We start from the raw sequence: 114,180 nt of genomic DNA, 5'->3' as shown, positions 1-114,180 counted from the left end.
ATCCTGGCGCCGATCGCGCCGATCGCCGTCCTCTGGGCGCACGCCCGCTCGTGGCCCACCGCTCTGAGCACCTTGCTGATCATGTACGTGCTGCTGATCCGCCCGCACTTCGGCCTGGTGGGCATCACCACGGCGGGGGTGACCCGCTGGCACCGCGGCCAGATCTGGCTGGGCGCGGTCATCTGGCTGCTCGGCGCGACGCTGCTCGCCCTGGGGCCGGCGGGGGCCTGGTTCGTCCGGGTCTGGCCGCCCGGCGTGCTGGGATTCGTCCTGGGCACGGTGTGCGTGGCGGCGGCCATGCTGGTCCTGAGGTTCGTGTACCTGCTGGTCGGGCGGGGCTCGCTGGCCAAGGTCACGTTCATCAAGGCCCCAGCGGGCATGCGGCTCAACCGGGACAGGTTCTCCGGCCTGTACGGAGCGGAGCTGGGCCTGGCCTGGTTCTGCGTGACGGCGGCGGGAGCCGTCCACGACGACCTGGGCGCCCTGATCGGCTCCGCTCTCGCCCTCGTGCTCTTCTCCACCTCCTACGCCGAGAGCCGGCTCGAGGTCCCCCTGCGCCACACCATCGACCGCCTCGACGCCGCGCACTATCTGTTCTCCGTGCGGCTGCGCCGCGAGCAGCTCCGCCTCGCCTGGTCCGACGATCTGGGCCGGGCGCTGACCGTCATGGCACGGATCCGCGTCGCCCGCGACCACCTGGGGCCGGGACGGCCGCGCAAGGCCCTGCAGCTCGATCGCATGTGGAACATCCACGTCAACTCCGCCCTCCAGCTCGTGGAGGTGATCACCGACGAGAGCGAGAAGACGGCCCTGGGCGACGTCGACGACACGCTCCTGCTGCCCTTCGAGCGCGCCGAGGGCCGGCCGCCCCTGCTGGACATCGCGCTGAAGTGGGCGGACGAGGGCCTGTCCCTGCTCGACCTGGCCGACCGCACCTACCCGTGGCTGCTGACGGCCAAGGAGCCGCTGCGTTCCACGTACGTCGCGTACCGCTGCTATCTCCACACCGTCCGCGGGCTGGCCAACCGCCTGCACGGCCGCCACGAGGAGTCGGTCATGAGCTACTGGACCGCCGCGCGGCTGTACCGGGACCTCGGGGCGGTCAACGCGGAGGCGATGGCCCTGGCGAACATCCTCACGACCTTCCCTGGTGTCGATCCCGCGCGGCCGGCCGCGCGGCGTACGCTTCCGCTGGCCGCGGCCGACGCCGCGGTGCTGCGCGCCACGACGGACGAGCGGGTGCACCCCGAGGTGCGCCGGGAGGTCGCGGCGACCGCCGCGCTGATGCACGCCTCCTACGGCGACCTCCGGACCGCCGAGGAGCTCGTACGCCGGGCCGCGGCCATCCCGCCCGCCGAGCCCGGGGCGACGACGATGGGGGTGGAGCGGATCGTCGCCGACGCGGACAGCATCAGCAGCAGCGTCGGAAGGCATCATCTGCGCCTGTCACGCAACCCCGTCGATTACGGGCCGCTGCTGCGCGGCGAGGTGACCGCGGACCGCTTCCTGCCCGAGCCCTCCCTGAGCAACCCCTGGATCCTGCGCGAGCTCATCAACGGGGGCGTCCCCGTCCCCGGCCGTCGCCGGCTCGCCCGGGGCATCACCGGCGTCGCCCAAGCGGACGGTTTCACCGTGGAGATCCCCGACACCATGGTCATCGAGGAGTGGATCGAACGCACGGAGAAGCGTGGCGGGTTCGCGATGAGCGCCCAGTTCCACGAGCTGCTCGGCCTCATGCTCCGCCGGCTCGACCCGTACCCGGCCGCGGGTCACCTCGTCGCCGCGCTCGACCACCTGCAGTCGGTGCACTTCGCCATCATCGACGACGAGTTGCGCGGCGCGGCCCGGGGCGCCGCGGAGAGGTTCGCCGAGGTCGTGATCGACCACCTGGCCACGCTGGCCACCCAGCCGCTGCCGCCCGGTGTGGAGCCAGAGCCGGGCTCTCTCGCGGCCCACGTCGTCCGGACGGTGAAGTCCAGGGCGCTGACCGAGTTGCTCGGTGAGACCGTGCCCGCGCCGGGCGACAGCGCGCTGATGCGGCGCGAGCAGGAGGCCCGCGCGCGCTACCAGGACGCGCGGGACGCGGGCGACCACGACCGGCTCCGGCAGGCCAGGGAGGAGCTCGAACACTGCTGGGGCGAGCTCATCGAGCTCGGCGGGCCCGGCGCGGAGTACGCGGCCCTGCGGGCGGGCCTGCCCATCGAGCTGGAGCGCATGCCCGCGCTGCTCGCCCAGCTCGCCTCCCCCGGACGACCGCACCCGGCGGGTGGGAGTTCTGCGGCAGGATGATGCCGATGACCGTCATGCCCGCCGTACGCGCCTGGTCGACCGCCGCCGTGATCTCCCTCGCGGCCGGCTGCGGCGCGCCGCCCCCTCCCACGGCTCTCCAGTCCGGTCATCCCCTGGTCCAGCCGCCGCCGACGGTGTGGTCCCCGTCGCCGAGGCCGTCCTGCGCCGGCTCGGGACTGCTCCTGCACGCCGAAGCCCCGGCCGCCGCCATGGGGCTGCGCGTCCAGAGCGTGACGCTCACCAACTGCGGCGGCGCGGCGCGCCACGTCAAGGGCTATCCCCGCCTCCGCCTCCTGGACGAGAAGGGCGAGCCACTGAGGGTGACGATCGACCGGGGCGCGCGGCAGGTCACCACCGCGATCCGAGATCCCGGGCCGAAGGCCCTGACCGTACGGCCGGGCCGATCGGTCCGCTTCACCCTCGCGTGGCGCAACACCTACGGCGACACCACCCGGCCGCCCGCGGTCGGCGCCGCCCTCGTCGTCACCACCGGCTCGGGCCGGCGGCGCGTCAGCGGCCACTTCGACCTCGGCGCCACAAACCTCCTCGGCGTCACCGCCTGGGAACCGGCCACCGTCAGCCGATGAGCCGGGCCACCTCCGGGATGCCGGCCACGCGGAGCCCGGACCAGTCGGCCACGTCGAGGCGGACGGAGTCGTACGTGTTGGACAGGTCGGCGGCCACCAGCACCGCCGTCATGCCGCACCGCGCCGCCCCGGTCAGCTCCTCGTCGCTGCCGTCTCCCACGTAGAGCGTGCGCCCGGGCTCCAGCCCGAGGCCGTCGAGCGCGTCGTGGTAGATCGCGGCGTCCGGTTTCACCTCGCCCAGGCCGCAACTGAACGAGCAGTGCTGGAAGAAGGGAGCGAACGCGGAATCCGCCCAGACGCTCGGCACGTCGGGCGCGCAGTTGGTGACCAGCCCTGCCTTCACGCCCCGCGCGGACAGCGACGCGAGCAGCTCCACGACCCCGTCCACCGGCTCCAGGCTCTCTTCGGTGAACTTCAGATAGCGTGCCTTCGCTTCCGCCACCGCCGCGTCGGGAGCCCGGTGCCCGAGCTCGGCGGCGATCCACCGGAAATTGTCCCCCACCCCGGAGAACCGGCCGCGCACCCGCTCGGGAAAACTCCGGGACCAGAGCTCCAGGCAGTCCTGCGCCGGGACGCCGAGTGCGGTGGAGCAGCCCGCCATCGCGTGCTCGTGCTCACGCCGCCGGAACGGCTTGACCAGCGTCCCGAACAGGTCGAACAGGACTCCGGCATACCGCATGCTCCGGCCCCCATCTCAAGACTGCAGATGAGAGGTGACCCTACCTATAATCCGACTTGATGATCGACCCCGCGCGGTGCGGCGACGGGGCGACCGCGCCTCCGGAAGGCGAGCACCGGGGCAGCGGCATCCGCAACCTGTCCGACCGGGTGGCCGCGCTGGGCGGCACGCTCACCGCGGGTCCCGAGGGCGACGGCCGGTTCGGGCTGTCCACGCGCATCCCCGGCCCTGAACCGCGCGGCGCCCCTCCGAGGGAGGTCGCCGCGCGGTCGTCCGCTCAGCTCGCCGGGGCCTCGGAGCCCGCCATCCGCAGCAGGTCGTCCATGGCCGGCGGCTGCTGCCCGCCGTGGGCGGCTCCCATGCTGAGGAGGGTGGCCAGCGGGATCTGGGCGATCAGCGCCTGGCTGGCCGGATCGGTGAAGAAGCTCGGCTCTCCGTCGGCGGCCTTCAGCAGGACCTCCTCGACGATCTTCCGCCCACGGGGGTGGGCGAGCCACTCCTGCAGGGTGCTGTCGGCCCTGAGCGGCGCCCGCGTGGGCTCCACGTCCAGGTGGACGCGCTGCTCCAGGACCAGGTCGCGGGAGGAGGGGCCGACGTGTACGCCGTACTCGCCGGGCTCGGCCACCCACCGGCCCTGCCGGGTGCTCCAGTAGCTGAAGGCCCGGGCGTCGAGCTCGATCAGCACGCGGGCGCTCTCTCCGGAGGCCAGGCGGACCTTGCGGAAGCCGCGCAGCTCGCGTTCGGGACGGTCCACGTCCGCGACCGGGTCGCTGACGTAGACCTGGACGACCTCGGCGCCTTCCCGCGTGCCGGTGTTGGTGACGGTGACCTCGACGCGGGCCTCGGCCCGCGCCGGGTCGGGGACGTGCACGGCGAGGTCGGAGTAGGCGAACGTGGTGTACGACAGCCCGAACCCGAACGGGAAGGCCACGTCGCGCTCGGTGCGGTCGTACCAGCGGTAGCCGATGTAGAGCCGCTCCCCATAGAGCACCTGACCTTCCGAGCCCGGCCAGTTGACGTGCGCGGGCGTGTCGGAGAGCCGGTGCGGGACGGTCTCGGCGAGCCGGCCGGAGGGATCGGCGTGCCCGAAGATCAGGTCGGCCGCGGCGCCGCCGCCCGCCTGGCCCGCCAGCCACATCTCCAGCAGGGCGGCCGCGTGGTCGGTGAGCGGGCCGGTCAGCACGACGCCGCCGTTGCTCAGCACGACCGCGACCGACGGGTTGACCGCGGCCACCGCCTCGAGCAGCTGGAGCTGCGCCTCCGGCAGGTCCAGGTCCTCGCGGTCGAAGCCCTCGGACTCGGCCTCCGGCGGCTCGCCGAGGAACACCAGCACCGCGGCGGCGTCGCGGGCGGCCTCCACCGCCTCCGCGAGCAGGGCGGCGTCCGGCGTCCCGTCGAGGCGGAACCCGGGGGCGAACGCGACCTCGCGCGAGGTGGCGGCGCGGATCGCCGTCAGCGCGTCGTCGAGCCGGGTCGGGTTGATGAGGGAGCTGCCCGCGCCCTGGTAGCGCGGGGTGCGCGCGAACTCGCCCAGCACCGCGATCCGGCCGCCGGACTCCGGGTCCAGCGGGAGCAGGCCGCCGTCGTTCTTGAGCAGGACCGCGCATTCGGCCGCGACGCGGCGGGCCAGGGCGTGGTGGGCCTCGAAGTCGGGCGCCGCGTCCGCGCGCCCCTGCCGAAGCCGGTCGTGGGTGCCCAGGAGGCGTTCCACGGCGACGTCCAGGATCTCTTCGCCGAGCTCGCCGTCGCGCACGGCAGCGACGATGGCCGCGGCGCTGCGGCCGCCGGTGCCCGGCATCTCCAGGTCCAGCCCGGACCGTACGGCGGCGACCGGGTCGTGCACCGCGCCCCAGTCGGAGACCACGTAGCCGTCGAAGCCCCACTCCTCGCGCAGGACCGTGGTGAGCAGCCAGGGGTTCTCCGACGCGTACACGCCGTTGATCCGGTTATACGAGCACATGATCGTGGCCGGCCGCGCCTCGCGGACGACGTGCTCGAACGCGCGCAGGTAGATCTCCCGCAGGGTGCGCTCGTCGACCTCGGCGCTGACGCGCATGCGGTCGCTCTCCTGGTTGTTGGCCGCGAAGTGCTTGACCGACGCGCCGACGCCGCGCGACTGCAGGCCGGAGACCCACCCGGTCGCCATGACGCCGGCCAGCAGCGGGTCCTCGGCGAAGTACTCGAAGTTGCGCCCGCACAGCGGGGAGCGCTTCATGTTGACGCCGGGGCCGAGGAGCACGTCCACGCCGAGCGCCCTGGCCTCGACCGCGAGCGCCTCCCCGACCTCGCGCAGCAGGCCCTCGTCCCATGACGAGCCCAGTGCCGCCGCGGTGGGGAACGCGGTGGCGGGCATGCTGTCGGCGAGCCCGAGGTGGTCCACGCCGGAGCGCTGCATGCGTACGCCGTGCGGGCCGTCGGTCAGCAGCGCGGCCGGCACGCCCGCGTGCGGCACCTCCGCGGTCGTCCAGAAACTGGCGCCGGACACGAGCCGCGCCTTCTCCTCGAGCGTGAGCCGTTCGACGGCGGATCGTCCGTCGGTCATGTCGTGACCTTTCTGTCCTGCGGGGGTGAGTGAGAGCTAGCGCGCGCTAGCCGTCTGCGCGACGGTAACCTTGGGGCACTAGCGCGCGCAAGTGCCGGTGTCGGAACGGGGAGGACGGGCATGGGCGAACGGGCACGGCGGGTGACCGCGAGCGACATCGCGCGGTCCCTGGGGATCTCGCGGGCCACGGTGGGCTTCGTCATCAACGACACGCCGGGCCAGACGATCTCGGAGGCCACCCGGCGCAAGGTGCTCGCCGAGGCCGAGCGCCTGGGCTACCGGCCGCACGCCGCCGCCAGGGCGCTGGCCCGGGGCAGCAACCGCATCGTGCTGTTCGTCCTGCCCGACTGGCCCGTCGAGCACAGCATGCGCCGGTACCTGGAGGAGGCGACCCACGTCCTCGACCGCGCCGGCTACTCGCTGGTGACCTGGACCCGGCACGCCGGCGGCCGGTCCCGCCCCCTGTGGGAGACGCTCGACCCCGACCTCGTCGTCCCGGCCGTCCCCCTCCCCCGCGACGACCTCGACGCGCTCCGCCGGGAGCCGGGGGTGCGGCTGCCGCCCGGCGAGGAGCCCTCCGAGCTGCACGAGGTGCCGTCCCTGCGGGCCGGTCCCGCCCTCCAGGTGGAGCATCTCCACGAGCGGGGGCACGCGCGGCTGGCCGTCGCGCTCACGGGCGACCCGCGCCTCGAGGCGCTGGCCCGCCTGCGCGCCTCCCTGGCGGGGGCGCGGGCCGCTGAGCTCGGCGTCGAGATCGCCGACGTGCGGACGGTCTCCGACGAAGACGGCTCCGCGGCCGGTGCCGTACGGGACTGGGTGGACGCCGGCGTCACCGGGGTGCTCGCCTACAACGACGACATCGCCGCCGCCGTCGTGGGCGCGGCCGTGCGCGCGGGGATCGCCCTGCCCGGCCGCCTCGCGGTGGTCGGGCACGACGACAGCCCCCTGGCGCGGCTGCTGGTGCCGGCACTGTCGAGCGTGCGCGTGGACGTGGCCGGCCTGGGCCGGTACGTCGCCCACCGCGCGCTGCACGTCCTCGGGGTCGAGGACACGCCCCCGGCCGAGCCCGCCGTCTGGGCCAGTGTCGTTCACCGGGAGACGTCGTGACTCAGTCCGCCAGCGCCTCCCTGCGGCGGAGTTCGAGCGCCTGGCCGATCCGGCCGGCGTCGCGCGGGTAGGTGACGTACAGGATCGAGAGCAGGAGGCCGTTGACGAGCATCAAGATGACCAGCACCCACAGGAACACGCCCTGGATGCCGAGGGTCGCCGCCAGCGAGCCGGCCAGCAGCGAGAACAGCGCCCACGCGATCGTCTCGAACACCGACAACCAGATCGCGTACGCCTGCCCGCGCAGCTCGGGCAGCACGACGGCGGCCACGATGGGCCGGTTGACCGGCGGGTTCAGCCCTTGGCAGGCGCCCAGGAAGGCCCAGAAGACCGCGTAGGTGGCGATCGTCTCATACCGGAACTGCGTGCCGAAGAACGCGATGACGGCGAACAGGATCTGGGCCAGTTGCAGGACCAGGACGCGGCCCCGGCCCGGCATGATCCGGTCGAGCCGCGGCAGGATGAAACCGGCGCCCAGCGTGGCGACGCTGTACCCGATGCCGAACGGCAGCGCCACCAGGATGGCGGTGGCGTTGTCGATGCCCCGCTCGGTGACGAGGAACTGGACGCCGAAGATGACGATCAGCAGGTGTCCCGACAGGAGCCGGCTCAGCATCATCACGGTGTACGTGGGGACACGGAACAGCCCGACGACGGACGCGACGGTGACCTTCGCCTTGGCCCGGTCCTCGCGCGCGAGGTCGGCGAGCTGCTTCTCGGAGGATCCGACGCCCGGATCGGCGAAGAAGGCGGCGACGACGAGCCCGGCGAGGATGCAGACGCCGCCCAGGGTCCACAGCGCCCAGCGCCAGCCGTCCGCCAACCCGACGAAGATCGCCATGACGGGCCCGAGGACGATGGCGGCGAGCTGGAGCGTGCCGAAGAAGATCCCGTTCGCCCGGGCCCGCTGCTCGTCGGGGAAGGAGTCGGCGATGACGGCCATGGCGATGGGAGAGCCGCCGATCACCGCGGCGGACATGAGGGTGCAGCAGATGAGGAGCTGGACGAAGTTCTGGGAGAAGCCGGCGGCGATGCCGAACAGGCCGCCGGTCACCGTCGTGGCGACCAGCGCGCCGCGCCGGCCTATCCTGCCGGCCAGCCACACCCAGAACGGGCCGGCCGGAACGCTGGCGATCTTGCCGAGCGCCGCGATGACGCCGAGATGGCCGCTGTTCAGCCGGAGCGCGGTCGCGAGCGTGGGAAAGACGGTGTTGATGAGACCGGCTTCGGTGTTGTCGACGACGCTCACGCCGGAGAGGACGGCGAGATTGCGCCAGCGATGGGGGACGTTGGCGGCCTGGGCCGCTCCTGACTGTGCGGACGCGGTGGAGGCGCTGGCATCCATGCGGTGCCCCTGTTCTGCAGTGTTGCGGTGGAGAGACGCCGGCCTCAATCGGATGAGGCGACGGGTGTGACCGGGAGAAGGCCGAACTGCTCGTCGATGCGGCGCAGGACCGCGGCGGGCACGTATCCGAGGCGGGCGAGGTCGAGCAGGCTCATGGGGGCGGGGGCGGCGAGCAGCTCCGACTGCACCAGCGCCGGCGCCTCCTGCGCGAGGACGTCCTTGGCGCCGTTGATCCGCAGCAGCTCCAGGAGGGGCGTGCGGAGCAGCGGCTCCGCCTGGAACGTCTCCCCCGCGGGCAGCGGCACGGCCACGGCCGTCGCGCGTTCGCGCTGCTCGCGGATCAGCAGGTGCTCGCGGGTGACCTCGCCCTCGCGCGGGATGCCCAGGCGTTCGAACTGGCCGGCCGGCGCGTCGGCGGCCACCATGAGGCGGCGCAGCAGCTCGATCATCCGCAGCTCGACGTCGTCGTCGACGATCGGGGCCTCTTGCGCCGGGTCGCGGTGGAGGTCGAACAGCAGGGTGCCGTGCCGCCAGGGGTTCATCCAGGTGGGTGAGGCGGGCATGCGCATCGTGCGCAGGCCCTTGGTGAAGGTGAAGGGCTCGGCCGGCTCCCAGGCGCGCAGTTCCGCGACCGAGAAGCGGGTGCGCATGTGGGTGGGCATGAGGGTGAACTCTTCGAGGGGGCCGTTGTCCTGGTCCTTGGCGGCGCGCATGTAGACGTAGCGGCCGTCGGTGACGTTGACGTGCCCGCCGTGGATGCCGAACAGGGCGCCCTCGTGACCCTCCGTGGTGGCCAGATCGTGGCCCTGCATGTCGGGGGTGGGTTCGAGGCCGAAGTAGCGCAGCACGGTCGGGGCGATGTCGATGGTCTGCGCCAGCGCTCCCCTGCGCTGGTCCCGGCCGCCGGTGCGGGGATCCCACAGGAACATCGGCAGGTGGACCAGTTCGTTGAACCACGGCATCACCGACTTGGCCCACCAGCCGTGCTCGCCGAGCAGGAAGCCGTGGTCGGTGTTGACGATGAGCAGGGTGTCGTCCCACATCGCGCGCTCGTCCATGAAGTCCAGGACGCGGCCGAGCGAGCGGTCGCACATCGACACCAGGGCGGCGTACTCGTAGCGGGCGTGCTCGACCTGCTCCTTCGGCTCCAGCACCTTCTGGTACGGCGGCCAGTCGAAGGCGGGCCCGTCGTAGTCGTGCGGATAGCGGTCCTTGTACCGCTGGTGGGTGAAGAACGGCTCGTGCGGGTCGAACAGCTCGATCTGCAGCAGCCACCGGTCGGCGTCCGCGTTCGTCTCGAGGAAGTGCAGCCCGGCGTCCACGGTGAGCGTCTGCGAGTGCTCGGCCTCGGTCGCCATGTACGTGCGGTTGATCGCGTCCTGCCGTTTCATCGCACCGTACGGGCTCGCCGCGCCGCCGTCGTTCCCGACCACGCCCTTCCAGGGGTCGCCCTCCTGGCCGCGGAAGAACTCCCAGGTGCTGTAGCGGGTGTGGTAGGTCGCGCCGCCGTCCTCCCAGTAGTGCGGGTGGTCGGAGGCGAGGTGCGTGTGCACGCCCGCGCGCTTGAGCAGCTCGGGCATGGAGTCGTCGAACGGCTCCAGCGGGCCCCAGCTGCGGTGCAGGAAGTTGTACCGGCCGGTGTGCATCTCGCGGCGCGCGGGCATGCACGGCATCGACCCGGCGTAGAAGTTGTCGAACGTCACGGCCTTGGCCGCCAGGCGGGCGAAGTTGGGCGCGTCGACGAAGGTGTCGGCGTAGGGGGCGAGCATGTGCCTGTTGAGGCTGTCGAACATCAGGATGATGGCCTTCATCGCGTCGCCTCCTCGGCGGGCTCGGAAATGATCTGCTCGCCGTCGAGGAGCCGCCGGCGCAGCTCGATGAGCGAGGCGATGTGGCGGTCCATCGCCTCGGCCCCACGCCGGTGGAGCCACTCGTCCATCTGGCTTCCGAGCTCGACGTCGTAGCCCCGTGGCGGCTGGTCGAACCGGGTGCGGTCACGATGGCGGTACCGCGCGACCTCCGCCACCCGGGTGTTGATCTCGACGTCGAGGATGCCGATCACCTGCTCGACCGTCATGAAACCGGCGCTGCCCAGCCGCGCGTACAGGTCCGGGTCCTGGAAGCGCGTGGGCGGGTTGTACGGGCGCGTCAGCCAGTCGGCGAAGACCGTGTGGCCCTCTTCGGTCACGTGGTAGCGCTTGGCGTTGCTCGCCCCGGCGCGCTCCTCGGTCGTGTGCTCGACCCAGCCGCGCTCCTCCATCGCCGCCAGGGTCCGGTAGGCCTGGCTCATGGTCGTGTTCGAGCGCATGAACCGGCCGTGCGTGTCGAAGAACCTCTTCAGCTCGTAGCCGGTGCTGGGGCGGTTGAGCAGCGCGCCGAGCAGCAGAATCTCAAGCTTCATCAAATATGCCCGTCGTTGTAACGGAGTTAACCGTGCCACAAGTGGAGTGGTGATACCATGACATAAGTGTCACGCTCTGTCGATAGGTCCGGCCCTCCCTCCTGCTGCATGCCTCGCCGCGCGCCGACCCCGTTGGCGGTGCCGCGTCCCGCCGGGCGCGGGGTCCATCTGATCGAGCAGTGCCGCGTCGAGGCCGGCGCCTTCCGCATGGGCGACGCCTTCGGCGACGGCCTGGCCGGAGACGGCGAGACGCCGGTGCACGAGGTGACGCTCGACGCGTTCGACATCGACGCCACCACCGTCACCAACGCCGACTTCGCCCGCTTCGCCGACGACACGGGCTATCGCACCGAGGCCGAGACCGCCGGATCCTCGGCGGTCTTCCACACGCTGGTCCACCCACGGGCGTCCGTGATCGGCCGCTCGCCGCGCGCTCCGTGGTGGCTGGCCGTCGAAGGCGCCGGCTGGAGGCGCCCCGAAGGCCCCGGCTCCGACCTGGACGGGCGTGAAGACCACCCCGTCGTCCACGTGACCTGGCACGACGCCCAGGCCTACTGCGCCTGGGCCGGACGGCGCCTGCCCACCGAGGCCGAATGGGAACGCGCCGCACGCGGCGGCCTCGAAGGCGCCCGCTATCCCTGGGGCGACGACCTCCTCGACGCGCGGGGCCGCTGGCAGGCCAACATCTGGCAAGGCTCCTTCCCCGACCGCAACACCGCCGAGGACGGCTGGCCGGCCACCGCGCCCGTGCGCACCTACCGGCCCAACGGGTTCGGGCTCTGGCAGGTCGTCGGCAACGTCTGGGAATGGTGCGACGACCCCTACGACCCACGCGCGTACGCCAAACGCGCCCGCGCCCAGGGGCCGGCGAGCAACCCGCGTCCCCAGGTGTCGCCGGTGCTGCGCGTGCTGCGCGGCGGCTCCTACCTGTGCCACGACTCCTACTGCAACCGCTACCGGAACGCCGCCAGGTCATCGAACACACCCGACTCCAGCATGGGCAACGCGGGCTTCCGCACGGCGGCGCCCTGAGACCGCGGACGACCGGGCCGTCCGGTGTTCGCACGGTAGTGCTGCTGAGACCGCGGACGGCCCGACGGCCGGGCCGTCAGGTGACGGTGGCGGCGCGGATCGTGCCGGTGCCGTTCCAGACGTTGAGCCCGAAGTAGCCGCCCCCGGTGGCGGTGTCCGTCACGTCGATCACCGGCTCGGCGCCGTCGCCGAAGTACACCCGGATGCGCGGCCCGTTCGCGACCACCTTGAGGTGATACGAGGTGCCGGGCGTGATCGCGGTGTGGAAGTCGGCGAGCACCGCCCCCGGCCGCCACAGCCGTACGAAGCCGGCCGTGTCGACGTTGGCGGTGTAGTGCGTGGCCAGGTCGGCGCTGGCCCTGAAGGTGAGGGCCGCGGCGGCTCCGGGCCGGTCGGGCCGGAGATCTCCCTCGTAGGTGAAGTCCGTGCCGGTCCGGCCGCTCAGGTAGAAGGCGTTGCCACCGGACAGCGCGGTGCCCGTCTTGCCGTCGGCCAGGCTGGTCCAGTCGCCGCCGACCGGGCGCCACGGCCCCGTGATGTTGCTGCCGGGGTTGGTGCCGGACGTGGACGGGGGCCAGGTGCGTACGAGGTCGTGATACTTCAGTGAGACCAGCTTCACCCGGCCTCCCGTCGCGTACACCGCCACGCCCCGGCTGCCGGGCGCGGCCGAGAAGTCGACGTTGTCGCTGTAGGAGAGCCTGCCGTCGTTGCCGAAGATCTCCAGCTGGCCGCGGTCGACGAGGACGCGCATCCTGACGCGGCCACGCTCGGGCGCGAGGGGCGCGCCGTACAACGTCTGACCGGCGCGGTCATAGGCGACCTTACGGTCATAGCTCCCGTCGGCGCGGGTGTGCAGCAACAGGCCGAACTCCGACGCCGTGGCCCCGGCGACGTCGAACTCGGCGACGACCTCGTAGGTGTCGCCCGCGACCCCGGCCAGCGGCATGCTCTCAGAGATCGTCCGCTGGGCCCAGGCCGACCCCCTGCCGCGGATCCCGGCGATCTCGCGAACCGGCTCCCGCAGCACGCGCACGCCTTCGGGGAAGGTACGCAGCCGCAGCTCGGCGGGGAAACTCGCGTTCCCGGTCCACGAGACACCGCGGTTGCCGGGCTGCCAGGCGATCTGGACGATCCGGTCCCCCGGCAGGCCGTTGAAGGTCAGCGGCGCGTAGACGGTGCCGCCCGGATCGTTCCTGCCCTGGTCCATGCGCTGCGGCGCGGTCCACGTGGTGGTGAACCCGGTGCCGTCGAAGTCGCCCACCACGTACTCCATGCTCGCGTCGTTGAGCACCCACCTGACCGTACGGCCGCCGTCGAGCGGCAGCGGGTACAGGTCCGGGCACTCGAACAGCCAGTCGGCGGCGAAGCGGCTGGCGAACGTCCAGTCGAGCAGGTTGCGCGAGGTGTAGATGTCGACCCCGTTGCCGCCCCGGTCGGACCAGACGACCATCACCCACGTGCGGGTCGCGCCGTGCCAGAAGACCTTGGGGTCACGGCTCTCCCCTGCCGGAGTCACCACCTTGCGCCCGTTGTCGTAGGACCTGAACGTCTTCGCCCCGTCGGTGCTGTAGTTGACGGTGACTCCGTTCCGGCCGGTGAACACCACGATCGGATCGTCCTTGCCGGCCTTGAGCCCGGAGGTGTTGCGCTCGTCGACCACGCCCGCCCCGGACCACAGGTCGCCGGGATGCACGCCCGGCTCCAGCGCGATGGGCCGCTGCGTCCAGTGCACGAGATCGGGGCTGGTGGCGTGCCCCCAGTGCATGGTATCCCAGCCGAGGCCGTGCGGATTGTGCTGGAAGAACAGGTGGTACGTGCCTTTGTAGTACAGCGGGGCGTTGGGGTCGTTCATCCACCCGCTGCGCGGGCTGAAGTGGAACTGGCCACGATGAGGCTCGTCATAGGCGCCCTCATCGGTCTCCGGGTACGGGTACTCGGGATAGTCGGCCGGATCACCGGCGAGGGCAGCAGGCATGCCGGGCACCAGCAGGCTCAGCGTGACGACAAACACCAGAAAAAGCCGACACATCAGTCTTCCCTTCTGGGGGCGAAAGGGACCTTATGCCAGTTTCGTTGACCGCAGCCGCCAGTCCAGAGTCTCCGTCGAAGTCGCGCTTAGTACTCGGCGTCGAGTTTCGCCCGCTGGTCCGCCGTCAACTCCAGGTCCACCGCGGCCAGGCTCTCCTCCAACTGCTCGACCGACGAAGCGCCGACCAGCGGGATCACCGGAATCTCGCCACCCATGAGCCAGGCGAGCACCACCTGGTTGACGGTCGCCCCTGTCTCCTGCGCCACTTCCCGCAGTGCCGCCAGACGCCGAGGCGTGCCGGGGTGGTCGAACGCGGCATCGAGCGGCTTGTCCTCACGTACGTAACCGCCGCCCAGCAAGGGCGAGTAGGCGACCAGCGCGAGCCCGGGCTCGGCTCTCAGATAGCTGAGCAGGTTCCCCTCGACCACGCCGAGGCTTCCGTCCTTGGATCGCAGCGTCGGCAGATCGGTGCGCGGACGCAGGAAGGAGTGGTGATACTGCAGGACCTCATAACCGGGCAGACCTGCCGCGGCCGCCAGGTTCCGGGCCCGCTCCAGCCGCCAGGCCCAGTGGTTGCTCGCCCCGAGAAGACCCACGGCGCCTCCCTGAACCAGATCCGCGAAGGCCTCGACGGTCTCCTCCAGCGGCACCGCGGAACCTTCGAGGTACGCGTGCGCGTACAGCAGGTCCAGCTTGTCCACGCCGAGCCGTTCCCTGCTCCGCTCCGAAGACTCCCGGATCACCTGGGCGGACAAGCCTTCAAGGTCGTGGCTGATGCCGGTCGCCGGAGCGTTGGGCCGCCCTCCGAGCTTGGTGGCGATGACGACCTCATCACTGACGTTGCGGCTACGCCGCCAGCGGCCGAGCAGCGCTTCGCTCTCGCCCCCCTGCGTGCCATTGACCCAGTAGGCGTAATTGTTGGCGGTGTCGAGGAAATTGCCGCCGGCCTCGACGAAGCGGTCAAGAATGGCGAACGACGTCACCTCGTCGATGGCGGTGCCGAACAGCATCGCCCCCAGACTCAGCACGCTGACATCACGGCGGGTCTTCGGATCGCTGCCGATCGTGCGGTACTTCATGCGACATCCCCTCATGCTGCCCATCCGCATCGGGCCTCGGGCGGAATTATTCGTCCTAGAGTCGACTCAAGGTCAACCGGAGGCCCGATGGTCACCTCGGCGGACCGCGAAACTGGCCCACTCTGGCCTGATCAGCACGACAGCTCGGCTGAGATGCCCCGGAATCCGGTCCACGTCAACCTTCCACCCATTGATTTCGCCCGACTCATCAAGGGGTTACCCGCTCAACCTGTCGGGGTGCCGAAGTCCACGACCTCACCGGTCGCGCTCACCGTGTGGGCAGGACACATCCGCGTATATGCGGCCAGGGCCAACGACAGCCTCGGCTCACCGCTGGACGCGGCGAGGCACGTGCGCGCAGTCGAGGAAGGTGTCGCCGAACGCGGGCCCGGCCCTCCAGCATCATCAGGTTGTCCAGCCTGTCCCGTTCTTCCCGTACTTGCGCAGCGTGCGGATCGGGCGTTTCGACAAACTCGACCATCAAGGCGCCATCGACGTCGCGCTCCTGAGCCGGCTTGGGCTGGTACGGGGGTGCGAGGACAGCCACGCCGGGTGCGGACTACCGCAGTGCGGTCAGCTGGTTGGACACCGGGAACAGGTCGCCACCCAGAGCTCACCGGGGTGCCCGACGACGCTCAAGATCTCGCAGGCCCAGGCGACAAGCGCCTCGTCGTAGGGGTGGTAGACGATGACAAACGGCACATGACACGACCTCGTGGGGTAGCTTGCCGCAGTGATGAAAGTGAGAGTCACTGGCGTCGTGGTCAAGGATGATCGGATCTTGCTCCTTGACCAGGACACCGACACCGGCCGCTCGTGGTCACTGCCCGGCGGGAAGGTGGAGGAGGGTGAGAGCCTCGCCGATGCCCTCGCCCGAGAGATGCGCGAGGAGACCGGCATCGAGGTTGAGGTCGGCCGGTTGCTGTACGTGTGCGACCACCTGCCCGGTGGCGGAACCCACGTCGTGCATCTGACGTTCGAGACCACCCGCACCGGGTGGGCGCCAAGTCCAACATCGGCCTGTGACCGTGTGAACGCGGTAACCAGGCGGCCGTTCATCACGCTCAAGGGCAGGTTGCGCTCGGCCAAGCCGCCCATCCATTCGCTCAGCAGCCCGGCCACCAGGTCGACCGGTATCGGGCGGTCCGGATCGTTCGCGATGAGGGAGATGCCGACGCCGCGCGAGTTGCCCGCCAGGTGGCGACACCCCAGCCGGGTTTGTTGCAATCTAATCTTTCGTGGTCATCCTGGACCCAGTGGGGCGAGGTTGATTCCATCAGTGGGTTCGAGTACCAATCGTCGGTCCCTCTTGACTCCACTTCGTGATCGAATGGCCATGATCTGAAGGCGAGTTTTGGTACCACCCGGAGCGCCACCAAGCTGCGCGCCGGCCAGAGAGCCGGATGTCTCGTGGCGCGTGTGCTGGACGAGCACGATCTGATCGGAATTGGACGCTGGTCGGTGCGGAACTGGACCAGTTATCCAGGTGCCGGGGTGCGACCAAGCTCGGGTTCGCCTGGCCTGTGTCCCGCCTCCGTGTTGTGCGAAGAGTTCAGACTTTCGGGAGTCCGTGATCATTTACTTCACCGACGCGCCCGGGAGCGCGTGGGCCGGGACGCTGCCGCTCCTGGCCTACGCGCCCTCGGTGTGGTGGGCGACTCAGGTGTTCGGTGACGCGGTGACCGCCATCGTGGTGTAGGCCATGGTGAAGCCGCCTCCGATCGCGTCGATGGCGGCCCCGACGCCCTCCAGCACCTCGGCCAGTTTGTCTGGTGGGAGTTGGGTGAGTGCGCCGGTGGTGGGCAGCAGGTCGAGCCAATCGTCGCGGCTGTAGTGCTGCTCCCAGTCGAATCGCCACTGCTGCGGCTCGCCGAACCCGGCCGTCTTCCGGATGCCGTCGGTGAACGTGGCGAACATCGCCTGGTAGATGTCCTGGGCCGGCCTCGGCGGTCCGGCGCTGAGCGGCGAGTCGGGCGCCACCTTGCGGAAGACGGTGGCGAACGCCTCCGCGACGAAGGGCGGTGGGTCGTACGCGTGCGCGAACACCGCCAGCAGGCCGCCTGGACGCAGCACCTGCGCTGCCTTGGCTGCGCCCGCGACGGGGTCCACCCAGTGCCAGGACTGTCCGGCGACGACCGCGTCGAAGGTACGACCTGCGGCGTCCCAGTCCTCGAACGTCGCCACCTCGACCTCGACCCCGGTGCGGCGGGCGAACTCGGCCATCCGGACGTCCGGCTCGACGCCCAGCACGTTGCACCCGGCGGCCAGGAACTGACGGGCTTCTATGCCGGTGCCACAGCCGACGTCGACGATGTCGAGGCCAGGGCTGGCGGTGATGATCTGCCGCACCAAGGCGTCGGGATAGTCGGGCCGGGCCCGGTCGTAGCGTTCGGTGTCGACCCCGAACGACTCCGCCATCTGCCTGGCCTTATGGGGCTGGTTCCGGGGAGGCTCTGGTTGCTCCCGCGATATAGTGGGCATGCGCCCACCATAGTGGGCAGGCGCCCACTCCACAACCCGGGCAGCGGTTCGCGGTGAGCGAAGGGCGGGCGAAGGCGCGTGAAGAAGGAGGAACGGGCGATGCCGACTGGAGTGGCCCTCCGGGATGTCCGGCAGCAGTTGTTCGACGCCGCCAAGCGCGTCCTGCTCCGGGACGGGGCGAACGGCCTGACCAGCCGGGCGGTCACGGCGGAGGCGGGCGTCGCCAAGGGTGTCCTGCACCGGCACTTCGAGGACTTCGACGCCTTCCTCGCCGAGCTCGTGCGGGACCGCATCGCCCGGCTCGAGGGCCAGGCCGACGCCCTTCGCGGCTCCGCCGGGACCGGCAACGTCGCCCGCAACCTGACCGGGGCGCTTATTGACCTGTTCGACTCGGTCGCCGTGGCGATCGTCGGTCTCGTGATCTTCCGGGACGAGTTGCGTGCCCGGCTGCGTCAGGCCCGGCCGGCCCCCGGTGTCCCGGTCTTGACGGATGCCGCAGCCATGATCGCCGCCTACCTGAACGAGGAGTGCGAGCTGGGCCGCATCGCGGCCGACGCCGATGTGGATGCACTGGCGCTTTCCCTGATCGGGGCCGGGCACATGCTGTTCGCCGGCCGGGAGGGGATCCCGCCGGAGCCTGAGGAGGTCGGCAAGGTCGTGAACGCCGTCATCGCCGATGTCGTGCAAAGACGACTGCTATGAGCTGATGTCCCGCGCAGAAGGGCTGTTGCTGTGAGCGTTGGGAGCCGCTCCGGGTTCGGTGCCGTGGCGGTGCCGCTCCGGTTACGCGCTGGTGATGGCGGCCGCTGGCATAACCGCGCGCAGTTCCCCTACTCGGATGATCTCCCGCGCCCAACAGACCTCCATCATTCCGATCGCCTTTGGAGGAGGAGTGTGCTCTTCCCGGGTGCCGTGATGGTGGTCGGTCCTCGCCACAGGTCAAGGTCGCTCGTCCTCGCTGCGCTGCGGGCGCTCGACCTTGCGGACACCGCCAGTTTGCCCGAAGACCTCAGCGCCGTCCCGGCGATCAACCGGTCGTTAGCAGCCCACAGGTCCTTCAGCAGCTTCTCGTCCGGTTCAGCCTCATCGTCGGTCACGCTCGCTCCGTGCTGAGTGATGATCTTCTCCAGACGGTCGAGCTGTCCGCGCTCTCGATCGTGGCGGATCGACGGGCTGAGCGGATCATCGACCATGGCTCGCAAATCGGTGGCGTGCTGGTGCACGATGGCCAGGTCCTGGTCGGTGCGTGCGAGGTTGCGGCAGCCCGGGCGACAGTCGTCCAGGTCCGGGGTGCGTCCGTCGTCGCCGGTGTCGGTGCCGCGCATCTGGCAGGGCTTGAGTGGGGTCGAAGACGCAGGTCATACCTTTCCTGGATAGATTTGCAGGGCGGGGTTGACCAGGACAGCCTTGGCTTGGCGGCCGCCGCGGATCACCCGGCCCGCGAACCGGGCCGGATCACCCGTTGAAAGCGCTAAGCCATAACAATTGATCGTTACGAGGCGCCGTCAGTCGGCTTCCAGAACGAAGAACAGGAAGCTCAGGAACCTCGTGCCGGTGATCTCGCGGAACTCCTCGGGGAACACATCGCGGGCTTCCGGCACAAACGGCGGTTCGCTGATGACGCTGATGCGAAAGCCCGCCGCGGTGAAGGCGCCGGTCATCGCGTGCAGCGGCCGGTCCCAGAAGCTCATCTGGGCGGTCTGCCCGCCCATGGTCCATTCTTCGGTCCGGTTACGGGTCTCGAAGTACTTGGGCTTTTCCCCGGCCATGTGCTGCGTGAGGGTGATGGCGAAAGGATGGTCGACCGAGACGAGGAGTCGGCCGCCAGGCCTCAGCACGCGTCGCAGCTCGGCCAGTGTCGGAGCCCAGTCTTGCAGGTAGTGCAGCACCAGGCATGCGATGACGTCGTCAAATGCGTCGTCGGGGAAGGGCAGTGGGCCGGCCAGGTCGGCGACCCGCAGATCCGCGTCGGCGCCCAGGCGCCGTCGGGCCAGCTCCAGCATCCCGGCACTCGCGTCGATGCCGGTCACGACGGCGCCTCGATCGCGCAGCGCGGAGAACAGGGGACCCGAGCCGCAGCCGGCGTCGAGGATACGCCTTCCGGTCACGTCCCCGGCGAGCTCCAGCATCGCGGGCCGCTCGTAGTACGCGTTCACGAGGCTGGTCTCGTTCTCGGCCGTGTACCCCTCGGCGATCCTGTCGTAGTCGTTGAATCGCGACGAAGATACGGCCTCAACATGCTTCTCGGGCGTAACAGACATGCAGGCCATTGTGGACCATTCGCGTGAACGCATATCGGGGTTTGTGGCGATACGGGGTGTGCGTACATGGATGAGCTGGATCGCTGTCGTGCCGTTCGCCGGGTGGGCGCTGCTGCGGCTGAGCGGGTTCGAGCCGGACTGGCCGTGGGTGCCGATGGTGGCGTACACCCCATACGTGGCGGCCGGGGCGGTTGCCGGTGGGGCGCTGGCGTGGGTGTTGAGACGGCGGGCGGCGGGGGTGGTGGGGATCGCGGCCGTGGTGGCGCTGGGTCTCGCCGTCGTGCCCCGGGCGTTCGCCGACGGCAATCCGGCTGCGGGCGGGCCGGTGTTGCGGGTGCTGGCGGCCAATCTGATGGTGGGCCAGGCGGACACGGCCCAGCTGATGACCCTGGTCGGCCAGGTGCGGCCGGACGTGCTGACGTTGCAGGAGCTCACGCCGGACGCGATGCGGCGGCTGGAGGAATCGGGCCTGCGCCAGGCGTTGCCGCACGCGGTCGCGCGGCCGTTGCCGGGGGTCGGCGGGTCCGCCGTGTACGCGCGCTATCCGCTGACGGCCGGAGAGACGATCAAGCTGGGTGCGTTCGGGCAGGCCAGGGCGTGGCTCGCGCATCCCGGCGGAGCCCGCGTGGAGATCGTCTCCGTACACCCGTGCGCGCCCAAGCGCACCGGCCGGCAACCGTGCTGGCAGGGCGGTCTCCACGCGCTGCCGCGCGGCGGCCGGGAGTTGCGGCTGCTGGCGGGGGACTTCAACGCCACGCTCGACCACCTGCCGATGCGTGAGCTGCTGGCATCCGGCTACCGGGACGCGGCCGACGTCATGGGACGGGGATTCACGGCGACCTGGCCGCAGGCGCTGGGCCGCACGTTGCGGCCGCCCGGCGTGACGATCGATCATGTGCTGGCGGACTCGCGGATGGCGGTGCGGGACTTCCGCGTGCTGGAGCTGCGGCACACCGATCACCGGCCGGTGTTCGCCGAGGTCAGGCTCCCGTGATGGGATCCCGGCCCTCCGGCCTGCTCTTACGCGGAGGTCTTGGGACTGGTGCGCCAGACCTGAGCCTTCCTGTCGGTGCAGGCCAACGACACATCCGTTGCATCTTCGGCCGAAGCCTCGGGCACTCCCAGGACGGGCGGCTACCTGGCCGACGTGACCCGGCAGGAGCCGACCCGCCGCGACTTCGCCCACACCATCGAGGCCCGCGTCGCCGAACTCGAGCGGGCCGACGCCCGCGTCCAGCCCGGCGGGCCGCGCACCCTGGACTGGACCGGCTGGGCCGAGCGCACCTCATCGGCGTCATCGCCGCTGGGGAGCCCGCCTCCGCGGCGAGCGCGGCGGCCACCAGGTGCGCGTCGCCCGGTGCGTGCACCCGGTGTGGAGCCGGCTGCCCGAACAGCACCAGAACAGGCATCGGCGTCAGGCGGCGTCGTGGTCCATGGTGATCAGGACGCAGCCCTGTTTGCGGCCGGAGTCGACGCGCCGGTGCGCGTCGGCGGCCTCCGCCAGCGGGTAGCGGCCGTCGATGACCGGCTTCATCTGCCCGGCCTCGGTGATCTGGGTCAGGAAGCGCAGGTCCTCGGCCTTGTCGGGGGTGGGGCGCAGGCCGGTGAAGGCGATGATCGCCCGCTTGTCGCCCAGCTTCCGCGTCCAGAACGACTGCAGGAGGATCCCCGGGGAGGGAACGGTGGACAGGTAGACGCCGCCGCTGTTCAACACGCGCTTGCTTCGTGAGAACGAGCTCTTGCCCGCGGCGTCGAAGACCACGTCGTAGGTACGGCCCGAGCGGGTGAAGTCCTCTTCTGCGTAGTCGATGACCTCGTCGGCGCCCAGCGATCTCACCAGCTCCCGCTTGGCCCCGCTGCACACCCCGGTGACCCGCGCCCCCAGGTGCCTGGCGAGTTGTACCGCGGCCGCGCCCACGCTGCCGGCGGCGCCGTTGATGAGGATCTCCTGACCCTCCCGCAGCCGGGCGTGGTCGCGGAGGAAGGGCAGGGCCGTCAGCACGCCGTCCAGGACGGCGGTGGCCTGAGCGTAGTCCAGGCCGGTCGGCATGACCGCCAGTGCCCCGTCCTCGGGCACGCGCACGTACTCGGCGTGGGCGCCTAACGCCGGGCCGGTGTCGCCGAAGACCCGGTCGCCCACCGCGAAGCGGGTGACGTCCTTGCCGACCGCCACGACCTCGCCGGCGAACTCGCCGCCCAGCGTCTCGGCCTTCGGCTTGACGGGGCCGGTGAACATCCGGGAGTAGAAGGGGTCGCCGGCGCGGAAGGTGGCGTCCGTAGCCGTCACCACCGCGGCGTGGATCTTCACCAGCACATCCTGGTCGCCGGGCGTGGGGGTCTGGACGTCCTCGACGGTCAGGACGTCGGGGGTGCCGTACTTGCGGTAGGTGACTGCTCTCATCGTGATCCCGCCTTCCATGTAAAGAATCTTTAACACGCTCTAACGTAAAGCGCAGCAGACACCATGTCAAGAATTCTTAACCTCGCTCATGCTTCCGGAGATCTTCATGAAGCGGGAGGCAGAGGGTCCCACGGCACTCGGAGGCGATGGGACCTCGGCTCAGGGAAGTTCTTCCAGCATGGTGATCAGGGCGGTTTCCTGGCGGTCGCCGGAAGCGCAGACGCCGGCCTTGGAGGCGGTGCAGTCGACGTCGACGTACGGGTTGATCGCGATTTGGGGGGCCCGGACCCGCAGTGGTGACTCAGCGCGATCGAGACTCGATCAGATCGTGGAGCTGCTGGGCCACGGGATCGTGCGGGCGAGCGGCGAAGGCTATGTGCAGCCAGCCGTCGGCGTCGATCTGGAGGAGATCGTCGCGGAGGGATGGGTCGGCGCCGCGCTCCAGGAGCAGGCGGATCACGTGGAGACGACCGCCCGGGATCGCCCAGTGCAGGCCGGTCCGCCCGAGGTAGGGCGCGACGTCGGGATGGACGCCGCGGTCGAGGAACCAGCGCACGACCTCGATCCGGCCGTGCTGGCAGGCATGGACGAACGCCTCTCCCACGATCTCCTCCGGATCATCGGCCGGCGGCAGCCGAGACGGAAAGCCCGCGCCGGTGTCGGCGAGGTCGGGGCGCGCCGACGCGGCGTCCGGCCGGAGGCTGCCGTCCGGGTCGAAACAGGCCCGCACCAGATCCAGCCGGCCGCAGGCGGCATACGTCCAGAGCGCCTGCGGGACGATTCCGCGCTCGGCGAGCAGGTCGACGACCTCCGTGTTGTCGTGGTAGATGGCGTTCTCCAGCGGGGTGATGCCCCGTTTCCGGGTGCCAGGGTCGGCGCCGGCGTCGAGCAGCAGGCGCACGTATTCGACCCGGTTGCAGCGGGCGGCCCAGGTGAGCGGGAGATCCAGGTCGGTGGCCTTGCCGAGCAGGACATCGACTGCGGCGCGCGGCACGCCGAGCTCCTTCTCGAGTCGGACGCCGGGGATCGTCTCGGGGCCGGCGAGCATGTGCAGCAGGGTATCGGCCTGCTCGGCGGTCAGACCGGCCAGCCGATCGATATCGCCGGCCAGCAGGGCTTCGGCCTCGCGGTACAGCAGCCGCCGCTCCTCCCGGCGTTCGTCGAGATCGCGCCGGGATTTCTCGGTGAACGACACGAGCTCCTGCCAGGTCGGGAAGCCGAGCTCCCGCGCGATGATCAGCAGCGCGTCGCGAAGCTCGGCGGTCGCGGCGGAGGTCGCGGTGGCGTGCCGGGGCACGTAGGCCCGCAACCGTCGCAGCGCGCCGGGATCGCCGCGGCGCAACTCGGCAAGGAGGGCGTCGGCCATCGAGGCGTAGATGCCCGGCCTGACTCCCATGAGGCGGGAGACCGGCCGTTCTGCGGTGGTGCTGCGGCTTTCGACGTGGGCGCGGAACTCGGCCCAGGTCCGGAATCCGTGTTCCTGAGCGAGGACGAACTGGGCGTCGCTGAGCAGGAACCGCTCGGCGGCTCGATCGCCCAGCAGGTCGGCAACCCGGGCTTCGGCTGCCGCATCGCCCGCCGCGTACGCGTGATGCAGGTGCTTGGCCTGCTTGCGGTAGTACTCCAGGTTCGGATGGACCGGCAGCTCGAAATGACGATCGGACATCGCGACCTCCTTCGTCGCCGAGGTCCGCTTGCCCGGCCGGAAAGAGGTTGGTCTTGTCCAATGCGTTGACGTGCTGCTCGAGGTGGGAAAATCCCTGCCCGCGGACTGGCAGCGCCCTCGCACGCTCCTTTCAGAGTAATGATCGGCTCAGCGTGAAGGCAACCGTCAGGAAGCGTCAGCCCGGTCAGGGGGGTCGTCTGGTATTGGGGCGACTTGGATCCTGAAGCCAGTCACGGCAGCCGCGGCGACGGAAGGATTGGAGGCAGGACTGCCTTTACCTCAGTGGGCGGCGATGGCAAAACGGCCCGATACAGCACCGTGGCGCCGTCAAGTGAGCGGAGCCGGTCGGCGTGCGTTGACTACGTCGACACTGTCAGCACCACGGACCGGTACTTCAGCAACGTCAACGCCGACGGCATCACCGACCTGGTGAACGGTGGCAGCGTGCTGTTCGGCCGGATCGGCACGGATGGGGTGCCGGCGTTCGGGTCCGCGTCGGACACGCGGGCGCCCATCGGGAACGGCGAGGTGGACGGCGAGGTGGACGGCGACGGCCTGCTGCCGGACCACGCGGCCGACATCGAGCGGCGCAAGCAGTCGTTCCCGCCGGTGGAGCGTGGAGGCGGCGCTCGGGCGCGTCAAGATCGTGCGGCGGGCGACCCGAGTTCGTGGCCGACAAGGCGGGCGCCCTCGTCCAGCGGTTCCGCAAGACCGGCTGCGACAGCTTCACCCCGGACACCGAGGTCGTGATGGCCGACGGCACCACCAAGCCGATCGCCGAGGTCGAGCTCGGCGACGAGGTCCTCGCCACCGGCCCCGAGACCGACCGGTCCGGGACCACGCCCCTCACCGGCCTCATCACCGGCGAGGGCGCCAAGAAGCTGGTGCGGACAGGCGTCGACACGGACGGGGACGCCGGCGATCGGACCGCCCCGATGGCGCGAACCACCCGGCCGCCAAGCTGATCACCATGCTGCGGGGCCGCAGCATGGTGATCGCGGGGCGGTGGGCGTGCACGCCTGCCGGTGAGGAGTGCGAGCGACCGCCGCCGAAGGCCGCGACAGATCATGACCGGCGCCCGGCGTTCCGGCCGGCCTGACTCTGCTGCCACTGCTCCATGACCTGCCGGAGGGTCACGCTCACGAGGAGCAGGAACTCGGCGGCGACGCCGAAGCGGGAGCCGGCCGGGGTCGCGGCTCCGAGGATCTCCGCCGCTCGCTGCGATGCGGCGGCCAGGGTGTCGTTCATTTCCAGAGCCGCGAGGGTGGACCGGACCCAGAGCTCGTCGTCGACGACATAGCATTCGCGGCGGCCGCCGGGGACTCGTTCCCGCTTGAGCAGTCCCTGCTGTTCGAGGAAGGCGACGGTCTGTGAGATCGACGCGGGGCTGACGCGAAGCCGCTGGACCAGGTCAGCGGCGGTGAGGGCACCGGAGTCGGCGACGTACAGGCAGGCCAGCATCCTGGCCGCCATCCGGGGCATGCCCTGCTGTTCGAGGAGTGTGGCGAAGGATTCCGTGAGGTTCTGGACCGCCTGGGGGTCACGCCCATGGCTGCTGTCGCCGACCGGCGGCGCGGGAGACTGAGCCTTCCTGTGCCGGCGTGCACGATGTTTCGTGGCCTCCTGCGCCTGCCGTGCCCCGTATTCGTCGGGTCCGCCGTTGCGGGTGACCTCCCGCATGATGGTCGAGGCGGGCCGCCCGAGACGCCGGCCGATCTCCGTGAATCCGAGCCCTTCGGCCAGCCCCGCAGCGATCTGCTGACGGTCCTCTTCGGTGAGTCTGTCTCCGGGCATCGGCGCTCGTCTCCCATCTGTCGGCGCGCGGGGCTCGGGGTCCGCATCCCCGCGGGACAGTATGCATTCACTCGGAGTTCATTGCAATAGAAGTCTTGATCGCTTATTGCATTCAGTGTCACAGTCATTGCAATATCGGCCCATAAGCCAGTCTGAACAGGCGCTATAAGCCTTCTTTGCATGTTGACCGATCCGTGAATGCAATGTATCGTCGCAGACGTTCAGCAATCTGTGAACGTCGCGAAGACTTCTGGAGGACCTGGAGCTTCCTCACAGAACGGTTCGAACAGCTCCATGAACGAGGCAGATGACCATGTCCGACACTAAATTTGGCGGTTTCCTGGCAAAGGCGATCGGCCCCAAGCGGCGGGGCGTCAGTACAAGGCGCGCAGGGAGCAGCTTCCCGAGAGCTACCGCACGGCGGTCGAAGCGATCGAGCGGCACATGATGCACTTCGTGCCGACCGACGCCGACAGCGACGCGTCGAGGTTCGAAGACCTCGCCGGCCTGTTCGAACAGGCAGCGGCGGACGGAACGCCGATCCGCGAGATCGTCGGGCAGGACCCGGTCAAGTTCGCCGAGGCGTTCGTCCAGAGCTACTCCGAGGGCGGCTACGTCCCCGCCCGTGCGCGCAAGCAGCTGACCGACGCCATCACGCGCGCCGCCGGCGAAGACACCCGAAAAGGCGACCTCGCGCCCTCGGGGCTGTGAACCGGGCCACGCCGAGCTCACCCCCGGCCCGCGTGCGGCGCCACGCCGGGACGGGTGCTTGCAGATCGAACACCATATGGAAGGGAATTCATGATGGGAAACGGCAACGGCGGCTTCTCCGAAGCAGGGCTGCGCAGACTGCGTGAGGTGCTGGCGGGACATGTCGAGTCCGGGAAGATCCCCGGGCTGGTGGCCCTGGTCAGCCGGGGCGAGCAGACACATGTCGAGGCGATCGGGACGATGCGTCATGACGGTGGCGCGCCGATGCGCCGCGACACCATCTTCCGGATGGCCTCGACGACCAAGCCGGTCGCGATGGCCGCGGCGATGGTCCTGCTGGATGAGTGCCGGCTGCGGCTGGACGAACCGGTGGACCGGTGGCTGCCCGAACTGGCCGACCGGCAGGTGCTCAAGCGGCCCGACGGCCCGCTGGAGGACACCGTGCCGGCCGTGCGACCGATCACCGTACGGGACCTGCTCACCTCCACCTTCGGGCTCGGCATCGACATGACGGCGAAGGGAACCCCGATCCTGGCCGCGCTCTTCGAGCGGGGGATCTACGGCCAGGAGGACGGATGGCTGCTGCCGGCACCGGAGCCGGATGAGTGGATGCGCCGCCTCGGCGAGCTGCCGCTGGCCTACCAGCCTGGAGAGCGGTGGCAGTACAACATCAGCAACGACGTGCTCGGCGTGCTCGTCGCCAGGGTCACCGGCCAGTCGTTGGAGACGTTCCTGCGCGAACGCATCTTCGATCCGCTGGGCATGATCGACACCGCCTTCCACGTGCCCGCCGACAAGATCCACCGGCTGCCGCCCCTGTACGCCCCCGATTGGCAGAGCGGCGAGTTCATCGTGGAAGACGAGGCCGAAGGGGGACACCACAGCAAGCCCCCGGCGTTCCAGTCCGGCGGCGGCGGACTGGACTCCACCGTCGACGACTATCACGCCTACTTCCGGATGCTGCTCAACGGCGGGACGCACGAGGGCCGGCGGATCCTGTCCCGGCCCGCCGTCGAGCTGATGACCGGCAACCGCCTCACGCCCGAGCAACAAGCCGCCCGAGAAGCCTGGGGCCGCAGCGTCGTCCATCTGGGTTACGGCCTGGGGCAGCACGGCGGCTGGGGCTTCGGGATGGCGGTGCGCACCTACCGTGGTGACTACGCGTCCATCGGCCAGTTCGGCTGGGACGGCGGAACCGGCACCACCACCTACGCCGACCCGGACAAGCAGCTTGTCGGCATCCTGCTCACCCAGACCGGGATGTCCACCCCCGATTCGTCGCGGGCCATCCACGACTTCTGGACCACCCTCTACCAGGCGATCGACGACTGACCCGCCTCCCTGGTCGAGGCCGGCCCGGCAGAAGACCTCGACCAGGCTCCGACCTTCGACACCACCACGTTCCGCGATCGCCTTCGTCGACGTGACCGGGTGTCACCGTAAGCGGTTCCCCGGGGCGTCGCGCGCCACGGTGGCCGGGATTCCGCCGAGGCCGATCGGTCACCGGCGGCCCTCCGGGAGGGTGATGAGCCCGCCTTCGTAGGCGGCGACGACGAGCTGGGCTCGGTCGCGGGCGCGCAATTTGGCCAGGAGGCGGCTGATGTGGGTCTTGACCGTGCCGACAGTGAGGTGAAGGTGCTCGGCGATCTCGGAGTTGGACATTCCCTTACCGACGAGGGTGAGCACCTCACGCTCGCGTTGGGTGATGTCGCTGAGATCTCTCAGGACCGGGGCGGGGTGCGGACCGCGCAGGAACTCGGCGATGAGCCGACGGGTCACGGTGGGCGCGAGCAGCGCCTCGCCGGAGGCGATGACCCGGATGGCGGCCAGGAGCTCGGTCGCTGTGGCGCTCTTGACGAGGAAGCCGCTGGCACCGGCTCTGAGCGACGCGTACACGTACTCGTCCTGGTCGAACGTGGTGAGGATCAGCACGCGGATGCCGGCGCTGTCGGGGTCGGCGCAGATGCGTCTGGTCGCCTCGATACCGTCCATGTCCGGCATCCGCACGTCCATGAGGACGACGTCCGGTCGCTGCCGACGCGCCAGGAGTACGGCTTCGGCGCCGGTGCCCGCCTCTCCGACGGTGGCCAGTCCTGGCGTGGCGTCGATGAGGACTTTGAGGCTGTCACGTATCAGGACCTGGTCCTCGGCGAGCAGGACCCGGATGGGCGGGGGCGGATCGTGCGGGCCGGCGTCGGTGGTCATGTGCTGGTGCCGTTCGGGTCGTAGGGCAGTCGAGCCGCCACGCGAAAGCCTCCCTCGGGCCGGAATTCCGCGCTGAACATGCCTCCGTACAGTTTGACCCGTTCGCGCATGCCGATCAGGCCGTGTCCGCCGGGGACCGTTCGCGAGGGGCGGCCGTGACGGGGGCCGTCGTCGACGACCTCGATGACGGCCGCCTGCCCATCGACGTCCACGGTGACCGAGCAGCGGGTGGGCCCCGCGTGAGTGATGACGTTGGTCAGGGCCTGTTGCACGATCCGATACACCGATGCCGCGACCGTGGGTGACAGCTCCGCCTCCGCGCGGACGGTCAGGTCCACCTCGACCCCGGCCGAGCGGGCGTGGGCGGCCAGCTCGGGCAGGTTCGCCATGCCGGGAACAGGCACATGGGTCTCCTGCAGATCGCCGTCGGACCGCAGGAGGCCGAGCACTCGGTGGATCTCGGCGAGCGTGCCGCGGCTGGTCTGCTCGATGACGGCCAGCGCGGCGCGCACCTCCTGCGGACGCGCGTCGGCGACATGGTTGGCCACGGTGGCCTTGACGGCGATCAGGCTCATGCTGTGGCCGATCACGTCATGCAGCTCCCGGGCGATGCGCCTGCGTTCGTCGGCCACCGCGGCCTCGGCGAGGTGCCGGACGAGGCGGGCGGTCGTGTCCCGCTTCCAGCGGACGACCGTTCCCACGACCCACCCGGCGGCCAGGAGGACGCAGGTCGCACCGATCTCCACCGGCCAGTACGGCGGCATCTCGGTGGGCGACGCCGCGGGTGCGAGTCCGGGGAACACCTGGTCGTAGAAGATCAGAATCGCTGCGACCGCTCCCAGCGCGCAGGCCGCCAGGCCCGTCACCGACCAGACAAGCGAGGCGGTGGCGGCCACCAGGTACAGCACCAGCACGGTCGGCGCGAAAGTCAGCCAGATCACGCCCGCCGCGACGGCGCCGGTCACAGTCGCCGCGACGCCCGCTGCGCACGCGAGAGCGAGCATGGTCCGCGGCCGAAGCCGCCGAACCGCAGCAGGAAAGCTCACGACCGCCGCTACCGGCCACGCGGACCAAGCGGGCCACGGCGACGACGGCCCGGGCGGGTCGACAATGGCGTATCCGACGGTCAGCGCCACGATGACGGCCACCGCCGCGTCGACAGCGCCCTTTCCACCGATCCGCCGAGCCCACTCCATGACGGGAAGTTATCGCCTCACCAGATCACTCGGCATCTGCCCACGGTCGGACATGCGCCTCCGTCTGAGGTTGTATCCCTTGCTCGTGCCTGCCGGCCAAGATGCGACCTGAGCCGGACGCGCGCCCGCCGCCTCGCCCCGCACCATGCTGGAGCGCCCCCGGCACACCACGCCGGAGCGCCCCGAAGCGAACAAGGCGGGCGGTAATCCATGAATATTGATCTTCAACGACAATTGACACGATGGCGGCAGACCGCCGCCGACCGGCGGGCCGCCAACGCCGCTGCCGGTCTGGACCGCCGGCCCCCGTTCCCCGGCCGATGGGTGAGCGCCATCTCGTTCATCGGCGGCCCTGCCCTGATCATGACCGGAACTCTCCTGCGCTCCCCGTTCTACTACTTCGTCCCTTATCAGCTCGTCGCCTACACCCAGCATCCCGCCCTCATCACCGCGGCCTACGTGTGCTTCGCCGGCGGGTTCGTGCTGCTGTGGCCGGCGGTCATGACGCTGGCGCAGAGGATCGCCGCCACCAACCCGCTGTGGGGACTGTGGGGCGGTTGCCTGGTGATCGTCGGCCTGTTCACCCGTACCTTCCAGTTCGGCACAGATCACCTGGCCTTCCACCTGACCGACAACCTTGGCCTGCACACCATGCTCGGCGGCATCGACGGCTACTACCTGGCGTGGCGGGATACGGTCTGGCATCCGTTCAGGGCCATGTCCGGACCGGCCTTCTTCGGCTGGATCGTGCTGGCCATCGGCGCCTACCGCTCCGGCGCGTTGGGGCTGGGCCGCTCGATCGCGCTCGGCCTGATGTCGGCGCTCGCGCTCGGGACGCTCAAAGGCACCGAACCGCAGTCCTTCATCGCCGTGGGCGGCCTCTGCGTCGCCTTCATCCCCCTGGGCATCTCCCTGCTGCGCGGCGGTCCCCCACCGACCAGACGCGCCCTGTTCTGGATCGTCGTCCTCGTCCTCGTGCACATCCTCATGACGGCCTACGGCCCAAGGGGATGAGGACCTCGGACCATCGGCGAGAGCCCCCGCGGGCGGCTCCGGCCGGTGCGAGCCATGATCGACTCCCCCTACCGGCGGCGCACCGCCCGACCAGGCACTCCCGCCGGCCTGATGGGCGGGAGCGGCGTACCGGCGCGACAGGACGAACCTTGCCTGGGACGCGTTGCCGAACGGGGCGGCCGGCGATCATCGAACTCGGAGCACTAACACGTGTAATTCAGGTCCTTGCGCACGTTAACATCGGTGGGACCTCACCGCAACAGCAGCAGACGTCGACGATTGGCCAGGGGGCACGGGGTGTCGGACAAGAAGAAGACCACGCGCCGCGTCACCAGCGTGGACGTGGCGCGCGAGGCCGGTCTGTCGCGCGCCACCGTCAGCTTCGTCCTGAACAACACGCCCAACCAGTCGATCCCGCAGGCCACCCGCGAGCGGGTGCTTGAGGTCGCGGCCCGGCTGGGCTACACACCGTACGCCCCCGCCCGCACTCTGCGCAGTGGCCGCAGCGACGTCGCGGTGTTCGTGCTGCCCGACTGGCCGCAGGGCCACACCATGGCCGACCTGATCGACCGGGCCGCACAGGTGCTGGGAGAGGCCGGCCTCACCCTGGTCACCCACGTTCACGCGGGCGAGGACGACGGGCTGGCACGGCTGTGGAGCGCGCTCACCCCGGCGGCCGTGTTCGGCATGCGACCGTTCACACCTCAGGAACTGGAGAGCATGCGCAGAGCGGGCATCTCCGCCGTCCTGCCGCCATCGCAGCCCTCCGGTCACGACCTGAGCACCAGCTTCTGGATCAAGGGGATCGGCCGATTGCAGGCCGAGTATCTGATAGGCAAGGGCCATACCCGGCTGGCCTGCGCCCTGCCCGACGATCCGAGACTGGCCGCGCTCGGCCGTGGGCGCGCCGAAGGCGCCGCGCAGGCCTGCGCGGATGCCGGGCTGCCGGCTCCGATCATGTCCACCCTACCGATGGAGACCGCGGCCGCGGCCGACGTGGTCGCGAGTTGGCGGGACGCAGCGACGGCGGTGTGCGCCTACAACGATGACGTGGCTTTGGCCCTGCTGGCCGGGATGCGGGCGCTGGGCCTGGCGGCGCCGGGCGATCTGGCCGTGATCGGCGCCGATGACATTCCCGCGGCCCGTTTCGCCGTACCGGCGCTGACCACGGTCGCCCAGGAGAGCGGCGAGATGGGCGCCCGCATCGCCCGCGCTCTCCTCGCGGCGCTGGAGGGCGGGTCCCCCGAACTGGACTTCCTCCCGGACATCGTCCATGTGGTCGAACGAGAGTCGGCCTGAACCGAGCAGATCGCGACCGTGCTCGGCGGTCTGATCGTCCTGCCCATCAAGGCCGTTCGCTGAAGGACCCCATGGTGACGCAGGAGAGGGCCGGCTCAGGTCCCGTCCAGGTGAGAGGCGTGCGCGTACTCGCCGGAGACCTGCGGGCCGCGTACGCACAGCTCGCGGCCCTGTCCCCGAGGGGACAGAGCCGCCGTCGGCGTCGCGTACGGCGGGCAGCGGCGGGCGACGCGCGGGGCGGTGGAGGTGACGACGTCGGCTCGTGGCCTGGGAGCCCGGCATCGCGGGGCCGGTCTTCTGCGGCGACGCCCTCGCCGACCCGCGTCGTCGACGGGCGAGTGCGCCACATCGTTCAGATCACATGTGCGCGCCGCCGTCGACGCGGATCTCGGTGCCGGTGATGAACGCGCCGTCGTCGGAGACCAGCATGGCGACCACCCCGGCGACGTTTTCAGGGCCGGGCAGTCCGTCGCCGATGGCGGCGGTCAGTTTGAGGAAGAGGTTCCAGTCGGTGTCCTCGGGCACGAGCGAGCCGATGTTGTCGGTGATCCCGCTGCTGATCCCGCCCGGCACGACGTTGACCGCGCGCAACCCCTGCTTGGCGTACTCCAGGGCGAGGCTGTGGGTGAAGGAGGCGATGCCGCCCTTGCTGGCCGAGTAGGCGGCCATGAACGGGTGGGCGAAGAAGGCGGCGGTGGAGCTGAAGTTGACCACCACGCCGCGGCCGGATTCGAGCAGGGTGGGCAGCGCGGCCCTGGTCATGAGGAAGGTGCCGGTCAGGTTGACGGCGATGATCCGGTTCCACAGCTCCAGCGAGCAGTCGTGGGTGTGCGCGCCACGCAGGACGGCCGCGGCGTTGACCAGGGCGTCCAGCCCTCCCAGCTCGGCGGTCGCGGCCGGGACCACCTCGCCGACCGAGCCCTCGTCGGCGATGTCCAGAAGGCGCGTGGTGAGCCGGTCCGCGGTGCCTTGCCGGCTGGCCAGCGCGCGGGTCTCCTTGAGACCGTCCTCGGCGAGGTCGGCCGCCACCACGCGGGCGCCTTCGGACAGCAGTCGCAGCGCGGTGGCCTGGCCGATGCCGGAGGCGGCGCCGGTGATCAGCACGCGGCGGTCGGTGAGTCGCATCATGGGTGATTGTTCCCGTCTCAGTCGATGGTGCAGGTCAAGGTGAGGTCGGCGGAGGAGCGGCCGATGCGCAGCACGTGCGGGCCGTCGGCGCCGGCCCAGCGGGACAGCGTCCGAGGTGCGATGCCGATGCGGGCGGTGACGCTCTGGCCGGGTGTCGCCTCGACGGCGGCGAATCCGGCCAGGCGGGGCTCGCCGCCCTCGTCCAGGTACGCCTGGACGACCTCGCGCCCCGGCCGGTCGCCGGCGTTGCGTACGGTCACCTCGACGGCGCCGTCCACGACGGCGGCTCGCAGATATTCCCAGGTGGTGTACGACAGGCCGTGACCGAAGGGGTAGAGCACACCGGCGGAACGGTAGGCCCGGTAGCCGATGCGGTCGCCTTCGGCATAGTCCAGGACCCCGTCGACCGGCCGGGTGGACAGAATCGGCACGTCGGACTCGGTGGCGGGGAAGGTGGTGGGCAGACGGCCCCCAGGTTCGGCGCCGAACAGGACGTCGGCCACGGCGTCGCCGCCCTCCTGGCCGGGGAACCACGACCACAGCAGCGCGCCGGGCTCCTGCGCCCAGGGCATCAGCCACGGCGCCCCGGCGTTGACCACGACCACGGTGCGCGGGTTGGCCGCGCACACCTGACGTACCAGCTCGTCCTGGCGGCCGGGCAACGCCAGCCCTGCCCGGTCGAGACTCTCGGTCTCGGTGTCGGCGTCGCTGCCGACCAGCAGGATCGCCACGTCGGCGGCACGTGCGGCATCGACGGCGGCGGCCAGTTCCTCCTCGTCGGTGCCGCGTGGCGGGGCGTAGCCGAGCCCTGCCAGGGTGATCGGGTAGGGGAGGTTGCGCTGCGGGGTGATCAGCACCTCGATGTCCACCTGACCGGCGTCGGCGGTGAAGGCGAAGGTGTGCGAGGGCGGGCTGAGCAGCAGGGCGCCGATGTCGTCGCCGTCCTGGAGCTGTTCGTGGACCTGGTCGTCCCGGCCGGGGACGCGCAGGGTGTGCTGTCCGGTGCCCAGGACCGACAGCCGGTGGAGGCCGGGCTCGGCCAGGGTGAGGCGGGCGCGTACCGCCAGCTCTGTCACCTCGTCGGCCAGGATGATCGGGAACCACCAGGAGGCCGGGTCGCGGTGCTCGGCCGTCACCACGCCGCCGTCGGCCGCACGGTACTCCAGCCGAACGCCCGGCCGGCCCGTCTCGGGGTCCGCGGCCAGGTGGGCGGGCAGGGGCAGCAGCTTGGCGTGCGGGAAGACGCCGGCGTGGACGGTGATCTCGGCGTCTCCGCCGAGCACCCGGCGCAGCCCTTCGAGCGGCGTGACCACGTGCTCGGGGGTGACGTGCGCGCTGCCGCCTCCCTGCGCGGCGAAGCGAACCGCGTTCGGCCCGATCAGCGCGACCCGGCGCAGCTCGGTGGCCCGCAGGGGCAGCAGGCCGTCGTTGCGCAGCAGCACCGAGCCGCGGATCGCCAGCTCGCGCAGCCGGTCGCGGACGTCGTCCGGTACGGCGGGGGCCGGGACCGCGGCGACGCCGTCGAGCGCGCCGGTACGTGCGGCGAGCCGCAGGATCCGCAGCACCTTGTCGTCCACGGCCGCCATCGGCACGCGCCCGTCCTCCACGGCCGCGACGAGTGCGTCTCCCCACGGCCCGTCCGGACCGGGCATGGCCAGGTCGAGCCCGGCCAGCGCGGTCGCCTCGGTGGAGCGGGCGGCGGTCCAGTCGGAGACCACGACGCCGTCGAAGCCCCACTCGTCCTTCAGCACGTCGGTGAGCAGGCGGCGGTTCTCCGTCATGGTCTGGCCGTTGACGCTGTTGTAGGCGGCCATCACCGCCCACACGCCGGCCTCGCGTACCGCCGCCTCGAACGGCGCCAGATACACCTCGCGCAAGGTGGCCTCGTCGATGCGGGCGTCGTACGTCATCCGCTCGGTCTCGGAGTCGTTGCCCACGAAGTGCTTGACGGTCGCCGCGACCCCCGCCGACTGCACGCCCTGGATGAAGGCGACGGCCATGCGGGCGGTGAGCAGCGGGTCCTCGGAGTAGCACTCGAAGTGGCGGCCGCCCAGCGGCGAGCGGTGCAGGTTGACCGTCGGCGCGAGCAGTACGTGGACGCCCATCTCCCGCGCTCGGGCGCCCATCAGCCGGCCGGTCTCGCGTGCGGCGTCCTCGTCCCACGCCGCGGCCAGCGAGGTCGGGCTCGGGAAGAGCAGCGAGGCGGGGTTGTCGCTGCCGAAGGAGGTGCCGCGCGGCCCGACGGGACCGTCCGACAGGGCCAGTGCGGCCAGCCCGGCCGACGCCACCGGCGTCAGCGTCCAGGCGTCCGCCCCGGTCAGCAGGGCGACCTTCTCCTTCAACGTCATGGCGGCGAGGCGGCGTGACAGATCCGCCTCATCGAATGAGAGCACAGGCAGTCCTTTCTGGAAGGGGATCACAGCGAGACCGGCCCGCCTGACAGTGCCGCGCGGTCCACGACTCCGCCTTCGGCGACCCGCTGGAGGAAGGCGGCGGTACGGTCGACGGCCTCGGTCGCCTCGGGCAGGAAACCGGCGGCCACCTGCCAGGTGTGGTGCATGTGCGGCCAGACCTCCGGTCCGGCGTGCACTCCGGCCTTCGCCGCCCGGGCGGCGAGACCCGGAACGGGCCGGTAGGCGTCGTCGTAGAGGCGGCTCCGGCGGCGCTCCTCGGCGAGGTCAGTCGGCCCGCGGCTGTCCCGTGCCTGCCGGAACATGGTTGTCAGCAGGTCGTACGTCTTGCTCGGCATCACGCGCCCTCGTCGAGACGAGACAAGCCCGCCTCGATCTCGGCGGGTAGATGATCGGCGTCGGGAATGAGGGCGATGGCCTCGCGGACGGTCATGTTCTGCGCGGCGGCGCCCAGGCCGGACTCCACGTGCTCGGCGATCTCGGGCAGGTGGCGGACGATGGCGTCGGTGACGATCCGCATCGCGCCGGGCCGGTCGGCCACCTGCGCCAGGGTGCTGTCCAGGGTGAGCGGTGCGGACGCGGGCCTGGTGCCGGCATGGGGCAGTGTCCAGCGGTGGGTGCCCGAACCGACCGTCACCTGGTCGCCGCCGGGGAGCGTGACGCGGGCGGTGGTGTTCGGCGGGACCACGGCCTCCACGGTGATCTCGTCGTCGTCGATGCTCCAGGCGGAGGCGGCCGGACCGTAGGGGGTGCGCAGACGGGCGCTCGCCCGGGAGAGGCTTCCACCGGGCCGGGGATGGATGGCGAGTTCGCGGTAACCGGGGGCGGCCGGGGCGAGCCCGGCGACGGTGCGGTGCAGCCAGTCGGCGACGGCGCCGAGGGCGTAGTGGTTGAAGGAGGTCATGCCGCTGGGGTTGACGGTGCCGTCGGGCAGCAGGCTGTCCCAGCGTTCCCAGATCGTGGTCGCCCCTTGGGTGACCGGGTACAGCCAGGAGGGGCACTCGCGCTGCAGCAGAAGCCGGTAGGCGGCCTCGAGTTCTCCGGCCTCGGCCAGGGCGTCGCAGATCAGCGGGGTGCCGACGAATCCGGTGGCGATCTTGTAGCCGCCGGCGCGGGCCAGCTCGACCAGGCGGGAGGCGGCGCGGCGGCGCTGTCGTTCATCCGGCAGCAAGGCGAACTCCAGGGCCAGGGCGTAGGCGGTGGGCGAGTCGCTGAGCAGCCTCCCGGAGGCGGTGGTGTACTCGTCGGCGAACGCCTGGCGCGCCTCGTCGGCCCGCGTCCGGTAGGGGCCGGCGTCCTCGCCGAGGACGGCGGCCGCTCGGGCGAGCAGGTCGGCCGAGCGGGCGAAGTAGGCCGTGGCCACGATCTCGGGGTACGTCTTGGCCTGCTCGGGACGGCCGGCGGGAGCGGTGGGGTCCAGCCAGTCGCCGAACTGGAAGCCGCTGTCCCACAGGCGACCGGGTCCGGCCAGGGCGGTCACGTGGTCGACCCAGGCTCGCATGCCGGCGAACTGCCGGCGCAGGATGCCGGTGTCGCCGTAGCGGCGGTAGAGCACCCAGGGCACGATGACGGCGGCGTCGCCCCAGGCAGCGGCCGCGTTGGAGGCGGACGTGACATCGGGGACGACGTACGGCACCAGGCCGTCCTTGCCCTGCTCGGCGGCCAGGTCGGCGAGCCAGGAGGTGAGGAATCCCGCGCTGTCGAACAGGAACGACGCGGTAGGCGCGAACACCTGCAGGTCGCCGGTCCAGCCCAGGCGCTCGTCGCGCTGCGGGCAGTCGGTGGGGACGTCGAGGAAGTTGCCGCGCATGCTCCACACGACGTTCTCGTGCAACCGGTTGACCAGGGGGTCGGAGCAGTCGAACCAGCCGGTGCGCTCCAGGTCGGAGTGGCACACCACGGCGGCCACGTCCTGGACCGGGCCGGATATTTCGGCATAGCGGAAGCCGTGGAAGGTGAAGCGAGGTTCCCACGTCTCCTCGTCGCCGCCGCGCAGCGTGTACACGTCGGTGGCCTTGGCGGTCCGCAGCGGCGTCACGCACAACTCGCCGTCCTGCAGAACCTCGGCGTGGCGCAGCACCACCTGCTCGCCCGCCTCTCCCCGTGCGGTGATCCGGAGGCGGCCGACCAGGTTCTGCCCGAAGTCGTAGATCGTGGCACCGCTCGGGCTGGTACGCCGCTCCACGGGGGTGAGGATCTCCGTTCGGCGCACCGACGGGCCGTCCGGGGCCACCAGCGTGGACAGGTCGCGGTCCACGATCTCCACCGAGGTCCAGCCGGAGGTGTCGAAGCCCGCCGACGACCAGCCGGAACGCTCCAGCCGGGCGTCGTGGACCTCACCGTCGTACAGGTCTGAGGAGATCAACGGCCCGGGCGCGGCCCGCCACGACGCGTTGGTGACGAACCGCTCCGTCGTGCCGTCGGCATAGGAGATCTCCAGCTGGGCCAGCCAGGCGAGCTGGTCGCCGTAGAGCGCGCGCTTGCCCTCGAAGCCCAGCCGTCCCCGGTACCAGCCGTCGGCGAGCGTCGCGCCCAGGCAGTTGACACCTTCGCGCAGCAGATCGGTGACGTCGTAGGTCTGGTAGCGCAGGCGGTGCCGGTAGGCGGTCCAGCCGGGGGCGAGCACGTGGTCGCCGACGACCTGACCGTTCAGTTCGGCCTCGTAGAGGCCCAGCGCGGTCGTGTACAGGCGGGCCGCACGCACCCCTGACCGCGCCTGGAACTCACCGCGCAGCAGCGAGCCCTCCCCCGGGCTGACGAACCTGGCCGACCAGTCCCCCGGCTCCAGCAGCCCCGCCTCGACAGACGACTCCTGGCTCCACGGCGACCAGCCGTCGGGTCCCTGAACCCGTACCCGGACCGCCACGCGCTCCCGCGAGGCGAGTGGCGCGAACGGCCAGGGCACCAGCACCGACTCGGCGGACTCCACCCGCACCCGTTCGCCGCACGCCTCGATCTCGTAGGCGCTCTGCCGCCAGCCGGGCGTGTCCGTCTCGACGATCCAGGACACGCGCGGCCTCGCGGCGCCGATGCCCAGCGGCTCACGCAGGTGCTCGAATCGGAGGGTGATCATGCCAGGACGCCTTTCCTACTTACACGTGTTAGTGACACTACCGTACGCCTTCGATCCGCCGGACCGTCCAACCGCCGGCGATAGCGACACCCGCCGCCATGAGGAACAACAACAGGTAGTTGCCGCCACCGCCGATCGCCAGGATGAACGGAGCGACGACCGGCGCGGCCGACTGCGGCAGCGCACTGGCGATCCCGGCCAGGCTCATGTACTTGGCGGCCTCGCGCTCCCGGTCGGGCAGCACGTCGTTGACCACCGCCAGGTCCACCGCGCCGAACACGCCGGCCCCGAACAGGATGAACTGCGAGCCGACCAGCACCGAGACGAACGACCCGGCGAACGCCACGATGACGAACCCGGCCGCGAAGCAGGCGGCGGCCAGATAGATGAACAGCTTGCGCCGCCTCAGCCGGTCCGACAGGTAGCCGCTGACGACCGCACCCACCGACGTCATCACGAGCCCGACACCGCCGGTGAGCGCCAGCAGCCCGGTGACCTCGGCCAGCTCGTAGCCGAGATGGTCGGTCAGGAAGTACAGCTGATAGGTGGACAGGAACATCAGGCTGAACTGGACAAGAAAGCGTCCCAGCCAGGCCCAGGCGAAGTCGCGGTGGCGGCGCGGGTTGAACGTGAGGTCGCCTACCAGCCCGCGCAGATCGACAGGCCGGCGTTCCGCCTTCGGCAGCGGACGGTCGCGCATCACCACGACCAGGACCAGCACCGCGGCACACGCGATCAGAGCCGGCATAAGGAAGAGCGGCAGCGGCGAGCCGCCGAGGGCCCCGGCGAGCTGGAAGCCACCGACACCGGCGATCTGGGCGGTGAAGCCGAGCAGGCCGCCGACCTTGCCACGCTGCTCCTCGGGCACCTGGTCAGGCATGACCGCCATCAGCGGCGTCATCATGCAGCTCACGCCGATCTGCGCGACGACGTAGCCGAGCAGTACACCGGGCACCGAGGCGAGAACGGCGGTGAGCACGGCGCCGGCGGCCAGAACCGGCATGCCCGCCAGCATCCAGGGCCTTCGCCGGCCGAGCCGGGAGGTGGTGTTGTCACTGAGCAGGCCGACGACCGGGCCCATCAGGATGTTGACCAGCGTGCCGACGCCGACCACCAGGCCGAGTGCCGCCTCCTTGCCGCTCGGGTCGATCTCCTGGAGGCGGATGGCGAGGGAGGCCAGCAACGGAGTCATGACCGCCACGTACAGTCCCAGATAGGCGAGGACGTAGACGGCGATGAAGCCGCCGCTGACCCGTGACGGCTGCGCGACAGCGACCGGGGGCCCGGGATCGGACATCACACTCTCCATTAGATCGTTTTAATCGATGACCCCACGGTGACGGGAGAATGAGCCACCGCACGGACAGCCGGGGACGTAGCGCGAGCGTAACCGCACTAACACGTGTAACTCAGAAGTGCGAGGACTTTAACATCGATGCCGCCTCCAGGCAATGACGTGGCGAGCCAGGAAGAGGGACCCGGAGCACTCGACCTACCGTGGCCGCGCCCTCGCAGTCGTCCGAGCGGCCGATCATCCCGGCCCGCTCACCGTCGAAGCCGACAGCGACCACTTCGGATCCGCCCGCATCGACATTCCCGTGTCCGACCCGATTCCCGCTCCGGTGAGCATCGACGCCGTCCACGTGTCCGATCTCGCCGAGGACGCCGGTCCGTCAGTGGCGCAGGGCGCGGGTCAGGGCCAGGGCGGCGGTGCGTACGGCGGGGGCGTAGCGGGCGAGGCGCATCTGGTTGCTCCAGCCCGACAGGGACAGGGCGGCGATGGCCAGGTCGTCCGGGCCGAGGATGGGGCTGGCGACGCACGTGATGCCGGGACCGGATTCCTCGCGGTCGTAGGCCACGCCCTCGCGGCGGATGCGGCGTAGCTCGCGTGACAGCAGGCCGGGCGCGGTGATGCTGCGTGCGGTCAGGCGCGGCAGGGGCTCGGCGAGCAGGGGTCCGACGGTGGCGGGCGGGGAGAAGGCCAGGATCGCTTTGCCGACGCCGGTGGCGGTGGCGGGGACGCGGCCGCCGACGGCGGATGGCAGCGGGGGGCCGCCGGTCGCGGTGAGCTTGTCCACGTAGACGACTTCGCGGCCGTCGAGCACCGCAAGGTGGACCGTCTGACGGGTGGCCTCGCGCAGGTCGGACATGAAGGGGACGGCGGCGTCACGAAGGACGCGCTGGCGTGGCACGCGCTGACCGATCTCGAACAGGGCCAGGCCGAGGCTGGCCCCTCGGCCGCGACGTTCCAGCAGCCCGGCGCTGACCAGCTCGCCCATGATCCGGTGGACGGTCGACTTGGGCAGGCCGGTGCGCCGGGCGAGTTCGGCGGCCCCGACTGCGTCGTCCCCCGCGCGGAACGCGGCCAGCACCGTCGCGATACGGGAGGACAGGGCGTCCTGCGTCATGCCGCACATCGTATTCCGTCCCACCACGTGGGACGAACCCTCGTCTCGGGGCAGGTGGGCGGACTCAGGCTCGCGGCTTCGCGGAAGAAGGGAATCGCAGGTGGACGCGGTACAACGCGCGGCGGCCGACCTGATCGGCGCCACCGTCACCGCCGCCTTCCGGAGCCCACGGGATACGCCGGGAGGACCTGATCATCGATGTCGCGTTCCGCCTGGGCCGAGGAGCGCGGACTCGCCTCCTGAGCGAACGGCGGGGCATCGGGAGAACCGATGCCCCGCCGTTTTCCTATGTCACTCGGGCCGCGCCACGGAGACGCTGCGATCCGGCTCGCCGGCGGACGCCTCCGGCACCCGCAGGAACACCCCCGCCACGAGCGTCACCAGGGACGCGCCCGCCATGTAGGCGGCGATGGAGGCCCAGCCGCCGGTCGCCGCCAGCAACGACTGCGAGACGGCCGGAGCGATGGCGTTGCTGATGATGAGCCCGGAGGTGAAGGCGATCGACAGGCCGCTGAAGCGGACCGCGGACGGGAAGACGGCCGAGAAGTACGCCGGGACCACGGCGTAGTTGGCCGCGTAGCCGACGAACAGCAGCCCGAAGCCGAGCAGCATCCAGCCGTACTGGCGGGTGTCCAGCAGCGCGAACCACACGAAGGGCAGCACGATCAGCGCGGCCGCGCCGCCCATGAAGACCGGCCGCACTCCGATCCGGTCGGACAGGCGCCCGAACAGCGGCACGCAGACCAGCACGACCACGATGGCGGGCAGGAGGATCGTGAGCATCCGGTCGCCGGACAGGCCGAGGCCGGACTTGCCGTACGTGAGCGAGAAGACCGTGGCCATGGTGAAGGTCGTGCCCGCCCCGACGATCCCGAGCGCGACCAGCAGGACGGTACGCCAGCAGGTGCGGAACAGGTCGACGACCGGCAGCCGCCGCACCTCCTGATGCCGTTTGACCTCGTCGAACTCCGGCGTCTCCTCGACCGCCAGCCGCAGGGCGAGCCCGACCACCACCAGGACGGCGCTGAGCAGGAAGGGGATGCGCCAGCCCCAGCTCCGCACGGAGCCCTCGTCCAGCACCAGCAGGAACGTCAGGTTGGCCAGCAGGAGCCCGGCGGTCGTGCCGGTGTTGACGAGCGAGCCGAAGAACCCGCGCCGGTCCCGCTCGGAGTGCTCCACGGTCATCAGGATCGCGCCGCCGTACTCGCCGCCGGCCGAGACGCCCTGGAGGATGCGGGCGGCGATCAGCAGCGCGGGCGCGGCGACCCCGATCTGGTCGTAGGTGGGCAGCACGCCGATCACGAAGGTGGCGGCACCCATCAGCACGAGCGTCACGATCAGGATCGTGCGGCGGCCGACCCGGTCGCCGAAATGCCCGAAGATCAGGGCGCCGAGCGGCCTGGCGACGTAGCCGACGGCGAAGCTGGACAGCGACAGCAGGGTCGCCACCAGCGGATCGCTCGCCGGGAAGAACAGGTCGGCGAAGACGAGGGAGGCCGCGATGCCGTAACAGGCGTAGTCGTAGTACTCGATGGTGGTGCCGATCCAGCTGGCGACCGCGGCTTTTCTGCGTTGGCGCGGGGTACTGGTGGTGGCGGTCATGACGCCCTCCGTGAGGAGCAGGAAAAGGGTGACCAGGTCACCTGGAGCTGGCCGTACTATGTACGGTTCTTTGAACGAATGTCAAGGGTGACTCCGTACTTGACTTCGTACTTTGAACCGTACATAGTACGAGCATGCCAGCCAGAGCGTACGCAGCCACCCCGCACGGGCTCATCCACTACGCGGAGCAGGGCGAGGGCGCGCCCGTCATCCTGCTGCACCAGACGCCACGCTCCTGGGACGAGTACCGGGACGTGCTACCCCTGCTCGGCGCCCGGTATCGGGCGATCGCGATGGACACGCTGGGATTCGGCGCGTCCGACCGTCCGGCGGAGGAGTGGAGCGTCGAGCTGTTCGCGGAAGGGGTGCTGGCGCTGTGCGACGCCCTGGGCCTGGAGCGGGTGGCGCTGGTCGGCCATCACACCGGCGGGGTGATCGCCACCGAGGTGGCCGCCCGCGCACCCGAGCGGGTCAGCGCCCTGGTGCTGTCAGGAGTGCCGTACGTGGACGCCGCCCGGCGGGCCAAGGTCGCGCATCGGCCGCCCATCGACGAGGTGACCCCGCGTCCGGACGGCTCGCATCTGCTCGACCTGTGGAACAACCGGCGGCCGTACTACCCCGAAGACGCCCCCGACCTGCTGAACCGCCTGGTGCGGGACGCCTTGAACGTTCTGGACCGGGTCGAGGAGGGGCACCTCGCCGTCAACGCCTACCGGATGGAGGAACGCATCGGCCTGGTGCGCGCGCCCGCCCTGGTGCTGTGCGGGGAACTGGACGAGTTCTCCAGGCCCGACATGGCCGAGCTGGCCGGGCGGCTGCCGGGCGCGCGGACGGAGCTGCTGCCGGGCACCGGCGTCCCGGCCGTCGATCACCGTCCCGACCTGTTCGCGGCGGCCGTGATGCGCTTTCTCGACCGGCTTCTCCCTTGACTCAGTACTGCAAACCGTACAAAGTACCGTGCAATACACGGAGGTCACCATGAACGACGACCCGGATGAGGGCGTCCTCGACCTGCGCGTCGAGCAGTTGCGCCGGGCGGCCGACGGGGTGCTGTCGGTGACCCTCGCCGACCCCGAGGGCGGACTGCTGCCCGCATGGGAGCCGGGCGCGCACATCGACCTGGAGTTCCCCGGCCTCGTCCGGCAGTACTCGCTGTGCGGCGACCCCGCCGACCGGTTCACCTACCGGGTCGCCGTGCTGCGCGAGCCGAACTCCCGGGGCGGCTCCGCGCTGGTCCACGACGAGCTGCGCCCGGGCGACCTGGTGGAGGTGGGCGGGCCGCGCAACCACTTCGCGCTGATTCCCGCCGAGCGCTACCTGTTCATCGCGGGCGGCATCGGCATCACCCCGATCCTGCCGATGATCGCCGCCGTGGAGGCGGGCGGCGCCGAGTGGCGCCTGGTCTACGGTGGCCGGCGCCGCGCGACGATGGCGTTCCTGGACGAGCTGGCCGCGTACGGCGACAAGGTCCAGGTCGTCGTCGAGGCCGACGACGGCCCGCTCGATCTCGCCACCCTGCTCGGCACCCCGCGAGAGGGCACCGCCGTCTACTGCTGCGGCCCCGAAGGGCTGCTGGACGCGGTGGAGCGGCGCTGCGCCGGCGGATGGCCCGAGGAAACGCTGCACCTGGAACGATTCAAGGCCAAGGTCTTCGACGTCGACCCGTCCGCGGAGAGGGCCTTCGAGGTCGTCTGCGCGCGCTCGGAGATCACCGTCCCGGTCCCCGCCGACCGTCCGATCGTCGACTGCCTGGACGAGGCGGGCCTGGCGGTGCCGACCGCCTGCCGCGAGGGCATCTGCGGAAGCTGCGAGGTCAAGATCCTGGACGGCGTCGCCGAGCATCGCGACTCGCTGCTGTCCCACGCCGAGCAGGAGGCGGGCAGGACGCTCATGGTGTGCGTGTCCCGGTCCCGCTCCGACCGGCTGGTGCTCGACCTGTGAGCGCCGTTCCCACCCCGAATGGATCTTGGAGGTCCGCCATGGCCGAGCCCGCCCGTCGCCGTCCCCGCCGCGCCACCGCCACCGCCGTGAAGCCGCCGTCATCTCCCGGGCAGGACTGGTCGGCCTGGCCCACCTACAACGACGCCACCCTCGGGTTCCGCGACTTCTGGTACCCGGTGGAGTGGGCCGCGAGGATCGGCTCGAAACCGGTCCCGATCACCCTGCTCGGCGAGAAGATCGTCCTGATCAGGGACGGCGACGTCGTCCGGGCCCTGCACGACCGCTGCCCGCACAGAGGAGTGCCGCTGTCGCTGGGCCGCCGTGAGTTCGACGGCACCATCAGCTGCCCCTACCACGGATGGACGTTCGACCTGGACAGCGGCCGCCTGGCCGCCGTGCTCACCGACGGTCCCGAGTCGCCGATCTGCGGCAAGGTGTCGGTGCGCACCTACCCCGTGGCGGAACGTCTCGGACTGGTCTGGGTGTACGTGGGTGACGGTGACCCGCCGCCCGTCGATCGCGAGATCCCCGCCGAGCTGACTCAGAACGTCTTCGTCATGGGCGGGCGCACCGACATCCGCGAGGGCAACTGGCGTTTCGCGGCCGAGAACGGCTTCGACGAGGGTCACGCCAAATACCTGCACAACACGGCGTTGTGGCGGCTGTTCAAGGTGATGCCCGCCTGGAACAAGACCCGGGTCGTCGAGTCGGACACCGGCGGCTGGATCACCCGGGTCCAGGACGAGGTGCACTGGGAGGCCCACTTCCCCGGATACGGCACCTGGAGCAACAGACGGTGGTGGAAACGGATGCCGCTGCCGGACGCCCCCGGCAAGGCCGCCGACGTCAACCCGGTCATCAAGAACATGGATCTGCCCGGCTTCGTATCGATCCGCCTGCCAGGGCTGCTGCGCGTCGCCTATCCGCACTTCATCCACTACGAGTGGTACGTGCCGGTGGACGCCGACCGGGTGAGATATATCCAGATCATGGTGCGGTTCGAGGACGGGCTGAAGGCCGCGCTGTTCAAGGCCAAGTACGTCGGCTGGATCCGCTGGCTGTTCCACGGCCAGTTCACCGCCCAGGACGCCTGGATGGTGGACGTGATGGACGCCCCGCCGGAGAAGCTGTACCGGCCGGACCTGTCCATCACCGCCTGGCGCCGGCTCGTCGAGAACGGCGATCTGAAGGTGCAGCGTCCAGGGGGTCCCCTTGCTAGCTGACCCGCCACCCGGACGGGACATCGAGGCCGGCGGGGTGCGATTGCGCGTCACCGAGTTCGGCTCCGGCCCTCCCACGGTGCTGCTGCACGGCGGCGGGCCGGGGTGCACGGCCTGGACCGACTTCGCCCCGGTGACCGCACGGCTGGCCGAGGGACGACGGCTGATCCTCCTCGATCTACCGCAGTACGGTGCCTCCGCGACCCCCGCCATCACCGGCCCCGCCGCGTCCTACCACGTCGAACGAGTACTCGGCCTGCTGGACGCGCTCGGCGTCGAACGGGCCGACTTCGTCTGCCAGTCGCTGGGCGGCACCGTGGCGCTCGCGCTGGCCGCCCGGCACCCCGAACGGGTCCGGCGGCTGGTCGTGACCGGCAGCCAGCCCGTGCCCCCGCCATGTGGCGTCTGGTCCGACACCACGCTGGGGCCGCGTGCCCGCGCCGGCTACTACGGCGGCGAGGGGCCCACCCTGACGAAGATGCGCGAGCTGATCGCGGACCTGGAATGGCATGACCCGTCAGGCCTGCCCGAGCGCACGGTCCTGCTGCGGTACGAGGCCAGCGTCACGCCGTCCGCCCTGGAACTGGCCGCCGACCCGGCCCGACGCGGCGTCCCCGAAAACCTCGCGGCCGACCTTCCCGCCGTGCGGGCCCCCGTGCTGCTGCTGTGGGGCGAGCACGACCCGTTCGCGGACCCCGCCTACGCGCACGCCCTGGCGGCCCGGCTGCCTCGCGGGGACGTCGCCGTGCTGGGCCGTACGTCCCACCATCCGGCCGAGGAGCGGCCCGCCGCCTACGCGGCGATGGCGCTCGCCCACCTGGAGAGGTCCTTCCATGTCACGTAACACCCTGCTGATCGCCGCCGTCACCTTCGGCCTCGGGATAGCCGTCGCCAAGCCGCTGCGCCGCGCCGCGAGCCGGGCGTTCCTGTACGCCACCGGCACCGTTGTGCGGGACGAGCGGCCCGTACCCGGAGGCCGCTGATGCCGATGGACCCGAGACGCCGCGCCTGGGCCGAGGCGGCCTGGGCGAAGATCGACGACGAGCGGCTGACCGCGTTGATCGCCGGGATGGTGGACATCCCCAGCCCCACCGGCGAAGAGGGCCCGCTGGCCCGCTGGCTGGCCGAGCGCCTGCGCGAGGCCGGGCTGGCGGGCAGGTACCAGCCGATCGACGACGACCAGGGCAACGCGATCGGCCGGCTGCGCGGCGACGGCACCGGCCCCGACCTGCTGCTGTACGCGCCGATCGACACCCTCACCGTGGGCGCCGAGGAGGAGGACGTCCCCCAGGTCGGCCCGGCGTTGCGAGATGACATGCGCCCGTCGGCGGTCGTGGACGGTGACTTCGTCATCGGCCTGGGCGCCAGCAACCCCAAGGGGCACGGCGCCGCGCTGATCGCCGCCGCCGAGGCGGTGGCCGCGGCCGGGATCCCGCTGCACGGTGACGTGCTGATCGGGCTCGGCGCGGGCGGCATGCCCACCAACCGGCGCGGCGTCCCACGGGCCCGCCGCCACAACGCGGGCCAGGGCAACGGCTGCTCGTTCATGCTGGAACAGGGCCTGCACGCCGACTACGCGGTCATCGCCAAGCCCGGCTGGACGGCGGCGTGGGAAGAGGTCGGGCTCTGCTGGTTCGAGGTGGTGGTGCGAGGCACCTACAGCTATGTGGGCAGCCGCCATCGGATGCCGTACCGCAATCCGATCGTGGCCGCCGGCACCGTCATCGCCGGGCTGGAGCAGTGGTTTCCCGGCTACAGCGCGCGGCACACCGACGGGCTGGTCGCTCCGCAGGGCAACATCGGCGGGATCGAGGGCGGCTGGCGGCGTACGGCGTCCCTGTCCCCGGCGGCCTGCCGCTTCCACGTGGACCTGCGGATCAGCCCGCGCACCACGCCGATGCGGGCCAAGCGCGAGTTCGGCGAGGCGATCGACCGCATCCGGGCCGCGCATCCCGAAATCGACCTGGACTGGGAGATGACCCTGGCCATCCCGGGGAGCCACACCCCCGAGTCCGACTGGATCGTGAGCGCCGCCAAGGCCGCGTGGGAGGAACTGGAAGGACGCCCCCACGAGCCGATCCTGGGCAACAGCGGCGCCACCGACGCCAACATCCTGCGACTGTGGGGCATCCCCACCGTCCGCACCGGAATGGACCGCATCGGCGAGGACGCTCCGATGGCGCTGGACTTCCCCGCCGGGATGAACGTCGTGGACGTACGCCAGGCCCGCAAGCTGACCCGCGCCCTGATCCACACGATCGTCAACACCTGCACCCGAACCCGCGAGGAGATCGCATGAGCCGGATCGTCCTGGGGGTCGGGGCGTCCCACAGCACCCTGATGAACACTCACTGGGCCGAGGTGGATCACCTGCCGGGCGCCCATCGCTTCCGCGACGGCCTGGACGAGGCCCGCCGCCTGGTCGAACGGGCGCGGCCCGACTCCGTCGTCGTCGTCGGCTCCAACCACTTCCGCGGCTTCTTCCTGGACATGATGCCGGCGTTCACCGTCGGCGTCGGCGAGGTGAACGGCGCGGGAGAGGCGGGCACGCCCGGCGGGCCGCTGCCGGTCGACACCGGCTTGGCGCGTCACCTGGTGGACGCCCTGGTCGGCGACGGGTTCGACCCGGCGTTCTCGCTGCGGCTGACCGTCGACCACGGCATCACGCACAGCCTGCAGTACCTGGTGCCCGAGCTGGACGTCCCGATCGTCCCGGTCGTGGTGAACATGTTCGCGCCGCCGTTGCCCTCGCTGCGCCGCTGCCACGGGCTCGGCGCCGCGATCGGCGCGGCCGTACGCTCCGACGGCCAGGACAAACGCGTGGTGGTGATCGCCTCGGGCGGGCTGTCGCACCGGCTGCCCTGGCCGAAGTGGTTCGAGGCACTGACCGACGACGACAGGTTCCTCGTCCAGGCGTGGCTGAACGGCCGCGACTCCTGGAGCGAGTACGAGGTCCGCCGCCGCCAGATCATCCGCGCGGCGGAAGCCGACGTCAACCCCGCCTTCGACGACCGGTTCCTGAGCCTGCTCTGTGGCGGCGACCTGAAGGCGATCCTCGACATGAGCGACGACGAGCTCACCGCGGAGGCCGGCAACGGCGCCCACGAGATCCGCGCCTGGATCGCGATGGCCGCCGCCGTGGGCCGGGCCACCGGCCGGACCCTCGGCTACGCGCCGATCGACGCCTGGCTCACCGGCATGGGCGTCGCCGCCCTGCATCCCTTCAAGGAGGATTGATCATGACCATCTGGAGCGATCTGACCGGTGTCGGCTACGCCGTCCGGTACGTCGACGTCCACGGGCTGCGCACCCGCGCCCTACAGGCGGGCGACGGCGAGGCGGTGGTGTTCCTGCACGGCACGAGCGGGCATTTGGAGGCGTTCGTCCGCAACATCCCGGCGCATTCGGAGAAGTACGCCTGCCACGCCCTCGACATGATGGGCCACGGGTACACCGACGGGCCTGATGAGCCGTACCGGATCCCCGGCTACGTCCGGCACGTGCTCGGCTACCTGGACGCCTGCGGGATCGAGCGGGCCCATTTCGTCGGGGAGTCGCTGGGCGGCTGGGTCGCCGCCCGGCTGGCCGCCGACCACCCCGATCGGGTACGCCGCCTCACCTTGGTCGCTCCCGGCGGGAGCGTCGCCAACCCCGCCGTGATGGACAGGATCAAGACCAGCACGCGGGCCGCGGTGCAGACCGACGACATCGACCTCACCCGCAAGCGGCTGCACCTGCTCATGCACGACCCGGCCGCGAACGTCTCCGAAGAGCTGGTACAGGTCCGGCACGCCATCTACCACCGGCCCGAGTTCGTCAAGGCCATCGGCAACCTGCTGTGCCTGCAGGAGCTGGACAACCGCACCGAGGACCTGCTCACCCCCGAGCAGATGGGCCGCATCACCGCGCCCACCCTCATCGTGTGGGGCGCGCAGAACCCCTTCGGCGAGATCCCGGAGGCGCACCGGATGAACGAGGCGATCCCCGGCTCCCGGCTGGAGATCTTCGGCGAGTGCGGCCACTGGCCTCAGCACGAGCACGCCGAACGCTTCAACGAGCTGAACCTGGCGTTCCTGGGGGAGGCATGACGGCCCCGAAGATCGGCATCCGCCTGCCGCCCTGCGCGCCCGCCCACCACCTGGCCCGGACCGTCCGCAGAGCCGAGGAACTGGGCTTCGACCAGGCGTGGTTCCCCGACTCGCAACTGCTGTGGCGGGACGTGTTCACCACCCTGACCGCCGCCGCGCTCGGCACCGAGCGGATCGGGCTGGGCACCGCCGTCACCAACCTGGCCACCCGGCATCCCGCCGTACTGGCCTCCGCCGCCCGCAGCGTCGCCGAGCTCGCGCCGGGCCGTTTCACCCTCGGCCTCGGCGTCGGCAACAGCTCCGTCGGGCCGATCGGGATGCGCCCGTCCACCGGTGCCGAGATCCGCTCGGGGTTCGCGCTGCTGCGCGCCCTGCTCGGCGGTGAGGACTGGGACTTCGGCACGGCGACCTCCCGGTTGCGCGACCCGCGGCCGGTGCCGCTGTTCCTGGCCGCCAGCGGGCCGCGCAACCTGCGGCTGGCCGGCGAGATCGCCGACGGGGTCATCCTGCTCAGCGGCGTCTCCCCGGAGACGCTGGCCGACGCGTCCGCGCGGGTCCGCGAAGGCGCCTCGGAGCGCGGCCCGGTCCCGCTGGTCGCCTCGGCGTTCTGCGCGGTGACCGACGACGTGGAACGAGCCGCCCGGCGGCTCAAGCCGATCTGCGCCGCGATGGCTCAGACCGGCGGCGCCAAGGCACTGGCCCTGTCCGGCATCTCCCTGGACCTTCCCGACCGGATCGACGGCGTCTACCCCGACCTCGTGCACGCCGAGGATTGGGACCGCGCCGTGGAGATCTGCTCCCGCTGGGTCAGCGACGAGGCCGCCGCCGCGTTCGCCCGGGCCTTCTGCCTGTTCGGGACGCCCCAGGAGATCCATACGCGGCTGCGCGAACTCGGCGACGCCGGGGTGGACGGCGTCTACCTGCAGCACGTCGGCTCGTACGACCTGCCCGAGGAGCTGATCGAGACGGTCGGCCGCGTCGTCCTGCCCATCCTGCGGAAGGACGACCCCCTACAGCCCGTCCTTCAGGCGGACATGTGACGCTCCTCACCGACCTGGCCGGCCGTGCCACGCGGGCGCCGCGGCTCGCGGACGCGGCGGCCCGGTCCCTCGCCTCGCTCCACGTCCTGGACACCCTGGGCTGCGTCGCGGCCGGCGCCACGCACCCGCTGACATCCGTACTGCCCGCGCTCGGCGCCCCCGGCGGCAGCGGCACGCTGACGGTGACCGGGCTGCCCGGACGGCATCCGCTGCGCACGGCGGTGCTCGTCGAGTCGGTCCTGGCTCACGTGGACGAGTTCGACGCGCTGCATCCCGCCGCCGCGGTGGTGCCGCCCGCGGTGACCGTGCCCGCCGCGCTGGCGGTGGCCGAGCAGGAAGGGCTGTCCGGCCGGGCGGTCGTGGACGCGGTGCTCGCCGGGTACGAGACGGTCGTCGAGGCCGGGCTGCGCTTCGGCGGGCCCCGCCTCTACGAACGGTCCTGGTGGCCGACGGCCCTGTTCGGGGCGCTCGGCGCGGCGGCGGCCACCGCGTCCCTGCTCGACCTGGACGAGCGGCGCACGGCCCACGCGCTCGCCATCGCCGCCGCCGGACTCGGCGGCCTGCTCGGCTCGGACGCCCTGGGCCTCGGCCACTACCTGCTGGCCGGTCGCGCCGCCGCCGACGGCGTGGAGGCCGCCTACCTGGCCCGAGCCGGCGCGACCGGCTCGCTCGCCCTCCTCGACTCCCCCGCCACGGCCGCGCTGGGCACCGCTCCCACCGATCCCCGCGAAGCCGCCCTCCACCTGACGACCTGCGTCTTCAAGGCCTACCCCTGCGCCCGCCCCCTCCACGCCGCCCTGGACGCCCTTCAAGCTGTGGACATACCGCTGTCCACGGCCCGGCGCATCGAGATCGAACTACCGGACTCCCTGCTGCGCTTCGTCACGGCCGACCGGAACCCGCCCGGACCCACCGAGGCGGCGGCCAGCGCCGCCTTCGCGGTGGGCGCCCTGCTGTCCGGCGCGCCCGACGACGTGACCTTCTTCCGAGGCCCGCTGCCCCCGGACGTCCCCGACGTCGCCCTGCTGCCCGCCCCCGACCTGAACGGCGCCCTCCCGGACCGCTGGAGCGCCCGTGTCACCGTGCACACCGGCTCCGTCGTGATCCGCAGAACCTGCGACCAGGCCACCCCACCCACCGCTGACGCCGTCATCGCCAAGTCCCGCCGGCGACTGGGCGACGCCTTCATCGAGCGATGCCTGGCCCTGGACGACCTACCTCGTGCGGACGTCGTACGCCGCCTTGTCCCGTACTAATTGCCGTATCCTGTACCGGACAACCATTCTGGAGACAGAGGAGCCGACATGGCCCGCGGGGGTGCACGGCGCGGCGGCCGAGACCTCAGCCTGGAGAACATCGTCGAGGCCTCGCTGCGGATCGCCGACGAAAACGGCCTGGAGGAGCTGACCATCCGCCGGATCGCCGCCGAGCTCGGCGTCGGCGCCATGACCCTCTACAGCTACGTTCGCAGCAAGGACGAGATCTTCGACGCGATGGCCGACCACGTGCTCGGCGGCATCCGCATCCCCGAGGCCGACCCCGCCGACCCGGCCGCCGTGCTGCGCGCCGCGGCCACCGGCTTTCTCGACATGATGCGCAGGCACCCGAGCATCGTCCAGCTGATGACCAGCCGGGTCACCATCAGCATCCACTCCATGGAAGGCGGCATGGAGGGCATCATCGCCCGGTTCCTGGAGGCGGGCCTGACGCCGGAGACCGCCGTTCGCTGTTACTCCTTCCTGATCACGTACGCGCTGGGCTTCGCGGGCTACCAGCACCCCCGCCCATGGGGCCACGCGGACCGTCCCGACAGTGCCGAGCTGCGCCGCCAACGCGTGCACTTCTACTCCTCGCTGCCCGTCGGGAAGTTCCCCAGCGTGGTCGCCATCGCCGACCGCCTCGTGGACCTCCCGGCCGACGACCAGTTCGACTATGCGGTGGAGGCGTTCATCACTTCGGTCCTGGCCGCGGAAGCCCACAAGAGCTCGGCCTGACAGGCGCTACACCGCCGAACCCGGTTGGATCGGCCCCTCATGGGTTCGGGCCGGTCCAGACCCAGGTGTCGTGATCGGCCCGGCGTCATCCGGATCTGTTGGCGAGGAAGTCCTCGATTCGCCGGGCGAGAGCGCCGGGCGCTTCGAGCATGGGCAGGTGTCCGCTGTCGAGGGATGCATCCCAGCTCGGGTCGAGGTTGCGCGCGAATCGCCGTTGCAGTCCGATCGGGAGCTCGGCGTCCTGGCTGGTGGAGAGGTAGCCTCGGCGTTCGGGAAAACCGCCGCCTTGCGGCGGGTCCCGGTAGAGCCGCACAGACTCGGGGCTGAACTCCGCCACGATGCGATCGGCCGTCTCCGCGTCGACCCGCCCGGCCACGCCTCGCCGGATGGCGGCATCGGGCGGTCGGGTGCCGGCCAGCCGCATCGCCAGGCTCAGCACGAGCCGGTTCGGCAACGGCATCGACGCGACGAAGCTGCGTCCCGGCTTCGGCACGACGGCCGTGACCGCCAGGAACGCGCCCACCCGGTCAGGTGCGAGGGTGAGGATTTCCGCTGCGACAGTCCCGCCGCTGGAGTGCGCGACGACCGCGAATCGCTCCCACGGGGCCGAATCCAGTGCCGCGGCGGCGTATTCCCTGAGCGAAGCGCGATCATGACGCGGTCGCTCAGCGACCACCGTCCGGTGCGACGCGGCCAGTTCTTCGCGCACCTGGTCCCAGATCCAGACGGGAAGACCAGCACCGCTCAACAACAGGATGGGCTCTCGCAACTGTGTCATGCCCCGATTCTGGAGGCGCTGGATGTCACCGTTATGGCACCATTCATGCATGAATCGCACTGACCGGCTCTACGCGATCCGCGAAGATCTCCGCCGTGCCGGTCCCCGCGGCCGCACTGCCGAACAGCTCGCCACCGCGTTCGAGATCAGTGTCCGCACCGTCAAGCGCGACATCTCCGCTCTGCAACAGGGCGGGTTCCCCGTCTGGGCACGCACGGGCCGGAACGGCGGATACGTCGTCGATCGCGCCGCCACCCTGCCGCCGGTGAACTTCACCGCCGCCGAAGCCTCCGCGCTCGCCGCGGCGATCGCAGCACACCGTGGCCAGCCATTCGACGGGCAGGCCCGAGCCGCCCTGGTGAAAGTGCTGGCGGTGATGGACCCGCAGGCGCGGCGGCACGCGGACGACTTGACCGAGCGCATCTGGATCGACCACAGCGCTGCCGAGGCAGCTGATCCGCGCCGACGCGACGCGATCGAACATGCCCTTCAGGAGCGCAAGGTCCTCTCGCTGCACTACCGCGACCGTCACGGTGCGCCGACCACGCGCCGGGTCGACCCCCAACTGCTCGCGTTCACGGCCGGGCACTGGTTCCTCGTGGCGCGCTGTCGGCGCCGCGAGGCCATCCGGTGGTTCCGCCTCGATCGGATCGAACGCGCAGGTCTCACCACTCAGCCTGCCATCGACATACCCTTCGAAGAGCTGGGGGCACCTCCCTCGACGGCGGCCTCCGTCCGGGCACGACTTGCGATGTGATCTCGGTCGTTGCCCGTCCCGGGCTCACCAGTGGCCGTTCTCGGGGCCGCCGCCCGAATCCTGTCCACCGTCGGCGTATGGCCGTGTCATCGCCGGGAGTCGGCGCCGTGGTCGGGGCTGTGGTCGGTGCGGTGGGTCGTCAGGCGGTCGGGGTTCGGCCAGCGTACGCCGTGGGCCCAGCCCGCCCGCTCGAACCAGCGGATCAGCCGCGCGCTGGGGTCGAACTGGCCCTTGAGCACGCCGTGCCGGGCGCAGGTCGGCTCCACATGGTGCCAGTTGTGCCAGCCTTCGCCGAGCGTCAGCATCGCCACCCACCACACGTTGGACGAACGGTCCCTGGTGCGGAACGGGCGGTCACCGAAGGTGTGGGCGATCGAGTTCACCGACCAGGTGACGTGGTGCACCACGGCATAGCGGACCAGACCGCCCCACAGGAGCGCGCTCCACACGCCCGGCCACGACATCGACCACAGCCCGCCGGCGGCGGCCGGGAGCGCGAACGACATGAGAACGACCGCCGGGTAGGCGGCGTCGAAGCGTCGCACGTCCGGGTCGGCCAGCAGGTCCGGCACCCAATGCCGGCGGCTGGAGCGGTGACGGGCCGTGTAGAACCAGCCGATGTGGGCGTGCAGCATGCCGCGCAGCAGCGCCAGGCCGCTGTCGCCGTAGCGCCATGGCGAGTGCGGGTCACCTTCGCGGTCGGCGTACTTGTGGTGGCGGCGATGCTCGGCGGCCCACAGCGTGAGGGGGCCCTCGACGGCCATGCCGCCGGCCAGCATGAGCGCGATCCGTAGCGCCCGGTTGGCCCTGAAGGCGCGGTGGGTGAAGAGGCGGTGGTAGCCGATGGCGATCCCGAAGATGCTCACCAGGTACATCGCGACCGCGATGACCAGGTCGCGGGGGCCGATGCCCCAGCCCCAGGCGGCCGGCACCGCGAGGGCCAGCAGCAACACGGGCAGGACGACCAGGACGATCAGATAGGCGGTGCGGCGGCCGGTGGTGACCGTCACCGTCTCTGCCGTGCCCGGCTGCGGCATGGGTGACGGCACGTCTCCTCCCATGGGTGATGCGGAACGATCGGGCTCCCTATTCAACGGCCAGGCCCATGGACTGCGGCAATGTCCTGACAGTAACGGACCGATTACTCCGAGGAAGCAAAACAATGCACTCGGCTGTCATGAAGAAAGGCGTGACGCATCCCTAGATTGTGATTGCACAACGTGATCATCGTTGTGCGCTCCGGCATCAGGCGGGAGGTCCACGGAATGGGTGCTGTCGATCAGGCGACCACGGGCGGCCATCTGGAGAGATACGACGAGGCGCTGGCCAGGGACCCGATGTCCGCGTTCGGCCTGGTCCGGGAGTGGATGCGTACCGACTGGCGGAGCCTGTTCGCCGAGTTGCGCGAGCGGCGCCCCATCTTCGTCACACCCGCCTTCACGGTCGTGACCTGCTTCGCCGACGTCGCCGAGGTGCTCTCCCACGAGCAGGTCTTCTCGGTACGCGCCTTCGGTCCGCGCCTCGACGCCGCGCTGGGCGCCCCGTTCATGCTGGGCAGGGACGCCACGCCGATGAACTGGCGGGAGAAGGGCCTGATGCGGCTCATGCTCGACCCGCGGGACGCGGCCGACGTGCGCGAGCTGGCCGGCCGCCTCGCCGACGAACTGCTCGACGCCGCCTGGCCCGACGGGCGCCTCGAAGCGGTCAACGGGCTGTTCCGCCCGGTCGCCCTCGGGGTGTGCGCGCGGTATTTCGGCGTTCCCGGCCCCGATCCGCAGACCCTGGGCCGGTGGACGCGGGCCATCGTCGCCGACGGCTTCGCCAACTTCCTCGGAGATCCGCAGATCCAGGCCGCGTCCGTCAGAGCGGGCACCGAGCTGGTCGGATACCTGCGGGAGCGCCTCGCCGAGCACCGTGCCACGCTGCGGGCCGGACGGGACCTCCCCGACGACGTCTTCGCCCGCCTCGTCCGCTCCTCCCTGCCCGCCGGGGCCGCCGTGACCGACGACCGCATCGTGATCAACATGGCCGGACTGCCGCTGGGCTTCGTGGAGAGCGCGCCGGGGGCCATGGTCGAGGTGGTCGAGCAGCTCCTGCTGCGCCCGGGGGTACTCGCGGAGGCCGCGGCCGTCGCCGGAGACCCCGAACGGTTCGATCCGTACGTCTGGGAGGCACTGCGGTTCAGCCCGTTCTTCAAGCTGCTTCCCCGGCTGTGCGAGCGCGACCATGTCCTGGCCGGCGGCACCCCGCGCAGCACGATGATCCCCGCGGGCACGTTCGTGCTCGCGGCGCCGGCCTCCGCCATGTTCGACGCGGCCGTGGTGCCGGAGCCCGACGAGTTCCGCCTCGACCGGCCTCGCCACCATCAGCTGTTCTTCGGCTCCGGTCATCACGCCTGCCTCGGCGTGCACGTGGCCGGCGCGGTGATCGCCGAGACCGTACGCCGCCTGCTGCTGCGTCCCGGCGTGCGTCCGCTCCCGCCACCGGCGGGCCGCGTCGAGCGGACACTCGGGATCTTCCCCGACACCTTCGCCCTCGGGCTCGGCACCGAGGGACGGGTCACCGCCGAAGGGCTCGGCGCCGAAGAGCGGCCCGGCATCGACGGGCGGGAAGGCTGACGATGGCGGCGAGCCGAGCACGCAGCATCGCCACGGATGGTCTCGCCAACCGGCTCAGGTTCCTGGCCCTGACCAACGGCCGGCCGTTCTGGGACCTCGTCCAGAGATGTCAGCCGGTCCGGCGCCGGATCAACGCCTCGCTGATCGACCATGCGATTCGCGAGATGCCGCCGCGCCCCGAGCCGCTGAGCACCAAGGCCGACTACACCTCGTGGGACTCCTTGACCGACCGCACCTACAGCGGCAGGCACCTGCCCCCGATCGCCGTCGCCGAAGGGAGCCGTCCCACTCCCGAGAGCGCCGGCGGCCTGTTCACCCGCGGCGAGTCCATGATCCCCTGCTCGCGCTCCACGGTGCTTTTCGCGTACTTCGCCCAATGGTTCACCGACGGTTTCCTGCGCGGCGACACCAACATCCCGCGCGACCCGCGCAAGAACAGCTCCAACCATCACATCGACCTGAACCAGGTGTACGGCCTCGACGAGGCGGCGACGGCCGCGCTGCGCACGTTCGCCGGCGGGCTGCTCAAGAGCCAGCTCATCAACGGCGGCGAGTTCCCGCCCTACCTGTGCGAGAACGGCAAGATCAAGCCGGAGTTCGCCCCGCTGAGCGTCATCCGCTTCGACCGGCTCTCCGACGCGCAACGCGACACTCTGTTCGCCACCGGCAGCGACCGGGGCAACGGCCAGATCGGTTTCACCATGCTCACGGTGCTGTTCCTGCGCGAGCACAACAGGGTCGCGCGGCTGCTCGCGCAGGAGTATCCGCGCTGGGACGACGAGCGGCTGTTCCAGACGGCCCGCAACGTCCTCATCGTGCTGCTGATCAAACTGGTCGTCGAGGAGTACATCAACCACATCACCCCCTACCACTTCCGGTTCACCCTGGACCCGCGGCTGTCGGCGATGCTGGAGCGCGCGCCCTGGCACCGGCAGAACTGGGCTTCGGTGGAGTTCAACCTCGTCTACCGCTGGCACAGCCTGATCCCGTCCCACCTGTCGGTGGGCGGGCGCGACCTGCCGATGGCCCAGACCTTTTTCGGCGGCGCGCTGATCCCCGGCCCCGGCCTCGGGCGGCTCTTCGAGGACGCCTCCCACCAGCGGGCCGGCCGCATCTGCCTGTTCAACACCGACCCCGTCCTGCAGGAGATCGACGTGGCCAGCATCGCCGACTCCCGGGCGCTCGGCCTGGCCCCGTACAACAGCTACCGCGAGCACTGCCGCTTCCCCAGAGTGCGTGCCTTCGAGCAGATCTCCGGCGATCAGCGGGTCAGCGGCGCACTGCGCGAGCTCTACCGCGACGTGGACGACGTCGACCTGTACGTCGGGCTGTTCGCCGAGGAACCCGGATCCCCCGCCGCGATCCTGCCTCCGCTGCTGACCAAGATCATCGCCATCGACGCCTTCTCCCAGGCGCTCACCAACCCGCTGCTGGCTCCGCGGATCTTCAACGCCGCCACGTTCTCCCCGCAGGGCGTACGGGTCGTCGCGACCACCCGCACGCTGTCGGACGTGCTGCGCCGCAACACGCCGGAGGACCCGAGCCCCCGCCTCGTCAGCATGTCCCGGCGGACCCGGTCATGACCGGGGAGAACGATCCGGCCGCCGAGCCGCTGCGCGCCGTGGCCCGGGAACTGGTGGACATCGCGGTCACGATCCAGGACGCTGCGGCGCACGCCACGGCCGCGCTCACCGACGGCGCGCTGCTGCGCGCCCTGCCGTACGCTCCCTCGGCGGCCCGGCCCGCCTACCAGGCGCTGCTACGGGCCACGACGAACGGTCAGGGCCTCGGGTACGCGTTCACCGGCGGCCGGCTGGCCACCGCGGCCGCCAAGGCCGGTGCCATGCTGGGGGCCGAGAGTCTGGCCGTGCGTGTGCTGGCCACGTCGCTGCGGTTGCGCGTGGCAGCCGTGGCGGTCACTCACCCCGAGCTGACCGGGGACCCCATGCTCGCCCGGCTCATCGACGCGGCCGCCGCCGACCGCGATCTGGAGGCCGTCCGGGCCCTGCGCGCCCTGCTCAAGGATCGTGGTGCGGTGCGCGCGCTCAGCCAGCTAGCCCCGGTCTTCGGCGAGGTCCTCGCGCTGCGCGCGCTGCTGGACGAGAACCCGCTCAACGACGCCACCGCCTGGCTCATCGCGACGGGAAAGGGCTTCGCCACCGCCGATCCGATCACCGGCATGAGCAACAAGGCCATCGCCGTCCTCGACACCGGGGAAGGCGCCGCGCGCCGGATCGAGCTGACCGCGGCCGAGTCGGCCCGGCTGTGCACGCGGGGGTCGCTGCTCGGCTTCCTGGGCAACATCAGCACGATCGGCACCACCGGGCGGGCCCTCATCCAGAGCGTCGAAGGACCCGACGGGGTGATCCGCCACGTCCTCCAGGCGCCGGGCATGCGCGTGGGACGTCCCGACGGCGAATCGCCCCAGGACCTGCTCGGCGCGTTCAGCAGCGCCGTCCTGGCCGGCAGCCCCTACAGCCGCGCCCTGGCCGAGGCCGTCACCGACTACGGGCCGCCTCCGGGCGCCGAACTGGCGCTCGTCGGACACAGCGCGGGCGGGGCGGCGATCATGAACCTGGCGCAGGACCCCGGCTTCTGCGCCCGGCACACGGTCACCCACGCCGTCGCCGTCGGCTCGCCCGTCGACTTCAAACGCCCCGCCGACCCGCGCACCTGGGTCGCCAGCGTCACCAACCGGCACGACATCATCCCCACTCTCGACGGGCAGGGCGCCGGCACCTGCTTCGACCTGCACCCCGGCTGGTACGTGGTCGACTACGCCGACTCCACCCACCTGTTCCCGCACTGCCACAGCATCGAGCGCTACCTCGCCAACATCGCCGGCGACCTGCCCGAGGCTCGCGATCACATCGAGGAGCGGCTTGCGCCGTTCCGGGGGCAGGTCGTGCGCTCCCAGGCGTACCTGCTGTTCGACCGCCCGCCCGACCCGGAGGAGTTCCCCTTCCTGACCGTGCCCACCCGCACCGTGGACAGTCCCGAGGGAACCGTCGAACTCCCGATCAGATGCCGCGACGGCAACGCGCTCACCGCGTACTTCGCCGCGCGCCCGACAGCGGTGGCCGGCCTGCTGGAGGGCACGGGTCTCGGTCCCGCCGTACGGGTGGCGGGCCGTGCGCTGGTCGCCGTGCACGCCGCTTGGAACCGGCACACCACCGCGGGCGGCTACGGGGAGGTGCATGTCGGCGTCGTCGTGCCCGGCCCGTTCCGCCGGCGCTCCCGCTCTCCCGTCCGGTCCGACCCGCTGAGGCGACGCTCCTGCCTTTCCGTCTGGCCTGACCTGCTGCGGGCGGCGGACCTGCGCCGCTCCGGCAGTTTCCTCGTCGGCTCCGCGGTCGACACCACGATCGTTCGCGCCCTCGGCCCGCGGCTGTGGGGCGGCGAGACGTACCTGACGCCCCTGGCACTCCGGCTCGGCACCCGGTCCGCCCACGTCACCGTCGACCAGATCCTCACTCTGCGTGGGCGGCTCGGTCCGGGACTGCGCCTGAGCGATCCCGGCCTGGTCGGCTACACCCGCGAAGCCGGGGCCGTGCTGCGGTCCTGCGTCCGGACCCGCGGGCAGGCCCGGCTGCACGCGGCGCCGTCAATGCGGCTGGTCGTCGAGCCGCAGTCGACCCACCCGCTGGCCGACCAGCTCCGCGAGCTGGCGCTCGACGGCGCCCGCCCGCTGCTGTGCCTGTCGGCCGCCACCCGCCAGACGCTCCGGGACGCCGCCGTCCCGGTGCCGCCGCTCTGACGGAGGAGCCATGTCCGCCCAGATCGCCGCGATCATCGCCCACGCCGAAGTCCTGCGTTCGGACGCCCGCGCGCTCGCCGCCTGCGCCGAGCGCCTGCGCGGGATCGAGGCAGAGCTGAAGGCCGGTGGCGGGGCACCGCATTGGCTGCACGCGTCGGTGACCGCCCACCTCGCGGCCTGCGTGGCGGCCGCCGCCGACCTGGAGACGTCCGCGCGACGCCTGCGCCGCTACGCGGACGAGGCGGCGGGCTTTTGAGGGTGGCTTGTTACGGGACGCGCACGTACTCCCCCGCGCTGACATAGCCCTTGTCAGCCAGGACGATCAGGCTGGTCACCTCACGATGTTTCATGGTTGCGGTGGAACGCCTTGACGCACGATCACTTCCGATTCATAGTGAGCCCGTCAACCATGAAGCGGCGCATCTCCGGAGGTCGTCCAGCGCATTTTATGTTAGCGTTAACATTTTGCGCAGTCCAGAAGGCATATTTCCATGCGGCGGGAGTGCTTCGTGATCCTTTGATCAATAGCCCACCCCCGGAAATTCCAGCATTCGCGGCGCCCCCGAGAAAGGCAGAGGTTCATCATGATGTAAGCATTCAGCAGTTCATGATCTTGTCGTCGTGAGGGCTGCTCGCAGGGTGGGATGATCTTCAGGTGCCGAAGACCCCGGACCGTCGCCGCCCGTCGTATGACGAGCTGGCTGCGCTGGTGGTCCGGCAGATGAACACGATCGAGGAGCAGCGGCAGACCATCGCGCGACTGGAGGCGACGGTCGACCGGCTGAGCGCGCGGGTGGCCGAGCTGGAACGCCGGCAGAGCCGCAACTCCGGTAATTCCTCGTTACCGCCCTCCAGCGACATCTTCTCCAGGCCGGAGAAGAAGCCGCCGCCCACGAGCGGGCGCAAGCGGGGCCGCCAGCCGGGAGCACCAGGGGCCGGGCTGGCCATGGCCGAGACGCCGGATGAGGTGGAAGATCACGTCCCGGCCGCGTGCGGCGGATGCGGCAAGGAGGTGTCGGCTGGTGACAGCGTCGGCTATGCCCGCCGCCAGGTCCGTGACATTCCCCTGGTCACGGTCACGGTGACCGAGCATCGGGCGCATCGCTGCAAGTGCGGCGGGTGCGGCCGGATCACCAGCGCGCTCATGCCCGCTCAGGTGGCGGGCGCGCCCTCGTCGTATGGGCCGAATCTACGCGCGCTGACCGCCTACCTGCTGGTCTTCCAGCACGTGCCGGTGGAACGCTGCGCCCAGCTGATCGCCGACGTGACCGGGGCCCGCGTGTCACCCGGCTGGGTGTCGTCGGTGCTCGCCGAGGCCGCCGGCCTCGTCGCCGACAGCATCACGGTCATGCATGTGCTGCACGTCGATGAGACCACCACGAAGATCGGCGCGGTACGCCGGTGGCTGCACGTGGCGGCCACCGACCGGCTGACCCTGCTCGGCCTGGGCGAGCGTTCCCGCGAAGGCGCCAACTCCCTCGGCGTGCTGCCGCAATTCCGGGGCGTGCTGGTGCACGACTCGCTGTCGCTGTACAACGGCTACGGCGCGGCCCGGCACCAACGGTGCGGGGCCCATTACGCCGACTTCTTGATTATGCCGACCTCGCCGCTGTTGGAGCTGATAGGGGAAGGTGTCGTCGACGACGAGGTCGGCATAATCACAGCCGCGTGAGGCTGGTCTCTCCGACGTTCGGAGAGGCAGGCGACCATGGAGAGACCGCACGGGGTCCGGTTCACGGGCCCGCTCACCCCCTACGCCCAGGGGTTCAGCGCCGAGTTGGCCCGGCTGGGGTTCACGAGGAACTCGTCGCAGACTCAACTGGGACTGGCCGCGCATCTGAGCCGCTGGCTGGAGGAGCAGAACCTGGACACGGCCGGGCTCACCGAGGCGGTGATCGACCGATTCCTGGCAGCGCGACGTACTGCAGGGTATACGGCGTACCGGACACCGAAGGCGCTCCAGCCGCTGCTGACCTATCTGCGGGAACAGGGCGCGGCACCACCGCCGATCACCGTCCTTCCCGCCACCGTGGCCGAAGTGCTGCTGGAGCGCTATCACGGCTATCTACTCACCGAGCGTTGCCTGACCGTCGAGGCGGCGCTCGGCTACGTGGATCTGCTGCGGCCGTTCGTCACCGAACACAGTTCCGCTGGTCCTGCGGGCTTGGCAAGGCTGACCGCCGGCGAGGTCTCGGCGTTCCTGGTCACGCAGTCACGGCGGCTGGCCCCGAAGACGACGCAGCGGCTGGCGAGCGCGCTGCGGTCGCTGCTGGGCTTCTGGCACGTCGAGGGCGTCATCACCGCTGCCTTGGCACAGGCGGTTCCCAAGGTCGCCAACCGGCGCCCTGGCCGCGTCGATCCCCTGGAACCGGCGCAGGTTCAGGCCATGCTGGCCTCATGCGATCGCGGCCAGCCGGCCGGGCTGCGGGACTTGGCGATGCTCACGCTGCTGGCCCGGCTGGGGTTACGCGCGGGTGAGGTCGCCGATCTGCGTCTGGACGACATCGACTGGCGCGCCGGGGAGGTGACCATCCGAGGCAAGGGCAACCGCCGTGACCGGCTTCCTCTTCCCGCCGACGTCGGTGAGGTCGTCGCCGACTATCTCCGCAACGGCCGCCCCGCCACCGCGCTGGACCGCAACGTGTTCATCAGGATCAAAGCCCCGCACCATGGGCTGACGAACGGCGGTGTTACTCAGGCGGTGGCAGCGGCTGCCGCCCGTGCCGGGCTCGGTGTGATCTACGCGCACCGGCTCCGGCACAGCGCGGCGACCGCGATGCTCGCCGAGGGCGCGCCGCTGGCCGAGATCGGCAGGTGCTTCGGCACCGGCGTCCGCTGACCACCGCGATCTACACCAAAGTCGACGTCGACAAGCTGCGCGCGTTGGCCCGCCCGTGGCCGTCCACAGGCGCCACGGCGCCCACGCAGATGAGTACGCAGATGAGTGAGGGGGGCACGCGATGACCCGCGAGTTGAGCGATGTCCTGGCCGACTATCTGGCCTTGCGGCGGAGTCTGGGGTTCAGCTTGAATCGCGACGCCAAGCTCCTGGCCCAGTTCATCGGCTATCTGGGCGAGCGCGGCACGACGACGATCACCGTCGCGGACGCGGTCACCTGGGCGAGCCTGCCGGTCGGCGGCAGCCCCGGATGGCTGGCCTTCCGGCTGGCCGTGGTCCGCGGGTTCGCCACCTACCTGCACACCCTCGACCCGGCCACCCAGATCCCGCCACGTGGTCTGCTGCCCGGCGGAACCCGGCGCGCGGTGCCCTACCTGTATTCCCCATCCGACATCGCCGCGCTCATGGCTCAGGCCGAAACGCTGAAGACGCCCCTGCGCACGGCGACGATCCAGACCTTCATCGGGGTCATGGCGATCACTGGAATGCGTGGTGGTGAAGTCGTGGCCCTGGACGACGACGACTTCGACCCTGGCCGCGGCCTTCTGGAGGTCCGGCACGCCAAGCTCGGCAAATGGCGGCGGCTGCCCCTGCATCCCACCACCGTCACCGCGATCAACGACTACCGGCGGCTGCGCGACCGCTACTTCCCCGTGCCGGTCAGCCCCGCGCTGCTGGTGTCGATGGCCGGGACCCGGCTGAACTACATCAACGTCGGGCAGACTTTCGCCCGGCTGGCACGCCGGGCCGGGCTGGCCGGGCGTTCGGGAGCCTCACGGCCCCGCCCGCATGATCTCCGCCATGCCTTCGCGGTCGCCACCTTGCTGGACTGGTGCCGCGACGGCGGCGACGTCGCCGCCCGGATGCCGCTGCTGTCGGCCTACCTGGGCCACACCGAACCGGCCAACACCTACTGGTATCTGCAGGCCGCTCCTGAATTGCTGGCCGAGGCCGCCCGCCGGCTCGACCCCGAAGACCGGAAACCCCGGCAGCGGGAACCACGATGACCGTGATCACCGCCACCGTCCAGGCGTTCTTCACCGAACGGCTCGTCACCCAGCGGCGCTCCAGCCCGCACACCATCGCCGCCTACCGCGACACGATCCGGCTCCTGGTGACCTTCGCCTCCACGCAGAACGGCGTCACGGCCTCCCGGCTCGACTTCGCGGACCTGGGCGCCCCGATGGTCTGCGCGTTCCTGGACCACCTCGAACATGAGCGTGGCAACAGTATCAGGACCCGCAATGCCCGGCTGGCGGCGATCCACTCGCTGTTCGGCTTCGCCGCGCTGCGCCATCCCGAGCACGCCGACGACATCGCGAGAGTCCTCGCGATCCCGGCCAAACGCACCGGCCAGACCATCGTCACCTTCTTAACCGACGCCGAGGTCGACACGTTGCTCACCGCACCCGACCAGACCACCATAACCGGCCGCCGCGATCACACGCTGTTCCTCCTGGTGATCCAGACCGGGCTACGCGCTTCCGAACTCCTCGGCCTGACCTGCGGTGATGTCCATCTCGGCCACGGCGCCTACGTCGCCTGCCACGGCAAAGGCCGAAAAGACCGGATCACGCCGCTCACCCACGGCACCGTCACGGCCTTACGTTCCTGGCTCGCAGAACGCGCAGGTGCCCCCGGCGACCCGCTGTTCCCGACCAACCGCGGCACCCGGATGAGCCGCGATGCCTTGGAACGGCGCCTTGCCCGCCACATCGACGTCGCCAGGCGCACCTGCCCGTCGTTGAATGACAAGACGATCACACCACACGTCCTGCGCCACACCGCAGCCATGCGTCTGCTTCACGCGGGTGTCGACATCACCGTCATCGCCCTATGGCTCGGACACGAAAACGTCACCACCACACAGCTCTACCTGCAAGCCGACCTTGCGCTCAAGCAGCAAGCTCTGGACCGCACCACGCCATTGACCAGCAGGCCGGGGCGCTACCGGCCGACCGGCGAACTCCTGCACTTCCTCGAACGCCTGTGATTATGCCGACCTCGTCGTCGACGACACCTTCCTCTATCAGCTCCAACAGCGGCGAGGTCGGCATAACCAAGAAGTCGGCGTAATGTGCCTTATGCCGACCTCGGCATAAGGCCCATCTGGTCAGGGAGCTGACCGCTGCGGCCGAGGATCATCCCGGTCAGCGGTGGCCGGCGCAGATCCGGTGGGCGCTGGCCGAGTTGAACAAGCAGGCCATCAAGGCCCGCGAGGAGGGGCTGGCCGAGATCTCGCCCGAGCGGGCGCGGATCTACCTCGAAACCTTCCATCACGGGATCGCGGTCGGGCTGTCGCTGCATCCCCGCGCCCCTGGGCGGAAACAGTCCCCGGCCCGTAACCTGCTGGAACGCCTGCGGGACCGGGCTGATGAGGTGCTGCGCTTCGCCGACCTTCCCGGCTGGGTGCCGTTCACGAACAACACCGGGGAGCGCGCGCTGCGCCCGGTCAAGACGCAGGTGAAGATCTCCGGCTGCCATCAATCCGACGACGGTGCCACGCACTGGCTGACCATCCGTTCCTACCTCGACAGCGCCCGCAAGCACGGGCTGAGCGCCTTCGAAGCGATGCACCGTGCCTTCACCGGCAACCTCTGGATGCCACCCATCGCGATAGACATCTGACCAGCGCGTATCACCCACCGTCACAGATCCTTCTGAATGCTTACGGTGCCGCAGCGACGCATGCCGAAGCCGTCGTTCCCAGGAGCGCTTTCCGCGTCTTCTTTCTTGGGCATGACACTTCTCCTCTGCATTTCGAGAGGAAGGCCTCCATCTCTTCAAGAATCTTGGAGGCGAGAATGTCACATTGGATCTCCAGCCTCATCAAAGAAGAAGCGCTGCGTGAGACGCACCGTCGCGCGGTCTTTGCCGAAGCCTGAAGTCGCACGGTGGAAGCGCGCCGAGCCATGCAGGAGCACCATCCGATTGAACGCCATTCCAATGTGATCAATCTCGCGCCACTGGTCCGGTCGCCTCTTGTCTGGGAAGTAGACGTCATCCAGAAATTGCCTGCGCGATTCGAAGCCCAACTCTGCCGCTTCCTCGTCATTTGCAGGAGGACCGAACAACCCAGTCGGTATGTGCTGGTAGAGACTTACGCCGCCAGAGCAGGACTCCGGTGGCACGAGGTACACGATGGCCGACCAGTCAGTGTCATCGAAGTGCGTCGAGAACCGGACGTCCGAATCTTCGCTATAGTATGCGAACACTCCAAAAGAGACCCGTTTCGGATCAACCTTGATTCTTGAACCTACCAAGCCCTCAAGCAACTCGACCAATTCGGGCGTGTAGAACAGTCTCTGTGTCTCCGTACTAAACTTATGGCCGCCGTCATTAAATGGAGGGAGCCATGACTCTTCGCGCAGTCCGGTTTCCCTTACCTTCCAGGGGTCGGCATAGAAATCGTCCACGACCTGCAGAATTTTGCTCATGCTTCAATCTCCACTCTGAACACGTCCTGCGGGATCAAAATCCCGCGCCAGGACAGCGAATCGTCGGGTTACCGCAGCCGCCGTCGCGAGACAGGATGCACCAATGACAACGTAAGGGACCGCCAGTGCGTCAGCAACGCCGATCCAGGGCGTAAGGGCATCAACCAGAAGGCCTCCGGCAAACATTCCCACGGCAGTCACACCCCATGCCGCCGACCGCATAACCGAATTGACGCGTCCCAAGACGTCAGAGGCGGTGACTCGCTGCCGGATCGCATAGAGGGATACCGAGTAGGTCACGATTATGGCACTCACGAAACAATACACAACGGCGGTCACTGCCACCGAAGGGAACAAACCAAGGAGCAAGTATGACGCGCCCATGGCGAAGAGACAAACCGGCGGCAGCCGACCATTGGGTAGCTTCGCTTTCAGGTACGCAGCCATTTGTCCGCCGACAACCCCTCCTAGCGCTGAAATAGCCATAATCACCCCGAAGCCGACCGAGCCCAGACCCAGGGTGTCTTGCATGAACAACACCTGCGTGGACAGTGCAAGCGAAAATGAGCCGTTGATGAGCAGGGACATCAAGAGTATGAGCCGGAGAAGCGGGTGCCGCCATACAGTTGACAGGCCGAGACGTAGGGACTCGCGGGCATTCGCCTCCGGCCCGCGAGCGGTGTTGTCCGCAGCGCCTTCCATTTGGTGCTTCTTCAACATCAAAAGTGCAGCCACCGAGAGGATCATCGCAATCGCGTTGAACGCAAAAGGCAGGAACGTTCCTACGCGCAGCAAGAAGCCGCCGAGCGGCCGACCCGCAATTTCTTGGGCAACGAGGGCCGCGGTCCGAAGGTGACCATTAGCTCGTTCAAGCTCGTTACCGGGTACCAATGCATTGGTCGTGGTCTCGGTGGAGATGTCGTATACGACTTCCATAGTCGTAGCCAGAAATGCGAAGATGGCCAGCAGCGGCACGGAGGCTTGTTCAGCGAGAATGACCAGGCAAAGCGACACCCACAGAACACATCGAACAGCGTTGGCAAGCGTCATAAGACTTAGCTTGGATACACGGTCCACCAGGACTCCCGCCGGCATTGCCAACAAGAGCCAAGGAAGCCGTCCGCAGGCCACAACCAGACCCACGAGGAACGGTTCGTCCGTGACCGTAGCAGCCAACCACGGAAGGGCGATCATCGCCATGCCGTCACTCAGATTGGATGCCAGCGATGCCGCCCAGAAACGCCAGAAGCTCGCACCTAGCGCCGCTTTCGAACGGTCGATCACGTCTGACAGTCCTTCGGATTCGGGATTGTATCAGCGTATGGACATGCATCGTCACACGGCTTCAGTCGGTCCTCTACGGTCAGCCCGGCCAAGTTCCGCGCCTTCACTAAATGCGCCTGCAAAGTCAACGTTCCACACCACTGCTGAATACAGGTCGGCACCGCGTAGCGCAGTACGGTGAAGTGTCGCGCCGACAAGATATGCACTTTGGCGGTCAGCCCGTCGGAGGTCACATTCGTCTAGGCCCGCGTCGGAGAGATTTGCATGCGACAGGTCAGCGCCACGAAGGTCCGCGCCATGTAAGTCAACTCCAGGAAGGTTGGCTCCTTCCAGCATTGTGTTCTTCCAGCACGCTCCTCCAAACAAAACATCCTGGCTCTCCTCAGCAAGCAGGTCTCCAGACAACGGCACCCAATACAGGTCAGTGATACTTCCGGGCCGACCCCACCGACTTCGCTGTTATCGCAAACAGCTCCGTTGGAGATATGTCCTCTATCTCGTTGCACTGTTGGCGGCCTCCCAGAAAAAGAAGTTCTGCGTGAGCCGACCACTTTGCTTGTTTGATCCATAAAGGTCCATAATGCCGTGGAAGTACCTAGACCCACGCAAGAGCACGCACCGGTTGTACAGGGCCGGAATTGAGACAACCGGCTCCCATGCTTCGGAATTCAAGGTATGTTGTGATACATACCGCACGTCGAAGTCAACGGCGTCAGAAAATCCCAGTCGCCTTAGCTCGCCGGCATCAGGAACTGTGACGCTGTCGTACCGAGTGCTTCGGAAGATGCCGAGCTGCCCTCTCTCGTGCGCATCAGGCGTCAAATAGATTACCGCCGACCAATCGACCGGATCGATATGCACCACTGTGGGTGCAGTATCATGTCGAGTTGAAATACGAAACTTACCGTATACCCATTGGGTTTCGTCAAAACGAATTTGCGAGCCAATAATGCTCGCGAAACGGCGACCGTGAGCTTCGGAATGGTAGGCCTTCAGGCTCTCGACACCGGGAAAGTTGGCTTCCTCTCCGTAGTCGATGTACTCGACCGCAAGTGCCATCTCCCGCACGGCTTCAGGGTTGACATAGAAATCGTCAACAACGATGAGATCGTCACGCAACTCTTCCGGTACGTCCGCGGACGTCGCTACATATACGGGAGCCGAACTGGTGCTCATGCAATCTTCCGGCCGGCTGACGGCGCCTCAGTCGCCTCGTCGAAGAAGAAGCTTTGCGTGAGTCGAGCATTGTCCGGCCGCTCCCCAAACCCTCCGAGTGGAGCGTGATAAAGTTGTGAGCCTCTGAAGAGCAATAGGCGGTTATAGACCGGGGCGATCTTCGTGATAAGTTCCCACTTGTCGAGATCGGCCATGTCGCGCTTCACGATCTCGTTCTCAAAGGCATTTGCGTCGGCAAAGCCGAGTGCGCGGGCCTCACGGTCCGAAGGCGGACGATCCACACCATATTCTCGGTGGCGGAAGAACCCAGTTCCCGCCCCGACGGGAGCGCTCGGGGTGAGATAGACCATGGCAGCCCAGTCCACGGAGACATCTGCGTGGACCTTGGTCAAGGCTCCAGTCTCCTGGGAGATCAGCCGGAAGCCGCCGAGAAGGTAACGCTTTTCGTCAAATTCCACTCGCCTGCCGATAAGCGTGCTGAACCGCTCAGCGATCCCACCAGGCAGGAGTGACTTCTCGCCTTCCCAGCCAGGATAATTCAGTTTGCCTACACTATTGTACTCCATGCCAAGCGCCATCTTACGAACGGCATCCGGATCCACGTAGAAGTCGTCGACCACGATGACCTTAGTTTGCACGCCGAGGCTCATCCTTTCTGGTTGCGAGAGATCTCAATCGCCATATCCGCTAGTTGCTCAACCCATTGTGCACGAGGGGCCAACGGAAAGGCTGCCATCGCAAGCGCCTGCCAGAGCGCGACATTTACATACCACGCAGGGTGTCGCGCTCCGACGGTTTTCCGGGCATTGATCACCCATGGCCCGAACCAATCACCTTCACCGAGACCACGGAATGCTTGCGCCGCAGCCATTACCGGAATGTAGTCGGCTTCGGCACGACCTTCATCCAGCAGGCGCAGGGTAACTCTGTCTGCAGCGCTCTCAGATCCCAGAAGTCCGCCTGACATTGCGAGATCCGGGTCAAATCCTTCGGCCTCGCAGGTGCGCGCAAGCACTTTTAGCAAGTTGGGCCAGCGCCCAATCATTTCCTCATCCAAGGCGAGGCTGGTATGGCGCGCAGCATGAAGACTATAGTCCGACATCTCTTCGACGGGGGACGCGTAGCGGAAGCGCAGTGGCAGGAGACACGCAATCGCCTTATCGATCCCGGAGAGATCTCCAGGCAACTCCGGAACCGATCTGCATTCGCCTTGGAATCCTGCGATGAATGTCAGGTTTCTCCGGTTGGGGATATAGCGCACATCCTCCCAGATGCGGCGCAGCAAGGTTGCGATTTCATGCTGCGGTGAGTCGCCACTGAGCGGCCGGAGGTGCGACGGCAAGCCCCAAGCATTTACGAGCACCACGCCGCCAGGGGTTGTGGCCTTCGAAATATCTCGCCAGAAATCGATATCAAATACAAAGTCAGCATGTCCGCCAGCACCATAGAGGTCCACGCAGACGGCATCGAACGCACCCTCATTGCTGCGTACGTACTGCCATGCGTCGCCCATATGCATCTCAACCGCGAGCTCTGGGAAATGGCGGGCATATATCAACCCGGCCATCTTGTGCATCTGTTCGTCTGCGTCAACGCAGACGAGGCCGGCATCCGGTGCCAGAGCAAGGATCGGTCGAATTGCGCCACCCAAACCAGTCCCGAGCATACATATTCGGGATCCCGGCGCAAGGAGCCCCGCGAGCGCAAAGTCGTCCGGCTGGCTGCCTACAAATACGCGACTGCCATCAAGTGTCGTGAACTGACTATGCACCACTATGTTCGATCTTGCATACAGGTCACTCGGCATCCTATATAACCCACCTAGATAATGCACCGAGAAGGCGTTGTCCGGGTTCGCACCCGGACAACGCCTGGGTGTCTTACTGTATGTACAGCAGTTGGGGTTTAGCTGAGCTTCAGAACTCGCTCAACTTCATGCTGCTCAGCCTCGGTCAGCGGCCTGAATGACGCGCTGCGCGGCATGTTGTTCTCCGAAGTCCTCGCATAGGTCTCATAGTCGAAACCGTCGAGATCAGCGTTCTTAGCGGACATGGATACCACCTCCTGTGCATTTTTTGCATCTGACATTGAGCCTAGCCGCGCACAGCTGCAGGCAATATCCACGTCACGTCTGATCCGCTGCGCATTCGGGATAGCGGAAGCTGCGCCCGGTCCGCGAAGGCGGGCGTGGGAGCGATTGTCCTGCTTTTGAGACTCGGGCTTGTTCTTGCCCTTGACCCTGCTGGCTAACTGGATTCAGACGGCGAGGGTCTGATCGAGGCGGGCGAGATTGCGGGTGTGTCCAGCTAACGGCTCTGGCCCGTAATCGGTGGTGGCGTTGAGTGATTCTCATTGCAGCAGGATGCGGTGGCGCAACAGGTCGAATCCGGCACGGCCGTGCATCTGTCGCGTGATCCTCTTCGTGCGGGTGTTGACGCCCTCGATCCGGCCGTTGTGGTGCGGAAAGGTAAGGGCGGCGTTCACGGCGCGCGGTCGAGTTCGAGGCCGTTGGCGAAGCCGTGCAGGTGGGGCGGATCAGCGGCCTGGATCGTGGCGATCCAGGCCGGTGAGCTTGGCGTCGTTGCCTGCGACTGGGGTGAGCAGTTCGGCGACACTACGGACATGGCGGGCGAGTTCGGCCAGTTCGGGGCAGGCGGCTGTGAGTTCCTGCACCAACTGGGTGTCGCTATCGCGCAGCCGGTCGGGACGGGTGAGCAGGAGGCGGGCCAGGCGGCGCGGGGTGATGACGGGCCGCGCCCCTTCGGCTCGGCCTTGGGTGATGTAGCGGTAGAGCAGGTTGAGGCTGCCGGTGTACCCGAGCTCTTTGATCTCTCGGAACAACTGCTGGACTGCATCAGCTGGGTCGGCGGCGGCGCCGTTCACGCAGGGGATCGCGGTAAGGATCGACGAGACTGGGCCGATAGCGTGGAGCGCGGCGCAAAGCCTCGGGCGTGTGGGTGCGGGCGTGGCACTTGACGGTGCCCGGGGACAGATTCTGTCGGCGCGCGCATTCCAGGAGGCCGACACCCTTGTCCAGCAGGTCGTGGATCTGCTGCCGGCGCTCGCGGGTGGTCTGTTCACGGACGCCGGCGGGCCGAGGCGGGTTGACCGTAGCCCAGCAGGCGCTGTGCGACCGAACCTCAGCAAGAATCTTGCCGCAGAAGTTCGCTCACAAGGCACCAGTGCCCTGTGCCCTGTGAGCGAACTTTGGCCCAGGCGGTCGAGCCTGCGTTCCGCAGATGGGTAGCGAGAAAAGCACGTGAATCAGGGGCTTGAGCTGCGGAAACACTTGCGGGCGCGCTGATGCGGCGTGCCACTGGGCGCAGATGTTGAGCCTGGTCAGGCGTCTGCGGCGAGTGTAGCCTCGACGATCTTCTTCGGGGTCGGGATGTCGAGCTTGGTCATGATGTCGCGCTGGGGCTTGGTCAGCTCGGCGCGCTGGCGGAAGGTTGCCGGTCGGGCCGGTGAAGGTGGCCACGGTGAGCAGGTTGAACTCGTCGCGGATGCGGTTCCAGGTGGCGCCGGTGGTGGTCTCGATGATGCGGATCAGCAGCAGCGCCGGCCAGCACAAGATGACGTGCGCGGATGCGTTCCTCGAACCGGTGATAGACCGGGCGCAGGTCGATGACCTGCTTCATGTCTCACCATCCTCGCTCAACCTCCAGCAATTGCTTGTGGCCGAGGGCGATGTCCTCAGCCGGCAGTTTCGGGTCGGAGCAGCGCAGCAGGTACTTGCTCTGCTTTGAGGACGGAGCGGGCCATGGGTACAGGCCGCCACGCGCCAGCACCTGGGGCCGAGGCGGACACACCCCGGCGACCAGTGTCCGCGGCGGCGGCGCCGGCCGGGTGCAGATCGCCGCGATCACGTGCTACCGGGCCTGGCCCAGATCAGGCACAGAAGGCGCACCCCTGTTGTATCGGCTGAACGTCTACCACGGCCGAACGGGCGAGCCGAAGAACTTCTCCTACCGCGATCTGCTACTGGCCGCACACGCCCACCTGCGCCCCGCTCGTCGGGGCATCTGGTCGGTACTCAAACCAGACCACTGGCCAACCTCGTCGTCGCGGACCTGCCCCAGCTCGTTCGCATCAGCAAGCGCGGCCTAAAGAGCTGCAATACCGGTCCCACCTGCTCAACGGCTGCCTGGCCGCTAACTCGGGCTACGCCTCACACCACCAACCCGAGCGCCCGACATCACGAATTAATCCTCGATACGCCTCGCAAGCTCGGCTTCCCCCGAGCGTCGTGGACCTTGGCACCAACCTGCAGAAACCGTTGACCAAAGATCGCTAAGCGGCGCGAAAGTGCCTGGAGGTGAATGCAAGCAACCCGACCGACACAAGCAGGACCCCGTTCGCGGTGGCCGCGATTACCGGTCCTGCGATCTCTCCCAGCACCCCAAAACAGCTTACCGAAGATACTACGCCCAGACTTTGCACCAGAGTTGTCATCGCAGAAATCCTGGACGTATGTGATTCTGGTGCCGACTGAATGACCAAGGGGGTCAAATGCATAGCGGCAATGCCATATCCCAATCCCACCAAAGCCGCAGAGGTAAGAGCAAGAGGCATGGCAGGCGACATGGAAAGTATCGCAGCCCCGACACCGGTGACAGTAATACCAGCAGCCGAGGCGATACCGGGCCTCTGAGAGGTGCCGTAGCGTGATGTCATTACTGCTACCACGAAAAAAGCCACATCCTGGGCCCCCAGCAGCCATCCGACTTCGTAAGGGCTCCAACCGCGCATTCGAGCCAGAAGCGGCACAAAGAGTATGGTAATCGGCGCGATAAAGGCTGCGCCGCCAGCCATCACTGACAATCCGACCCGCAGGAGAGGAACCTTTGCCGCAAGCTTCAAGCCGTCGCTCGCCTCATGGATCAGCCCTGCACTCTTCGCTTTTCCAGGCGGCTCAAAAGGTGGGCGCACGAACGTCAGGACGATAAGCGTCAGGACGAAGCTGGAAGCATTCACAATCGCCGCGCCAGAAATTCCAAATCCGACGGTGAGGACTCCGCCCAGCGGTGCACCGACAAACCCTGCCACCTGACGACCGGCCTGCTGAACAGCCAGCGCTCTGGACAGTTGCTCCGGAGCCACCAGACGACGCATTATCGACGTGACCGAAGGAAGATGAAATGCATTGATCAGCCCGGTCATCAGACTGAATGCCGCCAACAGCCACACTTGCGTACCGAAAACGGTGGCGGCAGCGGCCAAAAGTAGAGAGTTCAGCGTCATGGCGCCAAGGGTGAACCCCATGACCCGCCGAGGGCCCGCCCGATCAGCGAGAGCGCCTCCGACCAATAGCAGGGTCGCCTGCGGCAGGATTCCGACAGTCAGGGTAATGCCGGCAGCCGCTCCACCGTGCGCAGTCGCAGCCCATGCGAGAGCCACGGTGAAAGCCATGCTTCCGGTCGTGGACACCATGGCGGCACAAAGCCATGCTTTGGCACGGAGTGGGATCCCAGGCTTTATCGCGGTATTTGAACTACCTGGCATAACGAGCTGGCTTGATTGTTGACACGAGTTCGCGTCCCGCAGTCGTCAATGGCAGCTCGTTCTGCACGGTCGTATACGCGGCCGCCAGGTCCTGTGTCGCACGCTCGGCTCGCTCGGTTACCGCACGCGTACCCAGTCGTGCATGCCAGTCGCACAGGCGTGCCAGGACAAAGAGCTGATGGAGTAGCCCAGCAGCGGGCCTGGGGTCTTCACGCAATGGTGTTTGATAGAGCCGACCATGGTCGTCCTCCAGGCACGTCGTGCTTGCCAGAATCCCATTGAGCCGAACGTGTGACGACTCATGGATGATCTCCTCGGCGAGGACGGTCGCATTCGAAAGGTCATCGGCTCGCAGGCAGATCAGGCCGTGTGTGCAGATATCCGCGAAGCCGATGGCATTTCCGGCGGTGAAGAATGATAGACAGGTAACCGTCGTCCGAATTTCTTGGAGCATGGCCGGCCAGTAGTCGGCGATAAGCCCATGAGCTTGTCTCAGGAAACCATGACAACTCAACTGCTCGGGCTGATGGAAGACCAGCGTCTCTACATCTCCCGCCTGTCGGGCTATACTTATGTGTCGCTCGACGGTCGGTGCGATCACTGTTTCTTCCAGCGGAGTCAGATCAACGGCGAATCCGACTCTCTTGGCCACATCACCGGCGCGTCGGCGGCTTTCTTGAACCGTCCTGAGCAAGTCGCTCTTCGAGAGCGTTGGGGGACCACCGTTTGCTTTCGCCCACGCCAAAGCGAAAGCAGCGGGGTGGGAGAGATCCCCGCCAAGTTCCCGTTCGAGCTCGACGGCGTCGCACTTCAATAATTCCTGCAGCTGTGACCCGAGGAATTGGGAGAGCGCAGCTCTCTCGAGCTGTGCTCTCCCAGGATCGGGCTGCCAATGCAGCTCCATTGGTTGCCTCAGCCGCCGAAGACGTTACCCATGGCTCTCTGCTCGGAGAGCGGGACTTCGGGAAGCTTCGGCACGGTCAGTTTCGGCTCGTCTTTCATTTCTCTTCCTCCAGCTTCTTCGTTCGCGTGTCGGAGCGATTCACGTGTACCTTGACGACGGTAGGACCAGGCTCCGTCAATCTGCAGCTGCCGTCTTGATCGATTTCTGTCGACCCGTGGGTCACCTCATCGACAAGAGCCTGCGCATTCACGTAGCAATCAGCAAGTCCATCGCAGCCGAACTTGAGCGAACCGCCCGCCTTACAGAATTTCTAAAGCAAATTTATTCTGATAGACCGGCACCCCCGACGGCAATCCCATATCCGCAACATCTGTTTCGTTTTCTGGATATGATTCAACGGCGTATGAAGTTATCGTCGCCGCCTTCAGCGGTGGCGGGGTTGTCTGCGCTCGAGTGCCGATGTGCAGCAGCAGCAGCAGCAGATCAAGCAGGTCGGGTGAATGCGCGGCGAGGCAAGGCGTGAGGCCTCACCGTGACCCGTACAGGGTGCTGGAGGGCGATCGGCCATATGTCTCCCTGTAGAGGGAGGCGAAGCGGCCCAGATGCGTGAAACCCCAGCGCATGGCCACCTCCGTGACAGTGGTCTGAGCGCCGGTCTGGGCGATGCGTACCAGGTCGGCATGGACATGCGCCAGTCGTACCCGGCGCAGGTAGGCGAGAGGCGTGGTTTGCAGGTGATTGCGAAAGTCGTGTTGCAGGGTGCGGACGCTGACCCTGGCCGCTGCGGCGATGTCTCGCAGGGAGATGCGTTCGTCCGCGTGTTCCTCACAGTAGATCTGCGCCCGCCGCAATGCGGCTGGACTGGACGCGACGTCAGGCTCGCCGAGGATGGGCGAGTAGTCGTGCGGCTGCGAGTCCAGAAGGGTGTGCAGCAGAAATTGCTCGAAGTGATGCCCGGCCAAGGGTGAGACCATGAATGGTGGCCTGTCGTACGCGCTCAACAGCGACACCATGGTGAGGACCCCGCTGAAAGCACTGTCACAAGTAATCTCTGGACGGAAACGCGGGGCCCGCTTCGGCGGATCGCCCAGATAGTCGGCGAGCGTCCGCTCGACCAGCGCCGAGGGAACCTGGATGATCAATAGCTCGTGGTCGACGCTCCACCACATGTCGGACCTCTCCTGGGGGCCCACGATGACCGACGGCGCGTCGATATGCTCGCCTTCGACTTGCACCTCCCCCACGCCTCTCAGCGGAAAGTAAATATTATAGAAATCCGGCACCTTCGGGACGGCGACCCGGATCTCGGCTCCGTACGACAGGATGCGCATACCGATATTGCCCTCGTACAGCTCCTTGTAGCAGCCCCCTGCCGGATGTTCTTTGATGACCTCGACGGCGTGCGGCCATGAGATGCGAGACACGAAATCACGCACCCTTGGGAAATCGCCGCTGCGCAAACGTGCGGATCATGGTGCGCCGCAGGGCCGGGCTCGCAGGGGTCAGGGGCTCTCTCGTACTCCACTTCCGTGGCCCTCTCCCTGACCCGTCAGGCAATCGGTTCATCGTATTCTCACTACTCTTTCCTCCCTACCCCGCCCAGGGAATCCACGAGTTCGGCGTCCTGCTCGGCAAGCCCAAGGTCCACATCCGACCCCACGATGGCAGCCAAACCCCCGCAGCATGAACGACCAGGGATCCTCATCGTCTTTTGAGGAAATGCGCTGTTTCCGCCACCAGCATCAGAGGCGCGACTCACGATTGCTTCTGGAGGCCGCAGATCCAATTGCACTGTCTTCGTGCGTTCGTCCTTGGCCAGAAGTGCCCGCCCATGCCGGGCAGCCATCGGGTCGCTGTCCACGTACACCGTCCGCGCCTTTGGGTTGATCGCCTGCGCGATTTCGACCGCGTTTTCCTGAGCCGGGGACCCAGCCTCGCGGTCCACCTGCAGTTCCTCCTTGCCGCCCAGCCGGAAATCGTCCACGTCGGCCGTTGGAACCGCCATGGATCAGATCACCACCCCATACGGACGGCGGTGCCCTCTGGCTCGGGTCCCGCCTCGGCGAGCTGCTCGACGATCGAGCACCTGACCGCAGCGGTGGCCAGGATCGGGCTACTTCAGCTCCGCGAAGAACGCGCGCACGTCGTCGGCGAACAGCTCGGGAACCTCCAGCGCGGCGAAGTGGCCGCCGCGGTCGAACTCGTTCCAGCGCACGATGTTGTTGAGCGGCTCGGCGAACTGCTGGATCGCGATGTCCTCGGCGAAGTTGGCCACGGCGGTCGGCACTGACGAGGGGGTCGGCCAGTTGTGGCCGTTCATGCTCTCGTAGTAGATCTGCGCCGAGGACGAACCGGTGTTGGTGAGCCAGTAGATCATCGCGTGGGTGAGCACGTGATCGCGGTCGATCGAGCCTGCCGGGTGCGCCCAGTCGTGGAACTTCTCGGCCACCCAGGCCAGCTGGCCTACTGGGGAGTCGGCGAGGGCGAAGCCGAGGGTGTGCGGCTTGGTCGCCTGGATCTGGAAGTAGCCGTTGCCCTGGCTCATGTAGTTCTGCAGCCGGGCGTAGCGGACCTGCTCGGCCTCGCTCAGCTCCTTCTCGTCCACCTCGCCGAACGGGATGAAACCGGCGGTGGCCGCGTTGACGTGGACACCGACGACCTTGTCCGGCGCGACCCGGCCGAGGTCGGGCGCGATGAAGGCGCCGAAGTCCCCGCCCTGGGCGCCGTACCGCTCATATCCCAGCCGGCTCATCAGCTCGGCGTAGGCCGTGGCGATGCGATAGGAGTCCCAGCCGGCCGAGGCCGGGCCCGACCAGGCGAAGTTGGGGTGAGAGGGGATGACGAGGTGGAAGTCCCGCGAGAGCGGCTCGATGACGTGCCGGAACTCGGCCACCGAACCGGGCCAGCCGTGCGCGAGCAGCAGGGGCAGCGCGTCGGAATTGGCCGACTTCACGTGGACGAAGTGGATGCGCTGGCCGTCGATCTCGAGGATGAACTGCGGGTGGGCGTTGAGCTTGGCCTCCTCGGCGCGCCAGTCGTAGCCGTCGGCCCAGTAGGCGGCCAGGTCCTGCAGGTGGTCGAGCGGCACGCCCCTGCTCCAGCCGGCGTCGGGGACCTGGTGGGGCCAGCGCACCTCGGAAAGGCGGCGGTTGAGGTAGTCGAGTTCGGGCTGCGGGACCTCGATGCGAAAAGGCTTCATTTCGGGAATTCCCTCTCTTACGTGCGGATGAGAACGGCGTGACTGATCACGGAGAGTCCTTCCGTGATGAGTTCACCGGCCGGGCAGGACGGCGAGGGAAGCGGCCGGCGCCCGCGCGGGGGCTGCGCGGGGGCCTGCGCGAGGGCCTACGCGCGAGGGCCTGCGATGCTTGCGTCAGACAGGTGTTCGGATCGTGCCACTGGACGGCGCGGCACCCGACGGGAACTGCCGTGCCGACTGCGATGACCGCAGCGACGGCAACGGCCGAATGCGCTGACCCCGGAGGGGGCATGGGCGAGCACCGGTCGGAAAGGAGTTGTGGATTCGTGGTGGACTGTCCACGTGCTTGATGGTTTTCGTCGTGCCACAGCGGCAAGCAGGCGCGGCTCAGAGAGGACCATCGTCCGTTCTATGAGCACCGTTGCGTCTCCTTCCGTACGAGTGGGACGGTCTTGAGGTCAATGGCGAATGGCGCTGGTCATGGCAGGTACGGGCGACAGTCCGGGTTCGTCCATGCGCCGAGCGACGGCGTGGGGAAGGCCGCCGCGAGCAAGAGCCGGCCGTGTGTCATGGGCGCCGGCAGACGAGCAGTGGTCGTGCTCGGCGGGTTGCCGCAAGACGCTTGAGAATTACGCCACCTGGCGCGCCTGACAGTCGAAGCGGTCGCTACGTTGCCGGCGCTCAAGTGTCGCGGCGAGGCGTTATGCCGAGTTCCCATGCACCTGATGCGGTGATGCGCCCGCTGCTCCGGGAGAGCCTGTGGCCGGCGCACTTCCACTATGAGCACCCCAATCTCGGAACGCTAATTCGCATCGAAGGGGGTCAGTGAGCCCCCTGGATGACTCACATTTCTGCCACCCGTTGTCGTCCTGGCGTCGTTTCGCTGTCGTCTGGTCGACCCCAGCCCCAGGCCGCCTCGGTAGCGAGGCCCTCTCAACCCGCCATGGCCACGTCAGCGACTGCCACGGCGACCATGGTCGCCTCGACGGTCGCCTCCGTGTCCGAGCGCTTTCGCCCGAGACCCGTTTGCGCCACGACGGGATGGCGAGGCCATTCCCACCGATGGCCTCATAGTCGTCTATGGACGGGACGTGGTCACCATGACGTCCCCGAACGGTGAAGGCGCAGACCAGGCGGGCTCTGACCAGGCCCTTTCGCAGGAGACTTTCAAGTACGTCGAACTCTGCGTCCCCGCGTTGCGGAAGCTGCAATCGTTTCGGCATGGGGATACGGTTCGGTGTTCTGGGCGCCCTTGAGGTGGTGCGCGACGGGGTCCCGGTGACCGTGTCGGCGCTCAAGCAGCGGATCGCGCTGGCCACCTTGCTCCTGCAGGCGAACCAGCATGTTTCGCTCGATCAGCTCGCCGAACGGATGTGGGACGGCCGGGAGGCTCCGGACGATGCCCGCGGGGCCGTACAGACGCATATCGGCAGATTGCGGCGCTCTTTGCTCGACCGCGGCGACGACCAGCAGTTGATTCACACTCGGGAGGAGGGGTATGTCCTCAAGGTTGCGGTGAAGGACCTCGACGTCGCCGTCTTCCTTGATCTGGTCAGTCGTGCAAAGGGAACGGGCCGGGCCGGTGACGAGAGAGCCGAGGCCGATCTGCTCCAGCGGTCACTGGCTTTGTGGCGAGGTCCTGCCCTGGTCGACGTGCCGTCGGAGTCGTTGTATCGCGATCACGTGCTCGTGCTGAATGAGCAGCGAGCGCAAGTGCTGGAGCGTTGGTTCGACCTTGGGCTACGGTCAGGCCGTCATGATGAGATGATCGTGGAGCTCAAGGCGGCGACGGCGGCGCACCCGCTACGTGAGCGCTTGTGGTCCCAGCTCATGATCGCACTGTATCGATCCGGCCGTCAGGCCGAAGCGCTCCAGGGCTACCACGCCGTCAACGATCTGCTCCGGCAGGAGCTGGGGGTCGACCCCGGTGACGAACTGCAGAAGCTGCATCACGACATCCTCACCAACAATCCCGCGCTACTGATTCCTCCTGCCACAAGCAGCGGGGCCACGGTTCCGGAACGGCTGGAGATCGTGACCGCACAACCCTCGCGAGCAGCCGTGTTCGCGTTTCCCTCATCGGCCGCCCGGCCCCGGCAACTGCCCGCCGACACCGCACACTTCACGGGCCGCCGCGCCCAGTTGGAGAAGCTGCACGAGCTGTTCGCCGCGTCCGCCGGCCACGCGTCGCGGCCTGTGCTGATCGGCGGCACCGGCGGGATGGGAAAGACCGCGCTGGCGGTCCATTGGGCACACATGGTCCAGGACCGGTTCCCCGACGGCCAGCTGTATCTCGATCTACGTGGCTTCGGGCCCGGTGCGCCGGTCGAGCCCGCCGCCGCTCTGGAGATGCTGTTACGTGCGTTGGATGTCGCACCCGAGCAGCTCCCGACCGAGCTGGACGCGCGCTCCGCGCTGCTGCGCACCTTGCTGGCCGACCGGCGCACACTGATACTCCTCGACAACGTCCGCGACGAGGCACAGGTTCGCCCTCTTCTCCCCGGCGCACAGTCGCTGACACTGATCACCAGCCGCAACCAGCTACGCGGGCTGGCCGCCCGGGAAGGCGCGTTCCGCATCACCCTCGATGCCTTCTCGCCAGCTGAAACCCGTTCCCTCCTCCTCACGCTCCTGAGCGAAGACCGGCTCGGTACCGATCCGCAGGCGGCGACGGAACTCGGCGAACTATGCTCCCGCCTGCCACTGGCGCTGAGCATCGCGGCAGCCAACCTCGACGCCAACCCACACCTGAGCCTGAGCGACTACGTGAGCGAGCTGCGCGAAGGCAACCGGCTGGCCGCCCTGGAAACCGGGAGCGATCAAGCAGCCGCCGTGCGTGCCACCTTCGACCTGTCCTACACCGCCCTCCCCGAGTCGCAGCGCAAGTTGTTCCGTCTGCTCGGCCTGCTGCCCGGCACGGACTTCACCACGGCCGCAACAGCCGCGCTTGCCGGCTACTCGACAGCCGAGGCGAGACAAGAGCTGGACAGGCTCGCCGCCTACCACCTGATCCGCGCGCACAGCCCCGGCCGCTACACCTTCCATGCCCTCCTCCGCCTCTATGCTGCCGAGCACGCCCACTCCGACGAACCCCCCGGCGAGCTGCTGGAGGCCAGGCGACGTTTGTACGACTGGTACCTGCACAGCGTGCTCGCCGCCGCCCAACTGCTCCACCCTCACTGGGTACGGCTGCCGCAGCCACCACTCACCGGCACCGTCCGGCCCGCAGCCTTCGGCAGCCAGGAACCCGCCGCTGCCTGGCTGGAGGCCGAACACGCCAACCTCGTCGCAATGATCCGCCACGCGCATCAGCACCATCCGGGCGAAATGGTGTGGCGGCTGACGGACGCGCTGCGCGGCCATTTCTGGGTGAGCAGGCACCTGGACGACTGGCTCACCTGTGCCCAAGCCGCCCTCACCGTCGCCGAGGCCGAAGGCACCCGCATGGCCCAAGCCGTGATCTGGCTGAGCCTGGCCGACGCCTACACGCATCAGGACCGGCCTGGGGAGGCGATGGAGGGGTACGCCCGCGCCCTGTCGCTCACCGAGGAGATCGGATGGCTGGACTGCCAGGCTTCCGCCCGCGGCGGGCTTTCCAACGCATACCTGCGCCTGGGACGTCTGCTGGAGGCGGTCGAACACCTCGACAGGGCTCTCGAGCTGTCCCGGCAGACCGGTCGCAAGCGCGGTCAGGAGGCCTACCTCAACAACCTGGCCAACGCCCACCACCTGCTCGGACAGCTGGAGCCGGCCCTCCACCACCTCAGTCAGGCCCTGGAGCTCACCACAGACCATTCCACCGCGTTGATCGCCACCATGGGCGCGGTCCTCCACAGCCTGGGACGGCTCGACGAGGCGGTCCGATATCTCAACGAAGGTATTTCTCTCAGCCGCCGGCGCGGTGACCACGGCGTCGAGCTGGAATGCCTGGTCGCGCTGGCAGCCGCGCGCCGGGACCTCGGGCACCACGCCGCGGCGCTCGAGCTCGGCGACAAGGCGCTGACGATGAGCCACGACCTGGGCGACCATCTCCTGCGAGCGGGTGCCCTGAACGTCGTCGGCACGCTTCATCACGATCTCGGCCGCTACCACGAGGCGCTGACACTCCACCAGCAGGCACTCGACGCGGCGATACGGGGAGGCAACCGCCATCCTGAGGTCATGAGCCTGATCGGCCTGTCCAACGCCGCCAGAAGCCTTGGCCGCCTTTCCGACGCCGCCACATACGCCGAACGTGCCTACGCGATCGCCCACGACCGCTCATTCCGCATGCTCGAAGGGCTCGCACTGACCGCGCTCGCAGAGACCAGCACCGCCCGCGCAGCACCGTCCGAAGCAGTGACTCAGGCCGATCAGGCTCTCGAACGACACCGCGCGACCGGCCACCGCCTCGGTGAAGCAAGAGCTCTGCGGGTACGCGGCGACGCTCTGTACAAGGAGGGGAAAGCTTACGCCGCGGTGTCGTACTGGCGGGAAGCCTTCACACTGTTCTCCGCGGTCGGCAGCTCTGAAGCTGCCGAAGTCAGCTCCCTCATCAGCGGGGTGACCCTCGGCACTCGGCACAGTGCGCGCGGATAAGACCGGCCCGGAATGGTGGTGAGCGGTGCCCCGGGGCGCTTCGCCTGGACCTGCGCCTCCGCTCGGCAGAAGGAGCGGCTGCTTTGAGCTCGGCCCGGCGATTCGACCCGCGCCGGGCACGGGCCGGTTTCCGCAGCAGCCGCCGCAGGCGGGCCTTCTCCGCCTCACGCAGGCCGGGCGCGTGCAGCACCTCCCCCGGTGGACAGCACCGCCGACCCGGCCGCCAAACTCTGCTACAACGACTACAACATCGACGACTGGACGTGGGCCAAGACCCAGGGCGTCTACAACAGGGTCCGCGACTTCAAGCAGCGCGGCGTGCCGATCGACTGCGTGGGCCTGCAGTCGCACTTCAACAGCGGCAGCCTGTGCAACAGCAACTACCGCACCACCATCTCCAGCTTCGCCGCCCTCGGGGTGGACGCGCAGATCGCCGAGCTGGAGCCTCGGCCACGACCTACGCCGCCGTGGTGAACGACTGCCTGACCGTCCCCCGCCGGCAACGGGGGCCGCTGCCCGGACGTCCCCAACTCCAGCACCACCGACGGCACCGCCGTCCAACTAGCCCATGCGGGGAGGCCGAGGGGAGGTGGGCCGCGCTGTTGACCAGGCAGCGGGTGAGGTGCCACGAACCGGGCGTTCGCCGGCACATTAACCGCTCGGGGACGAAACTTAATCAAGATCAATTAGGGTCCCGGCCAAGCCGATAGCACAGCCGTACGCGGCAGCAACCAAAGCGATCACGTACGTCCCGACTCCAGGTCAGCAACTTAACTCATGACCTATCGCAAATTACCCCAGCGCCAACGTATAACTTCTATGAAACTTTCACATGCACGAGCAGTGCGGCGCGATCTCACTGGAGGCAAAACTCCAGGCGGAAAGGCGTCCCGATGGCGATGCCCAGGTCGGTGAGGGCACCCCTCGTTGACGTCGGGCCTGATCGTCGGATGTACTCCGCGACAACGCGCTCAAAGGGAGTAGGCCACACAGCTCTCTGCAGGAACAGGACGTCAGCGCCAACAGGTTGCCCCTCTGCGATTCAGTAACGGAGCCCTGGATGTCCCCTCTCATTACCCGCGACGGCACGGGAACCATGACCGCCACGGTTCCGCGCACGAGCAAGGTGTTAGCGCTAACACCTCGCCTGAGAGCGACCTGTTCGAGGGCCTGACCCGGTGAACACGTGACCGGCGGACGCCGGTCACCGCCCCCCACCTCCAAGGAGCTCCGCATGTCCTTGAGCCGTCGTCAGCTCTTCCAAGCCACAGGCGCGACCGCCGCGCTCACGGTCGTCGGCCGGATAGCGGGCACATCCCCCGCTCTGGCCGCAGTCCCCTGGGCCAGATCTGACATCGGCGTCTCGGCCTACGAGTTCGACCTCGGCCAGGTCCGGCTGACCTCCGGTCGTTGGCTGGACAACCAGAACCGCACTCTTGACCACCTGCGCTTCGTCGATGTCGACCGGCTGCTGTACGTCTTCCGGGCCAACCACCGGCTGTCCACCAACGGCGCGGCGGCCAACGGCGGCTGGGACGCGCGCATCCAGTGCGCCAACGGCGGCCGGGTCCTCGGCCTCGCCGGCACGTCCCAGGGCGCGCAGGTCGTGCTCGCCGACGACAACGGCTCGAACGACAACCTCTGGAGGTTCCTGTGAGGCGCGTGCTCGCGGTGCTCTCGTCTCTGCTTCTCGTGGGCGCGTTACTCACGCCCCAGGCGTCAGCCGCCACGGTCGACACCAACGCCTGGTACGTCCTGGTCAACCGCAACAGCGGCAAGGCCCTGGACGTCTACAACCTCTCGACCGCCGACGGCGGCCGCATCACCCAGTGGACCCGCAACAACGGCAACCAGCAGCAATGGCAATTCGTCGACTCCGGCGGCGGCTACTACCGCATCAAGTCCCGCCACTCCGGCAAGGTCCTGGACGTCTACAACTTCTCCACCGCCAACGGCGGCGCGATCGTGCAATGGGCCGACGGCAACGGCACCAACCAGCAGTGGCGGCCGGCCGACAGCTCGGACGGCTACGTGAGGCTCATCTCGCGCCACAGCAACAAGGCCCTGGAGGTCCAGGGCGCCTCCACCGCCGACGGCGCCAACATCGTCCAGTACGACGACTGGGGCGGCAACAACCAGCAATGGCAACTCGTCCGAGTGGACGGCGGCGGCAACGGCCCGAACCCGGGCGGCGACTACACCAACCCGGTCGTCTGGCAGGACTTCGCCGACGGCGACATCATCCGGGTCGGCGACGCCTACTACTACTCGGCCTCGACGATGCACTACTCGCCGGGCGCGCCGATCCTGCGCTCCTACAACCTGGTCGACTGGGAGTATGCCGGACATTCGGTGCCGAGGCTCGACTTCAACTCGGGCGCCTACGACCTCAACGGCGGCCGGGCGTACGTGAAGGGCATCTGGGCCTCGAGCCTGAACTACCGGCCCGGCAACAGCACCTACTACTGGATCGGCTGCGTCGAGTTCAACCGGACCTACGTCTACACCGCCTCAGCCGTCGACGGCACGTGGACCAAGCGCTCGCAGATCAACAACTGCTACTACGACGCCGGCCTGCTGATCGACACCGACGACACCATGTACGTCGCCTACGGCAACGGCACCATCAGCGTGGCCCAGCTCTCGGCCGACGGACTCAGCCAGGTGCGCGCCCAGCAGGTGTTCCAGACCCCGAGCAACGTCGGCACCCTGGAAGGCTCCCGCTTCTACAAGCGCAACGGCTACTACTACATCTGGCTGACCCGCCCTGCCAACGGCCAGTACGTGCTCCGCTCCACCTCGCCGTGGGGTCCGTACGAAATGCGGCAGGTCCTGCTCGACATGCCCGGCCCCATCTCCGGCGGCGGGGTCCCCCACCAGGGCGGGCTCGTCCAGACCCAGAACGGCGCCTGGTACTACATGTCGTTCGTCGACGCCTACCCCGGCGGCCGCGTCCCGGCGCTCGCACCGATCACCTGGACCGGCGACTGGCCGACCGTGCAGACCGTGAACGGCGGGTGGAGCGTCAACTACCCGAAGCCGGACATCCAGACCAGCCGAACGGTGGCGTCCATGATCGGCCCCGACACCTTCACCTCGGGCGGCCTCGGGCACCGCTGGGAGTGGAACCACAACCCCGACAGCAGCCGCTTCTCCACCGGCAACGGCCTGCGCCTGCAGACCGCGACCGTCACAGGCGACCTCTACAACGCCCGCAACACGCTGACCCACCGCATCCAGGGCCCGTCGTCGACGGCGACGATCGAGCTCGACTACTCGCAGATGTCCAACGGCGACCGCGCCGGGCTGGCGATGCTGCGCGACCAGTCGGCCTGGATCGGCGTCAAACGCGACAACGGCGTCAACCGGGTCGTGATGACCAACGGCCTGACCATGAACAGCTCGTGGCAGACCACCGGCACCGGTACCGAGGCGGCCGGCGCGAACGTCTCGGGCGGCCGGATCTGGTTGCGGGTCAACGCCGACATCCGGCCGGGGTCCGGCAGGCAGGCCCGCTTCTCCTACAGCACCGACGGCAGCACCTTTGTGAGCCTCGGCCCGGCCTTCACGTTGAACAACGCCTGGCAGTTCTTCATGGGCTACCGCTTCGGGATCTTCAACTACGCCACCCAGTCCCTCGGCGGAGCGGTGACCGTGCGCCGCTTCGACCTCACCACCCCTTGAGACAACTCGTCCAAGTCGGATAAATCGGAGCAAATCATGAAATTCAGATCCCTATCCGTTCTCGCGACGGTGGTCACCTTACTGGCGAGCCTGTTCGTCGCCCTTCAGACTCAGTCCGCCAACGCGGCCACGGTCGACACCAACGCCTGGTACGTCCTGGTCAACCGCAACAGCGGCAAGGCCCTGGACGTCTACAACCTCTCGACCGCCGACGGCGGCCGCATCACCCAGTGGACCCGCAACAACGGCAACCAGCAGCAATGGCAATTCGTCGACTCCGGCGGCGGCTACTACCGCATCAAGTCCCGCCACTCCGGCAAGGTCCTGGACGTCTACAACTTCTCCACCGCCAACGGCGGCGCGATCGTGCAATGGGCCGACGGCAACGGCACCAACCAGCAGTGGCGGCCGGCCGACAGCTCGGACGGCTACGTGAGACTCATCTCGCGCCACAGCAACAAGGCCCTGGAGGTCCAGGGCGCCTCCACCGCCGACGGCGCCAACATCGTCCAGTACGACGACTGGGGCGGCAACAACCAGCAATGGCAACTCGTCCGAGTGGACGGCGGCGGCAACCCCGGTCAGTGCGATCTACCGTCCACATACCGCTGGACATCGACGGGCCCGCTGGCGACCCCGAAGTCGGGGTGGGTCTCGCTCAAGGACTTCACCGTCGCCCCGTACAACGGCAGGCATCTCGTCTACGCCACGACGCACGACACGGGGACGAGGTGGGGTTCGATGAACTTCGGCCTGTTCACCAACTGGTCCGACATGGCCTCGGCCAGCCAGAACACGATGTCCTCCTCCACTGTCGCGCCCACGCTCCTCTACTTCGCCCCGAAGAACATCTGGGTGCTCGCCTACCAGTGGGGTGGGACCGCCTTCTCCTACAGGACCTCCAGCGACCCCACGAATCCGAACGGCTGGTCATCGCAGCAGGTGCTCTTCTCCGGAAGCATCTCCGGCTCCGGAACCGGACCCATCGACCAGACGCTCATCGGTGACGGCACGAACATGTACCTGTTCTTCGCCGGGGACAACGGCAAGATCTACCGGGCCGGCATGCCCATCGGGAACTTCCCGGGCAGTTTCGGCACCACCTCGACGGTGATCATGAGCGACACGACGAACAACCTGTTCGAAGCCGTTCAGGTCTACAAGCTCCAGGGCCAGAACCGATACCTCATGCTCGTCGAGGCGATCGGCTCGCAGGGCCGCTACTTCCGCTCGTTCACGGCCACCAGCCTGGGCGGTTCGTGGACACCGCAGGCCGCGACCGAGAGCAACCCCTTCGCCGGCAAGGCCAACAGTGGCGCCACCTGGACCAACGACATCAGCCACGGCGAACTGGTCCGCGCCGGCGCCGATCAGACCATGACCGTTGACCCCTGTAACCTGCAGTTGCTCTACCAGGGACGTTCCCCCAACTCCGGCGGCGACTACGGCCTCCTTCCCTACCGGCCGGGTCTGCTGACACTGCAGCGCTGATGGCGTGACACGGCTCCGGCTCGGAGCCGGCGTGGCAGGGCCGCCTGCCCGCGCCCTTTCCGCGAGACGGCTCGGAACACCGTTTCCGGGCGGCCCGGCGATCCGGGCCGCCCCTCCGTCAACGGCCGGAGCGGGCGGCCAACGGCCCGACCGGCGACACCGGCACCGACGCCGGCACCGGCCTGCCGTGCACGCGCGCGGACACGATCGCCGTTGTCCTCTGCGGCGGGACATGGCCCGGAAGCAGAAGCTTTGATCTTGGCCAGCCGGCACCACCGGCCTCCCCGAACTTCGTGACTAAACTGCCGCCATGCCCACGGAGTCGTCTCCTCTCACCATCGCTCAGCTCGCCGAGCTGGCCGGAGTTTCCACCGCGACGGTCTCCAAGGTCGTGAACGGCCGTTCCGCGGTGTCGTCCGAAACCCGCGCCGCCGTGGAGGAGCTCATCCGCCGGCACGGCTACCGCCGCCAGCGCCGCCGCTCCGTGCCGGCGACCCTGGTGGAGCTCGTCTTCCATGCTCTGGAGGGCGACTATCCCGTCGAGATCACCAAAGGCGTGGCGGAGGTCGCGCGTGAGCACGACCTCCTGGTGGGGATATCGGACCTGCGCCGTGACCACACCGCCGGAGACGCCTGGCTGGAGGGTGTGCTGCGGCGCCGCCCGAGCGGTGTGATCGCGGTGTTCTCCGGCCTGACCGAGACCCAGCACGAACAACTCTCCCGCCGCGAGATCCCGCTGGTCCTGCTGGATCCGGCCGACGTTCCCGCGCGGAACATCCCGTCGGTCGGCGCCGGCAACTGGACCGGCGGGCTCACGGCCACCCGCCACCTTCTGGAGCTCGGACATCGCCGCATCGCCATCATCGCGGGGCCCGACTCCGCGCTGTCCAGCCGGGCCCGTCTCGACGGCTACCGCACCGCCCTCGACATGGCAGGCGTGCCCGTCGACCCGGAGCTGATCGGCCGGGGGGACTTCTTCATCGAGGGCGGTCTGGCCGAAGCGCACCATCTGCTGCGCCTGCCCGACCGGCCAACCGCGATCTTCGCCACGAACGACGGCCAGGCCATCGGCGTCTACCACGCGGCCCATCAGCTCGGCCTGCGCGTCCCGGACGATCTCAGCGTGATCGGCTTCGACGACATGCCGTCGGTGCGGTGGGCCATTCCACCGCTGACCACCATCCGCCAGCCCCTCACCGAGATGGCCGCCGCGGCAACCTCGATGCTGCTGACACTGGCCCATGGCGAGCAATTGCCGCAGAGCCGCGTCGAGCTGGCCACCGAACTCGTCGTACGCGAGAGCACCGGGCCTCCCGCCCTCCCACCCACCTGAGCCGAAGCGCGGCAAACAAGGGTCAACGGGCCGAGTTCACCAGAAGGAACAGGCCTGCCCGGGGGCGAGCCGTCACCCTGCCCGACGCCCTTGCCGTTGCAGGTGAACGAGTCCACGTCGAACGAGTTCGCGGACGGCGCCTTGAACACGAGGTAGACGTTGCGGGTGCCACCGGGGTCGGTGACCTGCCTGGTTCACCAGGAGCCTGACCGCTCACCTATTGCTGGCCGCCCGTTCCTCATCTACAGTTCTCGAACTGAGTTCAATTTTGGTGCGGGGGGACGTCCACCGAGTGAGCCGCCCCGCTGAGAAGGTGGCGGTCGGAGTGGATCAGTTCCTGCTCGTCCTGGTGAGCGGTATCGCCAGTGGCGCGATCTACGGCTTGATGGGCCTCGGCCTGGTGATCATCTACCGGGCGACGGACGTGGTGAACTTCGCCCTCGCCGCCCTGGCCACGCTGGGCCTGTATACGGCGATCACGTTCCGTGACGGCGGTGTCGCGATGCTGCTGGGGGTGGTCGCCGCGATAGCGGTGACCGCGGTGGTCGGGGTGATCGTGCGAGAGGTGGTGATCCGGCCGCTAGGTCAAGGGCAGTTGTTCTCCGCGCTCGTGGTGACGATGGGTGTCTCGCTCATCGTCGAGAGCGTGGTGGACTCGATCTGGGGCACCCAGCCGAAGACCTTTCCCAGCCTGGTGGAGGGCACCGTCCGATGGGGTGACGCGGCGCTGCCGGCGCAGAGCCTGGTGACCATCGGCATCGCGGCGGCGGCGATGGCCGCCGTCGCCTTCCTGTTCGGGCGTACGACACTGGGGTCGGCGATGCGGGCCGTCGCCGAGTCCGCGGACACCGCACAGCTCATCGGCATCAGCGCGCAACGCGTGGCGCGGATCGCGTGGGCGCTCGGCCTCGCTCTGGCCGCTCTGGCCGCCTGCCTCTACGCGCCCAGATCGGGGCTGGTGCCCACCGTGCTGGCAGCGCCGCTCTTCCGCGCGTTCGCCGGGATCTTCCTCGGCGGTCTCACGAGCATGTACGGAGCCGTCATCGGCGGGCTGACCGTCGGGGTGCTGGAGAACCTCGCGGCCAGCTACGTCTCGGCCAGCTTCCGCGACACCTTCGTGTTCTCGTTCACCATTCTCGTGCTGCTGATCCGCCCGCAGGGCCTGTTCGGCACACGCACCTTCCAGCGGGTCTGAGGAGCAGCACATGGTATTCACCCGCTCGAATCTCGCGTGGGCCGCGCTCGGCCCGGTCGCCGGGCTGGCGCTCATCGCGCTGATGCAGTCCGGAGCGATCCCGGCCTACCAGGCTTATTCGGTCGCGCTCGCCGCGGTCTACGCGATCGTGGTCCTCTCGGTCGGCCTCCTGGCCGGCTGGTCGGGGGTGTGGTCCGTGGGTCACCCCGCGTTCGTCGCGGTGGGCGCCTACTTCGCGGCGTACGGCGGTGCGCATCAGTGGCCGCTGGAGTGGGTGATCGTGGGGGCGATCACGTCGTGCGCGCTGATGGGCGCGTTCCTCGGGTACGCCGGCGCCAGGTTCTCGGTGCTCTACATCGCCCTGCTGACGTTGGCCTTCGGCCTGGTGTCCCTGGAGGTGATCAACCGGTGGACCAGTGTGACCGGCGGCGACCAGGGCGTGGCGGTGTCCCCCCTGGACAGCGCGCTCGGCCTGGGCACGGTCCCGAGCGGCGGTAGCGAGGCCCAGTATCTCGCGGTCCTCGTGGCGGGCATGGTGTTCGCGACCGCGGTCTTCGCCAAGTCGAGCGCGCTGCGCATGCGACTGGTCGCCGCGAAGGCACACCCGCTGGTCGCCCGTTCCGTGGGCATCGTGCCCGAGGCGCAGACCGCTCTGTCGTTCGCGGTCAGCGCGGCGTTCACCGGCCTGGCCGGCGTGCTGCTGGGCCTGATCACCGGCTTCGTCAGCCCTGATACGTTCTCGCTGAACTTCGGTGTCACCATCATCGCGGCCTGCGTGCTCGGTGGCGTCGGCTCGCTGTTCGGCGCCGTGGTGGGCGGGGTCTACCTGGCGTGGGTTCCGACGGTGGCCGACGCCGTGTCGGTGCCGCAGCCGGTGGTGCAGGGCGTCCTGCTGATCGCCGCGCTGATCTTCCTCCCGGGCGGAGTGGTCCCGTTCCTGGGCTCGCTGATACGAAGGGCGCTGGGCAGGCGAGGACCCGGCCTGCTCGACGGCGAGCATCACGTCAGCGCGGCCGCCGACGACAACGGGGACGGCGCTCCCGCCGCCCCGGCGAGGGAGCGGCCGGCCGCGGGCGATGCGGCGCCGTTGCTGGTCGTCGATGGCCTGTCGGTGCGATTCGGCGGTCTGAACGCCCTTGAGAGCGCGTCGCTCGACGTACGGCCCGGAGAGGTGCTCGCCATCATCGGCCCGAACGGCGCCGGCAAGACCACACTGCTCAACGCCGTCTCCGGGCTCATCGGCGGTGCGCGGATCAGCGGCGCGGTCGACTACGCGGGTACGCAGCTGATGGGGACGAGGGCCACCGCACGGCGCAGGCTGGGCATCGCCCGCACCTTCCAGCACGCGGAGACCTTCTCGGAGCTCACGGTCGCGGAGAACGTGCTGTGCACGAAGCGCTGGGCCGGCACGGCGGACCGCACCCGGGCCGGCGAGCTGCTCGCCCTCACCGGCCTGGCCGACGTGGCCGACCGCTACCCGGCCGAGCTGCCCTTCGGGCTGCAGAAGCGCCTGGACCTCGCCCGGGCTATCGCCGAGGAGCCGAAGCTGCTGATCCTGGACGAACCGTTCGGCGGCCTGGACGCCACAGAGCGTCGACTGGCCGCCCAGCAGATCGTCCGCCTGCGTGCGCAGGGCGCCGCCGTCGTGATCATCGATCACGTTCTGGACGACCTTTTCGCCGTCGCCGACCGGGTGGTCGCCTTCGACTTCGGCAAGCCGATCGGTTCCGGCGAGCCGGGCACCATTCTGGCAGACCCGCACGTGCGGTCGTCGTACCTCGGCCTGATCGCCACGCGCGCCGAGTTGCCGGCCCGCGCCGACGAGAGCGTCGCCATCGCCCTGCGCGACGTCAGCCACCTCTACGGCGGTGTCGCCGCCCTGCACGACGTCCACCTGGACATCGGCAAGGGCGCGGTCATCGGTGTCGTCGGAGCGAACGGCGCGGGCAAAAGCACGCTCGGCAAGATCATTCATGGCTCGCTGCGCCCGTCGTCGGGGCAGGTGCGGATCGGCGAGCCCGGTGCGCGCCCGATCCGCAGCAGCCTGGTCCCCGAAGGTCGCGCCCTCTTCAAGACCCTGTCATTGCGGGAGAACCTCGAAGTGGCCGGTTACGCCGTAGGCGTCCAGGGATCGGCCCTGCGCACTCGTCTCGACGAGACCGCCGAATGGCTGCCGGAGCGGTTGCGCGCCCGCCTCTCGGTGGCCGCGGCCGGGCTGAGCGGAGGCGAGCAGCAGATCCTGGCCGTCGCGCGGGCCCTGATGGCCCGGCCGGATGTGCTGATCCTCGACGAGCCCGCGCTGGGGCTGGCGCCTGCCCTGGTCGACGAGGTCTACGCCCGGATCAACCAGCTCGCCCGCGACGGGATGACGATCGTGCTCCTGGAGCAGTTGCTCAGCCGGGCGCTCACCTCCTGCCATGAGGTGGTGGTCCTGCACGAGGGCAGGGTGGCCGCCCGCGGGGACGCGTCTGACCCCTTGTTCGCCGAGACCGCGGAGCTGGCCTACTTCGGTGGGGAGGCCGCGACCTTGCTCAAACTACGCGATGTGAACGAACTGGAGGCCTGATGCTCGACGTCGATCCGGCGCTGCTCGGCGACACCGATGAACACAAGCAGCTACGGGAGGTCCTGCGCGACTTCTTCACCGAGGCCGCCGCGTCGCAGGACGTCCGCGAGCACCTGACGACCGGCGGCGGACACGACCCGGCACTGTGGGCGCGGATGGCCACGGAACTAGGCGTGCAGGGGCTGGTGATACCGGAGGAGTACGGCGGGTCGGGCTTCTCGTTCGCGGAGCTCGCGGTGGTCTTCGAGGAGGCCGGGCGGGCGCTGCTGTGCGCCCCCTTGCTCTCCACCACCGTGCTCGCGACCTACACCCTGTTGCTCAGCGGAGATCGCGAAGCCTGCGCGCGTTACCTTCCCGGCATCGCCGAAGGCACCCTGACCGCGACGGTCGCGGGCTTCGACGACGGCGGCGGCGCTCTGCGAGCCACGCCGGGGAAGGGCGGGTGGGTCGGCAACGGGTCGACCGACTTCGTGCTCGACGGGTGCGGAGCCGGCCTGATCCTCGTCGCGGCGCGGACCGCCGATGGAGGCGGTCTCTTCGCGTGCGAGCGTGACGCGGAGGGCCTCACCCGAACGGCCCGGACGGTTCTGGACGGCACCCGCCCCCAAGCCCTGCTCACCTTCGCGGACACCCCGTTCGTACAGATCGGGCGGCCGGGGAGCGCCGCCGCGATCATCGGACGGGTGCTCGACACAGGGCGGGCCGCGCTGGCCGCCGAGCAGGTCGGCGGGTGCGCGCACGCGCTCGACGCGACCGTGTCGTACGTGCTGCAACGCCGTCAGTTCGGCCGGCGGATCGGCTCCTTCCAGGCGATCAAGCATCGGCTGGCCGACCTGCTGGTCGAGATCGAGGCGGCGCGTTCGGCCGCGGTCTACGCGGCGGCGTGCGTCACCGCCTCGCCCGAGCACCTGCCGGTGGCGGCGAGCACGGCGAAGGTGGTCTGCTCCGGCGCCTACCGCCGGGCGACCGCCGAGTACGTGCAGCTGCACGGCGGCATCGGCTTCACCTGGGAGCACCCCGCCCACCTGTACCTCCGCCGCGCCCGTGCGGCGGAGGTCCTGTTCGGCACGGCCGACGACCACCGGGCACGCCTGGGTGGCCTGCTCGGTTTCAACGTGGCCTGACATGCGCGAGACCGGCCCTTGACAGGGCCGCACCGGCCCCAGAAACTGTACTGAATTCAGTTTAGGAGGAACAGTGGCGGTAGAGGACGAGATCCAGTTCGAGCGCGATGGGAACGTCGCGCGGGTGTGGCTCAACCGGCCGTGGAAGAAGAACTGCGTGACCCTGCCGATTCTCAAGCGGCTCGACGAGATCATCACCGAGGTCGACGCCGACCCCGAACTGCGCGTCCTGGTGCTGCGCGGCCGGGGCGGCACCTTCTGCTCGGGCTTCGATCTCGACGAGTTGCAGGCCGACTACATCGGCAGCAGCACGGCCATGGACGTGGCGGTCATCTCGGCGAAGGTCTGCGACCGGCTGTACTCGATGAGCACCCCCTCCGTGGCGGTGCTGGAGGGTCATGTCACGGCCGGCGGCTTCGAGCTGATGATCTCCTGTGACTTCGCGATCGCCGCGGACGACGCCAAGATCGGTGACTTCCACATCCGCCGGGCCCTGTTCGGCGGGGCGGGGCCGATCTACCGGGTGCCTCGCATGATCGGCGTCCGCAAGACCAAGGAGCTGATGCTCACCGGCAAGCTGCTGTCCGGTGTCGAGGCGGCCGACTTCGACCTGATCAACAAGTCGGCGCCCGCAGAAGAGCTCGATGCCACGGTCGAGGAGTTCATCAGCCACCTGACCGACAAGAGCCCCTTCCAGATGCGGATCACGAAGATGACCATCGACCGCAGCCTGGAGGCCGACATCCAGTCGCTGATGGTGATGGAGCACCTGGCCGTCGGGGTGACGCTCAACTCCCAGGACGCCGCCGAGGGCGTGGCCGCGTTCCTGGAGAAGCGCGAGCCGAAGTGGAAGGGGCGCTGACCGGTGCCGGCGATTGCGCATCAGGCCGCCGGCCTGCGGGGTTCGCGGTGCGGGATGTGCGCGGTGACGGTTTACCCGGCTGACGACGCCTGTCCGCGCTGCGGGCAGGCGGCCTCTCCGGTGACGCTGTCCTCGGCAGGACTGCTGTGGACCTGGACGGTCCAGCGGTTCGCTCCGAAATCACCCCCGTTCGTGCCGCCGCAGGACGGCTTCCGGCCGTTCGCGCTGGGTTACGTGGAGCTGCCCGAAGGCGTCCGCGTCGCGGCGGTGCTCGACATCGATGACCTCGACTCGATCCGGATCGGCATGCCGCTGCGGATAGAGCCGACCACCGGAGTACCGCACGCGATGGCGATCGAAGGGGCCTGATGACCGACGTACTGATCGCCGGCGTCGGTATGTCGCCGTTCGGGCGCACCGAGCACACGACCGGGCGCCAGCACGCCGTGTACGCGGTGATGGCCGCGCTCGCCGATGCCGGGGTCGCGTGGCCGCAGGTGGACGCGGCGTTCGGCGGCAGCGATGCCGCGGGCCTGGCCGACACCTTGGTGGCGCAGCTCGGCCTCACCGGCCTGCCGTTCGTCAACGTCAAGAACGGCTGCGCGACGGGCGGCAGCGCGCTGCTGTCGGCGGTGAACGCCATTCGCGGTGGCATGGCCGAAGTGGTGGTGGCCGTCGGGTTCGACAAGCATCCGCGGGGGGCCTTCGACCCGCTGCCGGCGGACTGGGGACTCGACGAGGCCTACGGGCGTGACGGGCTGATGGTCACCACCCAGTTCTTCGGCATGAAGATCCGGCGTTACATGTACGACCACGGGATCAGCTCCCGGACGCTCGCGCTGGTGGCGGAGAAGGCCTACCGCAACGGCGCTCTCAATCCGAACGCCTGGCGGCGTACCCCGATGGACGCCGACGAGATTCTCGCGTCGGGCATGGTCAGCGACCCGCTGACCCGCTACATGTTCTGCTCCCCGGGAGAAGGAGCAGCCGCGCTGGTGCTGTGCGCCGCCTCGACGGCCAGGAAACCGACGAGCGTCCCGGTGACCCTGCGATCGGCGGTCGTGCGGTCGCGCCGCTTCGGCTCCTTCGAGGTCTTCAGCCCGTGGGTCGCGGGCGGAGAGCTGAGCAGCGTGACCCGGGACGCCGCGGCGGCCGCGTTCGAGGCGGCCGGTGTCGCCCCCGGCGACGTCGATGTGTGCCAGCTGCAGGACACCGAGAGCGGTGCCGAGGTGATGCACATGGCCGAATGCGGGTTCTGCGAGGACGGTGAGCAGGAGAAGCTGATCGCCTCGCGCGCCACCGAGATCGGCGGCTCGTTGCCGGTCAACACTGACGGCGGTTGCATCGCCAACGGTGAGCCCATCGGGGCGTCGGGTCTGCGCCAGGTCTGCGAGGTGGTCCGGCAACTGCGCGGACAGGCCGGAGACCGGCAGGTGCCCGGCGGGCCCAGAGTCGGATTCACCCACGTGTACGGCGCCCCGGGCGTAAGCGCCTGCACGGTGCTGTCCCGATAGAGGAACTGATGAGCGACATTCCAGCACCTGAGAAGTTCAGGGCAGAGGTCGGCGACTGGCTCGCGTCGGTCGCCCGGCCGCGGCAGGCGAGCGGCGCCTGGGGCACCGGAGACGACTCGGTCGCGGTCTTCGAGAACCGGTCCGAACAGGAGGAGCGCGAGCACACCGAACGGATCCGGGCTTGGGAGATGACCCGGTTCGACGCGGGCTGGGGCGCGCTGAGCTGGCCGGAGGAGTTCGGCGGACGCGGCCTGCCCGTGTTCTACGAGCAGCTCTACCGTCAGGAGGAAGCCGCCTACGACGTGCCGCGCCGCACCGAGATCTTTCCGGTCACCCAGCAGCTGGTGGCCCCGGCCATCCGGATCTGGGGCACGCCCGAGCAGCAGGAGCGCTGGATCCGGCCCCTGCTGCGTACGGACCAGCTGGCCTGTCAGCTGTTCTCCGAGACCGAGGCCGGCTCCGACCTGGCCGCGGTCCGTACCCGTGCGGTGCGCGACGGCGACACCTGGGTGCTCGACGGGCACAAGGTGTGGACCTCGGGGGCGACGGTCGCGTCCTGGGGTGTCGCCGTGTGCCGCACCGACCCGGACGTGCGCAAGCACGCGGGCATCACCGTGTTCATGGTGCCGATGGACGCCCCAGGCGTCACCATCCGCCCCATCCGGCAGATCACCGGCGGGACCAGCTTCAACGAGGTCTACCTCGACGGCGTCGTGGTACCCGACACCGATCGGCTGGGCCCCGTCGGAGAGGGCTGGCGGGTCACGCTGACGGTGCTGGCCGCCGAACGGCTGGACTCCGGCTCCCTCGGCCTGGACAACGCCGACCGCGCCCTCGAACTCGCCCGGCACCTGCCGCGGCCGCTCACCGGCCAGGAGCAGAACCTCGCGGCGGACCTGTACGTACGCACGCTCGTCCAGCGCGTCATCGGGCTCCGCGTGACAGCGGCACTGGTCTCCGGCCGCGAACCGGGCGCCGAGGCGTCGGTGGGCAAGCTCTACGCCACCGAGACCATGCGCCGCACCAGTGACCTGGTCCTGCAGCTTCTCGGGCCGCGCCTGGTCGCCGACACGGGAGAGTGGGGCACCTTCGCCTGGACCGAGCACCTGCTGGGCGCTCCCGGCTACAGCATCGCCGGCGGCACCGACGAGATCCAGCGCACCATCCTGTCCGAGCGGGTGCTCGGCCTGCCCAAGGAGCCGGCACGATGACCGCCGGCGTCGCGTCGCCGGATCTGGCCGACCGGGTCGTCAGCGCGTTCCCCGGCCGGCGGGTGGGGCCACTGGAGACACTCGCCGGCGGCCACTCCGGACTCACCTACGTGGTCACGGTGGGAGAGCGCAAGTACGTCGTCAAGGCGGTCCCGCATGCGGAACGGCCGGTGGGCCGCAACGACATGCTCCGCCAGGCGCGGGTCCTCCAGGCGCTGGCCGGCACGACGGTGCCCGTCCCCGAGATCGTGGCCGTCGACGAGCGGCAACCGGCCTGGTTCGCCATGGAGTTCGTCTCCGGCGAGGCCGTGGAACCGGTGCTCGACGAGCGCGATCTCGACCCGGCACTCGCCCGCGCCCGCATGGTGGAGGCGGCCCGCGTACTGCGCCGGTTGCACGACCTCGACGTCGCCTCCCTTCCGCTGGACGCGCCCCCGCCCCGCGACGCGACAGCCGAGCTCGAACAGTGGAGCCGCACGATGCGCGCGGTCCCCGCCGAGCTCCGCCCCGGAGGCGAGGAACTGCTCCGTCGGCTCGCCCGGGCAGTGCCCGACGATCTGCCACCGGTCCTCGTGCACGGCGACTTCCGGCTGGGCAACGTCCTGTGCCGGGCGCAGGAAGCGGCTGCCGTCGTCGACTGGGAGATCTGGAGCATCGGCGACCCGCGGACGGACCTGGGCTGGTTCCTGCTGTTCGCCGACCACCGCAACTTCCCCGCGCTGGGCAGGGAGTTCCCCGGGCTGCCGGCCGAGGCGGAGCTGTTGGACGCCTACCTCGCGGGCGCCGTCCCGCTGCCCGGCCTCGACTGGTTCCGCGCGCTCACCCGGATGAAGATGGCCGCGATCATGGGTCACAACCTGCGCCGTCACCGCGAGGGCAGGATCCACGACCCGGACCAGGAACGGTTGCCGCCGACGATCGCCGCCATGATCCGCACCGCGAACGACCTTCTAGGGGCATAAGTGGATTTCGCATTTTCCCCCCGCGCACACGAGCTCCAGACCCGGCTGCGATCGTTCATGGAGCAGCACGTCTACCCCGCCGAAGCGGTGTACGACCGGCAGCTCGCCGACGCCGACGACCCGCACGCCCTTCCTCCCGTGATGCTCGAACTCAAGGAGAAGGCCCGCGCCGAGGGTCTGTGGAACCTGTTCATGTCCCACGGCGACTGGGGCGCGGGGCTGACCAACCTCGAATACGCGCCGCTCGCCGAGCTCGCCGGCCGCTCCATCATCGGACCCGAGGTGTTCAACTGCTCGGCCCCGGACACCGGGAACATGGAGTTGCTCGCGCTGTTCGGCACCCCCGAGCAGCAGGAGCGGTGGTTGCGCCCGCTGCTGGCGGCCGAGATCCGGTCGTGCTTCGCGATGACCGAGCCCGACGTGGCCAGTTCCGACCCGCGCAACCTCCGCACCAGGATCACCCGTGACGGCGACAGCTACCTCGTCAACGGCCATAAGTGGTACACCTCGGGCATCCTTGATCCGGATTGCCGGCTGATCATCCTCATGGGGGTGACCGACCCGGAGGCGGCGACCTACCGTCAGCAGAGCATGCTGCTCATCCCCCGGGACGCCCCGGGCATCACGGTGCTGCGCGATCTGCCCATGTTCGGGTACACCGACCGGCTCGGACACGGTGACGTGCTCTTCGAGGACGTACGCGTGCCCGCCGCCAACCTGCTCGGCGGCGAAGGCGAGGGCTTCGCGCTCGCCCAGGGACGGCTCGGCCCCGGCCGGATGCACTACGCCATGCGCGCGGTCGGGTTCGCCGAACGCGCGATGGAGCTCATGTGCCGGCGGGTGCTCGACCGCGAGGCGTTCGGCGGCCCGCTGGCCGACCAGGGCGTGGTGCGGGAATGGATCGCGCGCAGCCGGATCGAGATCGAGCAGTTGCGGCTGCTCGTGCTCAAGTCGGCATGGTTGATGGACACCATCGGCAACGCCGCGGCCCGCATGGAGGTCGCGGCGATCAAAGTGGCGGCGCTGGAGGTGGCTCATCGAGTGGTGGACCGGGCCGTCCAGGCGTTCGGCGCGGCCGGGGTCAGCGACGACACCGTCCTGGCCCGGCTGTTCGCGATAACCAGGGCGTTGCGCATCGCCGACGGGCCCGACGAGGTGCACCTGCGCACCGTCGCCCGCCAGGAGCTGGCCAAGTACACCAAGAAGGGGGCGGCATGAACGTGCTCGACGGCCGCGTGGCGGTGATCACCGGCGGGTCCCGCGGCATCGGGCTGGCGATCGCGCGGGCCTACCGGAGCGCCGGCGCGCACGTGGTCATCGCCGCGCGCAAGCCGGAGGGGCTGGCCGCCGCCCGTACCGAGCTGCTGCGCGTCGAGGCGAGCGGGGGCGTGCACACGGTCGTGGCCAACGCCGGCGAGCCGGACCAGGCGCAGCGCTGCGTCGACCAGACGATGGAGCGGTTCGGCCGCCTCGACATCCTGGTCAACAACGCCGCCACCAACCCGTACCACGGCGACCTGCTCGACCTGGACCTGCCCCGCGCGGAGAAGACGGTGCGGGTCAACCAGTACGGGATGATCGCGTGGACCAGCTGCGCCTGGAAGGCCGCGATGGCCGAGCACGGCGGTGCCGTCATCAACATCGCGTCGGTGGGCGGGCTGATCGTCGACCCGCACATCGGCTATTACAACGCCACCAAGGCCGCCATGGTGCACATGACGCGCCAGCTCGCCTACGAGCTCGGCCCCAAGGCGCGCGTCAACGCCATCGCACCGGGCCTGATCAAGACCGAGCTGGCGCGTGCCGTCTGGGAGGCGCGCGAGTCCGTCCTCACCGCGAAGCTCCCGTTGCGCAGGCTGGGCACCCCCGAGGACATCGCCAGCGCGGCGCTCTTCCTGGCCTCGGACGCCTCGTCCTGGATCACCGGCCAGACCCTCGTCATCGACGGCGGCGCCACGGTCCTGCCGATCGGGGTCGACGGGTGATCGACGACCTGTTCTCCCTGCGCGGGCGGACGGCCGTGGTCACCGGTGCCTCCTCCGGGCTGGGCGCCCGCTTCGCGGCCGTCCTCGCCGCCTCCGGGGCGACCGTGTTCGCGGCGGCCCGGCGGATCGACCGGCTGGCGGAGCTGGCGGCCGGTGAGTCCCGTATCCACCCGGTGGCCTGCGACGTCAGCCGTGAGGAGGATCGCGAACGGCTGGTCGCGACAGCCACGGCGGACACCGGTCGCTTCGACGTTCTGATCAACAACGCCGGCGTCCCGGGCGAGCTTCGCGCACAGGACGAGAGCCCGCAGGACTTCGCGGACGTCCTCGCGGTGAACCTGGTGGCGCCGTTCCACCTGGCCGGCCTCATGATGGAACGCGAAGCACCCGGCACCGGGCGGAGCATCGTCAACGTGGCGTCGATCCTGGGCCTGGTGTCCACGGCTCCGATGGGCGGCGCGAGCTACTCGGCCTCCAAGGCGGGGCTGGTAGGGCTCACCCGCGAGCTGGCCGGCCAGTGGGGTCATGCGGGCGTACGCGTCAACGCGCTGGCGCCGGGCTGGTTCAGATCCGAGATGACCGAGGGGTTGTTCTCCGACGCCCAGTCCAGCCGGTGGATCCAGAAGAACACGATGCTGCGCCGCGGCGGGGACCCCGCCGAGCTCGACGGGGCCCTGCTGTTCCTCGCCTCCGACGCCTCGTCCTACTGCACCGGCCAGGTGCTGGTCGTCGACGGCGGCTGGACGGCACGATGAGCACGTCCCCTGCCGTCACGGTCGAAGTCCTGGACGGAGTGGCGGACATCGTCATGTGCCGCGGCGCCCGCGGCAACGCCATCGATCTGGCCCTGGCGCGCGGGCTGCATGCGGCCGCCCGGACCTGCCAGGGGGAGAACGTCCGGGCGGTCCTGCTGCGTGGTGAGGGACGATCCTTCTGCGTCGGCGGCGACCTGCGCGAGTTCTCCTCGCTGCGAGGTGAAGCGCTCAAGGAACACCTCATGGAGGTGACCGACGCGCTGCACGGAGCACTGCGGATCTTCGCCCGGATGGACGCACCGCTCGTCGCGCAGGTCCAGGGAGCGGCGGCCGGCGCCGGCGTGGGCCTGGCCGCCGCCGCCGACCTCACCGTCGCGGCGGACGACGCGACGTTCGTGCTTGCCTACACGGGCATCGGATACTCACCCGATGCCGGGGTGACCTGGTCGCTGCCCCGGCTGGTCGGCCCCAAGCGGGCCTTGGAGCTGCTGCTCACCAATCGCCGGATCTCCGCGCGGGAAGCGGCCGACCTGGGGCTCGTGACGTCCGTGGTGGCCGCCGAACGGTTGCCGGAGGAAGCGCGGCAGGTGGTCACCGCGCTCACCCTGGGTGCGACCAAGGCCATCGGCGCGACCAGGCGGCTCGTTTCCGCCGCCCTGGCCGGCGACCTCGACCCGCACCTGGACCGTGAGGCCCGCTCTCTCGCCGAGACGGCGGCATCCCCCGAGGGCGTCGAAGGCGTCGCCGCCTTCCTGGGCAGGCGTCCTGCTCTGTTCTCTTCCCCCCGCCCCACCGAATGACCGGAGAAAACTTGTGGCCGAAGCCTTCATCGTCGATGCCGTCCGTACCCCTGTCGGCCGCCGCAAGGGAGGGCTCAGCCAGGTCCATCCCGCCGACCTGGGCGCCCACGTCCTGCGTTCGCTCGTCACCCGCACCGGGATCGATCCCGGGGACGTCGATGACGTCTACTTCGGCTGCGTCAGCCAGATGGGGGCGCAGACGGGGAACATCGCCCGCACGTCATGGCTGGCCGCGGGGCTTCCCCAGCACGTGCCCGGCACGACCGTCGACCGGCAGTGCGGCTCGTCGCAGCAGGCCGTGCACTTCGCCGCCCAGGCGGTCATGTCCGGCACCGCCGACCTCGTCGTCGCGGGCGGCGTCGAGGTCATGAGCCTGGTGCCCATCGCGGGCCCGGCCGTCGTGGGCGAACGCGAGGGTATGGGGACGCCGTACGACGGAGAGGGCTGGCGGACCCACTTCGGGGAGGAGGAGGTGTCGCAGTTCCGCGGCGCCGAGCTGATCGCGCGGATGTGGAAGGTCTCGCGGGAGGACATGGAGCGCTTCGCCATGAACAGTCACCGGCGCGCGGTCGCCGCCTGGGCGGACGGGGTCTTCGCCGACGAGGTCGTGCCGGCGTTCGGCCTGGCGGCCGACGAGGGACCGCGGGCCGACACCACTCTGGAGAAGATGGCGGGGCTCAGGACGCTCAGCGAGGGCGGCCGGCTGACCGCCGCGGTGTCCAGCCAGATCTCGGACGGCGCCGCCGCATTGCTCGTCGCCTCGCAGGACGCGGTGCGCCGCCACGGGCTCACGCCGCTGGCCCGGGTCCACAGCATGGCCGTGGTGGGCTCGGACCCGATCTACATGCTCACCGGACCCATCCCGGCCACCGAGAAGATTCTGGACCGCGCCGGGCTGTCCATCGACGCCATGGACCTGATCGAGATCAACGAGGCGTTCGCCTCGGTGGTGCTGGCCTGGCAGAAGGAGACCGGCGCGGCCCCCGAACGGACCAACGCGTTCGGCGGAGCGATCGCGCTCGGCCATCCGCTGGGCGCCACAGGAGCGCGGCTGATGACGACCCTGGTGCACCAGCTTCGCCGTACCGGCGGACGGTACGGCCTGCAGACGATGTGCGAGGGGGGCGGGATGGCGAACGCCACGATCGTCGAGCGGGTGTGAGAGCCGGCCCGCCGGCATCGCGGCGGGCCGGCCCGGCGATCAGCCGTGAATGGCGTTGAGGACGGCGGCGAGCTTTCCGGGCGCGCTGATCATTGCCAGGTGGCCGGTGTCGAGATCGACGACGTCTGGCCGGAGCAACGCGATGGATCGCTGCTGGAGTTCCTCGACGTAGCACTTGTCCCGTGTGAGGTGCAGGTACGTCCGCGGGATCTCGCGCCGGTAGCCGCTCAGGTCCACGGTTTCGCTCAGCAGGGCGGCCGAGTCGTCGATCAGCCGATCCAACGTGGACGCGGTGCTCGCCTCGTCCATGTCTTCGCACAGGATCGCGGCGGCGCCCTCGCGGGTCTGGTGGTAGACGCCGCCGGCGATGGACTGCTCGACCAGATCCCGTACGCCGGGATCGATCTGGTCGAGCACCCGGGACCCGTCGGGAGGCACCACGCCCGACACGAGAACGACGTGCCGGATCCGGTCCGGTATGAGGTCCAGGACACGCGGCACGGTCACTCCCGCGAAGGAGTGACCGACCAGCACCACGTCCCGCAGATCCTTCGTCTCGACATCCTCCCGGACCGCGTCGGCGCAGTTGGCGAGCGTGACCGTGTTCAGCTCGACCCCCGCCCGCGTCCCGCGGCCGGGAAGGTCGACCGCCAGCGCCTCCGCGTCCAGGTGGGGGATCAGCTCGTCCCAGCAGTTCGCGCCGAAGCCGGCGCCGTGGATGAGAACGAACGGCATGGGTGGCCTCCTCACTCGCAGTATCGCTGAACCCTAACTGAATTCAATTTTGCTGTACAGGTCTCGTGCCGCGCCGGCGAGCGCATGTGTGGCGGGTTGCCTCCGCACGGCGGCCAGCGCGGTCACGCCGACGAGCGGCGGCCTCTCCCAGCCCATGGACTGGTCCGCCGAAGGGTCCGGCGATCCCTGCAAGCGGTAGCGCGCGTCCGACGTGTGGCCTCGCGCCGCCGGGAGCTGCGATCTTGACGAACTGCCGCGAGAACCCGAGCTCGACCAGGGCGGACGCGTTCTTGCGAGTATGATGACCTGGAATGGGACTAGAACCGAGTTCAAATCAGGTTGACCAGGGAGTTCCGGCCGGGCCGCGACGTGCCTCGGCGCGAATGTCGGGGGTGGGGTGATGACGACAGCGAAGATCACGGAGCCGGACGAGGGTCCCCGTTCCAAACGGAGGGCCATCCTGACGGCTGCGATCAAGAATTTCGGCAAGAACGGCTACGACGCCACCAAGTGGTCGGTCGTTGCTGATCAGGTAGGAATCGGGCAGACCGCCCTTTATCACTACTTTGAGTCGAAGGCCCACTGCCTGCTCACGATCATGCGGCTTGAGCTTCAGCGTTCGCTGGAGATGTTCGTGAAGGCGACCGACGGCCGGCCGGACCCGATGGAGGCGTTGCGGGAAGCGGTGCGCTCGGCGTACGCGGTGTCCGAGCGCGACGTGGCGCAGATGCGGATCCTGCAGAACAACCTGGCGATCCTCGCGGTGCCGCGCAGCTCGAAGAAGGAGGAGGCCGAGCGGCTCGCCGCTCGTGAGCTGGTCCATCGCATCGAGGAGGCCTGGACCGCACTGCTGCGGCGGGGGATGGACGAGGGCGCCTTCGTCCAGCGTGACGCGCACACGCTGGCGCTGAACATGCTCGGCATGATCGTGAGCGTCTGGCGCTGGTATCGCCCCAGAGGTCCGGTGACCCTGTCCGACGTGAGCGAGCTGACCGAAGACTGCTGCGTGCGGATGGTCGCACTGTAGCCGGCGGTCCGACGACCGGCATGACCCGTGTGGAAGGTCGTGCCGGTCGCTCTGTGCCGGGGTGAACCACCACGTTTGCTCATCAGGCTATTGCCCGAGTGTGAGCACGACGATAGAGTCCCGTAAACTGAACTGAACTCAGTTGCGGGAGTACGTCATGCGCCTCCATTCAACGCACCTTCTCACCACCTGCGTCGCGGCCCTCGTCCTCGCCACGAGCGCCTGCGGTGGCAGTGCCTCCAATGCCGCGGACGACAAAGAGATCAAGATCGGCGCCTGGTATCCACTCACCGGTCCGGTGGCCGCCTCCGGTGTCCCGCAGCGTGCGGGCGCCGACGCCTACTTCAAGATGATCAACGACAAGGGCGGCATCAACGGGCGCAAGATCAACTGGATCGTCAAGGACAACGCCTTCGACCCCCAGCAGACCGTCCAGATCGCCCGGGAGCTGATCGGCCAGGACAAGGTCGTGGCCATCGTCGCCGCCAACGGCACCGCGCAGGGCGAGGCGAGCTTCCCCTTCGTCCTGCAGCAGTCGAAGATTCCGATTCTCAACGAGCTGGGCGGCGCCGCCACCTGGTACACCCCGCCCCGTCCCGGCCTGTTCGGGATCCAGACCCTCTACGAGGACCAGGCGGCGGCGCTGGCGGCCTGGGCCGCAGCGGACGGCGCGAAGAAGATACTGGTCGTGCACAGCGACCCGGCCGCGTTCGTCAACGTGGCCAAGCAGGTCGGGCCCGTCCTGCAGAAGGTCAGTCCGGGCAGCAGCGCCGAGCTGCTGTCGGTGAAGTTCCAGTCCACCGACTGGAGCCCGACGATCACGCAGGTGAAGGCCAAGAAGCCCGACGCGGTGATCGTGATCCTCGCCTCGCCGGAGGCCGCGGCCTTCCTCAAGGAGGCCAAACTGCAGGGCCTGTCCGTGCCCGCCTACGGCTACGCGCCCACCGCGGCGGCCTCCACGCTCACCCTCGCCGGTGACGCCGCGGAAGGCTTCAAAGCGGTGCAACTGGTCAAGGCGCCGAGCGACAGCGATCCGTCGGTCAAGGAGTTCCGCGACGCGATGGCCCGGTACGAGCCGAAGCAGCCCGCCGACTTCATCGCTCTCTGGGGGTGGGCCTCAGCGAAGGTCTTCGTCCAGATCGCGCAGACCATACAAGGCCCGATCACCTCGCAGTCGCTCGTCCAGGCGTACGAGAAGGCAGGCAAGATCGACCCTGGAGTCGCGCCGGTCATGAACTTCAGCGCCGCCAACCACCTCGGGACCCGCAGCGTGCAGAAGGTGATCGTGAAGGGTGGCCAGTTCGTGGCGGAGGGCGACTTCTTCACACCCCCTGACCGGTGACACCGGCCCACCTGCTTTCCTTGACGCTGAGGAGGATCGACGATCATGGTGCTGCGAGAGTACATGGCCTGCATGGACAGCCAGAACCCGGAGAAGGCGCTCGAGTGCTTGGAGCCGGACTTCCGGTTCCTGCTCGCTCTCCCCGGCGGCCAGGTGAGCGGACAATCCAGAGAGGACTTCGCTCAGTACATCTCCGGCCGCAACGCGGTCGAGCGGGTGCACAAGGTCCTCCGCTCGGCGGTCGACGGAAACCTCGAGATGGTCTACGGGGTGGTCGTCGAGTCGGGCGAGCCCACCGGAGCGTTCCATTCCGCGGCCGTCGTGTCGGCCGACGGGAAGATGCTGCGCTACCAGTCCTTCTTCACGACCTCGTTCGAGCTGCTGGACTGGCCGGCCGCCGATCAGTAAAGGAGAGACCTCATGTACAACCTCGTGCTGCTGGCCGCGCGGCCGCCGGAGTGGACCCACGAGCGGTTCATCGCATGGTGGCGGGTGGAGCACGCAGAGCTCACCTACCGGCTTCCGGGCCTGCGGGCGTGGCGGCACACCGAGATCGAGGAGGCGTTCGACACCCGTTCCGAGGGCTGGGACGGGGTGTCGGTGCTCAGCTTCGACAGCGCGGAAGACCTCCGGAAGGCGCTGGACAGCCCCGAGTGGGCTGCGGCGGTCGCCCAGGTCGGCGACATGAGAGGCCGCCGGCTCGCCGTGATGGGAACCGAGAGGGAAATGTTCACCGGCCGACCGGCATGAGTCGGCCGTCCCGTGAGTGATGCGAGGAAAGCGGTATGCGACAGGTAGTGAGTGAGTTCCGGCGGCGGGCCGAGGAGTCGGATGCCGTGGCCGTCATCGACGACTCGGGCAGTCACACCGCGCGCGAGCTGCTCGCTCACGCGGCGGAGCTCGCCGGCACCGTGACCGGCCCGGGTGGCGCCGGGACCCTGATGGTGCAGGCCGACAACTCGTGGCGGACCGTCGCGGCGAGCCTGGCCGCAGGGATGAGCGGCGGAGTGCTGGCGGTGGTCAACCGGCACACGACCGGCGCCGAGTTCGCCGCGGCCTTCGAGGACATCCGGCCCGACGCCGTGGTCGCCGAACCCTCCGCCTTTGAGGAGTGGGCCGTGCCCGCCCTGATGGCCGGTGCGGGCCGGCACGAGGTGCTGGACGGCTGGGCGGCCTGGTCGAGCGACGGGCCACGGGACGTCTCGCGGTGGTCCGGAGGTTCGCTGATCGGGCTGACCTCCGGGTCGACGGGGCGGCCCAAGGGCGTGGTGCAGTCCGAGGACGCCTTGCGCTACGCCTGCTCGCACACCATCGCCGTCAACGGCCTCAGCCACGGGGACGCGATCGCGGCGATCGTGCCGCTGTCGTCCACCGCGGCGTACTGTTTCGGGGTCTTCCTGGCCCTGTCGCTGGGCGGTCCGCTGGTCCTGTGGCGCAAATGGGACCCCGCCGCGGTACTGGCCCGGATGGCCGAGACGCGGGTGCGCTGGACCATGTGCGTGCCGACCATGTCGCTCCAGCTGGGCACCGCCGCTTCCGGGTCACGGGTGCTCCAGGGCGTACGATCGATCACCGTCGGCGGCGGTCCGATGGACGTGGCGGCCATGACCCGGGCCGAGGAGTCGCTGGGCACCACGATCCTGAGGGTGTTCGGGATGTCGGAGTGCCTGGGCCACACCTCGCCGTCGCCGCGGGAACCGGTGGAGATCAGGCTCGGCCGTGACGGCCGTCCGTTTCCCGGCACCGAGCTCCGGGTGGTCGGCCACGATGGCCGTGAGGTGCGGCCGGGCGAGGTCGGCCGGGCCCAGGTACGCGGGCCGTCGCTGTTTCTCGGATACGCGCACGAGGGCAGGCTGAACCCTCCGGAGCTGACCGCGGACGGGTTCTTCCCGACCGGTGATCTCATGATGACCAACGAGGACGGGACCGTCAGCGTCATGGGCCGGGAGAAGGACGTGATCATCCGCGGCGGCCGTAACATCGACGTCACCGAGGTGGAGCGCGCCGTCGCGTCTCATCCGGACGTCTCGCAGGCCTGTGTGGTGCCGGTGCCCGACGAGATTCTCGGTGAACGGGTGGCCGCGCTGGTGACCTCCGCCGACCGAGGCGGGATCGGGCTCGATGAGATCACCCGGCATCTGCAGCAGGTGGGGCTCTCCAAGGCGAAGTGGCCCGAGTTCGTGTTCGCCGTCGACGAGCTGCCGCAAACCACGGTCGGCAAGATCTCCCGAGCCGGCGCCCGCGACCTCGCCCGTGACCTGCTCGCCGCCCTGGCCGGCCAGGCCGGCGAGGCGGAGAAGTGACGGCACGTGCCCGGAGGGGCCAGTGGGCCGAGTCCGGAGCGGAGCTGATCCAGCCCGGAGTGCACCGCGTTCCGCTGCCGCTTCCGGGCGACGGGCTGCGTGCCGTCAACGTCTACCTGCTCGAAGAGGACGACGGCATCATCATGATCGACGGCGGCTGGGCGTTGCCCCAATCCCGCCGGACCCTCGAGGAGGCCATGGCGTCGGTGGGGTACGACCTTGGTCAGATCACGAAGATCTTCGTCACCCACATCCATCGCGATCACTACACGCAGGCCGTGGCGTTGCGCCGGCTGCTGGGGTCGCGAGTGTACCTCGGTGCCGGCGAGCGGCAGGGCCTGGAACTGCTGCGCGAGGTGCGCAGCGACGTGCCGGTCACCTCGCTGCGAGTGCTCCGCCGCGGCGGCGCCGGCGACCTCGCCGACCGGCTGTCGGGCGTTGACCACGGTGGTTTCACCGCGAGCGACTGGGAAGCGCCGGACGGCTGGCTCAGCGCGGGCGTTCTCAAGCTCGGCCGGCGGGCTCTCCATGTCATCCCCACGCCCGGCCACACCAAGGGGCACGTGGTTTACCTGGACGAAGCGGCGGGTCTGCTGTTCGCCGGTGACCACGTCCTGCCGCACATCACGCCGTCCATCGGCTTCGAGCTCGGCGAGTCCGAACGTCCCCTGGCCGACTACCTCGATTCGCTGCGGCTGATGACCCGCTTCGCCGACGCGAGGCTGCTGCCCGCGCACGGTCCGGTCACCGAGAGCGCCCATGCTCGCGTCGCCGAGTTGCTGGCCCATCATGACGTACGGCTGGCGCAGGCACTACGGGCTCTCGGCACGCGGACCCTCGACGGGTACGCGGTCGCGCGGCAGCTGACCTGGACCCGGCGAGAGGTGCCGTTCGCCGGCCTGGACGACTTCAATCAAATGCTTGCGGTCAACGAGACGGTCGCCCACCTCGACGTCCTCGTGGCGCGCGGGCAGGTGATCGTGGCGCTGGACGGCGAGGTGGGCAGATACACGCGAGTGGACGGCGGCGCGCAGTGATCGGATGCTGGTCCGCGCCGGTGGAGGGAGGCGTGGCGCGATCGGCGTCCGGTCCGCGCCGCCGTGGCCGGCCTCAGCGGGCGGTGTAGCCGCCGTCGACGTACAACTCCGAACCGGTGATGAAGCTCGCCTCGTCGGAAGCCAGGAAGAGCGCGGCGTTGGCGACCTCGTCGGTGCGGCCCAGCCGTCCCATCGGGGTGTTGCCGATCATCAGGTCGAGCCGGGGCGTCCCCCGCCAGAGCTTGCGTGACAGCGGGGTCTCGATGAATCCCGGGTGCAGCGAGTTGACCCTGACCCCCCGCGTCGCCCAGTAGAGCGCCGCGTTCTTCGTCATCAGCCGGACCGCGCCCTTGGCGGCGTGGTAGGAGAACTGCCCGCCGAATCCGCCAACCGTGCCGAAGATCGACGAGACGTTGACGATCGAGCCCCCACCGCAGCGCTCGATCACCGGGCCGACGTGCTTCATCCCGAGCCAGACCCCGCGCTGGGTCACCGCGACGACCGCTTCCCAGGTCTCCAGCGTCTCCGTCTCCACGTCCGTCATCTTGGCGATGCCGGCGTTGTTGACCAGTACGGAGATGCCGCCGAACCGCCCGTCCACCTCGTTCACCACCGCCTCCCAGGCCTGCTCGTCGGTGACGTCGAGGCCCAGGCCAAGAGCGCGCCCACCGGCCGCCGTGACCTGCTCGGCGGCCTCTTCACAGCATCCCGCGTCCACGTCGGTGATCACGACCGCCGCGCCCTCCTCGGCGAAGCGGCGGATGACGGCCTCGCCGATTCCGCCGGTCGCGCCGGTGACCAGGGCTACGCGTCCAGACAGTCGAGTTCGCACGGTAATCTCCTTTTCGGCCGGCCCGTCGAGAGCCGGCCGTCCACGCATCACTGGATTGAATTGACCGCAGGGGCCGGAAGGGCCTCAGACCGTGAATCGCCCGCCGTTGCTCAGCAGGACGGCACCCACCACGTTCGAGGCGCCGGGAGAGGCGAGGTACAGGATGTTGTCCGCAAGCTCTTCCGGGGAGGCATACCCCACCGGTCCCGACGCTTCCAACGCCTGCCTGACGGCCGCGGGAGTTCGGGCCGCCATGGGGGTGTCCACGGGACCTGGCGCGACGACGTTGACCCGTACGCCGAACGCCGCCGCCTCCTTGGCCACCGACTGCGCGAGCGCGTGTACGCCCGCCTTGGACGCCGCGTAGTGGGCGTAGCCCGTCAGCGTGTCGAAGGCCGCCGACGATCCGACCATGACGACGGCGCCGCGACCCGCCGGGATCATCGCGCGCACGGCGGCACGCAGGACGTGGAACGACCCGTCGAGGTTGACCGCCATGACCCGGCGCCACTGTTCGTCCTCAAGATGCCGGAACATGTCGAGGGGCTCCCCTGACTGCTGGGCGGCCAGGATCCGCTCCTTGGCGCGCGGGTCGTCGACCCCCGCGGTGTTCACCACGACATCGAGCCGGCCGTGTGCCTCGACGATCCGTTCGACCAGCGCTTCGACGGCGCCTGCGACGGTGATGTCCAGGGCGGCCGGGCGGCCGGATGTGGTCGTCGCGGCCACCGTACGCGCTCCGGCCTCGTTGACGTCGGCCACATAGATCGCGGCGCATCGCTCGCGATCGAGCTGCCGGACGACTGCGGCGCCGATTCCGGAGCCGCCTCCGGTGACCAGCGCGATCATCCCCTCGAATCGGCCGTCGGTGGTTCCGGTCATGCCGTCGGTTCCCTTCGCTCGCTGGTCGCTCACTGCTCGCTCAAGGGAAAGGAGATCTCAGGAGTCCGGCAGATCAGCAGTCGGCGGCACTTGCCGGACGCGGGATCCACGAGCGCGCTCACGTTGAACGACGCCTCGAACCGGCCGTCCCGCGTCACCAGCCCGAACCCCAGCTCCACGTCGCCGACGGCCGTGGCCCGGACCAGGTGATGGACGAGCGTGTTCTTCTCGCGTTGCTCAAGGTAGGCGACCAGACCCGCACGGTCGCCGCAGAACTCGGCGGTCTGGGCGTCTCCCTTGGAGAACACCACCGACATCTGGAAGTCATCGGTGATCTTCTTGAGCACGCGTTCCGGCTGGTCGGAGTCCATCGTGGCGAACCACGCGTCGAGCAGGGGCGTTTCGATGGTCATGGGTGGCTCCTTGTCGATGACCGGAGGATGAGTTCCGCGCGCGGCAGCAGGGTCCTTCGCCGGAATCTCACGTCGCCGCCGCCTTCATGGCGGTGTCGGCCGCCGTGAGCCCGAAGACGAGAGCCGCGGCGATACCGCCGGCGTACGCGCGGTGCCACAGGCCGCCGACGTCCGACCCCGCCGCGAGGAGTCCGCCGAGCGGTTCGCCGTCCTCGCGCAGGACGCGGGCGTGGTCGTCGACGCGCAGGCCGTGGAACGGAAAGGTGATGGCCGGCACCGCCTCGATGACGTAGTACGGCGCCTCGTCGAGCGGGAGGCGGTCCAGCTCCCGGCCGGGCCGCAGCTCCAGCCCTGCCGAAGCGCGCTCGTTGAACGCCTCGACGCCGTCGCGAACGGCCTTGCCGCTGTAGCCCCATTCCTGGGGCAGGAAGGCCAGCTCGTCCAGGCCCTCGGCGACTCCGACGCGGCCTCCTCGCTTGCTCGCCAGGGCGAACTTGTCGACGGCGACGGCTGCCTCGACGTAGGAGCCGAGAAGCCAGTCGCGGAACACCCGGGCGTCGGCGACGAGGAGACCCCGACTCTCGGGCTGCTCCAGCAGCGCCATGGTCGTGAGGTGATCGCCCAGCGTCTCATCCACGAACCGTTCGTTGTCCAGGTTGAACAGCAGCGCGTGCTCGCTGTAGTACAGCGACATGTCCACGAAATCCGACGGATCGGCGAAGGACAGGCCACTGGGGATGAGGTGGCCGTAGAAGCCGGCGTCCTCATGACCGGTGGCCGCGCCGACCTGGGTGGCCAGACGGTAGCCGCCGCCGCGGCTGTGGGGATTCGAGCGCAGCTCCATGCGGTCGGCGTTCGGGTGCACGTGAGCGGTTCGGAGCTCGAGGTCACCTTGGAATCCGCCGGTCGCGATGAGCGTCGAGCGGGCCCGCACCTCCCTCGACGTGCCGTCGGCCGACCTCAGGCGCGCTCCGACCACCGCCCCGTGCTCCACCACCAGCTGTTCGGTGTCGGTGTTGAGCAGCAGCTCGCCACCGCCCTGGAGGATGAGCCG

General features: G+C 69.3%; 103 protein-coding genes and 1 pseudogene (2 of these 104 cut by a window edge). 61 read left to right on the top strand and 43 right to left on the bottom strand.

Going from position 1 to position 114,180, the window contains the following annotated elements; genetic code table 11:
* Positions 1-2,289, top strand: the 3' portion of a protein-coding gene (locus ACIBQ1_RS20585; protein ID WP_397279541.1) for a hypothetical protein. 396 nt of this gene lie to the left of the window's left edge; only the last 2,289 of its 2,685 coding nucleotides appear in the window; its start codon lies beyond the left edge, outside the window; the stop codon is at positions 2,287-2,289.
* A 5-nt stretch (positions 2,290-2,294) separates the two neighbouring features.
* Positions 2,295-2,876, top strand: a complete 582-nt coding sequence (locus tag ACIBQ1_RS20580) for a DUF4232 domain-containing protein (protein WP_397279539.1) — start codon at positions 2,295-2,297, stop codon at positions 2,874-2,876.
* Here ACIBQ1_RS20580 and ACIBQ1_RS20575 read toward each other — a convergent pair.
* Positions 2,866-3,555: an HAD family hydrolase gene (locus ACIBQ1_RS20575; protein WP_397279538.1), complete on the bottom strand. Its 690-nt coding sequence runs from the start codon at positions 3,553-3,555 to the stop codon at positions 2,866-2,868. The genes ACIBQ1_RS20580 and ACIBQ1_RS20575 overlap by 11 nt on opposite strands.
* Before the next feature lie 277 nt (positions 3,556-3,832).
* The gene (locus tag ACIBQ1_RS20570; protein ID WP_397279537.1) at positions 3,833-6,097 is read right to left on the bottom strand and encodes a glycoside hydrolase family 3 C-terminal domain-containing protein; all 2,265 of its coding nucleotides are present in this window, start codon (positions 6,095-6,097) and stop codon (positions 3,833-3,835) included.
* A gap of 120 nt (positions 6,098-6,217) precedes the next feature.
* Here ACIBQ1_RS20570 and ACIBQ1_RS20565 point away from each other — a divergent pair, with 120 nt between their 5' ends.
* Complete coding sequence (locus tag ACIBQ1_RS20565; protein WP_397279535.1) at positions 6,218-7,204, top strand: LacI family DNA-binding transcriptional regulator; 987 nt, start codon at positions 6,218-6,220, stop codon at positions 7,202-7,204.
* 1 nt (position 7,205) lies between these two features.
* On the opposite strand, the gene ACIBQ1_RS20560 is transcribed toward ACIBQ1_RS20565, so the two are convergent.
* The 3 genes from ACIBQ1_RS20560 to ACIBQ1_RS20550 are packed head-to-tail and all read right to left on the bottom strand — an operon-like array spanning position 7,206 to position 10,950.
* Entirely contained in the window at positions 7,206-8,549 is a 1,344-nt protein-coding gene (locus ACIBQ1_RS20560; RefSeq protein ID WP_397279533.1) for an MFS transporter, read from the bottom strand.
* A gap of 44 nt (positions 8,550-8,593) precedes the next feature.
* Positions 8,594-10,360, bottom strand: a complete 1,767-nt coding sequence (locus tag ACIBQ1_RS20555; RefSeq protein ID WP_397279531.1) for a sulfatase — start codon at positions 10,358-10,360, stop codon at positions 8,594-8,596.
* The gene (locus ACIBQ1_RS20550; protein ID WP_397279529.1) at positions 10,357-10,950 is read right to left on the bottom strand and encodes a PadR family transcriptional regulator; all 594 of its coding nucleotides are present in this window, start codon (positions 10,948-10,950) and stop codon (positions 10,357-10,359) included. The genes ACIBQ1_RS20555 and ACIBQ1_RS20550 overlap by 4 nt, the downstream gene beginning before the upstream one ends.
* A 138-nt stretch (positions 10,951-11,088) precedes the next feature.
* Between ACIBQ1_RS20550 and ACIBQ1_RS20545 the strand changes: the two genes are divergently transcribed.
* Positions 11,089-11,982, top strand: coding sequence for a formylglycine-generating enzyme family protein (locus tag ACIBQ1_RS20545; protein ID WP_397279527.1), 894 nt, complete (start codon positions 11,089-11,091; stop codon positions 11,980-11,982).
* 76 nt (positions 11,983-12,058) lie between these two features.
* On the opposite strand, the gene ACIBQ1_RS20540 is transcribed toward ACIBQ1_RS20545, so the two are convergent.
* Positions 12,059-13,993: a glycoside hydrolase family 32 protein gene (locus ACIBQ1_RS20540; RefSeq protein ID WP_397279525.1), complete on the bottom strand. Its 1,935-nt coding sequence runs from the start codon at positions 13,991-13,993 to the stop codon at positions 12,059-12,061.
* Positions 13,994-14,097: 104 nt separating this feature from the next.
* Positions 14,098-15,090: an aldo/keto reductase gene (locus ACIBQ1_RS20535; protein WP_397279523.1), complete on the bottom strand. Its 993-nt coding sequence runs from the start codon at positions 15,088-15,090 to the stop codon at positions 14,098-14,100.
* 736 nt (positions 15,091-15,826) lie between these two features.
* On the opposite strand from ACIBQ1_RS20535, the gene ACIBQ1_RS20530 reads away from it, so the two are divergent.
* Positions 15,827-16,435, top strand: a complete 609-nt coding sequence (locus ACIBQ1_RS20530; RefSeq protein WP_397279767.1) for an NUDIX domain-containing protein — start codon at positions 15,827-15,829, stop codon at positions 16,433-16,435.
* A 225-nt stretch (positions 16,436-16,660) separates the two neighbouring features.
* Positions 16,661-16,789 carry a hypothetical protein gene (locus ACIBQ1_RS20525; protein ID WP_397279522.1) on the top strand — a complete coding sequence of 43 codons (129 nt, stop codon included), beginning with the start codon at positions 16,661-16,663 and terminating at the stop codon, positions 16,787-16,789.
* Here ACIBQ1_RS20525 and ACIBQ1_RS20520 read toward each other — a convergent pair.
* Entirely contained in the window at positions 16,750-17,571 is an 822-nt protein-coding gene (locus ACIBQ1_RS20520) for a class I SAM-dependent methyltransferase (RefSeq protein WP_397279520.1), read from the bottom strand. The genes ACIBQ1_RS20525 and ACIBQ1_RS20520 overlap by 40 nt on opposite strands.
* Before the next feature lie 99 nt (positions 17,572-17,670).
* On the opposite strand from ACIBQ1_RS20520, the gene ACIBQ1_RS20515 reads away from it, so the two are divergent.
* Positions 17,671-18,273 carry a TetR/AcrR family transcriptional regulator gene (locus ACIBQ1_RS20515; RefSeq protein ID WP_397279518.1) on the top strand — a complete coding sequence of 201 codons (603 nt, stop codon included), beginning with the start codon at positions 17,671-17,673 and terminating at the stop codon, positions 18,271-18,273.
* Between the two features lie 164 nt (positions 18,274-18,437).
* Here the strand turns inward: ACIBQ1_RS20515 and ACIBQ1_RS20510 are convergent, their stop codons facing one another.
* Both ACIBQ1_RS20510 and ACIBQ1_RS20505 read right to left on the bottom strand, forming a co-directional pair.
* Positions 18,438-18,896, bottom strand: a complete 459-nt coding sequence (locus ACIBQ1_RS20510) for a hypothetical protein (RefSeq protein ID WP_397279517.1) — start codon at positions 18,894-18,896, stop codon at positions 18,438-18,440.
* 180 nt (positions 18,897-19,076) lie between these two features.
* On the bottom strand, positions 19,077-19,841 hold the full coding sequence (locus ACIBQ1_RS20505; protein ID WP_397279766.1) for a class I SAM-dependent methyltransferase: 765 nt from the start codon (positions 19,839-19,841) through the stop codon (positions 19,077-19,079).
* 61 nt (positions 19,842-19,902) lie between these two features.
* On the opposite strand from ACIBQ1_RS20505, the gene ACIBQ1_RS20500 reads away from it, so the two are divergent.
* A complete protein-coding gene (locus ACIBQ1_RS20500; RefSeq protein ID WP_397279515.1) occupies positions 19,903-20,826 on the top strand; it encodes an endonuclease/exonuclease/phosphatase family protein in 924 nt (307 codons plus the stop codon).
* A 420-nt stretch (positions 20,827-21,246) separates the two neighbouring features.
* On the opposite strand, the gene ACIBQ1_RS20495 is transcribed toward ACIBQ1_RS20500, so the two are convergent.
* From ACIBQ1_RS20495 to ACIBQ1_RS20485, 3 genes are all read right to left on the bottom strand, one after another.
* Complete coding sequence (locus ACIBQ1_RS20495; protein WP_397279513.1) at positions 21,247-22,233, bottom strand: NAD(P)-dependent alcohol dehydrogenase; 987 nt, start codon at positions 22,231-22,233, stop codon at positions 21,247-21,249.
* A 301-nt stretch (positions 22,234-22,534) separates the two neighbouring features.
* Positions 22,535-23,899, bottom strand: coding sequence for an ankyrin repeat domain-containing protein (locus ACIBQ1_RS20490; RefSeq protein ID WP_397279511.1), 1,365 nt, complete (start codon positions 23,897-23,899; stop codon positions 22,535-22,537).
* Between the two features lie 359 nt (positions 23,900-24,258).
* Entirely contained in the window at positions 24,259-24,492 is a 234-nt protein-coding gene (locus ACIBQ1_RS20485) for a hypothetical protein (protein ID WP_397279510.1), read from the bottom strand.
* A gap of 75 nt (positions 24,493-24,567) precedes the next feature.
* Between ACIBQ1_RS20485 and ACIBQ1_RS20480 the strand changes: the two genes are divergently transcribed.
* Positions 24,568-24,864, top strand: coding sequence for a hypothetical protein (locus ACIBQ1_RS20480; RefSeq protein WP_397279508.1), 297 nt, complete (start codon positions 24,568-24,570; stop codon positions 24,862-24,864).
* A gap of 100 nt (positions 24,865-24,964) precedes the next feature.
* On the opposite strand, the gene ACIBQ1_RS20475 is transcribed toward ACIBQ1_RS20480, so the two are convergent.
* Positions 24,965-25,693, bottom strand: coding sequence for a helix-turn-helix domain-containing protein (locus tag ACIBQ1_RS20475; RefSeq protein ID WP_397279506.1), 729 nt, complete (start codon positions 25,691-25,693; stop codon positions 24,965-24,967).
* 327 nt (positions 25,694-26,020) lie between these two features.
* On the opposite strand from ACIBQ1_RS20475, the gene ACIBQ1_RS20470 reads away from it, so the two are divergent.
* Both ACIBQ1_RS20470 and ACIBQ1_RS20465 read left to right on the top strand, forming a co-directional pair.
* On the top strand, positions 26,021-26,404 hold the full coding sequence (locus tag ACIBQ1_RS20470; protein ID WP_397279764.1) for a DUF1048 domain-containing protein: 384 nt from the start codon (positions 26,021-26,023) through the stop codon (positions 26,402-26,404).
* Positions 26,405-26,494: 90 nt separating this feature from the next.
* Positions 26,495-27,736, top strand: a complete 1,242-nt coding sequence (locus tag ACIBQ1_RS20465) for a serine hydrolase domain-containing protein (protein WP_397279504.1) — start codon at positions 26,495-26,497, stop codon at positions 27,734-27,736.
* Between the two features lie 168 nt (positions 27,737-27,904).
* Here ACIBQ1_RS20465 and ACIBQ1_RS20460 read toward each other — a convergent pair whose 3' ends face one another.
* Positions 27,905-28,609, bottom strand: coding sequence for a response regulator (locus tag ACIBQ1_RS20460; RefSeq protein ID WP_397279502.1), 705 nt, complete (start codon positions 28,607-28,609; stop codon positions 27,905-27,907).
* Positions 28,606-29,613 carry a sensor histidine kinase gene (locus tag ACIBQ1_RS20455; RefSeq protein ID WP_397279500.1) on the bottom strand — a complete coding sequence of 336 codons (1,008 nt, stop codon included), beginning with the start codon at positions 29,611-29,613 and terminating at the stop codon, positions 28,606-28,608. Before ACIBQ1_RS20455 ends, ACIBQ1_RS20460 begins: the two co-directional genes overlap by 4 nt.
* Before the next feature lie 402 nt (positions 29,614-30,015).
* Here ACIBQ1_RS20455 and ACIBQ1_RS20450 point away from each other — a divergent pair, with 402 nt between their 5' ends.
* On the top strand, positions 30,016-30,819 hold the full coding sequence (locus ACIBQ1_RS20450; RefSeq protein WP_397279498.1) for a hypothetical protein: 804 nt from the start codon (positions 30,016-30,018) through the stop codon (positions 30,817-30,819).
* A 297-nt stretch (positions 30,820-31,116) separates the two neighbouring features.
* A complete protein-coding gene (locus ACIBQ1_RS20445) occupies positions 31,117-32,118 on the top strand; it encodes a LacI family DNA-binding transcriptional regulator (protein WP_397279496.1) in 1,002 nt (333 codons plus the stop codon).
* 357 nt (positions 32,119-32,475) lie between these two features.
* Here ACIBQ1_RS20445 and ACIBQ1_RS20440 read toward each other — a convergent pair whose 3' ends face one another.
* The 7 genes from ACIBQ1_RS20440 to ACIBQ1_RS20410 all read right to left on the bottom strand — a co-directional run bounded on the left by ACIBQ1_RS20440 (position 32,476) and on the right by ACIBQ1_RS20410 (position 42,740).
* Complete coding sequence (locus ACIBQ1_RS20440) at positions 32,476-33,246, bottom strand: SDR family NAD(P)-dependent oxidoreductase (protein WP_397279494.1); 771 nt, start codon at positions 33,244-33,246, stop codon at positions 32,476-32,478.
* Positions 33,247-33,263: 17 nt separating this feature from the next.
* Positions 33,264-35,639, bottom strand: a complete 2,376-nt coding sequence (locus tag ACIBQ1_RS20435) for a glycoside hydrolase family 3 C-terminal domain-containing protein (RefSeq protein WP_397279492.1) — start codon at positions 35,637-35,639, stop codon at positions 33,264-33,266.
* A gap of 23 nt (positions 35,640-35,662) precedes the next feature.
* Positions 35,663-35,995 (bottom strand): hypothetical protein, encoded by a 333-nt coding sequence (locus tag ACIBQ1_RS20430; protein ID WP_397279490.1) that lies wholly within the window; start codon positions 35,993-35,995, stop codon positions 35,663-35,665.
* Complete coding sequence (locus ACIBQ1_RS20425; RefSeq protein ID WP_397279489.1) at positions 35,995-38,730, bottom strand: family 78 glycoside hydrolase catalytic domain; 2,736 nt, start codon at positions 38,728-38,730, stop codon at positions 35,995-35,997. Before ACIBQ1_RS20425 ends, ACIBQ1_RS20430 begins: the two co-directional genes overlap by 1 nt.
* A 37-nt stretch (positions 38,731-38,767) precedes the next feature.
* On the bottom strand, positions 38,768-40,027 hold the full coding sequence (locus ACIBQ1_RS20420) for an MFS transporter (RefSeq protein ID WP_397279488.1): 1,260 nt from the start codon (positions 40,025-40,027) through the stop codon (positions 38,768-38,770).
* 376 nt (positions 40,028-40,403) lie between these two features.
* A complete protein-coding gene (locus ACIBQ1_RS20415; protein WP_397279486.1) occupies positions 40,404-41,138 on the bottom strand; it encodes an IclR family transcriptional regulator in 735 nt (244 codons plus the stop codon).
* A gap of 291 nt (positions 41,139-41,429) precedes the next feature.
* The gene (locus tag ACIBQ1_RS20410) at positions 41,430-42,740 is read right to left on the bottom strand and encodes an MFS transporter (protein WP_397279485.1); all 1,311 of its coding nucleotides are present in this window, start codon (positions 42,738-42,740) and stop codon (positions 41,430-41,432) included.
* A gap of 134 nt (positions 42,741-42,874) precedes the next feature.
* On the opposite strand from ACIBQ1_RS20410, the gene ACIBQ1_RS20405 reads away from it, so the two are divergent.
* Genes ACIBQ1_RS20405 through ACIBQ1_RS20355 form a run of 11 tightly spaced genes read left to right on the top strand, consistent with a single transcriptional unit; the run spans position 42,875 to position 53,023 of the window.
* Positions 42,875-43,669: an alpha/beta fold hydrolase gene (locus ACIBQ1_RS20405; protein ID WP_397279484.1), complete on the top strand. Its 795-nt coding sequence runs from the start codon at positions 42,875-42,877 to the stop codon at positions 43,667-43,669.
* A 49-nt stretch (positions 43,670-43,718) separates the two neighbouring features.
* The gene (locus ACIBQ1_RS20400; RefSeq protein ID WP_397279482.1) at positions 43,719-44,681 is read left to right on the top strand and encodes a PDR/VanB family oxidoreductase; all 963 of its coding nucleotides are present in this window, start codon (positions 43,719-43,721) and stop codon (positions 44,679-44,681) included.
* Positions 44,682-44,719: 38 nt separating this feature from the next.
* Positions 44,720-45,904 (top strand): Rieske 2Fe-2S domain-containing protein, encoded by a 1,185-nt coding sequence (locus ACIBQ1_RS20395; protein WP_397279480.1) that lies wholly within the window; start codon positions 44,720-44,722, stop codon positions 45,902-45,904.
* Positions 45,894-46,745 carry an alpha/beta fold hydrolase gene (locus tag ACIBQ1_RS20390; protein ID WP_397279478.1) on the top strand — a complete coding sequence of 284 codons (852 nt, stop codon included), beginning with the start codon at positions 45,894-45,896 and terminating at the stop codon, positions 46,743-46,745. The genes ACIBQ1_RS20395 and ACIBQ1_RS20390 overlap by 11 nt, the downstream gene beginning before the upstream one ends.
* Complete coding sequence (locus ACIBQ1_RS20385; protein ID WP_397279477.1) at positions 46,735-46,884, top strand: hypothetical protein; 150 nt, start codon at positions 46,735-46,737, stop codon at positions 46,882-46,884. The genes ACIBQ1_RS20390 and ACIBQ1_RS20385 overlap by 11 nt, the downstream gene beginning before the upstream one ends.
* Positions 46,885-46,889: 5 nt before the next feature.
* Positions 46,890-48,200, top strand: coding sequence for a M20 family metallopeptidase (locus ACIBQ1_RS20380; RefSeq protein WP_397279476.1), 1,311 nt, complete (start codon positions 46,890-46,892; stop codon positions 48,198-48,200).
* Entirely contained in the window at positions 48,197-49,138 is a 942-nt protein-coding gene (locus ACIBQ1_RS20375) for a hypothetical protein (RefSeq protein ID WP_397279474.1), read from the top strand. Before ACIBQ1_RS20380 ends, ACIBQ1_RS20375 begins: the two co-directional genes overlap by 4 nt.
* A gap of 2 nt (positions 49,139-49,140) precedes the next feature.
* Positions 49,141-49,989, top strand: a complete 849-nt coding sequence (locus ACIBQ1_RS20370) for an alpha/beta fold hydrolase (protein WP_397279472.1) — start codon at positions 49,141-49,143, stop codon at positions 49,987-49,989.
* The gene (locus ACIBQ1_RS20365; RefSeq protein ID WP_397279471.1) at positions 49,986-51,029 is read left to right on the top strand and encodes an LLM class flavin-dependent oxidoreductase; all 1,044 of its coding nucleotides are present in this window, start codon (positions 49,986-49,988) and stop codon (positions 51,027-51,029) included. Before ACIBQ1_RS20370 ends, ACIBQ1_RS20365 begins: the two co-directional genes overlap by 4 nt.
* On the top strand, positions 51,026-52,285 hold the full coding sequence (locus ACIBQ1_RS20360; protein ID WP_397279469.1) for an MmgE/PrpD family protein: 1,260 nt from the start codon (positions 51,026-51,028) through the stop codon (positions 52,283-52,285). Before ACIBQ1_RS20365 ends, ACIBQ1_RS20360 begins: the two co-directional genes overlap by 4 nt.
* Before the next feature lie 48 nt (positions 52,286-52,333).
* Positions 52,334-53,023, top strand: a complete 690-nt coding sequence (locus tag ACIBQ1_RS20355; RefSeq protein WP_397279468.1) for a TetR/AcrR family transcriptional regulator — start codon at positions 52,334-52,336, stop codon at positions 53,021-53,023.
* 85 nt (positions 53,024-53,108) lie between these two features.
* On the opposite strand, the gene ACIBQ1_RS20350 is transcribed toward ACIBQ1_RS20355, so the two are convergent.
* Complete coding sequence (locus tag ACIBQ1_RS20350; RefSeq protein ID WP_397279466.1) at positions 53,109-53,801, bottom strand: alpha/beta fold hydrolase; 693 nt, start codon at positions 53,799-53,801, stop codon at positions 53,109-53,111.
* Positions 53,802-53,850: 49 nt separating this feature from the next.
* Here ACIBQ1_RS20350 and ACIBQ1_RS20345 point away from each other — a divergent pair, with 49 nt between their 5' ends.
* Positions 53,851-54,558, top strand: a complete 708-nt coding sequence (locus ACIBQ1_RS20345) for a helix-turn-helix transcriptional regulator (protein WP_397279465.1) — start codon at positions 53,851-53,853, stop codon at positions 54,556-54,558.
* A gap of 86 nt (positions 54,559-54,644) precedes the next feature.
* Here ACIBQ1_RS20345 and ACIBQ1_RS20340 read toward each other — a convergent pair whose 3' ends face one another.
* Entirely contained in the window at positions 54,645-55,607 is a 963-nt protein-coding gene (locus ACIBQ1_RS20340) for an acyl-CoA desaturase (protein WP_397279463.1), read from the bottom strand.
* A 216-nt stretch (positions 55,608-55,823) separates the two neighbouring features.
* On the opposite strand from ACIBQ1_RS20340, the gene ACIBQ1_RS20335 reads away from it, so the two are divergent.
* The 9 genes from ACIBQ1_RS20335 to ACIBQ1_RS20295 all read left to right on the top strand — a co-directional run bounded on the left by ACIBQ1_RS20335 (position 55,824) and on the right by ACIBQ1_RS20295 (position 66,459).
* Complete coding sequence (locus tag ACIBQ1_RS20335) at positions 55,824-57,176, top strand: cytochrome P450 (RefSeq protein WP_397279462.1); 1,353 nt, start codon at positions 55,824-55,826, stop codon at positions 57,174-57,176.
* Positions 57,177-57,178: 2 nt separating this feature from the next.
* Positions 57,179-58,759, top strand: a complete 1,581-nt coding sequence (locus ACIBQ1_RS20330) for a peroxidase family protein (protein ID WP_397279460.1) — start codon at positions 57,179-57,181, stop codon at positions 58,757-58,759.
* Entirely contained in the window at positions 58,756-60,933 is a 2,178-nt protein-coding gene (locus ACIBQ1_RS20325) for a hypothetical protein (protein WP_397279458.1), read from the top strand. Before ACIBQ1_RS20330 ends, ACIBQ1_RS20325 begins: the two co-directional genes overlap by 4 nt.
* Before the next feature lie 10 nt (positions 60,934-60,943).
* Positions 60,944-61,189, top strand: coding sequence for a hypothetical protein (locus ACIBQ1_RS20320; protein ID WP_397279457.1), 246 nt, complete (start codon positions 60,944-60,946; stop codon positions 61,187-61,189).
* A 399-nt stretch (positions 61,190-61,588) separates the two neighbouring features.
* Complete coding sequence (locus ACIBQ1_RS20315; protein ID WP_397279456.1) at positions 61,589-62,605, top strand: transposase; 1,017 nt, start codon at positions 61,589-61,591, stop codon at positions 62,603-62,605.
* A gap of 36 nt (positions 62,606-62,641) precedes the next feature.
* Positions 62,642-63,772 carry a tyrosine-type recombinase/integrase gene (locus ACIBQ1_RS20310; protein ID WP_397279454.1) on the top strand — a complete coding sequence of 377 codons (1,131 nt, stop codon included), beginning with the start codon at positions 62,642-62,644 and terminating at the stop codon, positions 63,770-63,772.
* Positions 63,773-63,893: 121 nt separating this feature from the next.
* Positions 63,894-64,838 (top strand): tyrosine-type recombinase/integrase, encoded by a 945-nt coding sequence (locus ACIBQ1_RS20305; protein WP_397279452.1) that lies wholly within the window; start codon positions 63,894-63,896, stop codon positions 64,836-64,838.
* Positions 64,835-65,824: a tyrosine-type recombinase/integrase gene (locus tag ACIBQ1_RS20300; RefSeq protein WP_397279450.1), complete on the top strand. Its 990-nt coding sequence runs from the start codon at positions 64,835-64,837 to the stop codon at positions 65,822-65,824. The genes ACIBQ1_RS20305 and ACIBQ1_RS20300 overlap by 4 nt, the downstream gene beginning before the upstream one ends.
* 116 nt (positions 65,825-65,940) lie before the next feature.
* Entirely contained in the window at positions 65,941-66,459 is a 519-nt protein-coding gene (locus tag ACIBQ1_RS20295) for a transposase (RefSeq protein WP_397279763.1), read from the top strand.
* A gap of 179 nt (positions 66,460-66,638) precedes the next feature.
* Here ACIBQ1_RS20295 and ACIBQ1_RS20290 read toward each other — a convergent pair whose 3' ends face one another.
* From ACIBQ1_RS20290 to ACIBQ1_RS20255, 8 genes and pseudogenes are all read right to left on the bottom strand, one after another.
* Positions 66,639-67,268, bottom strand: a complete 630-nt coding sequence (locus tag ACIBQ1_RS20290; RefSeq protein ID WP_397279449.1) for a DUF6445 family protein — start codon at positions 67,266-67,268, stop codon at positions 66,639-66,641.
* A 3-nt stretch (positions 67,269-67,271) separates the two neighbouring features.
* Positions 67,272-68,552: an MFS transporter gene (locus ACIBQ1_RS20285; protein ID WP_397279447.1), complete on the bottom strand. Its 1,281-nt coding sequence runs from the start codon at positions 68,550-68,552 to the stop codon at positions 67,272-67,274.
* A gap of 51 nt (positions 68,553-68,603) precedes the next feature.
* Positions 68,604-68,963: a pentapeptide repeat-containing protein gene (locus ACIBQ1_RS20280; protein WP_397279445.1), complete on the bottom strand. Its 360-nt coding sequence runs from the start codon at positions 68,961-68,963 to the stop codon at positions 68,604-68,606.
* Between the two features lie 81 nt (positions 68,964-69,044).
* Positions 69,045-69,728 carry a DUF6445 family protein gene (locus ACIBQ1_RS20275; RefSeq protein ID WP_397279443.1) on the bottom strand — a complete coding sequence of 228 codons (684 nt, stop codon included), beginning with the start codon at positions 69,726-69,728 and terminating at the stop codon, positions 69,045-69,047.
* Positions 69,725-70,378, bottom strand: a complete 654-nt coding sequence (locus ACIBQ1_RS20270; RefSeq protein WP_397279441.1) for a DUF6445 family protein — start codon at positions 70,376-70,378, stop codon at positions 69,725-69,727. The genes ACIBQ1_RS20275 and ACIBQ1_RS20270 overlap by 4 nt, the downstream gene beginning before the upstream one ends.
* Positions 70,375-71,535, bottom strand: a complete 1,161-nt coding sequence (locus tag ACIBQ1_RS20265) for a spermidine synthase (RefSeq protein ID WP_397279440.1) — start codon at positions 71,533-71,535, stop codon at positions 70,375-70,377. The genes ACIBQ1_RS20270 and ACIBQ1_RS20265 overlap by 4 nt, the downstream gene beginning before the upstream one ends.
* A 98-nt stretch (positions 71,536-71,633) precedes the next feature.
* Positions 71,634-71,780: a hypothetical protein gene (locus tag ACIBQ1_RS20260; RefSeq protein WP_397279439.1), complete on the bottom strand. Its 147-nt coding sequence runs from the start codon at positions 71,778-71,780 to the stop codon at positions 71,634-71,636.
* 297 nt (positions 71,781-72,077) lie between these two features.
* Positions 72,078-72,894, bottom strand: a pseudogene (locus ACIBQ1_RS20255) (transposase); the annotation flags it as partial.
* A gap of 313 nt (positions 72,895-73,207) precedes the next feature.
* On the opposite strand from ACIBQ1_RS20255, the gene ACIBQ1_RS20250 reads away from it, so the two are divergent.
* Positions 73,208-73,474 (top strand): hypothetical protein, encoded by a 267-nt coding sequence (locus tag ACIBQ1_RS20250; protein ID WP_397279438.1) that lies wholly within the window; start codon positions 73,208-73,210, stop codon positions 73,472-73,474.
* A 544-nt stretch (positions 73,475-74,018) separates the two neighbouring features.
* Here ACIBQ1_RS20250 and ACIBQ1_RS20245 read toward each other — a convergent pair.
* Together ACIBQ1_RS20245 and ACIBQ1_RS20240 are read right to left on the bottom strand one after the other, a co-directional pair.
* Entirely contained in the window at positions 74,019-75,230 is a 1,212-nt protein-coding gene (locus ACIBQ1_RS20245) for an MFS transporter (RefSeq protein WP_397279437.1), read from the bottom strand.
* Positions 75,220-75,684, bottom strand: a complete 465-nt coding sequence (locus ACIBQ1_RS20240; RefSeq protein WP_397279761.1) for an aKG-HExxH-type peptide beta-hydroxylase — start codon at positions 75,682-75,684, stop codon at positions 75,220-75,222. The genes ACIBQ1_RS20245 and ACIBQ1_RS20240 overlap by 11 nt, the downstream gene beginning before the upstream one ends.
* A gap of 27 nt (positions 75,685-75,711) precedes the next feature.
* Here ACIBQ1_RS20240 and ACIBQ1_RS20235 point away from each other — a divergent pair, with 27 nt between their 5' ends.
* Positions 75,712-76,047: a hypothetical protein gene (locus ACIBQ1_RS20235; protein WP_397279770.1), complete on the top strand. Its 336-nt coding sequence runs from the start codon at positions 75,712-75,714 to the stop codon at positions 76,045-76,047.
* 614 nt (positions 76,048-76,661) lie between these two features.
* Here the strand turns inward: ACIBQ1_RS20235 and ACIBQ1_RS20230 are convergent.
* The 3 genes from ACIBQ1_RS20230 to ACIBQ1_RS20220 form a co-directional block, all read right to left on the bottom strand.
* Positions 76,662-77,570 carry an AraC family transcriptional regulator gene (locus ACIBQ1_RS20230; protein ID WP_397279435.1) on the bottom strand — a complete coding sequence of 303 codons (909 nt, stop codon included), beginning with the start codon at positions 77,568-77,570 and terminating at the stop codon, positions 76,662-76,664.
* 140 nt (positions 77,571-77,710) lie between these two features.
* Entirely contained in the window at positions 77,711-78,139 is a 429-nt protein-coding gene (locus ACIBQ1_RS20225; protein ID WP_397279433.1) for an SAM-dependent methyltransferase, read from the bottom strand.
* Positions 78,140-78,247: 108 nt separating this feature from the next.
* Positions 78,248-79,333: an epoxide hydrolase family protein gene (locus tag ACIBQ1_RS20220; RefSeq protein ID WP_397279431.1), complete on the bottom strand. Its 1,086-nt coding sequence runs from the start codon at positions 79,331-79,333 to the stop codon at positions 78,248-78,250.
* Between the two features lie 1,221 nt (positions 79,334-80,554).
* Here ACIBQ1_RS20220 and ACIBQ1_RS20215 point away from each other — a divergent pair.
* The 19 genes from ACIBQ1_RS20215 to ACIBQ1_RS20125 all read left to right on the top strand — a co-directional run bounded on the left by ACIBQ1_RS20215 (position 80,555) and on the right by ACIBQ1_RS20125 (position 104,555).
* On the top strand, positions 80,555-83,911 hold the full coding sequence (locus tag ACIBQ1_RS20215) for an AfsR/SARP family transcriptional regulator (RefSeq protein ID WP_397279430.1): 3,357 nt from the start codon (positions 80,555-80,557) through the stop codon (positions 83,909-83,911).
* Between the two features lie 198 nt (positions 83,912-84,109).
* A complete protein-coding gene (locus ACIBQ1_RS20210) occupies positions 84,110-84,385 on the top strand; it encodes an endo-1,4-beta-xylanase (RefSeq protein WP_397279428.1) in 276 nt (91 codons plus the stop codon).
* Between the two features lie 760 nt (positions 84,386-85,145).
* Complete coding sequence (locus ACIBQ1_RS20205; protein WP_397279427.1) at positions 85,146-85,568, top strand: hypothetical protein; 423 nt, start codon at positions 85,146-85,148, stop codon at positions 85,566-85,568.
* Positions 85,565-87,595, top strand: coding sequence for a family 43 glycosylhydrolase (locus ACIBQ1_RS20200; protein WP_397279425.1), 2,031 nt, complete (start codon positions 85,565-85,567; stop codon positions 87,593-87,595). The genes ACIBQ1_RS20205 and ACIBQ1_RS20200 overlap by 4 nt, the downstream gene beginning before the upstream one ends.
* 36 nt (positions 87,596-87,631) lie before the next feature.
* Complete coding sequence (locus ACIBQ1_RS20195; protein WP_397279423.1) at positions 87,632-89,086, top strand: non-reducing end alpha-L-arabinofuranosidase family hydrolase; 1,455 nt, start codon at positions 87,632-87,634, stop codon at positions 89,084-89,086.
* Between the two features lie 310 nt (positions 89,087-89,396).
* Positions 89,397-90,419, top strand: coding sequence for a LacI family DNA-binding transcriptional regulator (locus ACIBQ1_RS20190; protein WP_397279422.1), 1,023 nt, complete (start codon positions 89,397-89,399; stop codon positions 90,417-90,419).
* Between the two features lie 325 nt (positions 90,420-90,744).
* Complete coding sequence (locus tag ACIBQ1_RS20185; protein WP_397279420.1) at positions 90,745-91,614, top strand: branched-chain amino acid ABC transporter permease; 870 nt, start codon at positions 90,745-90,747, stop codon at positions 91,612-91,614.
* 10 nt (positions 91,615-91,624) lie between these two features.
* Positions 91,625-94,180: an ATP-binding cassette domain-containing protein gene (locus ACIBQ1_RS20180; protein ID WP_397279419.1), complete on the top strand. Its 2,556-nt coding sequence runs from the start codon at positions 91,625-91,627 to the stop codon at positions 94,178-94,180.
* A complete protein-coding gene (locus ACIBQ1_RS20175) occupies positions 94,180-95,304 on the top strand; it encodes an acyl-CoA dehydrogenase family protein (RefSeq protein WP_397279417.1) in 1,125 nt (374 codons plus the stop codon). The genes ACIBQ1_RS20180 and ACIBQ1_RS20175 overlap by 1 nt, the downstream gene beginning before the upstream one ends.
* A 73-nt stretch (positions 95,305-95,377) precedes the next feature.
* Positions 95,378-96,166, top strand: a complete 789-nt coding sequence (locus ACIBQ1_RS20170) for an enoyl-CoA hydratase/isomerase family protein (RefSeq protein ID WP_397279416.1) — start codon at positions 95,378-95,380, stop codon at positions 96,164-96,166.
* A gap of 63 nt (positions 96,167-96,229) precedes the next feature.
* Complete coding sequence (locus tag ACIBQ1_RS20165) at positions 96,230-96,535, top strand: Zn-ribbon domain-containing OB-fold protein (protein WP_397279415.1); 306 nt, start codon at positions 96,230-96,232, stop codon at positions 96,533-96,535.
* The gene (locus tag ACIBQ1_RS20160) at positions 96,535-97,680 is read left to right on the top strand and encodes a thiolase family protein (protein ID WP_397279414.1); all 1,146 of its coding nucleotides are present in this window, start codon (positions 96,535-96,537) and stop codon (positions 97,678-97,680) included. The genes ACIBQ1_RS20165 and ACIBQ1_RS20160 overlap by 1 nt, the downstream gene beginning before the upstream one ends.
* Positions 97,681-97,688: 8 nt before the next feature.
* Positions 97,689-98,891 (top strand): acyl-CoA dehydrogenase family protein, encoded by a 1,203-nt coding sequence (locus tag ACIBQ1_RS20155; protein ID WP_397279412.1) that lies wholly within the window; start codon positions 97,689-97,691, stop codon positions 98,889-98,891.
* A complete protein-coding gene (locus ACIBQ1_RS20150) occupies positions 98,888-99,853 on the top strand; it encodes a phosphotransferase family protein (protein ID WP_397279410.1) in 966 nt (321 codons plus the stop codon). The genes ACIBQ1_RS20155 and ACIBQ1_RS20150 overlap by 4 nt, the downstream gene beginning before the upstream one ends.
* Positions 99,854-101,071 (top strand): acyl-CoA dehydrogenase family protein, encoded by a 1,218-nt coding sequence (locus ACIBQ1_RS20145; protein WP_397279409.1) that lies wholly within the window; start codon positions 99,854-99,856, stop codon positions 101,069-101,071.
* A complete protein-coding gene (locus ACIBQ1_RS20140; RefSeq protein WP_397279408.1) occupies positions 101,068-101,838 on the top strand; it encodes an SDR family oxidoreductase in 771 nt (256 codons plus the stop codon). The genes ACIBQ1_RS20145 and ACIBQ1_RS20140 overlap by 4 nt, the downstream gene beginning before the upstream one ends.
* Positions 101,835-102,593: an SDR family NAD(P)-dependent oxidoreductase gene (locus ACIBQ1_RS20135; RefSeq protein ID WP_397279406.1), complete on the top strand. Its 759-nt coding sequence runs from the start codon at positions 101,835-101,837 to the stop codon at positions 102,591-102,593. The genes ACIBQ1_RS20140 and ACIBQ1_RS20135 overlap by 4 nt, the downstream gene beginning before the upstream one ends.
* Complete coding sequence (locus ACIBQ1_RS20130) at positions 102,590-103,393, top strand: enoyl-CoA hydratase/isomerase family protein (protein WP_397279404.1); 804 nt, start codon at positions 102,590-102,592, stop codon at positions 103,391-103,393. The genes ACIBQ1_RS20135 and ACIBQ1_RS20130 overlap by 4 nt, the downstream gene beginning before the upstream one ends.
* A gap of 13 nt (positions 103,394-103,406) precedes the next feature.
* Positions 103,407-104,555, top strand: a complete 1,149-nt coding sequence (locus ACIBQ1_RS20125; RefSeq protein WP_397279403.1) for an acetyl-CoA C-acetyltransferase — start codon at positions 103,407-103,409, stop codon at positions 104,553-104,555.
* 39 nt (positions 104,556-104,594) lie between these two features.
* Here ACIBQ1_RS20125 and ACIBQ1_RS20120 read toward each other — a convergent pair whose 3' ends face one another.
* On the bottom strand, positions 104,595-105,290 hold the full coding sequence (locus tag ACIBQ1_RS20120) for an alpha/beta fold hydrolase (protein WP_397279401.1): 696 nt from the start codon (positions 105,288-105,290) through the stop codon (positions 104,595-104,597).
* A 400-nt stretch (positions 105,291-105,690) separates the two neighbouring features.
* Between ACIBQ1_RS20120 and ACIBQ1_RS20115 the strand changes: the two genes are divergently transcribed.
* The 6 genes from ACIBQ1_RS20115 to ACIBQ1_RS20090 all read left to right on the top strand — a co-directional run bounded on the left by ACIBQ1_RS20115 (position 105,691) and on the right by ACIBQ1_RS20090 (position 110,999).
* Positions 105,691-106,317, top strand: a complete 627-nt coding sequence (locus ACIBQ1_RS20115; RefSeq protein ID WP_397279400.1) for a TetR/AcrR family transcriptional regulator — start codon at positions 105,691-105,693, stop codon at positions 106,315-106,317.
* Positions 106,318-106,474: 157 nt separating this feature from the next.
* On the top strand, positions 106,475-107,659 hold the full coding sequence (locus ACIBQ1_RS20110; RefSeq protein WP_397279398.1) for an ABC transporter substrate-binding protein: 1,185 nt from the start codon (positions 106,475-106,477) through the stop codon (positions 107,657-107,659).
* A 45-nt stretch (positions 107,660-107,704) separates the two neighbouring features.
* On the top strand, positions 107,705-108,067 hold the full coding sequence (locus ACIBQ1_RS20105) for a nuclear transport factor 2 family protein (protein WP_397279397.1): 363 nt from the start codon (positions 107,705-107,707) through the stop codon (positions 108,065-108,067).
* Positions 108,068-108,079: 12 nt separating this feature from the next.
* Positions 108,080-108,409 carry an EthD family reductase gene (locus ACIBQ1_RS20100; protein ID WP_397279396.1) on the top strand — a complete coding sequence of 110 codons (330 nt, stop codon included), beginning with the start codon at positions 108,080-108,082 and terminating at the stop codon, positions 108,407-108,409.
* 35 nt (positions 108,410-108,444) lie between these two features.
* Positions 108,445-109,962, top strand: a complete 1,518-nt coding sequence (locus tag ACIBQ1_RS20095; protein ID WP_397279394.1) for a class I adenylate-forming enzyme family protein — start codon at positions 108,445-108,447, stop codon at positions 109,960-109,962.
* Positions 109,959-110,999 carry an MBL fold metallo-hydrolase gene (locus tag ACIBQ1_RS20090; RefSeq protein WP_397279392.1) on the top strand — a complete coding sequence of 347 codons (1,041 nt, stop codon included), beginning with the start codon at positions 109,959-109,961 and terminating at the stop codon, positions 110,997-110,999. Before ACIBQ1_RS20095 ends, ACIBQ1_RS20090 begins: the two co-directional genes overlap by 4 nt.
* A gap of 73 nt (positions 111,000-111,072) precedes the next feature.
* Here ACIBQ1_RS20090 and ACIBQ1_RS20085 read toward each other — a convergent pair whose 3' ends face one another.
* The 4 genes from ACIBQ1_RS20085 to ACIBQ1_RS20070 form a co-directional block, all read right to left on the bottom strand.
* Positions 111,073-111,831 carry an SDR family NAD(P)-dependent oxidoreductase gene (locus tag ACIBQ1_RS20085; RefSeq protein WP_397279390.1) on the bottom strand — a complete coding sequence of 253 codons (759 nt, stop codon included), beginning with the start codon at positions 111,829-111,831 and terminating at the stop codon, positions 111,073-111,075.
* An 84-nt stretch (positions 111,832-111,915) separates the two neighbouring features.
* Complete coding sequence (locus ACIBQ1_RS20080) at positions 111,916-112,713, bottom strand: SDR family NAD(P)-dependent oxidoreductase (RefSeq protein ID WP_397279389.1); 798 nt, start codon at positions 112,711-112,713, stop codon at positions 111,916-111,918.
* 29 nt (positions 112,714-112,742) lie between these two features.
* A complete protein-coding gene (locus ACIBQ1_RS20075) occupies positions 112,743-113,126 on the bottom strand; it encodes a hypothetical protein (protein WP_397279387.1) in 384 nt (127 codons plus the stop codon).
* A gap of 67 nt (positions 113,127-113,193) precedes the next feature.
* Positions 113,194-114,180: the 3' portion of an FAD-binding protein gene (locus ACIBQ1_RS20070; RefSeq protein ID WP_397279385.1), read on the bottom strand. Its footprint extends 351 nt past the window's final position; only the last 987 of its 1,338 coding nucleotides appear in the window; the start codon falls outside the window, past its right edge — the gene reads right to left on this strand; it ends in the stop codon at positions 113,194-113,196.

This window comes from Nonomuraea sp. NPDC050153 (assembly GCF_044460125.1).
Lineage (GTDB): Bacteria > Actinomycetota > Actinomycetes > Streptosporangiales > Streptosporangiaceae > Nonomuraea.
The sequence above is the reverse complement of the archived record's forward strand: the minus strand, read 5'-3'. Positions and strand labels throughout refer to the sequence as shown.

Coding starts and splice junctions, on each gene's coding strand:
- ACIBQ1_RS20440 (WP_397279494.1), bottom strand. CDS start 33,246: ATGATGCGACTCACCGACCGCCGCGTGCTGATCACCGGCGCCGCCTCC.
- ACIBQ1_RS20115 (WP_397279400.1), top strand. CDS start 105,691: ATGACGACAGCGAAGATCACGGAGCCGGACGAGGGTCCCCGTTCCAAA.
- ACIBQ1_RS20100 (WP_397279396.1), top strand. CDS start 108,080: ATGTACAACCTCGTGCTGCTGGCCGCGCGGCCGCCGGAGTGGACCCAC.
- ACIBQ1_RS20345 (WP_397279465.1), top strand. CDS start 53,851: ATGAATCGCACTGACCGGCTCTACGCGATCCGCGAAGATCTCCGCCGT.
- ACIBQ1_RS20410 (WP_397279485.1), bottom strand. CDS start 42,740: ATGACCGCCACCACCAGTACCCCGCGCCAACGCAGAAAAGCCGCGGTC.
- ACIBQ1_RS20075 (WP_397279387.1), bottom strand. CDS start 113,126: ATGACCATCGAAACGCCCCTGCTCGACGCGTGGTTCGCCACGATGGAC.
- ACIBQ1_RS20500 (WP_397279515.1), top strand. CDS start 19,903: ATGAGCTGGATCGCTGTCGTGCCGTTCGCCGGGTGGGCGCTGCTGCGG.
- ACIBQ1_RS20110 (WP_397279398.1), top strand. CDS start 106,475: ATGCGCCTCCATTCAACGCACCTTCTCACCACCTGCGTCGCGGCCCTC.
- ACIBQ1_RS20155 (WP_397279412.1), top strand. CDS start 97,689: ATGAGCGACATTCCAGCACCTGAGAAGTTCAGGGCAGAGGTCGGCGAC.
- ACIBQ1_RS20530 (WP_397279767.1), top strand. CDS start 15,827: ATGAAAGTGAGAGTCACTGGCGTCGTGGTCAAGGATGATCGGATCTTG.
- ACIBQ1_RS20220 (WP_397279431.1), bottom strand. CDS start 79,333: ATGAAGCCTTTTCGCATCGAGGTCCCGCAGCCCGAACTCGACTACCTC.
- ACIBQ1_RS20550 (WP_397279529.1), bottom strand. CDS start 10,950: ATGAAGCTTGAGATTCTGCTGCTCGGCGCGCTGCTCAACCGCCCCAGC.
- ACIBQ1_RS20490 (WP_397279511.1), bottom strand. CDS start 23,899: ATGTCCGATCGTCATTTCGAGCTGCCGGTCCATCCGAACCTGGAGTAC.
- ACIBQ1_RS20415 (WP_397279486.1), bottom strand. CDS start 41,138: ATGACGCAGGACGCCCTGTCCTCCCGTATCGCGACGGTGCTGGCCGCG.
- ACIBQ1_RS20570 (WP_397279537.1), bottom strand. CDS start 6,097: ATGACCGACGGACGATCCGCCGTCGAACGGCTCACGCTCGAGGAGAAG.
- ACIBQ1_RS20140 (WP_397279408.1), top strand. CDS start 101,068: ATGAACGTGCTCGACGGCCGCGTGGCGGTGATCACCGGCGGGTCCCGC.
- ACIBQ1_RS20335 (WP_397279462.1), top strand. CDS start 55,824: ATGGGTGCTGTCGATCAGGCGACCACGGGCGGCCATCTGGAGAGATAC.
- ACIBQ1_RS20300 (WP_397279450.1), top strand. CDS start 64,835: ATGACCGTGATCACCGCCACCGTCCAGGCGTTCTTCACCGAACGGCTC.
- ACIBQ1_RS20105 (WP_397279397.1), top strand. CDS start 107,705: ATGGTGCTGCGAGAGTACATGGCCTGCATGGACAGCCAGAACCCGGAG.
- ACIBQ1_RS20130 (WP_397279404.1), top strand. CDS start 102,590: ATGAGCACGTCCCCTGCCGTCACGGTCGAAGTCCTGGACGGAGTGGCG.
- ACIBQ1_RS20245 (WP_397279437.1), bottom strand. CDS start 75,230: ATGCCAGGTAGTTCAAATACCGCGATAAAGCCTGGGATCCCACTCCGT.
- ACIBQ1_RS20555 (WP_397279531.1), bottom strand. CDS start 10,360: ATGAAGGCCATCATCCTGATGTTCGACAGCCTCAACAGGCACATGCTC.
- ACIBQ1_RS20150 (WP_397279410.1), top strand. CDS start 98,888: ATGACCGCCGGCGTCGCGTCGCCGGATCTGGCCGACCGGGTCGTCAGC.
- ACIBQ1_RS20405 (WP_397279484.1), top strand. CDS start 42,875: ATGCCAGCCAGAGCGTACGCAGCCACCCCGCACGGGCTCATCCACTAC.
- ACIBQ1_RS20465 (WP_397279504.1), top strand. CDS start 26,495: ATGATGGGAAACGGCAACGGCGGCTTCTCCGAAGCAGGGCTGCGCAGA.
- ACIBQ1_RS20175 (WP_397279417.1), top strand. CDS start 94,180: ATGCTCGACGTCGATCCGGCGCTGCTCGGCGACACCGATGAACACAAG.
- ACIBQ1_RS20235 (WP_397279770.1), top strand. CDS start 75,712: ATGAGCTTGTCTCAGGAAACCATGACAACTCAACTGCTCGGGCTGATG.
- ACIBQ1_RS20475 (WP_397279506.1), bottom strand. CDS start 25,693: ATGCCCGGAGACAGACTCACCGAAGAGGACCGTCAGCAGATCGCTGCG.
- ACIBQ1_RS20520 (WP_397279520.1), bottom strand. CDS start 17,571: ATGCCCACTATATCGCGGGAGCAACCAGAGCCTCCCCGGAACCAGCCC.
- ACIBQ1_RS20095 (WP_397279394.1), top strand. CDS start 108,445: ATGCGACAGGTAGTGAGTGAGTTCCGGCGGCGGGCCGAGGAGTCGGAT.
- ACIBQ1_RS20225 (WP_397279433.1), bottom strand. CDS start 78,139: ATGGCGGTTCCAACGGCCGACGTGGACGATTTCCGGCTGGGCGGCAAG.
- ACIBQ1_RS20265 (WP_397279440.1), bottom strand. CDS start 71,535: ATGCCGAGTGACCTGTATGCAAGATCGAACATAGTGGTGCATAGTCAG.
- ACIBQ1_RS20380 (WP_397279476.1), top strand. CDS start 46,890: ATGGACCCGAGACGCCGCGCCTGGGCCGAGGCGGCCTGGGCGAAGATC.
- ACIBQ1_RS20305 (WP_397279452.1), top strand. CDS start 63,894: ATGACCCGCGAGTTGAGCGATGTCCTGGCCGACTATCTGGCCTTGCGG.
- ACIBQ1_RS20350 (WP_397279466.1), bottom strand. CDS start 53,801: ATGACACAGTTGCGAGAGCCCATCCTGTTGTTGAGCGGTGCTGGTCTT.
- ACIBQ1_RS20260 (WP_397279439.1), bottom strand. CDS start 71,780: ATGTCCGCTAAGAACGCTGATCTCGACGGTTTCGACTATGAGACCTAT.
- ACIBQ1_RS20385 (WP_397279477.1), top strand. CDS start 46,735: ATGTCACGTAACACCCTGCTGATCGCCGCCGTCACCTTCGGCCTCGGG.
- ACIBQ1_RS20495 (WP_397279513.1), bottom strand. CDS start 22,233: ATGAGAGCAGTCACCTACCGCAAGTACGGCACCCCCGACGTCCTGACC.
- ACIBQ1_RS20505 (WP_397279766.1), bottom strand. CDS start 19,841: ATGGCCTGCATGTCTGTTACGCCCGAGAAGCATGTTGAGGCCGTATCT.
- ACIBQ1_RS20080 (WP_397279389.1), bottom strand. CDS start 112,713: ATGACCGGAACCACCGACGGCCGATTCGAGGGGATGATCGCGCTGGTC.
- ACIBQ1_RS20275 (WP_397279443.1), bottom strand. CDS start 69,728: ATGAGCACCAGTTCGGCTCCCGTATATGTAGCGACGTCCGCGGACGTA.
- ACIBQ1_RS20355 (WP_397279468.1), top strand. CDS start 52,334: ATGGCCCGCGGGGGTGCACGGCGCGGCGGCCGAGACCTCAGCCTGGAG.
- ACIBQ1_RS20180 (WP_397279419.1), top strand. CDS start 91,625: ATGGTATTCACCCGCTCGAATCTCGCGTGGGCCGCGCTCGGCCCGGTC.
- ACIBQ1_RS20400 (WP_397279482.1), top strand. CDS start 43,719: ATGAACGACGACCCGGATGAGGGCGTCCTCGACCTGCGCGTCGAGCAG.
- ACIBQ1_RS20320 (WP_397279457.1), top strand. CDS start 60,944: ATGTCCGCCCAGATCGCCGCGATCATCGCCCACGCCGAAGTCCTGCGT.
- ACIBQ1_RS20190 (WP_397279422.1), top strand. CDS start 89,397: ATGCCCACGGAGTCGTCTCCTCTCACCATCGCTCAGCTCGCCGAGCTG.
- ACIBQ1_RS20325 (WP_397279458.1), top strand. CDS start 58,756: ATGACCGGGGAGAACGATCCGGCCGCCGAGCCGCTGCGCGCCGTGGCC.
- ACIBQ1_RS20565 (WP_397279535.1), top strand. CDS start 6,218: ATGGGCGAACGGGCACGGCGGGTGACCGCGAGCGACATCGCGCGGTCC.
- ACIBQ1_RS20330 (WP_397279460.1), top strand. CDS start 57,179: ATGGCGGCGAGCCGAGCACGCAGCATCGCCACGGATGGTCTCGCCAAC.
- ACIBQ1_RS20290 (WP_397279449.1), bottom strand. CDS start 67,268: ATGAGCAAAATTCTGCAGGTCGTGGACGATTTCTATGCCGACCCCTGG.
- ACIBQ1_RS20450 (WP_397279498.1), top strand. CDS start 30,016: ATGAATATTGATCTTCAACGACAATTGACACGATGGCGGCAGACCGCC.
- ACIBQ1_RS20515 (WP_397279518.1), top strand. CDS start 17,671: ATGCCGACTGGAGTGGCCCTCCGGGATGTCCGGCAGCAGTTGTTCGAC.
- ACIBQ1_RS20575 (WP_397279538.1), bottom strand. CDS start 3,555: ATGCGGTATGCCGGAGTCCTGTTCGACCTGTTCGGGACGCTGGTCAAG.
- ACIBQ1_RS20420 (WP_397279488.1), bottom strand. CDS start 40,027: ATGTCCGATCCCGGGCCCCCGGTCGCTGTCGCGCAGCCGTCACGGGTC.
- ACIBQ1_RS20160 (WP_397279414.1), top strand. CDS start 96,535: ATGACCGACGTACTGATCGCCGGCGTCGGTATGTCGCCGTTCGGGCGC.
- ACIBQ1_RS20560 (WP_397279533.1), bottom strand. CDS start 8,549: ATGGATGCCAGCGCCTCCACCGCGTCCGCACAGTCAGGAGCGGCCCAG.
- ACIBQ1_RS20310 (WP_397279454.1), top strand. CDS start 62,642: ATGGAGAGACCGCACGGGGTCCGGTTCACGGGCCCGCTCACCCCCTAC.
- ACIBQ1_RS20455 (WP_397279500.1), bottom strand. CDS start 29,613: ATGCTCGCTCTCGCGTGCGCAGCGGGCGTCGCGGCGACTGTGACCGGC.
- ACIBQ1_RS20395 (WP_397279480.1), top strand. CDS start 44,720: ATGGCCGAGCCCGCCCGTCGCCGTCCCCGCCGCGCCACCGCCACCGCC.
- ACIBQ1_RS20535 (WP_397279523.1), bottom strand. CDS start 15,090: ATGAAGTACCGCACGATCGGCAGCGATCCGAAGACCCGCCGTGATGTC.
- ACIBQ1_RS20240 (WP_397279761.1), bottom strand. CDS start 75,684: ATGCTCCAAGAAATTCGGACGACGGTTACCTGTCTATCATTCTTCACC.
- ACIBQ1_RS20430 (WP_397279490.1), bottom strand. CDS start 35,995: ATGCCGAGCAAGACGTACGACCTGCTGACAACCATGTTCCGGCAGGCA.
- ACIBQ1_RS20215 (WP_397279430.1), top strand. CDS start 80,555: ATGGGGATACGGTTCGGTGTTCTGGGCGCCCTTGAGGTGGTGCGCGAC.
- ACIBQ1_RS20375 (WP_397279474.1), top strand. CDS start 48,197: ATGAGCCGGATCGTCCTGGGGGTCGGGGCGTCCCACAGCACCCTGATG.
- ACIBQ1_RS20120 (WP_397279401.1), bottom strand. CDS start 105,290: ATGCCGTTCGTTCTCATCCACGGCGCCGGCTTCGGCGCGAACTGCTGG.
- ACIBQ1_RS20580 (WP_397279539.1), top strand. CDS start 2,295: ATGACCGTCATGCCCGCCGTACGCGCCTGGTCGACCGCCGCCGTGATC.
- ACIBQ1_RS20365 (WP_397279471.1), top strand. CDS start 49,986: ATGACGGCCCCGAAGATCGGCATCCGCCTGCCGCCCTGCGCGCCCGCC.
- ACIBQ1_RS20460 (WP_397279502.1), bottom strand. CDS start 28,609: ATGACCACCGACGCCGGCCCGCACGATCCGCCCCCGCCCATCCGGGTC.
- ACIBQ1_RS20510 (WP_397279517.1), bottom strand. CDS start 18,896: ATGCGCGGCACCGACACCGGCGACGACGGACGCACCCCGGACCTGGAC.
- ACIBQ1_RS20205 (WP_397279427.1), top strand. CDS start 85,146: ATGTCCTTGAGCCGTCGTCAGCTCTTCCAAGCCACAGGCGCGACCGCC.
- ACIBQ1_RS20370 (WP_397279472.1), top strand. CDS start 49,141: ATGACCATCTGGAGCGATCTGACCGGTGTCGGCTACGCCGTCCGGTAC.
- ACIBQ1_RS20270 (WP_397279441.1), bottom strand. CDS start 70,378: ATGAGCCTCGGCGTGCAAACTAAGGTCATCGTGGTCGACGACTTCTAC.
- ACIBQ1_RS20425 (WP_397279489.1), bottom strand. CDS start 38,730: ATGATCACCCTCCGATTCGAGCACCTGCGTGAGCCGCTGGGCATCGGC.
- ACIBQ1_RS20195 (WP_397279423.1), top strand. CDS start 87,632: ATGAAATTCAGATCCCTATCCGTTCTCGCGACGGTGGTCACCTTACTG.